We start from the raw sequence: 81329 nt of genomic DNA on the forward strand, positions 1-81329 counted from the left end.
ATACAACAGAAAGCCCGCATTTAATGCGGGCTTTTTGCCGTCCGGGATTTGGCTTTTCCTTTCGTGCATCCCCTCTCGTCGAACTCCACCTGTGCACTACGACCTCGCAGGGTGTCGTAGCGGTAGCTCGTGGCTGAATTTCGAATACTGATCCTGTCTGGCTTGCCGAGGGCGCTTTCGACGTCTTGCTGGCTCATGCCGGCGATCACTCGCTGATTGATGATCGCCTCCCGGCGCTCCCTGGCATTGATCAGGTTTCCACACTTGTCCTGCGCCTGACCGACCACGGTCGGCTCTCTGCTTGGAATTTTCATACCTGATGTTTCGCGGGGCTCGGCTGGCGGCATAAGCGCCATCGTGCTGCCAGGTGTAAAGGCACGGGCGTCCTGAAGTGAAACATTCTCTCCCGCGGCACAACCCAGTGTGGTGAAGGTAATGCGCCCATTGGCAGCCTCACAGCGCTGAACGGTGGTGGCGACCGCCAAGGGCAGGGGGCTGAGCAGGGTGAAAACCAAAAAGAATTGAGCAACTGATGGCATCAGGCGTCCTCCGTGACGTTCCTTTTCAAGGGTAGCGGCTACAATTTTCGAAGGGGTGTGTGTTTTCTTTTCGGAATACGTCGTCGCATTTTCATGGATCAGGCCGATGCTCAGGTTTGTTGTGCAAGCGCTTGTTTCAGCCGAGATTTTTTAACGTTTAAAACCGTCAGGCGGTGTATCATTGCGCCCGTCAGCCCCGCCGGGGCTTGTGGAATACCTCCATGGACTTACCCAGTAGTTACTCAGTACCCCGTTTCACCAATCATGAATTGACTGATTGATCCTTCCGGCGTGCCCCGCTGCTGGGAGTGGAGTTCGCCTATGTCCGAAGTTGAAGTAAAGAAAACGCAGGAAAGCTTGCAGGATCGCCTGGCTCAGGTGGTTGAGTTGCTGCAGCGCCAGCGAGTTGTAGAAGACCTGACTCACCGCCAGGAAGGCCCGCATCATGACCGGGTCGAGAACCTGGTCCACCGGCAGAACCTCGTCGAGTTGCAACGCAAGCTCGATGACCTGCACTCCGCCGACGTCGCCTACATCCTTGAAGCCTTGCCGCTGGACGACCGTCTGACGCTCTGGCAACTGGTCAAGGCCGATCGCGACGGCGACATCCTTCTTGAAGTATCCGATTCGGTCCGTGAATCACTGATCGCCGACATGGACGATCACGAGCTCCTGGCAGCCGCCAAGGACATGGATGCCGACGAACTCGCTGACCTGGCCTCCGAGCTGCCGCGAGACGTCGTCCATGAGCTCATGGAGACCCTCGACCAGCAACAACGCGAGCGCGTGCGTTCGGCTTTGTCCTATGACGAGGAGCAGGTCGGTGCATTGATGGACTTCGAGATGGTGACCATCCGCGAGGATGTCAGCCTTGAAGTGGTCTTGCGTTATCTGCGCCGTCTCAAGGAGTTGCCGGGCCACACCGACAAACTGTTCGTGGTCGATTACGACGGCGTGCTCAAGGGCGTGTTGCCGATCAAGCGTTTGCTGGTCAACGATCCGGACAAACAGGTTTCTGAGGTGATGGCCAGCGATCCGGTGAGTTTCCACCCGGACGAAGACGCCTACGATGCCGCCCAGGCATTCGAGCGTTATGACTTGATCTCCGCACCCGTGGTCGACAAGAACGGCAAGCTGATCGGCCGTCTGACCATCGATGAAATGGTCGACCTGATCCGTGAAGAGAGCGAAAGCGAAGTTCTCAACATGGCGGGTCTGCGTGAAGAAGAAGACATTTTTGCATCGGTCTGGAAATCCCTGCGTAACCGTTGGGCCTGGCTGGCGATCAACCTGATTACCGCGTTCGTGGCTTCTCGGGTCATCGGTTTGTTTGAGGGTTCGATCGAGAAGCTCGTGGCGCTTGCGGCGTTGATGCCGATCGTGGCGGGGATCGGTGGTAACTCGGGTAACCAGACCATCACCATGATTGTTCGGGCCATGGCGCTGGACCAGGTGAGCACCGGCAATACCTCGCGCCTGATGCGCAAGGAACTGGCGGTAGCGCTGATCAACGGCGTGATCTGGGGCGGGGTGATCGGTGTGGTTGCCTACCTGCTCTATGGCAGTTGGTCTTTGGGCGTGGTGATGACCGCCGCGATGACGCTTAACTTGCTACTGGCGGCGTTGATGGGGGTTTTGATCCCGATGACCCTGGCGAAGATGGGGCGCGACCCGGCGATGGGGGCCAGCGTGATGATCACGGCCATGACCGACAGCGGCGGCTTCTTCATCTTCCTGGGGCTGGCGACAATCTTCCTGCTCTGAAGCCTTGTTCATCGAAAACCCGTCTTTGGCGGGTTTTTTTGTGCCCGGATTTCAGGCAAAAAAAAGCCAGCGATCAGGCTGGCTTGGGCTTACTGGCAGAATCAGGAAGCGTCGGCGGTCATTTCAGCGTCATGGGCGATCAGCGAAACAAGGGCGTTCTGCTGTCGATGGGAGAGCTGGCGGAAGCGCTGCAGCAACTCCCGTTCGTGCAAGGAAAGCTCCGGGCTGTCCAGGCGCATGCTCAACTCTTCTCCCAGTGCGCCTTCCTGAATAAGACTCTGCTCAAGGCGCGCAATGATTTCGGAGTTCATGCTGCGATGATGATTGCGAGCCACCTCGGCAATGCGTTCACGCATTCCGTCTGGCAGACGTACGACGAACTTGTCAGCCGTACGGCTGGAATAAATTGCCTGTTTCAATGGGCGCATATATTTAACCGGTTAGTTCAGGGGAGCGGTTTTCGGGATTGGCCGCAGGATGTCTGGTAGGACAAGCGCTCTGACCAAATGTTCAACCTGAATTGATAGAGGCGCGCATCATGCCTCAAAGCAGCCAGATCCTTGGCGCCAATTATGTGACAAATATTGAACCGAATAAAGGCGTTCTGCCAGCACCAATTATCAGAAACGCGGACTGGTTTGAAAAGTTCGACCAGGCCGCATCGCTTATCGCTTTCTCCACCCGACGAAAGGTTGCCGGCGGGCAGGAAAAAGTGAACTCGGACCCTGTTCCTTGTCTTTTATAGGATAGTGGCAAATTGCCGATTTACTAGGGGAAGTCGTATAGGGGGAGTGAATTCAAGATGGGTGGCAGGCCCTTGCAGCGGGTCTGCCATGTCAGAATCAACGCAGTACCGGATCGAACTTGATCTTGCGCCCGGCGATCAATGCGAGCACGAACAGCGTGCTGAATACGCCACAGGCGATCAGGGGGAGAGTGACGACCATGTCCTGGGTCAATGACAGATGGAAAATGCCGCTCAACAAGGCGAGGGTGAAGAAACTCGCGGCTGATCTGGACATGCTGTGCTCCTGGTAAAGGTCATTCAAAATACCAAACGTTCGGCAGACGGAGCCGGCATCAGGATGTTTTCCTGGTCGATCTCCTGACTGACAAGGCTGTGCCGGTCGCTCGTCACTGCCAGCTGCGGTGCCTTCTGCAACTGAAGGTAATGCGGCATACGTTGGGCAACCTGCGTAGCGCTGCTCTGGGGAACAAAATGAACGCCTGCTAAAACCACCAGTGCGATTGCAGACAAGAGTGAAAGGGCGCTCTTCATGGGGCGTACCTCGGTTGTTCTGTGAGAACAGCAGAAGCAGCTCGCATGCCAGAGTCTATCGACAATTAAATTCTTTAAAAACAATGAATTAAGTTATTTTTGGTAAAGCGCCATATTGCATTTTGCAATGATGGCTTTTTGCAGTGATGCAATTTGCATGGTAAACAAGTCCGCGCCCGGCCGAGGCGTCTGCCTACACTTAAAAAGCCTACGGACGACATGACAAAAGCCAGCCCGGCCGTTAACATGCACGCCGTCCATCGCACCGCGTATCGTCGCGGTCAACCTGTGTCTCAGTAGCTCAATTGGATAGAGCATCCCCCTCCTAAGGGGAAGGTTGGCAGTTCGAACCTGCCCTGGGACACCATATTTTTCAGCTCCCCCCGCCTGTTTCAACGCTTCCTTTTCACGACTTGTAGATAAAGTTCTGCAAGTTCAGGCGCCTTGGATTTATCGAAGCCTTCAACTCTGCCTTCGCGCCTTTCCGTCTCCTCTCCCACGTAGTCTGAATCTCCCATCCCGTCTGGGAGTGCGCGGGGGAGTAGGTACAGGTTGGTGCGGCAGGATTTACCGGAAACGACATCAGTATTGCGAGAGCCCTGTCCCTGGCCACCGAAAAGGACGGCGAAACGGTGACGGCCTAACCCTTAAAAAAGTGGGGGGAGGCCGTCTTGCATCGACTTGAAATTCAATCCAGTTCTACCCAGGCGGACTCGGTTGGTGCTTCGTTGGTGAGCCCGTGTTTGAGCGCATACATCAACAAGTCGATGCGGTTGATGAGATCTAGCTTTTGATAGATGTTGCTGAGGTGGTTGTGCACGGTGTGCTCGCTGATCCCCAGGCGCCCGGCGATGCTCACATATTTGGCGGACGGTTCGCCCACGATGGCGCGAATCAGTTCTCTCTCGCGCAGCGTCAACCGCGCCTGTTTCGCCCGCTCCAGATTGCATTTCATGGGTGTATGTCTGGACGCGGCATAGCCGGAAAGGCCGCCAGCCCAGGCTCTATCCATTGCGATGTCGCTATGGTGGACCTTGAGGATGGCCTGGATGATCGATTCCGTCGGGTCTTCCGCCAGCACGATGCCGCGAGCGCCAGCCTCTATCGCCTGGGCAGCGGGGACGACTTCGTACAGGCCCTTGAGCAGCAGCACTTTCATTTCGGCGCTACGGGTGAGTCCCGCGACGACATCCAGAGGGTTCAGCGCATCCGGAAAGAAACTGAAAAAAATGACATCGGGCCGCAGCTGATCGGCAAGATCCAGCGCCTGGGTATAGGTGGTGGCCTGTCCTGTCACTTCCATGCAGGGCATTCTGGCATTGATCAAGTCGTGAAGGCCCTTGAGTACGAGGGGGCGACAATCGATCAACATCACGCCAATTGGCTCTTTTTGGTCAGTCATGATCTTCCTGACCTCCTTGAAAAACCAATGATGGCCTCCACCCGCTGGCCTTCCCGGGTCAGCAACTTGCTCACCGGGGCGCAGCGATTGAAGGATGGATTCGAACGCCGGGAGGCCGTGATGATGCCCGCCCAGGCATTGGCAACCAGCGACCCGGGGGCCATTTCCATCAACAGCACTGGCACGTGGGGCGAACTTTTCCAGAAGGCAGGCAAAGCCCGGGAGAGAAGTTCAATACAAATAATTATCAGTGGTTTACGCATGATGATGTGCTCCCTCCCGCCTCTCAACTGATTCTAGGTCAGCCCGGAGCGCTGCCAACCTGTCCATCCGTCAGTCCTCGATACAAGCCCGGTGCGCACAGGCCTGAGCGATGTACTCAAGGAAGGGAGTAAGCCTCGAAAATCAAGGTATTAGGCTCGCCATGGGTGGCCAATTGCCAAGGTCTGATCCTGATTGCCTTCGTCAATTAATCGACGAGTGGTGTTCACTTAGGAGTGCTAATGTCAGCTTAGTCAATTTATCGGCGATGCCTGCTGGTCAGCCACCGGCATTTGCGGGTGTTCATGTATCGCTGGTGTTCATGTATCAGCACTTTTTTGTGCGCGAGGTCTCGTTTTCAGTAAGGCCTACACCTATTCAGAACGGGCGTTGGGGGAAGGTTCTCAAGGGAATGCCATGGCTGGCCGATAACACGGGCAGTCAGGGACTTGTTCGTCTCTTCCGGTCGACATGGGGCGCACTCTCTATGAGAAGGTGTTTGATGGCCTAGTGCTACCAGTTATCATCAGCGCGCCAAAACAGGGGCTGCGAAGCTGAGTCCGTCCGTGTATTTGCCTTTGGGTTCTTCTTCTTAAATTGCCTGGAAATCTTCGATGCTGTCGTATCACCAAAAGCGTTTTCTGATCGTCGATGATTTCTCGGACTTCCGCAGTTCGGTCAGGTCGATGTTGCGCGAACTGGGCGTCAAGGAAGTGGACACTGCCGATACCGGTGAGCAGGCGCTGAAAATGTGCTCGCAGAAGGCCTACGACTTCATCCTGCAGGACTTTCACCTGGGTGACGGCAAGAAGAACGGCCAGCAGGTGCTCGAAGACCTGATGGAAGAAAAGCTGATCAGCCATGAGGCGGTATTCGTCATGGTCACCGCCGAAACCAGCCAGGCCATGGTGCTCAGTGCATTGGAGCATGAGCCCGATGCCTACCTGACCAAGCCGTTCAATCGTTCCAGCCTGGCCCAGCGCCTGGAGCGCCTGGAGCAGCGCAAGACTCTGCTCAAGCCGATCCTGCAGGCCCTCGACCGGGGCAAGCCGATGGAGGTGCTCAACGCCTGTATCGCCCTGTGCAAACAAGATATTCGTTACTCGCCGTTGTGCCTGCGCTATCGCGCCGATGCCCTGCGCGATCTGAATCAGAACGAAGCGCTGGAGCGCCTCTATGACGGCATCATCGCCGACCGCCCGTTGCCATGGGCGTTTGCCGGGTTGGGCAAGTTGCTGTTCAAGCGCGGTCAGGTCGGGCAGGCCAAGGGCATTTATGAGAGAGCCCTGAAAGTCTTCCCGATGATGCCGTCGCTGTATGACGGCATGGCGGATGTATTGGTCGCCGAAGGGGACACTAAGGGGGCGCAGCGCGTCCTGGAAGAGGCGATTCGCCTGTCGCCGCTGGCGGTGCGTCGCCAGGCGTTGCTCGGTAAGCTGGCGATGACCAACGAGGACTTCGACACGGCGGCCAAGGCCTATCGCCAGGCCGTGAGCCAGGGCGCCCAGTCGCGGTTCAAGGATGCCGAGAGCAACCTCGGCCTGGCCCATGCATTGATCAGCAAGGGCAGCGAACGGGGCCTGGACACGCGGACCCGTCTGGAAATCAACACCACATTGAGTGCCGTGGCCAAGGAAAACCCTTCCGATCCGGGCCTGCAAATCCGCGCGCGCCTGATGAAGGCCACCAGCCTGTTGCTCAACGACGCCGAGACGGCCGACAAGCTTACCGAGCAAGCCTTGCTGCGTCTGGACGGCATGGAGCAATTCATGAGCGCCGAAGCGGCGTTGCTGGTGGCCAAGCAACTGAAACTGCTCGGGCAGACAGAGGCCGGTACCGCGATGCTGAAAAACTGCGTGGAAATCTACGGCGACGATCCGGTGGTCATGAAGGACATCGCCAAGCAGACCGACGACCCGAGCATCCTCAATTCCGGCAACGCCGCCGCGGAACTCAACCGTCAGGGCGTGCGCGTGTACAAGACCGGCAACCTGGTGGAGGCCCGGCAGGTATTTCGCAGGGCCCTGGCGATGCAACCGAAGAACATCAGTATCGCCCTGAACATGGCGCAGTCGTTGTTGCATGGCACCGATACCAGCGTTCCCTCGGCAGAGCTGGAGGAGTGCCAGGTTTGCCTGAAATTGGTCGGCCTGATGCCCGACACCGACGCGCGTTATCCGCGTTACCAGAAGCTGAAAAGCAAGGCGTTTGGCCAATGAACGACAACGAACCGGCACTGGATTTCTCCACGGTGATCGCCTCGACCGTGCACGACATGAAGAACTCGCTGGCCATGCTGATGCAGGCCCACAGCCAGTGGCTGGGGCGATTGCCGGAGTCGGCGCGGCAGGCGCCGGAGCAGGGTGTGATCGACTTCGAATTCGCCCACCTCAACGGCATGCTCGTGCAGTTGCTGGGGCTGTACAAGCTCGGCGTCAATCAGATGCCGCTGCAACCGGCCTACCATGAACTGGACGATTTCATCGAAGCGCAACTGGCTTGTCATCAGGAGGTGTTCGCCAGCCGCGGGATCATCGCCACCTATGAAGTGGACCCGCTGAGCCCGCTGGGTTTCTTCGACCGTGAGTTGATCGCGTCGGTATTGGCCAACTGCATCAACAACGCCATTCGCTTTGCACGGCATGCCGTTTTGATCAGCGTCAGCGACGAAGCCGGACAACTGGTGTTGACCATCAATGACGATGGCGAGGGGTATCCGGCGCAGATGATCGAACGTCAGGTCGATTACGTGCAGGGTATCAATCAAAGCACCGGTAGCACCGGGCTGGGCCTGTACTTTGCCGGGCGAATTGCCGCGCTGCATCAGCGCAACGGCGTGGGTGGACGTACCGAAATCAGCAATGGCGGGCCGTTGGGCGGTGGGGTGTTCCACCTTTACCTGCCCTGACAGACAGCATTTTTTTCGACGCTGCTTGAAATTCCGAACACGTGGAGCCTATTTTGTACGGTCGCCGTTCGCGGCCCGCACAATAACAAGGATAGCGTCATGACGACCGTTGGCCTGAGTTCACTCGCGCAGCGATTGACGGGCATTGATCAAGTTGAATGTGTCACGCCGGATTTGAATGGCGTACCACGGGGCAAAGTGATGACCTCCGAGGGGTTTCTCGACGGTCGACGTTTGCAGATGGCGCGGGGCGTGCTGCTGCAATGCATCATGGGCGGATATCCGCCGGCACGGTTTTACGGCAGCGATGATGGCGACCTGGCGCTGATCCCGGACCCTGCACAAATCCACCGCTTGCCCTGGAGCCATCCACCGCGGGCCTTGGCCATTTGCGATGCGGATGAACTGGGCACCACCACCAGCTCCAACCTGTCGACCCGTGGTCAGCTCAAGGCGGTGATTGCCCGTTACGCGGCCCGCGGCCTGGCGCCTGTGGTGGCGACCGAGCTCGAGTTTTTTGTCTTCGCACCCAACACCGATCCGACCCTGGCTTTTCAACCGCCACTGGGGCTGGACGGTCGCCGCGAAGATGGTCAGTCGGCGTTCAGCGTCAGTTCCAACAACGGCTTGCGGCCGTTCTTCAATGAAGTCTACGAGTGCATGGCTGCGTTGGGGTTGCCTCGCGATACCTTCATGCACGAAATGGGTGTCAGCCAGTTCGAGATCAATCTGCTGCACGGTGATCCGCTGTTGCTGGCCGATCAGACATTCCTGTTCAAGCACCTGCTCAAGGAAGTGTCCCTCAAGCACGGCCTGAGCGTGGTGTGCATGGCCAAGCCGTTGGCGCATACGCCGGGCAGTTCGATGCATATCCATCAGAGCGTGGTCGAGATCGATTCCGGGCGTAACGTGTTCAGCGACGAGGCGGGGCAGGAGACGGCCACCTTCCGCCACTTCATTGCCGGTCAGCAAACGTGCATGGCCGATTTCACTGCGTTGTTTGCGCCGAACGTGAACTCCTATCAGCGCTTGTGCCACCCTTACGCCTCACCGAATAATGCCTGTTGGTCCTACGACAACCGGGCGGCCGGCCTGCGCATTCCGGCCAGTTTGCCGGTGGCCCGTCGGGTCGAGAACCGCTTGCCGGGGGCCGATGCCAACCCGTATCTGGCGATTGCCGCAAGCCTGGCGGCGGGGTTGCATGGCATCGAGAAGACATTGGAGCCGAGCGCGCCGATCCAGGGTGAGTTCGAGGTGCCGGACAATCTTTCGTTGCCGTGTACCTTGCATGCGGCACTCGAGCGTCTGAAACGTAGCCAGTTGGCCAAGGAACTGTTCGGCGCGGAATTCATCGAAGGCTACATCGCTTCGAAGACCCTGGAACTGACCAGTTTCCATGATGAAATTACTCCCTGGGAAAGGCGTGTTTTAGCAGCCCAGGCCTGACGTTCCGTCGACATCCGGCTATCGTTTAGCGATAGCCGATTCTCACTGCAAGGAGCCGCTCGGAACGCCGATGCGCCAAATCTGGAAATCCTTTCGAGCATTGTATTTCGCCTCGCTGATGATGTTGATCGGCTCGGGTCTGTTGAGTACTTACCTGGCGTTGCGCCTGGCTGCCGACCATGTCGACAGTCTGTGGGTCGGTGCGCTGATGGCTGCCAACTATTTCGGCCTGGTGCTGGGGGGCAAGATCGGTCACCGGTTGATTGCCCGGGTCGGGCATATCCGGGCCTATTCGGCCTGTGCCGGGATCGTTGGCGCGGCGGTGCTCGGCCATGGCCTGGTGGACTGGTTGCCGGCCTGGCTGTTTTTGCGGGTGATCGTCGGCCTCGGCATGATGTGCCAGTACATGGTGATCGAGAGCTGGCTCAATGAACAGGCCGATGCCAATCAGCGTGGCATGGTCTTCAGCGGCTACATGATCGCTTCGTACCTGGGGTTGGTGCTGGGGCAGTTGATTCTGGTCATGCACCCAGGGCTGGGGCTTGAATTGCTGATGTTGGTCGCCCTGTGCTTCGCGCTATGCCTGGTACCCGTGGCCCTGACCCGGCGCATTCACCCGGCACCCTTGCACCCGGCACCGATGGAGCCACGGTTCTTTATCAAGCGCGTGCCGCAGTCACTGAGCACGGTGCTCGGAGCGGGCCTGATCGTCGGTTCGTTCTACGGTCTGGCGCCGCTGTATGCCTCGCAGCAAGGGTTGTCCACCGAGCAGGTCGGTCTGTTCATGGGTAGCTGCATTTTTGCCGGGCTGCTGGTGCAGTGGCCGTTGGGCTGGTTGTCCGACCGCTACGATCGCGCCGTGCTGATCCGCAGTTTCGCGTTCAGCCTGGCACTGGCTGCACTGCCGCTGGCGATCATGCCGCAGGTGCCGCTGGAGGTATTGTTCATCGCCGGGTTCCTCTGTTCGCTGGTGCAGTTCTGCCTGTATCCGTTGGCGGTGGCGTTCTCCAATGACCACGTCGAAGGTGATCGCCGGGTGTCCCTGACGGCGATGTTGCTGGTTACCTATGGCGTGGGTGCGAGTATCGGGCCACTGGTGGCAGGTGTGCTGATGAAACTGTTCGGCAGCCAGATGCTCTATGCGTTCTTCAGTTTCTTTGCGTTGGTGCTGGTATGGCGGATTCGCCCGAAAGCAGTGACCAACCTGCATCAGGTCGACGACGCACCGCTGCATCACGTGGCCATGCCGGACAATATGACGAGTTCGCCACTGGTGGCCTGCCTCGACCCGCGTGTTGACGAGCAAGTGGTGCAGGATCAGATGCACAGTCCGGTGAGTACCGGGCCAGAGCCTGAATCAGAACCTGTCACCGAAACTGAAACCGATCAGCCGCCGCAAGACCCTGATACAGGGCGGGACCCTAACTTCAGCGAGGCCAGGCCTTAAAACCGGGGCACAAAAAAACGGGCAGTCACCGCAAGGGACTGCCCGTTTTTTGTTGATGCGCTATCAGATGTCGTCTTTGTCGAAGCGACGCGCTTCGCGTTGCAACTGGTAGACGAAGCGTTCGACCTGACGTTGCACCAGCCCGCTCATGTTGTGGAAGCGAACGCCGGCGAAGGTGGTGGAAATCCTTTCTTCGAAGTGCAGATAACGCAACTCGACCGGTGCGGTCATCTTGCCGAAGGGCAGGTCGGCGTTGAAACGGTCGTAAACCTGACCCAGTTGCAGGCTGCCGGTGATGTCGCCGTCGAAGCGCAGTTTGCACCCGGTGGCGGAAATATCCAGCAGCTTGCCGCTGATGGGCGCCTTGAGTTTTTCGCCGTCGAGGTTGACGTTGACCAATTGTGCCAGCTTCAACGCGGCGCGGAAGGCATTGCGGCGCTGGTGGTACACCACTTCATCGGGCAGTGGGCCGCGATAGCAGCGGCTGCCACCGGATTCGTCGATGTTCAACTGGCCGTTGCTTTCCCAGGCAATGCGTACGCCTTCGTGGAAGCCTTCGACCCTGAACGACTCGCCCGCCAGCAGGTAGCGCTCGCCGTCACGGGGAATCATTTCGTCCAGGGCAATCATGTTGCTGTCACGGTCCAGGTCCACCAGGTAGCTCTGGAAGCGCTGGCTGCGCTCGTGGAACGTGATGATCAGCGGGTCATGGCTTTCGAGCAACTGGCGCAGGTTGCTGGAGATTTCCAAGGGCGTGGAGAGCACCTTGGGTGGCTGCGGAGCATCATCCACGGATAAGGCATTGGACACGTTTAATCAATCTCCAGACAAAATTTGACTACGACTGGCTATCAGTTTGCCAGTATGTTGCGCGTCTTGATAGAGCGGGGGCATTGACCGGCTCATGCCTGACTGAGCGGGCGCGGCTTGGCAAGCTTGGAGAATGTTCCGCTGGCATCGTAAAGCGCCGGGGTTTCACCGCCGTTGAGGATTTTCAGCTGGGTGGCTGTAGCGGCCTGTTGAGTGAGGATCGACTGGCCGTTGTTGGCGTTGATGGCCTGGCACTGGGCCAGGAGATCGGTCAGCACGTCACTTTGCGCCAGCAACTGCTCGCCAATGCTCGACTGGCTGGCCAATTGCTCCAGACCGCCACGGTTGGTCGGCAGGTTGAGATTGGCAAGGATTTCACTGCGCTTGCGGCCATGCTGTTCGAGCAAAACGACCAATGCCTGTTTCTGCGCCAGGATGTTCTCGAGCAATGGCATGTCGCGGCCATGCAATGCGAGGGATTCGGTCTGCAGTAACTCCAGCAGGTGTTGCGCTGGGGCAAAGTCGTCGGTGATCAGTTGCAGTAAATGAGTGTCGTGCATGGCTGGCCTTGGGTTTTAAGCGTCCAAAAGCCTGGCGCCGGCGGTGGCCTAGCGCTGGGCTTCGAAGTTGAGCAGTTTGCTGGCTACACGGTTGCTGTCGACTTTATAGCTGCCATCGGCAATCGCTGCTTTCAATTCGGCCACGCGGGCTTTGTCGACGGCAGGCTGATCGCGCAGCTGTTCAGTGACCTTCTGCAACTGTTGAGCCTCATCGCTGAGATGTACCGATTCCCCGCTTTTGACGGTACCGGCCTGTTCGGCCGCGGACTCCAGCGGCGCGGATTTGCCGGCCTCGGCACTTTCCTTGCTGGCGCTGGTACGTGTACTGCCCGTCAGGGACGAGGAGCTGTTCAAACGGCTGAAATCGATGACCATGATAAAAAACCTCTGGGAATTTGGACGCTTGCCATGGTTTCGGCCATTCCCTGGAAAACTTTAGGCTCATTTATCAATGAACCTTGCGCGCGTCAGCGCATGCCCTGCATGGAGCACAGTCTAGGGAACAGCCGCGGCAAGCGCCACATTCTGATGAACAGAGCGAATTACATGGACACTTCCACCTGCCCCGGCGCCATGACCTGCGCCTTGATGACTCGTTGGGAATTGAGGTTTTTCACCCGGATCTGCTCGCTCAGGCTGCCGTTTGACAGGGCTTCGCCCGGCATGCGCACGCTGAGGGTACCGCTGCGGGCGGTTATCACCACCTGATCACCCTTGCGGATGACTTCGGCCTGTTCGATATGCACCAGGGTAATCACCTGGTCGGCGACCATTGGTCGGGTCAGTCGCTGCCCGATCGCCTGATCGAGGGCGGTCAGGTAGCCCTGGCTGATGAGGCTGATATCGCGCTCGCGCAGGACCACATCCCCAGGCTCGACAATGGCGGCACGGCGCAGTGGCCGGGCGCTGGTCACGACATCGCGAAACAGGCGGACTTGAGCGGGTACGAACACCGTCCAGGGGGAAGCGCCCTCGCAGCGAACCTTGACCGTAACCCGTCCCAGCGGCTTGGGACTCTCGAGTGTTGCTGTCAATTCCCTGTCGCACATGGGCATGTGCATGCGCGGATCGAGCTGGTTGACCTGGATCTCGTAGCGACCCTCCGTTTGACTGGTCGCCAGATAGTCTTCTACGGTGAATTCAAGAAAGCCCTGAGTGACGCCGATAAGCATGTCAGGCAAGGTAACCGCGTCAGCAAGGGCAGGGCTGCCAGCGTTGAACAGGCAAACAGCCGCCAGCACGCCGAGCAATTTGCGGTACGGTGTGGTCAGGCGTCGAAAAAATGTCGGTTTTGTGTTCATAACGATTAAAAAAGCAAGCGCCGTGCCGTTTAGTGATGAAGGCGCGTCGCAACAACACTTGGCGTTGGCGTAGGAGTCTGGCATGGCTGGTGTAATGGATTCGGTAAACCAGCGCACGCAACTGGTGGGGCAGAATCGCCTTGAGTTGTTGTTGTTCCGTCTCGACGGCCAGCAACTGTACGGGATCAACGTGTTCAAGGTTCGGGAGGTGCTGCAATGCCCCAAACTGACGCTGATGCCCAAATCCAGTCCTGTCGTGTGCGGTGTGGCGAACATCCGGGGGGCGACCATTCCGATCCTTGATCTGGCGATGGCGACTGGTTCCGGCGCGTTGAAAGACAAGAACAGCCCCTTCGTGATCATCACGGAGTACAACACCAAGACCCAGGGTTTCCTGGTCCGCTCGGTGGAACGCATCGTCAACATGAACTGGGAGGAGATCCATCCGCCGCCCAAGGGCACCGGGCGCGATCACTACCTGACGGCGGTGACGCGGGTCGACAATCAGTTGGTCGAAATCATCGACGTCGAGAAGGTGCTGGCGGAAGTGGCGCCGACGCCGGAAGCGATTTCCGTGGGTGTGGTGGATGTCGAAACCCAGCACAAGGCGCTTTCGTTGCGCGTGCTGACGGTCGACGACTCGTCGGTGGCGCGCAAGCAGGTCACGCGCTGCCTGCAAACGGTCGGCGTGGAAGTGGTGGCGTTGAACGACGGTCGGCAAGCGCTGGACTACCTGCGCAAACTGGTCGACGAGGGCAAGAAGCCGGAAGAAGAGTTCCTGATGATGATCTCCGACATCGAGATGCCGGAGATGGACGGGTACACCCTGACGGCGGAAATCCGCAACGACCCGCGCATGCAAAAGCTTCATATCATCCTGCATACTTCGTTGTCGGGGGTATTCAATCAGGCGATGGTCAAGAAGGTCGGTGCCGATGACTTCCTGGCCAAGTTCCGTCCTGATGACCTGGCATCCCGGGTAGTCGACCGGATCAAAGCAGCAGATATCAGCTAGGGGTTCGCACCCCTGGCAGTCAACACGATTTAAGAGGCGGCATCATTGTCTACGGGTAATTTGGATTTCGAACAGTTCCGGGTATTTCTGGAAAAAGCCTGTGGCATTTTGCTCGGTGAAAACAAGCAGTACCTGGTCTCCAGCCGTCTCAACAAACTGATGGAACAGCAAGGCATCAAGTCTTTGGGGGAACTGGTTCAGCGCATGCAGACCCAGCCGCGCAGCGGTTTGCGCGAGCAGGTGGTGGATGCCATGACCACTAACGAAACCCTGTGGTTTCGTGACACCTACCCGTTTGAAGTCTTGAAGAACAAGGTACTGCCCGAAGCGATCAAGGCCAGTCCCGGTCAGCGCCTGCGCATCTGGTCGGCAGCATGCTCGTCGGGCCAGGAACCGTATTCGCTGTCGATGTCCATCGACGAGTTCGAGCGGGTCAACATGGGCCAGTTGAGGATGGGTGTACAGATTGTTGCCACCGACCTGTCCGGTACCATGCTGAACAACTGCAAGACCGGCGAGTACGACAGTCTGGCCATCGGCCGCGGCTTGTCGCCTGAGCGCCTGCAGCGTTATTTCGACCCGAAAGGGCCGGGGCGCTGGGCGATCAAGGCGCCGATCAAGAGCCGGGTGGAATTCCGTTCCTTCAACCTGCTGGACAGCTACGCGAGCCTCGGCAAGTTCGACATCGTGTTTTGCCGCAATGTGTTGATCTACTTCTCCGCCGAGGTGAAGAAGGACATCCTGCTGCGCATCCACAGCACATTGAAGCCAGGCGGTTACCTGTTTCTCGGTGCTTCCGAAGCGTTGAACGGTTTGCCGGATCATTACCAGATGGTCCAGTGCAGCCCGGGGATCATTTACCAGGCGAAGTGAATTTGCCGGCGTCATCGAAAACGGGAGTCCTTATAGGCTCCCGTTTTTTGTGTGCTGATTTCTTGCAAACGCTGCTGGCCCCTGTGGGAGCGAGCTTGCTCGCGATAGCGTCCTGACAGTCGAGTTCAACTTTCCCTGACACACCGCAATCGCGAGCAAGCTCGCTCCCACAGGGGCGGCGGTGTTCTGAAAAGGGTGAGGAGGCGGCAGAAAAGCGGCATCCGGCGGAAAACCGTTGCCGCTTTTCTGTCATTGCCGTGTCGCCATGGCCTGCAAGGCCCCGGTTTCCGGGGTTTTCTGAATTGGCATGGGGCTTGCTAAGTTGATTCTACGAAAAATCAGGTCACCCGAAGGTTTCCCGACATGAGCATCAGCTTCGATAAAGCGCTCGGTATCCACGAACAAGCCCTGGGCTTCCGAGCCCAGCGTGCCGAAGTCCTGGCCAACAACATCGCCAACGCCGATACCCCGAACTACAAGGCTCGGGACCTGGACTTCTCGAAAGTGCTCGCCGAGCAGAACGAGAAAACCAAAAGCGGCACTTTTGCCTTGAACATGACCAACAGCCGTCATATCGAGGCTGAAGGCCTGGGCAATGGCGACGAGTCGTTGCTGTATCGCACGCCGATGCAACCGTCGATTGACCAGAACACCGTGGACGCCCAGCTGGAGCAGTCGAACTACGCGGAAAACGCGATCGGCTTCCAGGCCAGCTTCACCCTGCTCAACAGCAAATTCAAAGGGCTGGTATCAGCCCTGCGCGGAGAGTAAGCCATGTCTCTATCCAGTGTTTTCAACATTGCCGGTAGCGGCATGAGTGCGCAGACCACGCGTTTGAACACCGTCGCTTCGAACATCGCCAACGCCGAAACGGTCTCGTCGAGCATCGACCAGACCTACCGTGCGCGTCACCCGGTATTCGCCACCATGTTCCAGGGCGGGCAGAGCGGCGGCAGCGATTCGCTGTTCCAGAGCCAGGACGCCGCCGGTCAGGGTGTTCAGGTGCTGGGTGTGGTCGAAGACCAGAGCAATCTTGACGCGCGCTACGAGCCGAACCATCCGGCGGCCGATGCCAAGGGTTACGTCTACTACCCGAACGTCAATGTGGTGGAGGAAATGGCCGACATGATTTCCGCAAGCCGTTCGTTCCAGACCAACGCCGAAATGATGAACACCGCCAAAACCATGATGCAGAAGGTCCTGACCCTCGGTCAGTGATAAGGGGCGACTCAGATGAGTGTTAGCGATTCCACCAGTGGTTTGAGCCTCAACGATATCCTGGCCAACTCCTCGATCAAGACCAGCACCACGACTGACGGCCTCGCGTCGGCAACCGGCAGCGCCACGGGCAACAAGGCCCTGGGCAAGGATGCATTCCTGAAATTGCTGGTTACTCAGTTGAAAAACCAGAACCCGCTGGAACCCCAGGACAACGGCGAATTCGTGGCCCAGCTGGCGCAATTCAGCAGCCTGGAAGGCATCACCACGCTCAACGATACGGTGACCGGCCTGGCCAGCAACTACAACTCGTCCCAGGCCTTGCAGGCGTCGTCGCTGGTGGGGCGTTCGGTCATCGCTCCAGGCGACAAGGCCGTGGTCGATACCACCAAGAGCCTCAGCGGCACGGTGGTCGTTCCGTCTTCGGTGGCGTCTGCCACCCTGAAGATCACCGACGCAGCCGGCAAGACAGTGCGCACCATCGACCTCGGTTCACAGAAGGCCGGCAACGCCAGCTTCATCTGGGACGGCAAGAACGATGCGGGTGAGACCGTACCTGCAGGCACCTATACCTTCGGCGCCACGACCACGATCGATGGTCAGTCCGTTGCGTTGATCACCAACCTGCCCGCGACCGTCAACAGCGTGACCATCAGCCAGACCGGCGGTGAGTTGATGCTCAATCTGGCCGGGCTGGGCAGCGTTGCTCTGTCCAAAGTACAAACCATTGGTATGTAGAGCCGACTAACACGGCATAAAGGAGTGGATGATGTCTTTTAATATCGGCCTTAGCGGTCTCTATGCAGCCAACAAACAACTGGACGTGACCGGCAACAACATCGCCAACGTCGCGACCACCGGTTTCAAATCGTCCCGTGCAGAATTCGAAGACGTGTACTCGGCGACCCGCCTGGGTACCGGCAGCAAGACCGTCGGCAACGGTGTGCGCCTGGCCAACGTTTCCCAGCAGTTCGGCCAGGGTGACGTGAGCAACACCGGCAACGTGCTCGATATGGGTATCCAGGGCAACGGTTTCTTTGTCCTGAGCAACAACGGCTCGCTGACCTATACCCGTGCCGGTACGTTCAAGACCGACAAGGAAGGCTACGTCACCAACAGCGACGGTACTGCCCGCCTGCAAGGTTACGGTGTGGACTCCAACGGCAAGATCGTCAATGGCGTGCTGACGGACCTGCGGATTGACACGTCCAACCTGGCACCGAAGTCCACCAGCACCGTGTCGTCGACGATCAACCTGAACTCGACGTCGGCAGTGATCGACCAGACGGTTGCGGCGAACAAGTTCAACCCGTCCAAGACCGAGACTTTTACCAAGTCGTTCAGTACCCCGATCTACGATACGCAGGGTAACCAGCACACCATGGATCAATACATGGTCAAGACTGGAGCGAACACGTGGGACACCTACACACTGATCGATGGCCGCAATCCGGATGGCAGTGATCCTACTGTTACCGCGCCGGTTGCTTCGACCATGTCGTTCGATTCCACCGGCAAACTGACTTCGGTCAGCACGCCAGTGACGCCACCAACCACGCCACCGACTTCGGTGATCAGCAGTGACCTGAAAATCACCAACTGGACCCCGGGCAGTGTCACCAATGGCGTCTGGACAGCCAACGGTGCCGCAGCCGATCCAGCAGGGTTGACCATCGCCATGGCCAACACTACCCAGTTCAATGCCGACACCGCGCGTTCGATTCCGGCGCAGAACGGTTACGCCACCGGCCAGATCACCAACCTGACCATCGATGGCAGCGGTGTGCTGCTGGCCAACTTCAGCAACAACCAGACCAAGCCGATCGGTCAGATTTCCCTGGCCAGCTTCACCAACGAGCAAGGCCTGCAGCCGGTAGGCGGCACCAGCTGGAAAGAAACCTACGCGTCGGGTATCCCGGGCTACGATGCGCCGGAGACCGGCACCCTGGGTTCGATCGTTTCCAACTCCCTGGAAGAGTCCAACGTCAATCTGACCAACGAACTGGTCGACCTGATCAAGGCGCAGAGCAACTACCAGGCGAACGCCAAGACCATTTCCACCCAGAGCACCATCATGCAGACCATCATTCAGATGACTTGATGCTGGTTGGCTGAACATGCTGCACAAGGAGCCCTTCGCAAGAAGGGCTTTTTTGTGCTCGCCGAAAGCCTGTAGGAACAGGCAAAAGAAAACCCCCGACCCGCCAGAGGCTGATCGGGGGTTTCGAGCAAGCACCTTTGGGTGCTTGCTGGCTCAGCTTATTGGCAAGCTTCGCAATCCGGCTCGTCGATGGCGCAAGCCTTTGGCACTGGAGCGGGACCTGCAGGCGCCGCCAGGACCGAGTCGTCACCGTGGTTGCCGCCGCTGGAAACCGCGTTCAGCTTGCCGGTGTTGATGGTCGACTTCTCGGTGCTGGTCGCAGCCAGGGCACGGAGGTAGTAAGTGGTTTTCAGGCCACGGTACCAGGCCATGCGGTAGGTCACGTCCAGTTTCTTGCCCGAAGCGCCAGCGATGTACAGGTTCAGCGACTGAGCCTGGTCGATCCACTTCTGACGACGGCTGGCGGCGTCAACGATCCACTTGGTGTCCACTTCGAAGGCAGTCGCGTAGAGCTCTTTGAGTTCTTGCGGGATGCGCTCGATCTGCTGCACCGAACCGTCGTAGTACTTCAGGTCGTTGATCATGACCGAGTCCCACAGACCGCGAGCCTTCAGGTCGCGAACCAGGTACGGGTTGATCACGGTGAATTCGCCCGACAGGTTCGATTTCACATACAGGTTCTGGTAGGTCGGCTCGATCGACTGCGATACGCCAGTAATGTTGGCGATGGTTGCGGTCGGTGCGATGGCCATGATGTTGGAGTTACGGATACCTTTCTGCACACGGGCGCGAACCGGTGCCCAGTCCAGGGATTCCTTCAGGTCGACATCGATGTACTTCTGGCCACGGGCTTCGATCAGGATTTGTTGCGAATCCAGCGGCAGGATGCCTTTGGACCACAGCGAACCCTGGAAGGTCTCGTAGGCGCCACGCTCATCAGCCAGGTCGCAGGAAGCCTGGATCGCGTAGTAGCTGACCGCTTCCATCGACTTGTCGGCGAACTCGACGGCAGCGTCGGAACCGTAAGGGATGTGCTGCAGGTACAGCGCATCCTGGAAGCCCATGATGCCCAGGCCGACCGGACGGTGCTTGAAGTTGGAGTTCTTCGCTTGCGGCACCGAGTAGTAGTTGATGTCGATAACGTTATCGAGCATGCGCACGGCAGTGTTCACGGTGCGTTCCAGCTTGGCGGTGTCCAGCTTGCCGTCGACGATGTGGTTCGGCAGGTTGATCGAGCCCAGGTTGCAAACGGCGATCTCGTCCTTGTTGGTGTTCAAGGTGATCTCGGTGCACAGGTTCGAGCTGTGGACCACGCCCACGTGCTGCTGCGGGCTGCGCAGGTTGCACGGGTCCTTGAAGGTCAGCCATGGGTGGCCGGTTTCGAACAGCATGGACAGCATCTTGCGCCACAGGTCTTTGGCCTGGATGGTCTTGAACAGCTTGACCTTGCCTGGGTACTCGGTCAGGGCTTCGTAGTACTCGTAACGCTCTTCGAAGGCCTTGCCGGTCAGGTCGTGCAGATCCGGCACTTCGGATGGCGAGAACAGGGTCCACTTGCCATCATCGAAGACACGCTTCATGAACAGGTCAGGGATCCAGTTGGCGGTGTTCATGTCGTGGGTACGACGACGATCATCACCGGTGTTCTTGCGCAGTTCGATGAACTCTTCGATGTCCATGTGCCAGGTTTCCAGGTAGGCACAGACAGCGCCTTTGCGCTTGCCACCCTGGTTAACGGCGACGGCGGTGTCGTTCACTACTTTGAGGAACGGTACAACGCCCTGGGACTTGCCGTTGGTGCCCTTGATGTACGAACCCAGTGCACGGACTGGCGTCCAGTCGTTGCCCAGGCCGCCGGCGAATTTGGACAGCATGGCGTTGTCGTGGATCGCGTGGTAGATGCCCGACAGGTCATCCGGCACGGTGGTCAGGTAGCAGCTCGACAGCTGTGGACGCAGGGTGCCGGCGTTGAACAGGGTCGGGGTCGACGACATGTAGTCGAAGGACGACAACAGGTTGTAGAACTCGATGGCACGGGCTTCGCGGTCTTTCTCTTCGATCGCCAGGCCCATGGCCACGCGCATGAAGAACACCTGCGGCAGTTCGAAACGGATACCGTCCTTGTGGATGAAGTAACGGTCGTACAGGGTTTGCAGGCCCAGGTAGGTGAACTGCTGGTCGCGCTCGTGGTTGATCGCCTTGCCGAGTTTTTCCAGGTCGAAATTGGCCAGCTCAGGGTTCAGCAGCTCGTATTCGATACCTTTGGCGATGTAGGCCGGCAGCGCCTTGGCGTACAGGTCGACCATCTCGTGGTGAGTGGCGCTCTCGGCTACACCGAGGAAGCCCAGGCCTTCGGCACGCAGGGTGTCCATCAGCAGGCGCGCGGTCACGAACGAGTAGTTCGGCTCGCGTTCAACCAGGGTGCGGGCAGTCATTACCAGGGCGGTGTTGACGTCGGTCAGGGCCACGCCGTCGTACAGGTTCTTCAGGGTTTCGCGCTGGATCAGGTCGCCGTCGACTTCTTCCAGGCCTTCGCACGCTTCGGTGACGATGGTGTTCAGGCGACCCATGTCCAGTGGCGCCAGGCTGCCGTCGGCGCGGGTGATGCGGATCGACGGGTGAGCGTTGACCGCTTCCTCGGCCGGGGCGTGGGCAGCGCGTTCTTTCGAACGACCGTCACGGTAAATTACGTAGTCGCGGGCGACTTTCTGCTCGCCGGCACGCATCAGGGCCAGTTCGACCTGGTCCTGGATTTCTTCGATGTGGATGGTGCCGCCCGATGGCATGCGACGCTTGAAGGTCGCGGTGACCTGTTCGGTCAGGCGGGCAACGGTATCGTGGATTCGCGACGAGGCAGCGGCGGTGCCGCCTTCAACTGCGAGAAACGCTTTGGTGATGGCGACGGTGATTTTGTCATCGGTGTAGGGAACGACAGTGCCGTTACGCTTGATCACACGCAGTTGGCCTGGCGCGGTGGCGGACAGATCCGAATTCGAATCAGCGGCCTGCGGCAAGGTGCCCTGCGGGTTCTCGCGAGTTGTGTCGGTTTGCATGGGGGGGTGTCTCCACATTCTCTATGTTTGTTTGGGCACCATCACGGTGCCCACCGTTCCGTCCTGAAGCACTACAACCGGCGAGCGCCGGGCATAACAACTTCGGGACAGTAGGAAGGGGGCTATAGGGCGCCGCTTCCATGCCGAAGTCTTTGGTCTCACGCCTTGGGCCTGAGACCGGAGTCCTTTGAGGGTGACAGTTGGGACTGCAACACCCGTACCGTTTTGACCACTCGGGGCCGAAATACAGTAGCCATCCGCACGCGCGGTTTGGTCTTTCAAAAATACGTATGGTTCAACCGGACAGAGGCAATAAAAGCGCTTGAAATTGGTGTCTGGTTTGTGTTTGGTTTTTCGCGCAAAACCCTACATCTAGGGGTTTTTTAGCGCCGGGGTACAAGATAATGCGTTTTGGGGGGCGATTGCAACGTACTGCCTGTGGATAAACCTGTGCGTAAATTGTGTGTGAAAGAGGTAACCGGCGTGTAGGCCGCGACGCTGCTGGACCGGACCTTTTTTCAGCGATTTTCAACCATCGAAAACGCTCGGGCGGATTTTTAAGGGCGCGAACCCTATCACAAAAAACCCTGTTGTCCGAACGCATTTACCCGCTTGTGTTCTCGACGGGCGGCGTTTATACAATCGGCCCAGTGTGTATACATATTTATCCCCCCGAATCATTACAAAAAGAGGGGCGGATCCTTCCTTATTAGTGTTTTTGGCAAGCAGAGGTCACCCGTGGAGCAAGAAGCCTGGCAGGTATTGATTGTGGAGGACGACCAGCGACTGGCCGAACTGACCCGCGATTACCTGGAAGCCAATGGCCTGCGTGTATCGATCGAAGGCAATGGTGCGCTCGCTGCGAATCGTATTATCAAGGAACAACCGGACCTGGTGATCCTCGACCTGATGCTCCCCGGTGAAGATGGCCTGAGCATTTGCCGCAAGGTCCGCGCCCGATATGACGGCCCGATCCTGATGCTCACTGCCCGCACCGATGACACTGACCAGATTCTCGGCCTGGACCTGGGGGCTGACGACTACGTCTGCAAACCGGTACGCCCGCGTCTGCTGCTGGCGCGCATCCAGGCGCTGCTGCGCCGTAGCGAAACGCCCGAAGTCGCCCCGGAAAAACAGCGGCGTCTACAGTTCGGCCCGCTGATCGTCGATAACGCCTTGCGCGAAGCCTGGCTGCAGGGCAACGGCATCGAGCTGACCAGCGCCGAATTCGACCTGCTCTGGCTACTGGTGGCCAATGCCGGGCGTATCCTCTCCCGGGAAGAGATCTTCACCGCGCTGCGGGGCATTGGCTATGACGGTCAGGACCGCTCCATCGATGTGCGCATCTCGCGCATCCGCCCGAAGATCGGCGATGACCCGGAGCATCCACGGCTGATCAAGACCGTGCGCAGCAAAGGCTATCTGTTCGTTCCCGAGGCTTGCGTAGATCCGTCCCTGTGAACTCGATCTTCCTGCGTATCTATGGCGGCATGTGCGCCGCGCTGATTCTGGTGGCGGTGCTCGGTGTGCTGGCGTTGCACCTGCTAAATGAGGTGCGCAGCGAGCAATACCGCGAGCGCCTGGCCCACGGCACGTTCTCGCTGATGGCCGACAACCTGCAACCGATGAACCAGACCGAACGACATCGGGCCTTGTTGGTGTGGGAGCGGCTGCTGGGGATTCCACTGGCGCTGAAAACTTTTGCCGAGACCGATCTCGACCTGACCCAGCGCACCCGTGTGTTGCGCGGTCAGGCACTGGTGGAACAGACCGGGCCGCACGCAGCGAAGGTCTACAAGCTGGTCAGCGACAAGGAACAGTTGATGCTCACCGGGGAAGTGCAGCAGATCAGCGAGCAACTGGCTCGGGCGACCATCTACCTGTTGACCGATGAACTGGTGCGCACCCCGGTCGCAGACCAACCCTTGCGCCTGGCGCAATTGAAGGAAAGCAAGGGCTTCGGCTTCGATCTGCGCCTGGTCACGGTTGACGAGGCGGACATGGATGAAGACCAGAGCCGTCGGGTATCCGAGGGCGATACGGTGATGGCGCTGGGCAAGGGGGGGGATTCGATCCGGGTATTTGCCGGCATGGTGGGCACACCGTGGGTCCTGGAAATCGGTCCTTTGTATCAGATGAATCCTTATCCGCCGGAGTGGTTGGTGTTGATCGCCGCGCTGGGCCTGACGCTGATCGGTTTGATCGTCTATCTGTTGGTGCGTCAGCTGGAGCGACGCTTGCGTGGCCTGGAAGCCGCCGCCACGCGCATTGCCAAAGGCAGCCTGGAAACCCGCGTGCCGGCGCGCGGCGCGGACTCGGTGGGACGGCTGGCCTCGGCGTTCAACGGCATGGCCGAACACTTGCAGCAGTTGCTGGCGATCCAGCGCGAACTGGTGCGTGCGGTGTCCCACGAATTGCGCACGCCGGTGGCACGCCTGCGCTTTGGCCTGGAGATGATCGGCTCGGCCACCACACCGCAAGCCCTGGAAAAATACTGCCAGGGCATGGACCACGACATCGAGGACCTCGACCGGCTGGTGGACGAGATGCTGACTTACGCGCGGTTGGAGCAGGGCTCGCCGGCACTGAACTTTCAGCGGATCGATCTGGATGCCTTGGTCGATCAGGTGATCGAAGAGCTGGCGCCGTTGCGCGCCGACGTCACGGTGCAACGGGGCTTGTGTCTATCGGCTGCCGATAACGACGACGCCTGGGTCGAGGCTGAACCGCGCTATCTGCATCGGGCGATCCAGAACCTGGTGACTAATGCCATGCGCCACGCGCAATCACGGGTAACCATCAGCTATCAAGTGGGGCAGCAGCGATGCCGAGTGGATATCGAGGATGACGGGCCGGGTGTGCCGGAGTCGGCGTGGGAGAAGATCTTTACGCCGTTCCTGCGTCTCGACGACAGCCGTACCCGCGCGTCTGGAGGCCATGGGTTAGGCCTGTCCATTGTGCGGCGCATCATCCATTGGCATGGCGGGCGCGCGTTGATCGGCAAGAGCAAGAGCCTGGGCGGGGCGTGCTTCAGTCTGAGCTGGCCGCGCAATCAGGAGAAGCGTTGAGCCTTGTGTTGTCTGTTGCGGCCCCATCGCGAACAAGCTCGCTCCCACACTGGATCCCCTATGGGAGCGAGCTTGCTCGCGATGGCGGCCTGACAGGCACCAAATACTTCAGGCCTTGATGCTGACCAGACTCAGCAACTGCCCGTCCTTGACCCCGAACTGCGCATCCAGCTCGGTGCCATTGCGCCATTCGCTGGACAGATCAGTGAGCAGTCGCAACCGCACCTCACCCGACTCACGCCACTCCAGCACTTCGGCGTGTTCGAAATAAAAGCGTTGCTGAACGATCGGATAGAGCGCCTTGAACAGGCTTTCCTTGACCGAGAACGTCAGGGTGACCAGCAACGCCCGTTGATCGTGATCACCGGCCGCCATGCGCTGTAGCTCCGGCGGATTGAGGATTTCCCCGGCCAGGCGTTCGGCCCGTTCGGCATTGAGCAGGTTTTCCAGGTCCATGCCCAGGCCGCGCCAATGGCTTTTGTTCGCCACGATCGCTGCGGCCCGGCCAGTGCTGTGGGTGATCGAACCAGTGATATGAGCAGGCCAGACCGGTGCCCGGTCTTCACCGATGGCCGGAATGAAACTCAAGCCTTCCAGTCGCTGCAACGCGGCCCGGGCACACACTCGCCCGGCGAGAAATTCCGCCTGCCGTTTGGCCACCGAGCGCTGGATGCTCGCCGGCGCTTCGACAGCGCTGCGCTGGAAGTCATCGCTGTCCAGTCGGGCGCTATCGAAATGAGTACTCAGCAGGACCGTATCGGGCAGCGCAAACGGCAGCGGCCAATGGTCATCGAGGGGCGTGCAGCAGACGGGCAGGGCGGGGGTTGAGTTCATATCTGGCATTTTGCCGGGTTGGCTTGAGGCTGGGTAGTGCAAAGCCTCTGACGTGTTGGTAGTCGGTGCCGGCCTTGTCCATTACATGGTCGGATCTGCTGCTGAAACATGTCGAAATATTCGGGGCGGGTCGGTTCAGCCCAGGTTCAGGGTGCGTTCAGGGGGAGTTCAGGGCGCGGTGCGTAACCTTGCCTCGTACCCAAAAAACAATCGGCACATGAGGAAACTCCCCAATGACTGGATTCAAAAAACTGCTTCTGGCATTCACGGTTCTGAGCGCAAGCACCGCAGCTTTCGCGTCCGACGACAACTTCGCCAGCCTTACTCTTGGACAGACCAGCGACAAGGTTAAAAAATCCCACGCCCTGAACGACAACCTCAATCACCCGAACGCCGATGGCGTAATCGGCAAGGACACCACCTGGGGTGTTCGTCTGGGCCAGCAAAACACCAAGGGCCGCTACTACGCCACTTACGACAATGTGTCGGGCTCGCACAACGGCATTAAACTGCGTCAGGAAAATCTCCTGGGCAGCTACGATCTGTTCTACCCGGTGGGCGCTAGCACCAGGCTGTTCGGTGGCGCCACGGCCGGCCTGACCAAAATGACTCAGGAGTCGCCAGGCTTCAGCCGCGACAGTGATATCGGCTACGCCATCGGTGGCCAGGTGGGTGTGCTGCAACAGGTTTCGCAAAACACCTCGGTTGAACTGGGTTACCGTTACCTGCGCAGCAACGCCAGCACCGAGATGAGTGAGCGCGGCGGCAGCAAGCAGGGTTCGCTGGACCTGACCAGCAGCGCCCAGACTTACCTGTCCGCCAACTACGCTTTCTGACAAGCGTTTCGTGAACGGCCTGCGCCGGATCAGCCCGAGTGACTGATCCGGCGTTGCCATGTTAGCTCTTGAGGTGCGACGTTGCGCCTATGGAGATGTTGATTTGCCCGGGAGAGCAATATGAAATTGCTGGTCGTCGAAGATGAAGCGCTGCTGCGTCATCACCTGCAAACCCGCCTGACGGAGAGCGGCCACGTGGTCGAGTCCGTGGCCAACGCCGAGGAGGCGCTGTACCAGACAGCCCAGTTCAACTTTGACCTGGCGGTGATCGACCTCGGTCTGCCGGGCATTAGCGGGCTCGACCTGATCCGGCAGTTGCGCTCAAGTGGCAAAACCTTCCCGATCCTGATCCTCACCGCGCGCGGTAACTGGCAGGACAAGGTCGAAGGCCTGGCCGCCGGCGCCGATGATTATCTGGTCAAGCCGTTTCAGTTCGAAGAACTGGAGGCCCGCCTGAATGCCTTGCTGCGACGCTCCAGCGGTTTCACCCAGTCGACCATCGTCGCTGGCCCGTTACTGCTGGATCTGAACCGCAAGCAGGCGTCCCTCGACGATCAGCCGTTGGCACTGACTGCGTATGAGTACCGCATTCTCGAATACCTGATGCGTCACCATCAGCAAGTGGTGCCCAAGGATCGCTTGATGGAACAGCTCTACCCGGATGACGACGAGCGTGATCCGAATGTGATCGAGGTGCTGGTCGGCCGTCTGCGCCGCAAACTGGAGGGGCCGGGCGGGTTCAAACCGATCGACACCGTGCGCGGCCTGGGCTACCTGTTCAACGAGCGTTGCACTTGATCCGTTCGCTGCGCATACGCTTGATGCTCGCCGCCACGCTGTTGGCGGTGTTGTTCATGCTGGCGTTGCTGCCTGCGATGCAGGGTGCCTTCAGCTTGGCGCTGCAGGACTCCATCGAGCAGCGTCTGGCATCCGACGTGACCACGCTGATCTCGGCTGCCCGGGTGGAGAACAACAGCCTGCAGATGCCAGCGCAATTGCCCGACGAGCGCTTCAACCTCACCGACAGCCGATTGCTCGGCTATATCTATGACCGTGAAGGGCAACTGGTCTGGCGTTCGAAGGCGACCCAGGAAGAACGCATCAACTACAAACCGCGCTACGACGGACGTGGCAGCGAGTTTGCGCGGATCCGCGAAGCCAATGGCCAGGAGTTCTTCGTCTACGACGTCGAGGTCAAGTTGCTCGGCGGCAAAAGTGCAGCCTTCAGCATCGTGGCGTTGCAGCCGGTTCGCGAGTACGAACTGACCCTCGAAGGCCTGCGGGAAAATCTCTATCTGGGTTTTGGCGCGGCACTGCTGGTGCTGCTGGCGTTGCTGTGGATCGGCCTGACCTGGGGCTTGCAGGCATTGCGGCGCTTGAGCCAGGAACTGGACCAGATCGAAGGTGGCACCCGCGAAAGCCTCAGTGAGGAACATCCCCGGGAGTTGCTGCGCCTGACCGGTTCCCTCAACCGTTTGCTGCATAGTGAGCGTGAGCAGCGCAGTCGCTATCGTGATTCCCTCGACGACCTGGCTCATAGCCTGAAAACGCCCTTGGCGGTGCTGCAAGGCGTCAGTGAAGACATGGCCCAGCGTCCCGAGGATCGCGATCAGGCCTGGGTGCTGCAAACCCAGATCGAACGCATGAGCCAGCAGATCAGCTACCAGTTGCAGCGCGCCAGCCTGCGCAAAAGCGGCCTGGTACGTCATCAGGTGCATTTGCGGCCGGTACTGAAAAGCTTGTGTGACACGCTGGACAAGGTTTATCGCGACAAGCGCGTGCACGTCGCGTTCGATTTGCCCGACCCATGTTACGTACCGATCGAGCAGGGTGCCCTGCTGGAAATGATGGGCAATCTGCTGGAAAACGCCTATCGCCTGTGCCTGGGCGAAATACGCATCAGTGTGCGTGAAACCCTCAGCGGCACGCAGTTGTGTGTCGAGGACGACGGCCCTGGCGTACCACAGGATCAGCGCGCACGGATTCTCGAGCGCGGAGAACGCCTGGACCGCCAGCACCCGGGGCAGGGTATCGGCCTGGCGGTGGTCAAGGACATCATCGAGAGCTACCACGCCCAGCTGACCCTGGGGGATTCACCGATGGGCGGAGCGGCGTTCCGGATTTATTTTCCGGCGGTGTGAACGGGTATTGGATAGCAGTCTTTTCGGGCTACAGGCATCAAGCGTTAAACGACCGGCAACAATGTTTTGTTGGCGTTCAGCCGTTTGGTGGCAAGTAATAAGCCTCGCCTTATTGACGACATGCACACGCAGAGTCTGTGTTGCTTGCATGAGTGGATAGGGGCTGAAGCGTTACAAGCCACCAAAGGAGATAAGGATGGAAAGGAAGAAAGTTTGGCTGACGTTTGACGACGGTCCTCGGCAAGCCCAGACCGAAACCGTGCTGGAAACACTGGAGCTGTTTGATATCAAGGCAACGTTTTTTATTGTTGGCAATCTGGTTGCCAGGCATGGCGAGCGTATCAAGCGCATCCTGGGCGAAGGGCACCGGATCGGCAATCACACTTACGATCATCTAAGACTGGTCGGCCAGGACAAAGACACCATCATCGATCAAGTCAAAATGACGGAGCAGGCGCTGACTCCCTACCAGCAGCCGGACCTGATCATGAGGCCGCCTTATGGCGCTCACGACGCGATGGTCGATCGCACTGTCGCCGAGTTGGGGTACCGGCAGGTTCTCTGGAACGTGGATACCCTGGACTGGAGCAGCAACTACCAACCGGGGGGCTGGGTATCCCATGGTGTTGAGCAAGTAAGGAAAAGAAAGAATTCCATTGTGCTGATGCATGACATACATGCGACCACGGCCAATAATCTTGGCCGGTTCATCGGACAAGTAAACCTGCTGGGCGATGTGGACTTCGAGTCACCGGCCACACTGGCGATTGCGCCGGTCAGTCAGTTGAATATGTATGTGGTGGTAAGGGGCGATACATTGTCCACAATTGCCAGAGAGTTTTATGGCGATGCTGTCAAATACCTACTGATCTTTAATGCGAACAGGTCGGTGCTGGATCATCCAGACAAAATTTACCCTGGCCTGTCACTGATCATCCCGCCTCCAGGGTAAGCGTTCGCCAAATCTGGACGGGGTGTAACGCGGGTGCTGAAAATTCAGTTCTCCTGCGCCCGATAAGCCCCCGGCGTCAGCCCCGTCCATTTCTTGAACGCCCGGTGAAACGCCGACGGCTCGGAAAACCCCAACTGCTCGGCGATCTGTTGCAACGACAGGTCGGCGCGGCTCAGGTGATAAATCGCGATGTCCCGGCGCAACTGGTCCTTCAATTCCTGAAAGCTGGAACCCTCTTCCCGCAAATGCCGGCGCAAGGTCTGCGGGCTGATGTGCAGGTGGGCGGCCACGGCTTCCAGGTCGGGCCAGTGTGAACTGTCGCGACTGAGCAAGCGCCGCAGGCGGCTGCTCAAGCTGTCGCCATCGTCCGGGCGCGAGAGCAGGTCGGCGGGGGAGCGTTCGAGGAAATGCTTGAGGGTGCGTTCATCCTGCAACAACGGCATGGCCAGGTAGCGGCTGTGAAACAACAGGCTGCTCTGGGGCCTGGAAAACTCAAGCGGACAGGAAAACAGCAGGTCGTACTCGGCGCCGTGTTCCGGCCGGGGGTAGCTGAACGTGGCCTGTTCCAGGCGAATGCGCTGGCCGATCAGCCAGCTGCCGAAACGGTGCCAGATCACCAGCAGGCTTTCACTGAGGAAATGATCCGGGTCCCAGAGCTGTGAGTCGTCCAGGCTCAGGCGCACCCATTCATCTTCGCGGCTCAGGGTCAAACGGGGCGCCCCGGGGAACAGGCTGTAAAACAACAAGCCGCGATGGAGTGCCTTATCCAGGCTGCGGCAGTGAATCACGGCATGGCACATCATTGCGAAGCTGCCCGGCCTGCTTGGGGCTTGCCCGAACCCGAGGTACTCGTCGTCCAGTGCCAGCCATAACGCCTGGATCAGTTGGGTGAATTGCTCCGGAGCGATGCGTGCCCGGGGTTCGTCCAGCAACTCGGGGCTGATTCCCAGTTGCTGTAGCAAGCCCGAATAGTCGTAGCCGTGCCGACGCGCACCACACAGGGCGGCGCGGGCGAAGTGACTGGCGATGGTACGTTCGCGCATGGCAGCAGATCTGACCGTTGATCGACGGATGTTAGCTGCGCGCCGCGGGCGTGAACAGGGCGGATATCCGCCAAATTGCAGGACGACTTTCAGTGCAGGGGCGGAAATCCGCCACATGCTTGTAGCCGTTCGGTGACAGGGAATTCGCTGCAACCCCAGATATAAAAAGGCTTGCAGGGGGTTTTACGGAAGGTGGCACGGGCCTTGCGATACAACGAGCAGATGCCTGCCGTTGCGCAGCTCGAAAAAACAAATCCCTCCAGTGCAGGAGGGTTCGCAATCGCGGTGTTGCGGGCAACAGCTGGATGTTGTCACCGGGCACCTTTGAGGAACTTTGCAATGACGACTCGTCAGCCACTGTATAAATCCCTGTACTTCCAGGTGATCGTTGCCATCGCTATCGGCATTTTGCTCGGTCACTTCTACCCGCAGACCGGTGTAGCCCTCAAACCGCTGGGTGACGGGTTCATCAAACTGATCAAAATGGTCATCGCGCCGATCATCTTCTGTACCGTCGTCAGTGGTATCGCCGGCATGCAGAACATGAAATCGGTCGGCAAGACCGGCGGCTATGCGCTGCTGTACTTCGAAATCGTGTCCACCCTTGCCTTGCTGATCGGCCTGGTCGTGGTCAACGTCGTGCAACCGGGTGTCGGCATGCACATCGACGTATCGACCCTGGATACCAGCAAAATCGCTGGCTTCATCTCGGCTGGTAAAGACCAAAGCATCATTGCCTTTGTCCTCAACGTGATCCCGAACACCATCGTCGGCGCGTTCGCCAACGGCGACATCCTGCAAGTGCTGATGTTCTCGGTGATCTTCGGTTTCGCCCTGCATCGCCTGGGTGCCTACGGCAAGCCGGTGCTGGACTTCATCGATCGCTTTGCTCACGTGATGTTCAACATCATCAACATGATCATGAAGCTCGCTCCAGTCGGTGCGTTCGGTGCGATGGCGTTCACCATCGGTGCCTACGGCGTCGGTTCGCTGGTGCAACTGGGCCAGTTGATGATCTGCTTCTACATCACCTGCATCCTGTTCGTGCTCCTGGTACTGGGTGCCATCTGCCGCGCGCACGGTTTCAGCGTCATCAAATTGATTCGCTACATCCGTGAAGAACTGCTGATCGTGCTGGGCACTTCCTCTTCGGAATCCGCTCTGCCACGCATGCTGATCAAATTGGAACGCCTGGGTGCACAGAAATCCGTTGTGGGTCTGGTGATCCCGACTGGTTACTCGTTCAACCTCGACGGTACGTCGATCTACCTGACCATGGCCGCTGTGTTCATCGCTCAGGCGACTGACACCCCAATGGACCTCACTGCCCAGATCACCTTGCTGCTGGTGCTGCTGTTGTCCTCCAAGGGCGCCGCCGGTGTGACCGGTAGTGGCTTCATCGTGTTGGCTGCCACCCTGTCCGCCGTGGGCCACCTGCCGGTTGCCGGCTTGGCGCTGATCCTCGGTATCGACCGCTTCATGTCCGAAGCCCGTGCCCTGACCAACCTGGTGGGTAACGCTGTTGCGACCCTGGTCGTGGCCAAGTGGGTGAAAGAGCTGGACGAAGACACGCTGCAAGTCGAACTGGCTTCCGGCGGTCGCGGTATCTCCGACGAGCGTGAAGTAGACGACCTGGGCGTGGCCGAAGGCCCAGCCCCGGCCAGCGTCAAGTAAACGCTCAACAGAAACTCGGCCTGCAATGAAAAACCCGCTTCGGCGGGTTTTTCATGCCTGCGATTTGAGCGCAACGGTCACCGCCAGTGACGCATCAGGTGATTGCTGCGATGTTCTCGGCTGCCTAGGCTTGGAGGATCGCACTGGAGAACACTTATGCTCGGTCCACTGGCATCACTCAAGGTTCTGGATTTCTCGACACTGCTACCGGGGCCGTTCGCCTCGTTGCTGCTGGCGGACATGGGCGCCGAAGTGCTGCGCATCGAATCGCCGACCCGCATGGATTTGCTGCGGGTGTTGCCGCCCCACGATCAAGGTGTGTCAGCCAGTCATGCCTATCTCAATCGCAACAAGCGCAGCCTGGCCCTGGATCTCAAGCAGCCTGAGGCGCTGGAGGTGATCAGGTCGTTGCTGCAGGACTACGACATTGTGCTCGAGCAGTTCCGTCCGGGTGTCATGGAGCGTCTGGGCCTGGGTTACGAAGCCCTGAAGGCGATCAATCCGAGACTGATTTATGTGTCGATCACCGGCTATGGCCAGACGGGCCCCTACAAGGACCGCGCCGGTCATGACATCAACTACCTGGCCCTGTCCGGGCTGGCGAGTTACACCGGCCGTGCCGACACTGGGCCGTTGCCGTTGGGCATGCAGGTGGCGGATGTCGCCGGTGGTTCGCTGCACGGGGTGATTGGCTTGCTGGCGGCAGTCATCGCCCGACAGCAAACCGGGCAGGGCCAGCACCTGGATGTCAGCATGACCGACTGCGCGTTCAGCCTGAATGCGATGGCCGGTGCCGGGTATCTGGCCTGCGGCGTCGAGCCGGGACCGGAAAACCAGGTGCTCAATGGCGGCAGTTTCTACGATTACTACCGCTCCCGGGATGGGCGCTGGCTGTCGGTGGGCAGCCTGGAGCCGGTCTTCATGAAACAGTTGTGCACGGCATTGGGTCTGGAGGAATTGGCCGGCCTCGGCCTGTCACCGCAACCGGCGCATCAGAAACAGCTTAAAGACGCGCTGAAGCTCGAATTCGAAAAGCATGACTTTGCCGAGTTGCGCGCGCTGTTCGCAGAGCTGGATGCGTGTGTCGAGCCAGTGCTGAGCCTGGGAGAAGCGCTCGGTCATCCGCAGTTGCAGGCGCGGGAGTTGGTGGCCGACGTACCTCGTGGCGATGGCTCGACCCAGGCGCAGATGGCTTGTCCGCTGAAGTTTTCGCAAGGTTTGCCGGAGCCCCGGCATATTGGCGCGGCGCTGGGGCAGCATACGGATCAGGTGTTGGGAGAGTTGGGGTTCAGTGCTGAGCGGATCGAGCAGTTGCGGCGGGCCAAGGCGATTCTTTAGTGCCTGTCAGGCCGCCATCGCGAGCAAGCTCGCTCCCACACTGGGTTTGTGTCACGCCACAGATTCTCTGTAGGAGCGAGCTTGCTCGCGATGGCGGCAGCACAAACACCGAAAATCCAACTACTCGACCCGCATCTCGCCACTGAACACCAACGTATTGCGGCACCGCCGACACAAATACCGCCGTCCCTGCCGAACCAGGCTGTGGCGCTGTGCCGAAAACGGGAAGTCGCTGTCGACGCACGGGCACTTGTAGATGTAGCGGGTCACGCTGCGGCGTTTGACGTCATAGGTGTGGCAGCGGTTGGGCGGCAGTTCGTACACGCCGCGCATGATCAGTTGCCACTCTTCACCATGGGGCTGGATGCGGTCGCCGAACAGTTGGTGGGCGATCAGGTGCGCGACTTCATGGGCCACGGTCTGCTTGAGGAAATCTTCGGTGTTTTCCCGGTACAGCTGCGGGTTGAAGCGCAGCAGGTTCTCGTGCAAATGCGCGACACCGGCTTTTTGCCCGCGCAGCTTGAGGCTCACCACGGGGCGCTTGAAAGGTCGTTTGAAAAAGGATTCGGCTAGTTGGAAACAGTCTTCGACGCGGGTATTGAGTTGCTCGGGCATGCTTGATGGATCTCCAGAGCGGTCGAGTATGCCGCAACCTTCGGACCTTGCGAATCACCAGGTTGCCGAATGGTCGTGTGCGTTCTCGTTGCTGAAGAATGAAAAGACCGCCTTGCGGCGGCCTTTGTCGGCAGTTCTGATTTTCAGTGATGAGCGGCTAACTGGTGTAGACCGGGCCCACGCCGAGTCCCCAGACAATTACTGTGAACGCCATGATGGCGACCAGCACCACCAGGCCTACGGCGAGCACCGAACTTGAAAACAGGAAGCCCTCGTCAGATGGAATGTTCATGAATGTCGGCAAGCCCACATACAGCAAGTACACCGTGTAGCAGATCGCTGCGGTACCGACGATCATCCCCAGCCACAGGTGTGGGTACAAGGCGGCGAGACCGCCGATGAACAGCGGTGTAGCGGTGTAGGTGGCAAACGCAATGCAACGGGCCAGGCTTGGGTTGGCGTCATAGGTGCGGGCCATCCAGTGGATGAAGGCGCCCATTACGGCCACACCACCGAGCATCGCCAGGTACGACATGACCGTCATCCATATTGCGCTTTCTACGGTCAGCATTACGGGAGGTCGATTGCCGATGACCCAGCCGACCTGTGTGGTGCCAATAAAGGCAGACACGGCGGGGATCGCCGCCAGGATCAGCGTATGGGTCAGGTACATGTGGCTGATGCTTTCCTCCTGGTCGCCACGGATTTCTTTCCATTCTTGGTCAGGGTGGGTGAAGAGCCCCACTACGTGATGGATCATGCCAGTCACTCCTCTTGTTTTTACCGTCGCCCCCCAGTGGAGCGCCTACGGGCCAATACGGCCAAGCAAGTCATAGGTCTGAATTTGTATGTGACCTTATGTCGCAGTATAGGGAGGAGTTTCCTCAGAGGGAGTAAGGGCTTTAGAGCAAATCGCGCTGTAAACGCAGTTGTTAATCGCCGCAGGGTCTGTGGCGAACAGCCCTTTTGGCGAGGCACTTCGCCCCTGAGGCGTTTTTGCGTAAAATGCCGGCCTTTCGTCACACCTCACGGATTTCGCGTCATGGGCACTCTCACGGTCAACCAGAACAAACTGCAAAAGCGCCTTCGCCGACTGGCCGGTGAGGCAGTTGCCGATTTCAACATGATTGAAGACGGCGACAAGGTCATGGTCTGCCTGTCCGGTGGCAAGGACAGCTACACCATGCTCGATGTGCTGATGCACTTGCAGAAGGTCGCGCCGATCAAGTTCGAGATCGTGGCCGTGAACATGGACCAGAAGCAGCCGGGTTTCCCGGAGCACGTGCTGCCGGCCTACCTCAAGGAACTGGGGATCGAGTACCACATCGTCGAGAAAGACACTTACTCGGTGGTCAAGGAGCTGATCCCGGAAGGCAAGACCACCTGCTCGTTGTGCTCGCGCCTGCGTCGCGGAACGCTCTACACCTTCGCCGATGAAATCGGCGCGACCAAGATGGCCCTCGGTCACCATCGCGACGACATCGTCGAAACGTTCTTCCTGAACATGTTCTTCAACGGTTCGCTCAAGGCCATGCCACCAAAACTGCGCGCCGACGATGGTCGTAATGTGGTGATCCGCCCGCTGGCCTACTGCAACGAAAAAGACATCCAGGCCTACTCGGACTTCAAGCAATTCCCGATCATTCCGTGCAACCTCTGCGGTTCCCAGGAGAACCTGCAGCGTCAGGTGGTCAAGGAAATGCTGCAGGACTGGGAACGCAAGACCCCGGGCCGTACCGAGAGCATTTTCCGTAGCCTGCAGAACGTGATCCCGTCCCAACTGGCGGATCGCAACCTGTTCGACTTCACCAGCCTCAAGATCGACGAAAGCGCCGCATCGCGCTTCGTCAACGTGGTCAACCTCTGACCAAACTGTGGGAGCGGGCTTGCTCGCGAAAGCGGTGTGTCTTCAGCATTGATGTTGGCTGACACTACGTCTTCGCGAGCAAGCCCGCTCCCACAGGTTTTTCGTTTACCTCAGGAGAGGGCATGCGCGACTACAAGTGGCTGAATGAGTACTGCTTGAACCGCTTCGGTTCGGCAGCTGAACTGGAAGCCCATCTGCCCGTTCCCAAGACTCCCGCGCAACTGCGCAAGATCAGCGACGATCGCTACCTCTCGATGATGGCGCTACGGGTGTTCCGCGCCGGGCTCAAGCACAGCCTGGTGGATGCCAAGTGGCCGGCCTTCGAAGAAGTGTTCTTCAGGTTCGACCCGGAAAAAGTCGTGCTGATGAGCGCCGAGCACCTTGAGCGCCTGATGCAGGACACGCGGATCATCCGTCACCTGGGCAAGCTCAAGAGCGTGCCGCGCAATGCGCAGTTCATACTGGACGTGGCCCATGAAAAGGGCAGCTTCGGCGCGCTCATCGCCGACTGGCCGGTGACCGATATCGTCGGGCTCTGGACCTTCCTGAAAAAACGTGGACATCAGTTGGGCGGGCTGTCAGCCCCGCGCTTCTTGCGGATGATCGGCAAGGACACCTTTGTACCGAGCTATGACGTGGTGGCGGCGCTGAATGCGCAGGACATCATCGACAAGGTGCCGAGCAGTCTGCGCGACCTGGCGTTGGTGCAGGACGTGTTCAATCAGTGGCATGAGGAAAGCGGCGGGCGCCCGATGAGCCAGATTTCGATGATGCTGGCTTACACAGTCAATCATTGAGACCGAGTCGCCCCAATCGCGGGCAAGCCCGCTCCCACATTGGATCTGTGTCGTTCACAAAATCCCCTGTGGGAGCGAGCCTGCTCGCGATAGCTGTGGGTCAGGCGACGGAGGGTTCGCCCTCGCCAGCCAACTTGCGATTCAACTGATACCGCCAGCGCACATACAACAGCGCCGAGCAAAACACCGCCAGACTCGCGCCCATCTCCAGCAAGCCGAAGACTTGCCGGTTCGGGTCATAGGCAGCCAATGCGCCTTTGATGAAGTACAGGTTCACCACAAAGCACATCCACGAATGCCCGCGAGGGCTGCCGACGATCATCCCCGGAGCCAGAATCAGCAGTGGCACCAGTTCGATCAACAGGATCACCCAGGGGCGTGCCCCATGCAGATCGGCAATCGCCAGGTAGTAAACACACAGCAGTCCCACCAGACCGAAAAAGCACAGCAGGCTGATGGCGCGCATCGCCTTGACGCGTGGTTCGAGCCATTCGAGGGCGGGCAGGATCTTCGGCTTCTTGGCCAACTCAGCTCTCCAGTTTCTGTGCGGTCTTGGCCAGGCGCAGACCCAGCGCGCGGCACAACGCCACTTCATGGGCATCCAGACCGCTTTTGCCGTCGGCGCCGGCGTGGTGGCTGGCGCCGTATGGCGTACCGCCGCCCTGGGTTTCCAGCAGTGCCGACTCGCTGTAGGGCAGGCCGGTGATCAGCATGCCGTGGTGCAACAACGGCAGCATCATCGACAGCAGCGTGGTCTCCTGGCCGCCGTGCAGGCTCGCGGTGGAGGTGAACACACCCGCCGGTTTTCCCACCAGGGCGCCGGTCAGCCACAGGTTGCTGGTGCCGTCGAGGAAATACTTCAGTGGTGCCGCCATGTTGCCGAAGCGGGTCGGACTGCCGAGCGCCAGGCCGGCACAGTTCTTCAGGTCGTCGAGGCTGGCATACAGCGCGCCTTCGTCGGGAATCTCCGGCGAAACGGCTTCGCACTCGCTGGAAATCGCCGGCACCGTGCGCAGGCGGGCCTCAAGCCCGGCCTGTTCGACACCACGTGCGATCTGCCGGGCCATTTCGTTGGTCGAGCCGCTGCGGCTGTAGTACAGAACCAGAATGTACGGTGCACTCATGGCAACAGTTCCAGGATCTGCTCCGGTGGGCGGCCGATAATGGCCTTGTTGCCGACTTCGAGAATCGGTCGCTCCATCAGTTTCGGGTGGGCGGCGATGGCGGCAATCAATTGCGCTTCGCTCAGGCTGCTGTCGGCCAGGTCAAGGGTCTTGTACTCGTCCTCGCCGGTGCGCAGCAATTGCCGGGCGCTGATCCCGAGTTTGCCCAGCAGGCTCTGGATCTGCGCGGCGTCCAGTGGGGTTTCCAGGTAGCGGACCACGATCGGGGTCAGGCCACGGGCTTCAAGCAGTTCGAGCGCACCGCGGGATTTCGAGCAGCGCGGATTGTGATAAAGCGTCAGATCGGTCATGAGCGGGTCGCATCTTGCGTAAGGTGGCGGCTATTCTAACTGTGCAGCGCGCAATCCAGAACCGTAAGAGGCGATGGGTCGCAGGTGCATTCAATTTTTGACAAGGAACACGACATGACAAGGCGACTGGCAGCAGCATTGGCGATCATCGGAGCGTTGATGCTGGGGGGCTGCGGTAATGACTATGGCATCGACCAGGACGGCCACAAGATCGCCGCCGACCGACTGGACGGCAAATGGCTGGTCCTCAACTACTGGGCAGAATGGTGCGGGCCTTGCCGTACCGAGATACCGGAGTTGAATGCCTTGGCTGAGCAGCTCAAGGACAAGAAAATCGGTGTGTTCGGGGTCAACTTCGACAATGTCCAGGGGCAAGAACTGAAGGACGCGAGCGAGAAACTTGGGATCAGGTTCACCGTGCTGGCCCAGGACCCTTCCGAACTGTTCGAGCTGCCGCGCAGCGAAGCATTGCCGGTGACCTACATCGTCGATAACAAGGGCAAGGTGCGTGAGCAGTTGATGGGTGAACAGACGGCGGCGGGGGTGATGGCGAAGCTTGAGGCGTTGCAGGCGAAGAATTGATCAGATGATCGTTTTCATTGTGGTCAGGGGCTTTTTGTGGCGAGGGGGCTTGCCCCCGTTCGGCTGCGCAGCAGTCGCAAAGCCGATATACACGGTTAACCTGATCAAACGCGGTTATTGGATTTAGGGCTGCTTCGCAGCCCAACGGGGGCAAGCCCCCTCCCCACTGGTTTCAGCGTGCTGAAAGGGCGATCAACCCTCCTCGAGCCACCAACGTAACGGCTTGCCTTCGGCTGGCCAGAAGCGTATCTGCTCGATCGGGGAGACGTCCCAACGCTGGACGTTTTCCAGGGCCTGAAGGAAGCGTTTTTCCTGTTCCATCAGTGCCGGCGCGCACAATTTGCGGGTGCTGCCGATTTTGCCGAAGGTCAGTTTGTCGCCATCGAGGGTGTACGGCGCGAACCAGTGGTTGCAGCCGCCATTGCCGTAGGCCCGGCCATCTTCGTCGAGGGTGACGGTCAGGTGGCTGTAGTCCATCAACGGCCGCTCGCCGATCCACTCCAGAATGTAGCTGCGGTTCTGTTGCAGTTGCACCGGCTCGGCGGCGCAGCCCAGCAGGCCGGCACCGACCATGGCGGTCAGAGCGAGGCCTTTCATCACGCAGGCTCCTGGCATTTCGGGCACAGGTGTTTCTCGCCAACGCTGGTCCAGCCCAACTCGGCAATCCGCGCGGTGGCGGCAGGCTTTTCGGCCTTGTTGCCCAGCTTGGCATCGACGGCAAACTCGAAGCTCAGCTCTTTGGCACAGCTGTCACAGTTCACTTGCCAGGTGTGGATGGCCAGTTCGCCGAACACCGGGCCACTGGCTACCGCGACCCATTGGCCGGGCGGGTTGATCAGGTGGCGAACCGTTTCGACGGTCAGGCGCATGGACAAGTCCTTGGCACCCTTGAGGGTCACAACCAGCACGTCATTGTTGCGAATCGAACCACCGTTGCCGGTGACTTGATAGCGCCCCGGCACCAGGGCGCGGCATTCAGTGAGGGTGTGTTGCGGGTTCATCAGGCTGTAGCGGAAATCGTGTTCGACCATGGGTCCTCCAAATATGCGCGATATGCTAGCACGGGCTTGTACGCCGCATCGCGCAGGTAGATGACCTTCGATCCGTTTCAGTCTCCCGTCACCAGGTTTTCCGGGGTGCCCGCCGTCCAGGCTGCAATGTTGTGTAATGTGGTGGCGGCAATCGCGTCCAGTGCTTCGCGGGTCAGGAACGCCTGGTGCGCGGTGACGATCACGTTAGGAAAGGTCAGCAGCCTGGCCAGCACATCGTCTTGCAACGGCAGGTCGGAGCGGTCCTCGAAGAACAACTGCGCTTCCTCCTCATACACATCCAGCCCCAGGTAACCCAGGCGACCGTCTTTCAGGGCATCGATCAGTGCCGGGGTGTCCACCAGACCGCCACGCCCGGTATTGATCAACATCGCGCCCGGTTGCATGTGCGCCAGGGACTCGCGGTTGATCAAGTACTTGCTCTGCTCGTTGAGCGGGCAGTGCAGGCTGATGATCTGCGATTCGGCCAGCAATTGCGGCAGGCTCAGGTAGCGAGCGCCGAGGGCTTCGACCTGCGGGTTGGGGTAGGGGTCATAGGCCAGCAACCGGCAGCCAAATCCGCTCATGATTTTGGCGAAGGTGGCACCAATCTGACCGGTGCCGACCACGCCGACGGTCTTGCCCACCAGATCGAAACCGGTCAGCCCCTGCAGTCTGAAATCCCCTTCGCGAGTGCGGTTGTAGGCGCGGGGCAAGCGGCGGTTGAGTGCGAGGATCAGCGCTACTGCATGTTCGGCAACGGCGTGGGGCGAATAGGCCGGGACACGCACGATGGCCAGTCCCAGGCGTTTTGCTGTCGGCAAGTCGACATGGTTGTAACCGGCCGAGCGCAGGGCGATCAGGCGTGTGCCTCCAGCGGCCAGGCGCTCGAGTACCGCAGCGCCAAGGTCATCATTGATGAACGCGCAGACCGCTTCATACCCTTGGGCGAGCGCTACCGTGTCGAGGCTCAGGCGCGCAGTCTGAAATTGCAGCTCGATGCCGGCCGGTTGCCCGGCCGCGAGAAAGCTGTCGCGGTCGTAGTTCTGGCTGCTGAAAAGAATCGTACGCATGCGGTGCTCCTTGAAGGTGGCCTGCGCCGTTGAGCAAGCCGGCATTCGACAGTCCCCAGGTTAACTCGCCAACAGCCCTTCGCGATTGCGCTGCATCAAGCATTCATGCGCGCCTGGGCTGCCAGGCGATTGATTGCCCGGTCGAGCTCATCCAGTGCCAGGCTGGCTTTCGGGTCCTGTTGCTTGAGCAGGGTTTCGCTGCGTTGGCAGGCCGCACGCAATTGCGGTACGCCGCAGTAACGCGTCGCGCCATGCAGGCGATGGACCCGTTCGACCAGGGCGTTGTGTTCATTGCTTTGCCGAGCCAGTCGGATGGCTTCGCGGTCAGCCTCCAGTGACGCCAGCAGCATCGCCAGCATGTCCGCGGCCAGATCGGCCTTGCCGGCAGCCAGGCGCAATCCTTCCTCGTGGTCGAGCACCAACAGGTCATGGGTGCCAGCATGCCCATCGCCGGAGCGCTCCGGACTGTGATTGCGCAGCGCCAGGCCGCTCCACTTCAGCACCACTTGCGCCAATTGCCGTTCACTGATCGGTTTGGTCAGGTAGTCGTCCATGCCGCTTTGCAGCAGCGCGCGTTTTTCGTTGGCCATGGCGTGGGCAGTGAGGGCCACGATCGGCAGCGGCGTGCAATGGCGTTCGCTTTCCCACTGGCGGATCGCCTCGGTGCTCTGGCGACCGTCCATGCCGGGCATCTGCACGTCCATCAACACCAGATCGAATGTCTCGTTCTGCACCGCCTTGACGGCGGCATAACCGCTTTCCACCGCGAGTACCTTGGCGCCCATGTCTTCGAGCAGGGTTTGCACCAGCATCAGGTTGGCCGGATTGTCGTCGACGCAAAGCACCTTCGGGGCACGGCTGGATACCGGTTCGCCCGGCTCGCTGCGCATAGACCGCGGGTTGACCAGGTCAGACAGGGAGCGTCGCAGCTTGCGGGTGCAGGCCGGTTTAGCCTGGAGCTGGCTGTGGGGGTTGGGCACGGAAAGATGGAACAGCGTCTGTTCCGTGGTCGGGCACAGCACCAGCACTTTGCAGCCAAGATGCTCGAGGTCCCAGATGTGCTGGTTGAGGCGTTCCGGCGGCATGTCGTTACTGGTGATGCCGAGCACGGCGAGGTCGATCGCCTGGTCGGTCTGGTGGGCGGCGGTGACGCCATTGGTCAGGCTTTCCAGGGTATTGAACGGTGTGGTGCTGAGGCCGCAGTCTTCCAGTTGATGCTGCAACGCCTGCCGTGCCAGCTCGTGGTTTTCCAGTACCGCCACCCGTCGCCCGAGCAAGGGTGCCGAGGGCAGGTCTTCGGCATCGTCGCGGGTTTTTGGCAGGCTCAGGCTGATCCAGAATTCCGACCCTTCCCCCGGCGTGCTGTCGACGCCTATCTCACCGCCCATCTGTTCGATCAGGCGCTTGGAAATCACCAGGCCCAGGCCAGTACCGCCGGGTTGCCGCGACAGCGAGTTGTCGGCCTGGCTGAAGGCCTGGAACAGGGCGCGTACGTCCTGGTTCGAAAGACCGATGCCTGTGTCTTGAATGCTGATGCGCAACTGCACGGTGTCTTCGTGTTCTTCTTCGAGCATGGCGCGGGCGACGATGGTGCCTTCGCGGGTGAACTTGATCGCGTTGCTCACCAGGTTCGTCAGGATCTGCTTGAGCCGCAGTGGGTCGCCCACCAGCGACAGCGGCGTGTCCCGGTACACCAAGCTCACCAGTTCCAGCTGCTTGGCGTGGGCAGCCGGGGCGAGGATGGTCAGGGTGTCCTGTAGCAGGTCGCGCAGGTTGAACGGAATATGGTCGAGCACCAGCTTGCCGGCCTCGATTTTCGAAAAGTCGAGAATCTCGTTGATGATGCCCAGCAGGCTGTCGGCGGATTTTTCGATGGTGTCCAGGTAGTCGAGCTGGCGCGGGGTGAGCTCGCTTTTTTGCAGCAGGTGGGTGAAACCGAGAATGCCGTTGAGCGGCGTGCGGATTTCATGGCTCATGTTGGCCAGGAATTCGGACTTGATCCGGCTCGCTTCCAGGGCTTCCTTGCGCGCCAGGTCCAGTTCGATGTTCTGGATCTCGATGGTTTCCAGATTCTGGCGCACGTCTTCGGTGGCCTGGTCGATGCTGTGCTGCAATTCTTCCTGCGCATTTTGCAGGGTGCCGGCCATGCGGTTGATGCCGGAGGCCAACTCGTCCAGTTCCTGACTGCCGAGTGGCGGCAGGCGGGTTTCCAGATGACCGTCCTTGAGTTGAGCCACGGCTTGCTTGATCTGGCTCAATGGCCGATTGATCGTGCGACCCATGCGCAAGGCCAGCAGTGCCGCACCTATCAGCCCCGCCACGATTAACATCAGGCTGGCGAACAGGCTGCGGTAACCGCGCAACAGCATGCTGTTATGGGACAGTTCAAGCTCGACCCAGCCCAGCAGGCGGTCGGCTTCTTCGGGAATCACGTCCCCGGCCAGGTTGCGGTGTTTGCCGAATACCGGCAGCAGATAGCGGGTCGCATCGTTGCCACTGCGGCGCAGCATCTGCGTGCCACTGCCGGAGGGTGTCTGGTTGAGCATGGTCGGGCCGGCGTGGGCCAGCAGCGTGCGGTCAGGAGCCAGGAAGGTCACGGCCCGCACGTCGGTTTGTTCCAGGGCCTGGGTGGCGATGCGTTCGAGCAGTTCGTTGTCCTGATGGCCCATGGCTGGCGCCGTCAGTGGAGCCAACTGCTCGGCGATCATTTCGCCGCGCTGCATGAGTTGGGTTTGCAGGTCAGCCTGTTGCATCCAGGTAAAATATCCCCCCAGCACCAACGCCATCAGGCTGGTTGGCAACAGGGTCAGCAACAGCACGCGGCCTTTGATTCCCAGTTTCTTGAGCACGCATCTCTCCTGCATCCCGCTATTTATAGGCCTGCACATGCATCCGCCATGCACCACTTGCGCAGTGTAGCGATTTGCTCGCGGGCAATCTTCGTAAAAATGGTGCCGTCATTCGTCGGTCCGGACGACTCATTGGCAATACGGACAAACGGTGGGTTGCCCCTGGCGAGGCAATCTTGAATAATCGCTCAACTGAGAATTATTTGCAGATAGTCATGACTCCCATCACTGCCGGCCTTCCCCGAATCCTGTCCATCGAAGACGACCTTGTGCTCGGAGCCTACGTTCATGAGCATCTGGACCGCAGCGGCTTCCAGGTGACCTGGTGCCAGAACGGTCAGGAAGGCCTGGACATTGCCCGCCGGCAACCATTCGACGTGGTGTTGATGGATATCCTGCTGCCGGGCATGGACGGCCTGGCGGTACTGACCCAATTGCGCCAGAGCCATTCCACCCCGGTGTTGCTGATGTCGGCCCTCGGTGCCGAGGCCGATCGCATCAGCGGCTTTCGCCTGGGGGCTGATGATTACCTGCCAAAGCCCTTCAGCATGGTGGAGTTGCGGGTGCGCATCGAAGCCATTCTGCGGCGGGTGGCACTCGACCGCCGACCCGCGCCCGCCGTGCCGGCGCCGTCGATGGACAGCCTGCGTTTCGACGATGAAAGCTTCGAGGTCTTTTATGGCGAACAGGCCGGTGGCCTGACCCGCAGCGAGTATCGGTTGCTGGAGACGCTGCACCGCAGCGCCGACGAAGTACTGAGCAAAGCCTTTCTTTATCAACAGGTGCTGCAGCGCGGTTACGCGGCCCATGACCGCAGCCTGGACATGCACATCAGCCAGATCCGCCGCAAGCTCAAGGCCATTGGCTACACCGAGCGCGAAGTGCGTACGGTTTGGGGCAAGGGCTACATCCTGAGCGCCGCCGATGAAATGTAACTTGCCGGGCAGGCATTCGCTGTTCTGGAAACTGGCCTGTCTATTGGTCGCTTTCTGTCTGCTGATGATCTGGCTGAGTTGGTCCTGGGGCCGTTACATGGAGCAGCGTAACCAGTTCCTCTCCGATGAGGCCCGCGGCACCCTGTCCGGTTATGCCGCCGAAGCCGAGCAGGTATGGCAGCAGCGTCAGAGCGCCGGTATCGATGACTGGCTGCAAGGCATGCATCAGCGGGAAAAAGGCTGGGTCGGTGTCATCGGCGGTGATTTGCAGTCCTTGAGCAACCAATCGCTGACGGACAAGGAAGTCGAACGCCTGACTTTTTTGCGCGGCCTCGATTGGCCCATCCACAAGAAAGGCCGGCCGTGGATGCGCATACCCTTTCCCGGTGACCCCTCCGTCGGCAGCCTGGTGATCGAGTTGCCCAAACGCTTCGTACCCGGGCGTTACCGGGTGTTCTGGCGGGTGATCACCAACGGCGTGATTCCGGGATTGTTCACCTTGCTGTTGTGCGTCGGGCTGTATCGTTTGTTGGTGGTGCCGCTCAACAGTCTGCGTGAACAGGCCAATGCCTGGCGTGCCGACCAACTGAATGTGCGCCTGTCGAGCCGCACTACCAATCGTTCCGATGAATTGGGCGAGTTGGGCAGGGCGTTCGATCACATGTCCGAGCGCCTGCAAAGCACTGTGGCCTTGCAGCAGCAACTGCTGCGCGACTTGTCCCACGAATTGCGCACGCCCTTGAGCCGCCTGCGGGTGGCCAGTGAAAGCGAGCAGGGGCTGGAGCCATTGCGCGAACGCATCGGCCGTGAAGTCGATGGCATGCAGCGCCTGGTGGAAGACACGCTGCAACTGGCGTGGCTCGATACCGAGCGCACCCGTTTGCCTGACGAAGCGATCCAGATCCAGGCCCTGTGGGAAATGCTCACGGAGAACGCCTGCTATGAAAGTGGTTGGCCCGATACGCAGTTGCAATGCACCGTAGATTCATCCTGTTGGGTTCGCGGTCATCTCAACACCCTGGCCCAGGCATTGGAAAACATTCTGCGCAATGCGATACGGCATTCACCTGATGGTGGGGTTGTCCTGCTCGGCGGCCAGCGTGATGGAGATTTCTGGCATCTATGGCTGGAGGATCAGGGCGGCGGCGTGGCGGAAGCTGATCTGGAGCGGATCTTCCTGCCGTTCACCCGACTCGACGGTTCGCGGCCGGGGGATGGTGGATTTGGGTTGGGCTTGAGCATCGCCCGAAACGCGGTGCAGCGTCAGGGCGGACAGTTGTGGGCACAGAACACCGGAACCGGGTTGCGCCTGAACATGCGGTTGTTGGCGGATGTTGATAGCGCCAGTGCCGACGCCATCGCGGGCAAGCCCGCTCCCACACTGACCGTGCTTGAACCGCGAAACCTGTGAGCACCCCGGCACCCTGTGGGAGCGAGCTTGCTCGCGATGAGGCCCTCATGTTCACCGCAAAATATCTGCTTATTCCCATAAGCCATAAGCACCACACTTTGCGTGATATGGCCTGGGAACGTTTGCCGGTATGATAGTCGCCCCCGCAGTCTGGATTGCGAATACGCCATGACCTTGCAGTACCCAACCATCGCCGATTGCGTCGGCAACACTCCGCTGGTCCGTTTGCAGCGCCTGCCCGGCGCCACCAGCAATACCCTTTTGCTCAAGCTCGAAGGGAACAACCCGGCGGGTTCGGTCAAGGACCGTCCGGCGCTGTCGATGATCACCCGCGCCGAGTTGCGCGGGCAGATCCACGCCGGCGATACGCTGATCGAGGCGACCTCGGGCAACACCGGGATCGCCCTGGCCATGGCCGCTGCGATCAAGGGTTACAAGATGATCCTGATCATGCCCGACAACTCCAGCGCCGAGCGCAAGGCAGCCATGACGGCCTATGGCGCCGAGCTGATTCTGGTCAGCCAGGAGCAGGGTATGGAAGGCGCCCGTGACCTCGCGCAGAAGATGGAAGCCGAAGGCCAGGGCAAGGTACTGGATCAGTTCGCCAACGGTGACAACCCCGAGGCGCACTACACCACCACCGGCCCGGAAATCTGGCGCCAGACCCAGGGCACCATCACCCATTTCGTCAGCTCCATGGGCACCACCGGTACCATTATGGGTGTGTCGCGCTACTTGAAAGAGCAGAACGACAACGTGCAAATCATCGGTCTGCAACCGATGGAAGGCTCGGCGATCCCGGGGATCCGCCGCTGGCCTCAGGAATACCTGCCGAAGATCTACCAGGCTGACCGCGTGGACCGGATCGTCGACATGGCGCAAAGCGAAGCCGAAGACGTGACCCGTCGTCTGGCCCGCGAAGAAGGCATTTTCTGTGGCGTGTCCTCGGGCGGTGCCGTGGCGGCAATGTTGCGCCTGTCCAAAGAAGTTGAAAACGCGGTGATCGTCGCGATCATCTGCGACCGTGGCGACCGTTACTTGTCGACCGGCATTTTCGACGCGCCCAACTGATGGCCAAACATGAAAGAGGCCTGCGCTTCCAGCCCACCGGCGGCAGCAAGGCCCCGCAAGTCCCGACCGGCAAAAAGCAGCGCCTGACCATCGAGCGCCTGGCCAATGACGGTCGCGGTATCGCGTTTTTCGAAGGTCGCACCTGGTTCGTCATCGGCGCATTGGCCGGTGAAGAGATCGAGGCACGCGTCCTCGGTGCCCACGGCAAAGTGGTCGAGGCGCGCACCGAACGGGTGTTCAAGGCCAGCGAACTACGCCGCCCTGCACCGTGCGCCCATGCCGGCCGCTGTGGCGGTTGCAGCGTGCAGCATCTGCCCCACAACGAACAGCTTGCCCTGAAACAGCGCATGCTCGCCGAGCAGTTGTCGAGAGTCGCGGGCGTCGAACCCGATGAGTGGGCAGCGCCATTGAGCGGTGCGGAGTTCGCTTACCGCCGTCGCGCCCGCGTCGCGGTGCGCTGGGACATGAAGGCAAAAAAACTCGAAGTCGGTTTCCGTGCCGCTGGCAGCCAGGACATCGTGGGCATCGATGACTGCCCGGTGCTGGTACAGCCCTTGCAACCGATCATGGCCCGCTTGCCGGAGATGCTGCGACGCTTGAGCAAACCCCAGGCACTCGGGCATGTGGAGTTGTTCAGCGGCTCGACGCTGGCGGTGTTGCTGCGGCACATGGCGCCGTTGTCCGATGCCGACCTGACGATCCTCAAGGAATTCTGCGCGTTCCATGAAGCCCAGTTGTGGCTGCACGGCGATGGCGAACCGCAACCGGTCGAGGCCGATCAGTCGTTGGGCTATCGTCTTGAACAGTGGGACCTGGAGCTGGCGTATCGTCCCGGGGATTTCATTCAGGTCAACGCCGCCGTCAACGAAGCGATGGTCGCCCAGGCGCTGGACTGGCTGAAGCCGACAGCGGATGAGCGCGTACTCGACCTGTTCTGTGGCCTGGGCAATTTTGCCTTGCCGCTGGCCAAGGCTGCTCGTGAAGTGGTGGCGGTCGAAGGCGTGCAGGTGATGGTCGATCGGGCCGCGGCGAATGCGGCCAGCAATAATCTGCATAACGCGAAGTTTTTTCAGGCCGATTTATCCCAGCCTTTGACGGACGCCGAATGGGCCGCCGAAGGCTTTTGTGCGGTACTCTTGGACCCACCGCGTGACGGTGCTTTCGAGGTTGTGCGCAAGCTCAGGAGCCTGGGCGCCGAACGTTTGGTGTATGTGTCGTGCAACCCTGCAACTCTGGCGCGCGACACGGTCGAATTGATCAAGCAGGGCTACCGGTTAAAACGTGCCGGGATTCTCGATATGTTTCCTCAAACGGCACATGTCGAGGCCATGGCGTTATTTGAAGCGAGCTAGGATGCTCGTCTGGTCCGACTGGCCCGCCCGTGCAGCCGCGCACCCAGCCCGACGTGGGCGCACCGGCAACGAAGGTCAGCGATTTGACGCATTGAATCTGCGTCGTAGGGAAGGTAAGCAAGATGGTACAGGTGAGAGCACACCAGCCGATCAATACCGACGGCAGTATCAATCTCGAGGCTTGGCTCGATCATGCGGTCAGTGTCGATCTGGCACTGGATCGCGAAGCCTTGAAAGAAGCCTGCGAGTACGCTCGCGAGGCCGAACAACAAGCCAATGCGGCACAGAATCTGTGGTCGGAAGGTAACTCGACTTTCCGTACAGGGCTTGAGATCGCCGAGATCCTCGCCGATCTCAAACTCGACCAGGACTCTTTGGTCGCCGCGATCTTGTATCGAGGCGTGCGCGAAGGCCAGATCAAGTTGCCGGCCGTCAGCCAGCGCTTCGGTCCGGTGGTGTCCAAGCTCATCGACGGCGTGCAGCGCATGGCCGCGATCAGCGACAGCCTGAGTCCGCGAAAATCCCTGGTGCTGGGCACCCAGGGCCAGGTGGAAAACCTGCGCAAGATGCTGGTGGCCATGGTTGACGACGTTCGCGTCGCCCTGATCAAACTGGCCGAACGCACGTGCGCGATCCGTGCGGTGAAAACCGCCGACGACGAAAAGCGCAACCGTGTGGCCCGTGAAGTCTTCGACATCTACGCGCCATTGGCCCATCGCCTGGGTATCGGTCATATCAAGTGGGAACTGGAAGACTTGTCCTTCCGTTACCTGGAACCGGACCAGTACAAGCAGATCGCCAAGCTGCTCCATGAGCGGCGACTGGATCGCGAGCGCTTCATCAGCGACGTGATGAGCCAGCTGAAAAACGAACTGCAGGCCACCGGCGTCGATGCCGACATCAGCGGCCGGGCCAAACACATCTATTCGATCTGGCGCAAAATGCAGCGCAAGGGTCTGGAGTTCAGCCAGATCTATGACGTGCGCGCCGTTCGCGTGCTGGTGCCGGAAATGCGCGACTGCTACACCGCGCTCGGCATCGTCCACACCTTGTGGCGGCACATCCCGAAAGAGTTCGACGACTACATCGCCAACCCGAAAGAAAACGGCTACCGCTCGCTGCACACGGCGGTGATCGGTCCGGAAGGCAAGGTACTGGAAGTGCAGATCCGCACCCACGCCATGCACGAAGAGGCTGAGCTGGGGGTATGCGCCCACTGGAAGTACAAAGGCACCGACGTCAAATCCGGTTCCAATCACTACGAAGAGAAAATTTCCTGGCTACGCCAGGTGCTCGAATGGCACGAAGAACTGGGCGACATCGGTGGCCTGGCGGAGCAACTGCGGGTCGACATCGAGCCGGACCGGGTCTACATCTTCACCCCGGACGGTCACGCAATCGACTTGCCGAAGGGCGCGACCCCGCTGGACTTCGCCTACCGCGTACACACCGAGATCGGTCACAACTGCCGTGGCGCCAAGATCAACGGGCGCATCGTACCGCTCAACTACAGCCTGCAAACCGGTGAACAGGTCGAGATCATCACCAGCAAGCACGGCACCCCGAGCCGTGACTGGCTGAACCCGAACCTGGGTTATGTCACTACGTCGCGGGCACGGGCGAAGATCGTTCACTGGTTCAAGTTGCAGGCTCGCGACCAGAACGTCGCGGCCGGTAAAACCTTGCTCGAGCGCGAACTCAATCGCCTCGGCCTGCCAGCGGTGGATTTCGACAAGCTGGCCGACAAGGCCAACATGAAGACCGCCGAAGACCTGTTCGCCGCCCTCGGCGCCGGGGACTTGCGCCTGGCGCAACTGGTAAACCTCGCGCAGCAACTGGTCGAGCCGGAGCGTGGCAACGAACAGCTTGAACTCATACCACGCAAGGCCACCGGCTACAAACCGGGCAAGCGCGGCGACATCCAGATCCAGGGCGTCGGCAACCTGATGACCCAGATGGCCGGCTGCTGCCAGCCATTGCCGGGTGATGCCATCGTCGGTTACATCACCCAGGGCCGCGGCGTGAGCATTCACCGCCAGGACTGCGCCTCGGTGCTGCAACTGAGTGGGCGGGAGCCGGAGCGGATCATCCAGGTCAGCTGGGGCCCGGTACCGGTGCTCACCTATCCGGTGGACATCATCATCCGCGCCTACGACCGTTCCGGGTTGCTGCGTGACGTCTCGCAGGTTTTGCTCAATGAGCGGATCAACGTGCTGGCGGTCAACACCCGCTCGAACAAGGAGGACAACACCGCGCTGATGTCCCTGACCATCGAGATTCCGGGGCTGGATGCATTGGGGCGGTTGCTGGGGCGGATTTCCCAGTTGCCGAACATCATCGAAACCCGGCGTAACCGGACACCTTGATGCATGTTCAGCGCCGATCCACTGTGGGAGCGAGCTTGCTCGCGATGACGGTTCAACATTCAACACAGGTGTTGTCTGACTGTCCGCTATCGCGAGCAAGCTCGCTCCCACAAGGGACTTTGCAGTGAGAGAGATTGATGTATTCACTTGAAGACCTGCTGCACCTCATGAACCGCCTGCGCGACCCGCAGTACGGTTGCCCGTGGGACATCAAGCAAACTTACGCCACCATCGTCCCCCACACTCTGGAAGAAGCCTACGAAGTCGCCGACGCCATTGAGCGCGGTGACTTCGATCACTTGCAGGGGGAGCTCGGCGACTTGTTGTTCCAGGTGGTGTATTACAGCCAGTTGGCCCGGGAAGAAGGGCGCTTCGAGTTTGAAGGTGTGGTCGACAGCATCACCCGCAAGCTGATCCGTCGTCACCCCCATGTGTTCCCTACGGGCGACCTCTATGCACCGCTGGATGTCCCGCGCCTCAGCGAAGAGCAGGTCAAGCAGCGCTGGGAAGAGATCAAGGCCGAGGAGCGCGCAGAGAAGTCCTGCGCGCCCGAACAGCTGTCATTGCTCGATGACGTCCCCGCTGCATTGCCGGCGTTGTCACGTTCGGCGAAATTGCAAAAGCGCGCGGGGCAGGTCGGGTTCGACTGGCCGGACGCCTTGCCGGTGCTCGACAAAGTGCGTGAAGAGCTCGATGAAGTCCTCGAAGCCATGTCGGAAAATGATCCCGAGGCCGTGGCCGAAGAGATCGGTGACCTGCTGTTCTCCGTGGTGAATCTGGCGCGGCACCTCAAGGTTGATCCGGAAACCGCACTGCGGGGTGCCAACGGCAAGTTTGAAAGACGCTTTCGTTTTATCGAACAGGCATTGCGCGACACCCGCCGTCCCATGGAAGATTGCACCCTCGAAGAGTTGGACGCCTTGTGGGGCGAAGCCAAACGTCAGGAAAAGAATTTGCCCAGCTGCGGTTGAGCAGTGGCCTAAGTGAGTAATAAGCACCATGAGCATTTCCCTTCGCGACCAGTTGCTCAAAGCAGGGCTGGTCAACCAGAAGCAGGCCAAGCAGGTCAGCAAAGACAAGCAGAAACAGCAACGCCTGGCCCACAAAGGCCAGATCGAGCTGGATGACTCCCAGCAGCGCGCGGCACAGGAAGCCATGGCCGAGAAGGTCAAGCGCGACCAGGAGCTCAACCGCCAGCAGCAGGAAAAGGCTGAGGCCAAGGCCCGTGCCGCGCAGGTCAAGCAATTGATCGAAGTTTCGCGCCTGCCGAAATTGACGACCGAGGATTACTACAACTTCGTCGACGACAAAAAGGTCAAGCGCATCTGCGTCAACACCCTGATGCGCAACAAGCTCAGCAGCGGTTCGCTGGCCATCGTGCATCACGCTGGCGGCTACGAAGTGATTCCGCGCGAGGCGGCATTGAAGATTCAGGAGCGCGACCCGCAACGCATCGTGCAGATGAATGTGCAGACCGAAGAAGTCAGCGTCGAGGACGATCCGTATGCGGCCTACAAGATCCCTGATGATCTGATGTGGTAATCGCTCCTCTTCCATTACATGTTTGTTAGTACATTGCTGGATTAATGAATTGAACCCGAAAGATCGCGTCGATACGATCTCTCGGGTTTTCTTTTGCCCGAAATATTCTCAGGGGAGAGAACTAATGGAATGAAATTAAATGAATAAGGATATTGTCAATGCTGGTAAGTATCGCCTCGTTACGCCAACCCACTTTTAAATCGCAGCTTTCACAGCCGCGACAACCCGATCAATCCATTCACGATTATCTGGACGACGAGCTTGTCGCACGAGCGGAGCTTGTGCGCCGAAAGATCAAGATCGCTGCGAAAGCTGCTCGCGACGATCACGGCAGGCCCGCGTGCGTTTTCGTAACCCTGCCCGAGTTTTTCTGGAACATTCCCTGGCACGAAGTCCGTAATGAACAGGAGCTTCACGAACTGAACTCTGCTTATCTGACGAAGGTGACCGAGTGTGTGACGCTGTTGATAAGTGATCTGCCAGTGCAGCACTACGGCAAGATCGTTTTATTGGCAGGAAGTTGTGCGACGCTGATCAAGGTGGGAGAGGGGGAGTCGAGCTATTACGATGTCATTAATTATGTGCTCACAATTTCCAATAAGGAATACGAGGTCGACATGCCGCTGATGTCGATGTGGCCGAAGCGTTATGTGTCAGGAATCGATTTTGGAAGACATGTAGGGTCGGAAGACGGGTACTGGTTTTTCAAGTTGTTCGATGAGGTTGTGGTACGGGTAAAGAAGGTCAGTAGTGTGCAGGCCGAGCACAGTTACTTTGGTGGCTACGAAGGAATATTTATTAATAGTCTTGTAGTGGGTTGCCCATTCGGTATCAACTTGTGCCTCGATTATGCGGCGTTGAAAGACGGTGAACGGGACAAGGAGGTTGAACTGGCGGGGGCCAAAATCGATTTCCTGATCGCCTGTGGCATGGACTTCGATGACGGCAAGCGTCATCTATCTTCGCTTCAGTTTGCCGTCCGCAATGACGGCATGGGCGATGGTGAGTGCGAGGTGGTGAAACTTGAGGCGGGCTGGATCGTCGGTGTTGTTCCTTCGGTGGTGATCGACGACTCCCTTCATTTAGCGGCCATTCAGATTGCCTGAGCCGCGTGCTCCGGTTGCAGCCTGCCCGTGCGGGAAGGGGCAGGCTGCATGGTGGTGGAGTCTGCCTTCAACCGGTTGCGAGCTCGCGGTTGCGCTCGAGCATTTCCAGTTCGGCCCTGTAGTTTTGCGCGTCGATCTCGGAGTGGAACATCCCGACCAGCAGGTCTTGTTGATGCACGTCCCAGATCCGGATACCGGCGGCTACACCCTCGTGGGATTTATGTGAATCGTCGCGTTCAGTTACTTTTACAGTCATCTGCTAGCTCCAATCTCTGTTATCTGCAGCAAGGCGTGTGCAGGTCTCTGTTATAGAGTTTGGTAGCTTGCTAAGTAAATAACTGAGTTTGGTAACGGTTTTTTGCAAAAACGGAAACAGTCCTGCAGCCCGCGAAATCCGCGACATTCAGTCGCAGGGCGTTAAGTTTCATGACAAACGTTTCATGTTGAAGGCACCACAAATCCAGTGTCGAGCACTGAAACTGTGGGAGCGAGCTTGCTCGCGATGGCGGTGGGTCAGACAGCAATGATGTCGATTGACACTCCCTCATCGCGAGCAAGCTCGCTCCCACAATGGTTGTGGTGTCGAATTCTTTGAGGCCAAAAAAAAACGCCCCGAACCAGTCGGGGCGTTTTCATGTGCGACTCAGCAGAGGGAAATTACTTACCTTCCCAGCGCTTCAGTACCAAAGTGGCGTTGGTGCCACCGAAACCGAAGCTGTTGCTCATCACGGTGTTGATGGTGGCGTTTTCGCGGGTCTTGGTCAGCACCGGCAGGTCGGCCACTTCAGGGTCCAGCTCGTCGATGTTGGCGGAGCCGGCAATGAAGTTGCCTTCCATCATCAGCATGCAGTAGATCGCTTCGTGAACGCCGGCAGCGCCCAGGGAGTGACCCGACAGGCTCTTGGTGGAGCTGATGGCCGGAGCCTTGTCGCCGAACACTTCACGCACGCCTTTCATTTCCGCGACGTCGCCGACCGGGGTCGAAGTGCCGTGGGTGTTCAGGTAGTCGATCGGGGTGTCGACGGTGGACAGCGCCTGCTGCATGCAGCGGATCGCGCCTTCGCCGCTCGGGGCAACCATGTCGTAGCCGTCGGAGGTCGCGCCGTAGCCAACGATTTCCGCGTAGATCTTCGCGCCGCGGGCCAGAGCGTGTTCCAGCTCTTCAACCACGACCATGCCGCCACCGCCGGCGATGACGAAACCGTCACGGTCTGCGTCGTAGGCACGGGAAGCTTTTTCCGGGGTGTCGTTGCGCTTGCTGGACAGGGCACCCATGGCGTCGAACAGGAACGACTGGCTCCAGTGCTCTTCTTCACCGCCGCCGGCGAAGACGATGTCCTGCTTGCCCATCTGGATCTGTTCCATGGCGGTACCGATGCAGTGAGCACTGGTGGCGCAGGCAGAAGCGATGGAGTAGTTCAGGCCCTTGATCTTGAACGGAGTGGCCAGGCAAGCGGAAACGGTGCTGCTCATGGTCCGCGTTACGCGGTATGGGCCGACGCGCTTGACGCCTTTCTCGCGCAGGATGTCCAGCGCTTCCATCTGGTTCAAGGTCGATGCACCACCGGAACCGGCGATCAGGCCGGTACGCGGGTTGGAAACCTGCTCTTCGGTCAGGCCGGAGTCAGTGATGGCGTCTTTCATGGCCAGGTAGGCATAAGCTGCCGCGTGGCCGACGAAGCGATAGATCTTGCGATCGATCAGTTCTTCAAGGTTGAGGTCAATGGAGCCGGAAACCTGGCTACGCAGACCCATTTCGGCATATTCCGGGTTGAACCGGATGCCAGGGCGGCTTGCACGCAGGTTAGCGGAGACGGTCTCTTTGTCATTGCCCAGGCAAGAAACGATGCCCAGACCAGTGATAACGACGCGGCGCATGCGGATAACCCTTAGAAGTTGTCAGTGGAGGTGAACACGCCGACCCGGAGGCCTTCGGCGGTGTAGATTTCGCGACCGTCGACAGTGACCGAACCGTCGGCGATGGCCAGGTTCAGCTTGCCCTTGAGGACGCGCTTGATATGAATGTTATAGGTGACTTTCTTGGCGGTCGGCAGGACCTGGCCGAAGAATTTCACTTCGCCCGAACCCAGCGCACGGCCACGGCCCGGCAGGCCTTGCCAGCCCAGGAAGAAGCCGACCAGTTGCCACATGGCGTCGAGGCCCAGGCAGCCCGGCATCACCGGATCGCCTTCGAAGTGGCAGGCGAAGAACCACAGGTCCGGATTGATATCCAGCTCGGCGACCAATTCACCTTTGCCGTACTTGCCACCTTCTTCGCTGATCAGGGTGATGCGATCAACCATCAGCATGTTCGGGGCGGGCAGTTGCGCGTTACCAGGGCCGAACAGCTCACCGCGACTGCAGCGCAGCAGATCTTCCCGGGTAAAGGCGTTTTGTTTGGTCATGCGAGCTCCTCAATAGTCCCATGCGGCAGGTGGGGCAAATCTTCCCGGCCGATCGAAGCGTTCATGCCTCGAACCGGCAGCCTACTCATAGACTATTGCGTTGTGGTGAAAGTCACAGCACCAAGGACATGAATGTACACTTGTGCACTGAAATTATTATTCAAGCCCCTTTTCGGGCCTGTTCGGGTGACTAAGACTGCCGCACTTTCGCCTTTCACGCCAGTCGCAGATGGTCGAAAGGCCTGTACTACTGCACCCAACGCTGAAGAATTTGCTGCAGATCAGTCCGTTTGAACGGCTTGGCCAGGTAATCGTTCATCCCCGCTGACAGACAGGCTTCGCGGTCACCCTGCAAGGCATTGGCGGTCAGGGCGATGATCGGCAGGTCGGTGCAACCGGGTAGATTGCGTATTTGTCGGGTGGCTTCATAGCCATCGATGATCGGCAAGCGGCAATCCATCAGGATCGCTTCGAAGATCAGGCTCTCGGCGCTGCGTACCGCCTGCGCGCCGTCGGCAGCGACACTGACCTTGAAGCCCAGGCTGCGCAACATGGCTTCGATGACGGTCTGGTTGACCGGGTTGTCTTCGACCAACAACACATTGCGTCCTTCGCCGTTGCTGTTGCGCGATTGCGCGCGAGGGGGTAGCAGCGGTTGTGTCTGCTGGTGCAATGCCAGGGGAATTTCCAGGGTGAACACCGAACCGCGGCCTTCCTCACTCTGCGCGCGCAAGGTGCCGCCCATGCGTTCGGCCAGGGTACGGGCAATCGGCAGGCCCAGCCCCGTACCGCCGTAGCGTCTTGAAATAGAACTGTCGGCCTGCTGGAAAGCGCTGAACATCAATTCCAGGCTTTGCGCCGGGATGCCGATCCCGCTGTCGCGCACGGTGCAGGTGAACCACAGCAACTCGTGGTCCAGCGACTGCCACTGCGCCTCGATCGTGACGCGGCCCTGCTCGGTGAACTTCAGCGCATTGCCGACCAGGTTGACCAGTATCTGACGGATACGCGTCGGGTCGCCCTTGACCTGCAAACCGCGCATGTCGTCGGGGATCATCAGTTGCAGGTCCAGACCGCGTTGCGCGGCGCTGTGCTGGAACGACTGGGCGCAACTGCCGATCAGGTCGGTGAGGTTGAATGCAATGTGCTCCAGTTCCAGCTCTGAACGTTCGATCCGCGAGAAATCCAGGATGTCGTTGATGACCTTGAGCAAGTGCTCGGTGGATTCGGAGGCCAGCGCCGCATACTCCACCTGCTCCTCGGTCATGTCGGTGGTTTCCAGTAACTGCAGCATGCCCAGTACGCCATTCATCGGCGTGCGCAGTTCATGGCTCATCATGGCGAGGAAATCGGATTTTGCGTTGTTGGCCTTTTCCGCTTCTTCGCGGGTCTGGATCAACTGCGCCATGGCCTGATGCTGTTCGCGGCTGGCCTGCTCGAGACCGCTGGCGAGGTTGTTGATGTGTTGCGACAGCGCCCCCAGCTCGGTGTCGTCGACAATGGGCAGCGGTGTGTTGTAATCGCCGTCCTGGATCGCCTTGACCGCATTGCCGATATCACGGATCGGTTTCGACAGGCTGCCCGCCAGGCGGCGGGCCACGATGAAGGTAAACAGCAGGGCAAACAGCGCCAGGATGGCGGCCTTGAGCACGATTTCCTGTTGGCGCCGGCTGAAGGCATCGTTGGACAGCCCGACGATCACCCGACCGAGGTAGTCCTCGGTGGGGGCGGCAGTGGCGGTTTTGCTGCTCTGGAAAAAATCATTGTGCAACGCGATACGCTGGAGCCGTATCGGTGCCTGGAACACTTCGAGCTGTTGCGCGCGATTGTGGTGTTCGCTCGGTTGTTCGACGTACACCAGAACCCGGTTTGCACTGTCCTGGATTTCCAGAAAACTCACGTTGGGCGTGGCCAGCGTTGCCTTGAGCAAGGTTTCGAGCACTTCGATGTTGCCCGAAATCACGCCGTACTCGGTGGCCGGGGCCAGTTGATTGGCGATCAACTGGCCAGTGTGGGAGATTTCCTGACGCAGATCCTGGATGCGCACGAACGTGAAGAAACTGATCAGCAACAAGGTCAGCAGCAGTGCAGGGCCGAGGCTGATCAGTTGGGTGCGAGTGTTGATGTCCCAGCGACGGCGCAAGCTCATGGACGGCGTTCTCCTTCAGCCAGCAGTGTGGCGACAGACGCTTCGTTTATCTGTTCGATACCCAATGAACGTGCGACTTGCGGGTTGCTCGCGACCTTGAATCGATGGGGATAGTGCGTGCGCGGCCAGGTGGCTGGTGGCCGGTCGAGCAATTCGTCGAGGACCGCCAGCCAGTCGCTCTGATCGCTATAGGTGCTGGCCAGGCTTCCGGCCTTGACGAATCCGGCGTTGGGTCCGATCAGGGCCACTTGCCGCGAATAGCTGCTCAGCAGCAGGTTCTTTGCGGTTTGCGGGTTGTACAGGTCGGCATCGTCCAGTCCCAGCAACACGTCGCTGTTATTTAGCAGTGCCTGTAATGGACGACTGTCGTGAATGTTGTCCCAGCGCTGGGTGACCATCTCAAGACCCAGGGGGAGGGCGGCCTGACGCAGCTCATTCAACAGAAATTCACTGTGGGTGTCGTAGAGCACGCCGATGCGTCTGGCTTGTGGCAACAGGGTGCGGGTCAAGCGCAACTGGCGATCCAGTGGTGGATCGCTCCATAGCAGGCACAGGCGCGCAGGCAACGTATTGTTCAAGCGTTGCCGGGCTTGCAGGCGGCTGATGCGCAATACGAGAGTCGCCGGGCCCTGGGCGTTTTGCAGGCGCCAGTCGAGGCTGGGCAGGTCGAGCAGTATCAAGCGGATGTTTTCCGGCAGCTTGTCCGGTATCGGCATTTTGGCCAGCGTCTGGAAGCGTACGTTATCGCGTGGTCGCAACTCGCTCAGGGCCTGGGTAAACGCCCGCACACCGGGGCTGTCTTCGGCCCCCGTGAGCAAAATGTCGGCCGCGTTACTCGCCAGGCTGCCCAGCAGGCCGCTTGTCAGCAGGCAAAGTATGGCCAGCAGCCGACCCAGAGGCGGCATTCTGCAGGCCGGGCGATTCGGCATCTTAAAGCTCCAGCTCGGCGCTGAAATACATCACCTGGCGCTGGTCATAATTATTGTCGATGAAGGTGGTCGGTTGATTGTCCAGCCGTTGCTGGAGCACCCCGGCCAGTTCCAGGCTGGCCTTGCCCAAGGCGATGCGTTTGGCGATGCGCGCATCGACCCGTTCGAAGCGGTAGCCGTTAAGGGCGTCATCGCCATAATAGAAAAGCGCACTGTTCCAGCCTTGGCCCCAATCGCGCAGCCATCCGGCCGAACCACTGTTACTTGCAGTCTGCCTGGCATCCAGCGGATTGCTGGCATCGGTATCGACGTAGGCATAAGTCAGTCGCAGGCGATCGAGGCTGCCGACACGCCAGTCGAGCTGGGTTTCGACCCCCGAAAAGCGCGCCTTGTTGGCATTGCTGGCAATGTACTGATTGTTGCGCAGCGGCTCACTGATCATGCCGGTGATTTCGTCGTGGAACAGCTTCACGTCGAGCGCCAGCCCCGGTTCGGGAAAGTAGCCGTTGTAGCCCAGTTCCCGGGAGCGCATGTGCTCTTGATCAAGGTCGCCGGGGCCGCGGGTCTTGACGAAATAACGGGCGCTGGACTGGCCAAACGCACCGGGCTTGAGGTTGGTGACCTGATAACTCCAGTTGACGTTGTTCTCGAACATGTCCGGTGAGCGGATGGCCTCGGAGTACACCGCACGCAAGCCGTGGCGCGGGTTGATCAGGTAGTTGACCGCCATGCGGGGTGTCAGCGAGCTGCCGGTCAACCGGGTGTCCTCGAACATGGCGCCGCCTTGCAGCAGCCAGTGTTCGGTGGCATGCCACTCGAACTGGCCGAACGCTCGCCAGATCCTGTCATCGAGAGTGCCATTGAAGTAGGTCTCGGAATCCGCCCGGTCGTAACGATAGTTCATCCCGCTGACCAGTCGCAGGTTATCGGCAAGGCTCAGGGTGTCCTGCAGTTCGAGGTCGTAGCGCGATTCCCGGGTGCTCTGGTCGATGTCGCCGCAAACGGTCTGGCTCGCGCCGTTGCGCCATTGATCGAGTACCTGGTTGGCCAGCGCCTGCTCGGCGGGCGTGCCGGCCGGCGCACCAGAGCCGATGAAACGCGTGATATTGCGGGCCAGGCGCTCGGTGTAGTTCGGGTTCAACTGCCAGAGTTCGGTCAGCTGCGGGCTGAACGAAACTTCTGCATCGCAGGCGCGCCAGGTTTGCTGGCGATCCCAGTGTTGGGCCGAACCCTGGATGTAAAGGCTGTGGTCGGGATTGACGTCCAGATTCCAGCGCAATGACCCGGCGTAGTCCTTGGCGGTGACGTCGGAGTCGTCGCCGGCGCGGGTAATTCCCGGGAACACCGGCCGGTAGGTATAGGGCCGCTGGTTGGTGCCGTCCTTGGCATTCAATTGCCAATCGAGGCTTTGCCGTTCGTCGAGGCTCTGGCTGACGGTGAGGTTGAAGCGCTCGAGGCGACGACTGTCATGGTAGTCAGCGCCGGTTCTGTCGGTGTCGAAGCCGTCGTCTTGCTGGCCGGACAGGGACAGGCGCATGTCTCCATCCTCCCAGCCCAGGCCCTGGCTGGCGTAAAAGTCGTTGATGCCGCGCTGGCCCCGGGTGACCTTCATGCGCGTGCCGTGACTGTCGGCCGGGCGCCGGGTAATGATGTTGACCACCGCCATCAGGGCGTTGGCGCCGTAGCTGACGGTATTCGGTCCGCGAAAGACTTCGATGTGCTCGATGTCTTCCATGGCCACCGGAATGTCACTCCAGTCCACGGTGGCCAGGCCGGCGCGATACACCGAGCGCCCGTCGATCAGCACTTGCATGCGCCGCGCTTCATTCGCATTGGTGCCGTGGTAGTTCACCGTCGCCTGATTACCGCTGATGTTGCCGACCATCATCCCCGGCACCAGGCGCAGCAGTTCGCTGATGTCACGGGCACCGCTGGCGTGGATCAAGGCACTGTCGATCACCGTCATGCTTCCCGGCACGGCCGCCGGCGACTGCTTCAGGCGCGTGGCGGTGAGTACTTGCGGCAGCGGTTCGTTGTCCAGGAACAAGTCGTCGGCCAGCGCCGGCGAGCTGAAAATCAGCGCCAGTACCAGAGGTGAATGCGGTGAAGGAGAGCCCGGAGACACAACACATCCCTGTCAGTGATTGTTGGCGCGCATGTTAACCGAGCCGAATGACTTTTCCATTCACGATGTCTGCATTTTCCTCGGTTTTATTGGTCTTCTTCCTACGGGTGCAGGTATTTGATGTCGGGGCTGGCCGTCGATGGACTGCCCCGTATAATGCCGACATCGCCACTGGTATGGATTAACGGATTGCATATGACTGAACAGCGCCCGATTGCGGTCCTGGGAGGCGGAAGTTTTGGAACCGCCGTGGCTAATCTGCTGGCCGAGAACGGGCATCAGGTCCTTCAGTGGATGCGTGACCCCGAACAGGCCGAGGCCATTCGGGTCAATCGCGAGAACCCGCGTTACCTCAAAGGCATCAAGATTCTGCCCGGCGTCACGCCGGTCACCGACCTGCAAGCCACCCTGGACGCCTGCGACCTGTGTTTCGTCGCATTGCCCTCCAGTGCGCTGCGCTCGGTGTTGGTACCGCACGCCGAACGTTTGAGCGGCAAAATGCTCGTGAGCCTGACCAAAGGCATCGAAGCCCACACGTTCAAGTTGATGAGCGAGATCCTCGAAGAGATCGCCCCGCAGGCGCGCATCGGCGTCCTGTCCGGACCCAACCTGGCCCGTGAAATCGCCGAGCACGCGCTGACCGCCACGGTGGTCGCCAGTGAAGACGAAGAACTCTGCCAGCAGGTTCAGGCCGCGCTGCACGGACGCACCTTTCGTGTGTACGCCAGCGCCGATCGTTTCGGCGTGGAGCTGGGCGGGGCGCTGAAAAATGTCTACGCGATCATCGCCGGCATGGCGGTGGCGCTGGGCATGGGAGAAAATACCAAGAGCATGCTGATTACCCGGGCATTGGCGGAAATGACCCGCTTCGCGGTGAACCAGGGTGCCAACCCGATGACCTTCCTGGGGCTGGCCGGCGTGGGCGATCTGATCGTGACCTGTTCGTCGCCCAAGAGCCGCAACTATCAGGTCGGCTTCGCCCTCGGCCAGGGCCTGAGCCTGGACGAGGCGGTCACGCGCCTGGGCGAAGTCGCCGAAGGGGTCAATACCCTTAAAGTGCTCAAGGCCAAGGCGCAGGAGGTTGGCGTGTACATGCCGCTGGTCGCCGGGCTGCACGCGATCCTGTTCGAGGGGCGCACGCTGGAGCAGGTCATCGGTCTGTTAATGCGTGGCGAGCCGAAAACCGACGTCGACTTTATTTCCACCAGTGGTTTCAACTAATCACGCTTGCCAGAAAAGCAGGGAGTTGCGCATGAACGATCCAAAAATAGAAGCCAAGTACGAGTCCATCCTGCTGCGGGTGCTGTGGATGATCCTCTTCGTGCTGGTGTGGCAAGTGGCGCAGTTCATCCTCGGCGCCGTCGTGCTGGTGCAGTTGATCTATCGTTTGTTCTATGGCGCCCCAAGCGCCAGCTTGATGAATTTCGGCGACAGCCTGAGCCAGTTTCTGGCGCAGATCGGTCGTTTCGGCAGCTTTCACAGCGACCAGAAGCCCTGGCCGTTCGCCGACTGGCCGACGCCGCGTACACCGGAAGGTGAGGCGCCGCATGTCGTGGCACCGGCACCGCATCCGGCCCGAGATGAGGAACCCAAGCTATGAAACTCTGGGTATTGCGTCATGGTGAAGCTGTACCACACGGCTCCCGCCCCCACGATTCGGAGCGGGAATTGACGGATAACGGTCGTAAGGAAGTATTGAAAATCGCCGCAGAGCTGATGGGTCAGCCACTGACCGGCATTTACGCCAGCCCGTACCTGCGAGCGCAGCAAACAGCGCATCTGGTGCGAGATGCATTGGGTTTCGAACCGGAAATCCGCACCGTCGAGTGGCTGACACCGGACACGGAGCCGGACAAGGTGGCCGAACAGATGGTCGCGGTAAGCAACGTTTTGCTGGTCAGTCACAACCCGCTGGTGGGGAATCTGCTGAGCTACCTGCAGCATGGTGCCGGACATCCGCCGGAAAGGGTCAGCACTGCCGGTCTGGCGGAGCTCAAGGGTGAAGAGCTGCTGGTCGGGTCAATGAAACTCGACAGCATCAAGCATCCGTAACACCGCTTTTCTGTGGGTGCGTGGCTTGCCCGCGAAGGCATCGACTCGGTCATGCCTGATAAACCGCGGAGCCTGCATCGCGGGCAAGCCACGCTCCCACAGGTACGTCATAACCCGAAAAGTTTTGTATGAAATAGTCAACCAAGCACTTGCTTGGTTGACTACGCTTGCTCCAGACCAAAATCACAGGAGCGAGTCGCATGTCTGCTGCTTTTCGTTTGCCGCTGGACGTTTTCTACGAGCGTGAGGCCCGTCATCCCCGCCAGCGCTTTCTGGTCCAGCCTGTCGGGGGCGGCCAGGTCGAGACCTTGACCTGGGCGGACGTCGGTCATCAAGCACGCTGCGCCGCCCACTGGCTGAGAGCGCGGGAACTGCCGCAGGGCAGCCATATCGCCCTGATCTCGAAAAACTGTGCGCACTGGATCGTTGCCGATCTCGCGATCTGGATGGCCGGGCATGTGTCGGTGCCGTTGTACCCAAACCTGACCGCCGAGACCGTTGCCCAGGTACTCGAACATTCGCAAGCAGCGCTGGCATTCATCGGCAAGCTCGACGACTGGCCAGGTATGTCCCGTGGTGTCAGCCCCGACCTGCCGACCATCAGCCTGCCCCTGCATCCTCCCGGCGACTTTGATTTCAGTTGGGACGACCTGCAACGCAGTTCGCCCATCCAGGACAATCCCAAGCCCGACGCCGACCAACTGGCGACCATCATTTACACGTCCGGCACCACGGGCATGCCCAAGGGTGTGATGCACAGCTTCGGCACTCTGGGGTTTGCCACCACCCGCGGCACTGCGTTGTTCGGTCTCAACGAGTCGGACCGGCTGCTGTCCTACCTGCCGCTGTGCCACGTTGCCGAGCGCATGTTCGTCGAGCTGGCATCGATCTATACCGGCCAAACGGTGTTTTTCGCCGAGAGCCTCGATACCTTCCTCACCGACCTGCGCCGTGCGCGCCCGACCGCACTGTTTGGCGTGCCGCGCATCTGGACCAAATTCCAGATGGGCGTGTACAGCAAGATCCCGGCAAAACGTCTCGACTTCCTGCTCGGCCTGCCGATAATCGGCAAACGGCTCGGGCATAAAGTCCTCGCCGGGTTGGGGCTGGATGCGCTGCGCATCGCGTTGTCCGGCGCGGCTCCGGTACCGCAGACCTTGTTGCAGTGGTACCGCAAACTGGGGTTGGACGTGCTGGAGGTCTACGGCATGACCGAGAGTTGCGGCTACTCCCACATCGGCCTGCCGGGCCAGAACAAACCGGGCTGGATCGGCAAGCCGTGTCCGGAAGTCGAAGTGCGGATCGCCGAGACGGGGGAGGTCATGGTGCGCAGTGGTGCGACCATGCTCGGGTATTACAAGGAACCGGAAAAAACCGCCGACACCATTACCGAGGACGGCTTCCTGCGTACCGGCGACAAGGGCGAGGAGGACGCCGAAGGCAATCTGCGCCTGACCGGGCGCCTGAAGGAAATCTTCAAGACCAGCAAAGGCAAGTACGTGGCCCCGGCACCGATTGAAAATCGCCTGGCCGTGCATTCGCGCATCGAACAGGTCTGCGTGGTGGGCGATGGCTTGAGTGCGCCGCTGGGTTTGTGCGTGTTGTCGGCGGTCGGCCAGCAGGATGCCGGCGGGGCCGCGCGCGCCGGTTTGCATTCGAGCCTGGAAAAACTGCTGGAGGAGGTCAATGGTGCCCTCGACAAGCATGAACAACTTCGGCGCCTGGTGGTGGTCAAGGACAGTTGGGCCGTGGAAAACGGCTTTCTTACCCCGACCCTGAAGATCAAGCGCAACGTGATCGAAGCGGCTTACGGTGAACGCTTTGAGGAATGGAGCGAGCGCAGCGAAGCGGTGCTGTGGCAGGATTGATCCACGAACAAAACCAACGAGGAAACTCTGCGATGAGCCTGTGGCGCACCACCCCGAACATCGAGCAGTTGAACGCAATCCAGAAAAACACCATCGGCGAAGTGCTGGACATCCGTTTCGAAGCTTTTGACGATGAGTCCCTGACCGCCAGCATGGTCGTCGATCACCGCACCCATCAGCCTTACGGCTTGCTGCATGGCGGTGCCTCGGTGGTGCTGGCCGAATCGGTCGGCTCGATGGCCAGCTACCTGTGCATCGATGCCAGCAAATTCTATTGCGTGGGCCTGGAAATCAACGCCAACCATTTGCGCGGCCTGCGCAGCGGACGGGTGACGGCGGTGGCCAAGCCGATCCACATCGGCCGCACGACCCATGTCTGGGATATTCGGTTGACCAGCGATGAGGGCAAGGCCAGTTGTGTGTCGCGACTGACCATGGCAGTGGTGCCCTTGGGGGAGAATCCGCCGACGCGTTGAACCAAAACCATAGCTTTGACCGGACTGTCATCATTCCTGTCAGTTACGGTCATTGCTGTAGGACGCGGTCTTGCGGACAATCTACGCCTGTTCTCGCTCATGGATTTGCAGGTATGTCGCAACAGATCTTTTTCGCCCACGCCAATGGATTTCCTTCGGGGACCTACGGCAAGTTGTTTGCGGCGCTGGCACCCGAGTTTCAGGTGACGCATCTGGAGCAGCACGCCCACGACCCGCGTTTCCCGGCGGACGACAATTGGTACAACCTGGTGGATGAGCTGATCCATCACCTGCAACAACAGGCCGAACCCGTGTGGGGCGTCGGTCACTCCTTCGGTGGCGTGTTGCACCTGCATGCGGCCTTGCGTTGCCCCGAGTTGTATCGCGGCGTGGTGATGCTCGACTCGCCAGTGCTGACCCGGACCGATCAATGGGTCATACGGGCGGCCAAACGCTTTGGTTTCATCGACCGCTTGACCCCGGCCGGGCGTACCCTGGGCCGCCGTGAAGAATTCGCCGACCTGGAAAGCGCCCGGAAGTATTTCGCCGGAAAAACCCTGTTTCGTGGCTTCGACCCGGAATGTTTCGATGCCTACCTGCAACACGGCTTGCATCAGGTCGGCGACAAGTTGCGCCTGCGGTTCGACCCGGCCACGGAAATCAGCATCTATCGCGGTGTGCCGCACACCAGCCCGGGCAGCACCCGGCAGTTGCAAGTGCCGCTGGCGGTAGTACGCGGGCACAACAGCCGCGTGGTGATGCGCCATCACGCCAGTTCGGTCGACCGCCTGCCGTTGGGCGAGTCGTTGACCATGCCTGGTGGCCACATGTTTCCGCTCGAACGTCCCCTTGATACCGCTGACATGCTCAAAGGCCTGTTCTACCGTTGGGGCGGCCGTCGACAACAGGATTGCGCATGAACCACGTCGTCGAAGAGGTCCGCCTGAGCCTGCCGCACATCGAACTGGCGGCGCACCTGTTCGGTCCTGAAGACGGATTGCCGGTCATTGCCCTGCATGGCTGGCTGGACAACGCCAACAGTTTTGCCCGTCTGGCGCCGAAGCTTAAAGGCCTGCGCATCATCGCCCTGGACATGGCCGGTCACGGTCATTCCGGGCATCGCCCGCCGGGAGCCGGTTACGCCATGTGGGACTATGCCCACGATGTGCTGCAAGTGGCCGACCAGCTTGGACTGCGCAGGTTTGCGCTGATGGGGCATTCGATGGGCGCCATTGCTTCGTTGATCATCGCCGGGTCGATGCCCGAGCGGATTACCCACCTGGCGTTGATCGACGGCATCATTCCTCCTACAGACAAAGGTGAAAACGCTGCCGAGCGCATGGGCATGGCCCTGCAGGCGCAACTGGATCTGCGGGAAAAGCGCAAACCGGTCTACGACACCCTCGACCGAGCCGTCGAAGCGCGCATGAAAGGCCTGGTGGCGGTCAGCCGCGAGGCCGCAGAACTGCTGGCGCAGCGTGGCCTGATGCCGGTGCCGGGCGGTTACACCTGGCGCACCGACAATCGCCTCACACTGCCATCGCCGTTGCGCCTTACCACCGAGCAGGCCATGGCCTTCGTCCAGCGGGTCAAGTGTCCTGCAACACTGGTGGTTGCCGCCGACGGCATGCTCGCCAAACACCCAGAGTTGCTGGAGCGTCTACCCTTTAGCCGGGAACAGCTGCCAGGCGGCCACCATTTGCACCTCAATGATGAGTCTGGTGCCGATCTTGTCGCAGACTGTTTCAATCGGTTTTTCACCATTCCTTGACTTGCGCCGGGCAACTGTCGAGGCTTGGCGGGTTGAAAAGGGAGACAACCATGATAGATCTCTACACCGCTGCGACCCCGAATGGCCACAAGGTCTCTATCGTGCTCGAGGAACTCGGCCTGCCCTACACGGTGCATGCCTTGAGTTTCGACAAAAAGGAGCAGAAGTCCGCGGACTTCCTCAAGATCAACCCCAATGGCCGGATTCCGGCGATTGTCGACCGCGCCAATGGCGATTTCGCCGTGTTCGAGTCAGGCGCCATCCTGATTTACCTCGCTGAACAGACCGGCAAACTGATGCCATCGGACCCGAAGGGGCGTTCGCTGGTATTGCAGTGGCTGATGTTCCAGATGGGGGGCATCGGCCCGATGCAGGGCCAGGCCAACGTGTTCTTCCGCTACTTTCCGGAAAAACTCCAGGGCGCCATCGACCGGTATCAGCATGAAACCCGTCGCCTCTACGAAGTGCTCGACACGCGGTTGCAAGGCGTGGAGTTCCTCGCCGATCAGTACAGCATTGCCGACATTGCCACCTTTCCCTGGGTGCGCGGCTACGAGTGGTCGGGCGTCTCGGTGGAAGGCTTGACGGCGTTGCAACGCTGGATGGCAACCATGGAGGACCGGCCGGCGGTGCAGCGTGGCCTGCAAGTACCGAAACGCGCCGATGAAGCCAGTATTATCAAGGGCGCCCAGGCCATGCTGATCCGATGAGTCTATCCATGCGTTCATTCAGTTTGCTGGTGCTGTGCAGTTTCAGTCCCTTGTTATTCGCCGCCGATATTCCGGGCAGTCAGGACCTGCCGATAGTGCCGCGCATGGTCGACGCCCAGATTGTCGACTATCGCCCCGCCGCCGAACTGGAGCGGATCTACCCGTTGGGCTCGATCCGTAAAATCAGTGGCCAGTTACGATTCGACGGCCAGGTCAGTGCCCGCGGCAACGTCACTTCGGTGACCTACGAATTACCCTCGGAGCATTCATCCATCGAGGCGTTCACCGCTGCCCGCGAGGCTTTGCAACAGCAGGACGCCGGGTTGCTCTTCTGGTGCCAGGCGCGCGATTGCGGTGAAAGCAGCCTCTGGGCCAACCAGGTCTTTGGCAACGCGAAGCTGTACGGCGCCGACGATCAGCAAGCCTATTTGTTGCTGCGACTTGCCGCTCCAAGGGACAACACGCTCGTTGCGCTGTACAGCATCACCCGCGGTAATCGCAAAGCCTACCTGCATGTCGAACAGTTCGAGGCTTCGACACCGCTGGGCGAGTTGTTACCGACCTCCGCGACTTTGCTGCGTGAACTCAAGAGCACCGGCGAACTCGATTTTGCCACGCTGAACAGCGCACCTGACGAGACCTGGCTCCGCTTGATTTCTCGCGGACTGAATCTGGACACCACCTTGCGGGTCAGCATTTCCGGAGCGAACGCCGAAGCCTGGCGTCAGGCACTGATCGCCCAGGGCGTGCGTACCGCGCGGATGGAAGTCGGCAGTGCCGAAGGCTCTGGCCTGCACATCGAGCTATTGCGCTAGGCTGTACCGGGCGAGCGCGTACGTCGCGTTCGCCTACTCTTTTGCTGACTGACTTTTTCGAGACTTTTGATGATCAATAACGATCGCCTGTTGGTGCAGATCCTGCTCGTGGCGTTGTTCGGCGCGAGCTTCTGGGTGATGGCGCCGTTCTGGTCGGCGATGTTCTGGGGCGCGGTCCTGGCGTTTGCCAGTTGGCCGCTGATGCGCTTGCTGACCCGTTGGCTCAATGGCCGCGAGTCGCTGGCGGCGGCATTGCTGACGCTGGGCTGGATGGTGTTGGTAGCGGCACCCTTGGTGTGGCTGGGTTTCAACCTTGCCGATCATGTGCGCGATGCCACGGCATTCATCAAGGATGCACAGGTTGAGGGGCTTCCCGAAGCGCCGCTGTGGCTGGGTTCGATTCCCCTGGTGGGCGGGCGGCTGGTAGGGATCTGGAACAGCATCGACGAGCAGGGCGCGGCGATGATGGTGTCGCTCAAGCCTTATCTGGGGCAGGTGGGTAACTGGTTGCTGGCGCGCAGCGCGCAGATCGGCGGCGGTATTCTCGAACTGACCCTGAGCGTCGTCTTCGTGTTCTTTTTCTATCGTGACGGGCCGCGCCTGGCGGCATTTGTACACACACTGCTGGAGCGGCTGATCGGTCAACGGGCCGGCTACTACATTGAGCTGGTGGCGGGCACAGTACAGCGGGTGGTGAACGGTGTGATCGGCACTGCGGCGGCCCAGGCGATCCTGGCGCTGATCGGGTTCCTGATTGCCGGCGTACCGGGTGCGCTGGTGCTTGGCATCGTGACGTTCATGCTCAGCCTGATCCCGATGGGCCCGCCGCTGGTGTGGATTCCGGCGACCGCGTGGCTGGTCTGGAAAGGCGAGTACGGGATGGCCATATTCCTCGGGATCTGGGGCACATTCATCATCAGCGGTGTCGACAACGTGCTCAAACCGTACCTGATCAGCCGTGGCGGCAACCTGCCGCTGGTCATTGTGCTGCTTGGGGTGTTTGGCGGGTTGATTGCCTTTGGCTTTATCGGCCTGTTCATCGGCCCGACATTGCTGGCGGTGGCCTACAGCCTGTTGATCGACTGGAGCACGACCCAGGCACGGGGTGAAGATCGCCGGCCCTGAGATTTGTTTTCAACTCCGGGCGGCGATCCGACGAAGCTTCTGACTCAGGTTGCCACGTTCAGGTGCTTGCCCACGCTTGCCACGTTATCGAGCGAATACTGCTTGCTCAGGTTGGCGATCATTTTTTGCAGCGCTTCATTTACGCTCGATTGATCGGAAGAGCTGTTGGTGTTCTGCTCGCGACCGGCCTGCAGGGCTGCCTTGAGTTCATCGCTGCTGACGCCACCGCTGCTGTCGCTGTCCAGCGCCTTGAGCAGCGCTGCACTGGTGTCGGTGCTGGTCGACGAGTTGCTGTTGCTGGCCTGTAACGCGCTGCTCAGTTCATCGCTGCTGATGTTGCCATCGCCGTCGGCGTCCAGCACGTTGATCAATGCATCAGCGAGGTCGGTGTTGGGGGCTTCATCGCCTGGCGGAGGCGGCGGGGGAGCCATCGCGGCCATTTCTTCGCCGCTCAGGCTGCCACTGCCATCACTGTCGAGGTCGGTGAAATTCTTGCTCAGGTTGACCAGTAAACCGTCGTCGGTTTGCTGCGACAAAACACTCTTGAGTTCATTTTGATCGACCGTGCCATCGCTATTGCTGTCGAGTTTGGCCAACAGGTCTTTCTGCAATTGCTGGTTGCGGGCGCTATTGGATGTGGTGCTGCTGGTGTAATTCGAGTAATTGCTGCTGATGCTGCCGATCATCGGGCTCACTCCTTGGAAAGATAAACCGGTGGTGTACCGGCTTATGCAGACTCAAGGGGCGAGTTGTCGCGGATATGTGGAGTTTGTACCGAGTGGTACACATGGCTGTCAGCCTCGCCAATACCCCTGTGGGAGCGGGCTTGCTCGCGAAGAGGGAGTGTCAGTCGACGAAAATGTTGTCTGGCACACCGCATTCGTCGGAACGCCGCTCGGAGCAAGCCCGCTCCCACAATGGACCGGTGTGGCTTTCAGGTCCGGGGCAGGCGAATCACCGCCGTCAGGCCGCCGCCCGGAGTTTCTTCCAGTGTCAGCTGCCCGCCCATCCGTTGCGCGGCCTCCCGGGCAATGGTCATGCCCAGGCCAACGCCGCCGGAATTGCGATTGCGCGAGCCTTCAAGGCGAAAGAAGGGTTCGAACACTGCTTCACGTTGTTCCGGGGCGATGCCCGGGCCATGGTCGATGACCCGAATCTCCAGCTGTTCACGATGGTCTTGCAGGGTAATCAACGCCTGTCCGGCATAGCGCAGGGCATTGTCCATCAGGTTGTTGATGCAGGAGCGCAAGGCCATCGGCTGAACTTGCAGGGGGGCGCAGTGGCCGCTGGCCTGGACGTTCGCGCCCTGGTCCTGGGCATTTTCGCTCAGGGATTCCACCAGCGCTTGTACGTCCATCCACTGCGGAGCTTCGCTGGTGCGTTGTTCATGCAGATAGGTGAGGGTGGCGTCGAGCATGCTGATCATGTCGTCGAGGTCTTGGCGCATCTGACCTTGCAGCTTGTCGTCGTCGATTTTCTCCAGCCGCAGCTTGAGCCGCGACAGCGGTGTGCGCAAGTCGTGGGACACGGCGCCAAGCATGCGCGAGCGCTGCTTGACCTGTTCCAGGATGCGGCGCTGCATTTTGTTGAACGTGTGCGCTGCTTGCCGTGCTTCCCGTGGTCCCGACTCTTCCAGTGGCGGGCTGTCGAGGTCTTCGCTCAAACGCTCGGCCGCGTCGCTCAGGCGCTGGATCGGCCGGCTCAGCAGTTTGGCGCCGTACCAGGCGGCAATGATCAGTGAGACCAGTTGAAACGTCAGGGGTACCAGGGGGCCGCCGAACCACGGCCGTGGTGGCCGTTTTTCGAGGTTTGGGTCCAGTGGTGGGCGTGGCCCGTCCAGGCCCTCGGAAAACTCCGGTGGAGGCGGCGGTGGCGGCGGGCCGTAATGATGAAACCAGGCAAAGGCCAGCAGGTGCGCGAGGATAATCGCCAGCAACAGCACGCCAAACAGGCGGCCGAACAGCGTATCGAAGCGCCCGCGCATCAGCCGATGTCTCGGGCATCGAACAGGTAACCCTCGCCGCGAACGGTCTTGATCAACTGCGGAGCCTTGGGGTCGTCGCCGAGTTTCTGGCGCAGGCGCGACACCAGCAGGTCGATGCTGCGATCAAAGGCTTCGATCGAACGACCGCGAGCGGCGTCAAGCAGTTGTTCCCGGCTGAGCACGCGGCGCGGACGTTCGATAAACACCCAGAGCAGGCGGAATTCGGCGTTGGACAGCGGCACCACCAGGCCATCGTCGGCAATCAGTTGCCGCAGCACACTGTTCAGGCGCCAATTGTCGAAACGAATGTTCGCCCGCTGTTCGCTGCGGTCATCGCGCACCCTGCGCAGGATAGTCTGGATCCGCGCCACCAGTTCGCGAGGCTCGAACGGCTTGGCCATGTAGTCGTCGGCGCCCAGTTCGAGGCCGATGATCCGGTCGGTGGGTTCGCAGCGGGCCGTGAGCATCAGGATCGGGATGGCCGACTCGGCGCGCAGCCAGCGGCACAGCGACAGGCCGTCTTCACCGGGCAGCATCAGGTCGAGCACCACCACGTCGAAATGCTCCGCCTGCAACGCCAGGCGCATCGCGGCACCATCGGTGACGCCGCTGGCGTGAATGTTGAACCGGGCCAGGTAGTCGATCATCAATTCGCGGATCGGGACGTCATCGTCGACGATCAGGGCACGAATGCTCCAGCGTTTGTCGTCACCGGGCGTTTTTTGGTCGTCGTTCACGGGTGCTGGGGTGTTGTGCATGCGTGCGTTCATCTGCCAGGTAGGCTGCCAACCACAAAGATAGGCTGCGAGGTTGTGGTTCCAGCATAGGCGTCCGGCCCTGAGGCGGGAAGCGCTGTTGTAGGGACCCGTTGCGGTTGCCGAGGGTAGCGGGTCAGGGTGTTGCGGGCGTGTCGTGTGTGTATCGAACTCGACACAATGGCCTCAAGGGCTAGTCTTGCCTGAGCCGTCGCGACGATTTACCGATCATCGGGTCCCGCAGCGGCGCTGGTTCCGCTACAATGCGCGCCGATTTCGACTTGCCTGAGAGCCCACTCATGTCCGCCTGCCAGACTCCCATCATCGTCGCCCTGGATTTCCCTACCCGTGACGCCGCACTGAAGCTGGCCGATCAGTTGGACCCGAAGCTGTGCCGGGTCAAAGTCGGCAAGGAACTGTTCACCAGCTGCGCCTCGGAAATCGTCGGCACCCTGCGCGACAAGGGTTTCGAAGTGTTCCTGGACCTCAAGTTCCACGACATCCCGAACACCACCGCGATGGCCGTCAAGGCGGCTGCTGAAATGGGCGTGTGGATGGTTAACGTGCATTGCTCCGGCGGCCTGCGCATGATGGCTGCGTGCCGTGAAGTGCTGGATCAGCGCACCGGTCCTAAACCATTGCTGATCGGCGTGACCGTGTTGACCAGCATGGAGCGTGAAGACCTGGCGGGCATCGGCCTGGACATCGAGCCCCAGGAGCAGGTGCTGCGCCTGGCCGCCCTGGCGGAAAAAGCCGGGATGGACGGCCTGGTGTGCTCGGCCCTCGAAGCCCAGGCACTGAAAACGGCGCACCCGTCGCTGCAACTGGTGACTCCGGGGATTCGTCCGGCGGGCAGCGCCCAGGACGATCAGCGCCGCATTCTGACGCCACGTCAGGCGCTGGATGCCGGTTCCGACTATCTGGTGATCGGCCGTCCGATCAGCCAGGCGGCGGATCCAGCGAAGGCACTGGCTTCGGTTGTGGCTGAACTGGCCTAAACACCGCTAAACCTGTGGGAGCGAGCTTGCTCGCGATGGGGGAGGGTCAGTGACGTCAATGTCGCCTGACACTCCGCTATCGCGAGCAAGCTCGCTCCCACAGTGGTTTTTGGGTGAGTTCAAATATCGGGTTAGACCTTCAACACCAACTTCCCGAAGTTCTCGCCGCTGAACAATTTCATCAGCGTCTCCGGGAAAGTCTCCAGTCCTTCGACAATATCTTCCTTGCTCTTGAGCTGCCCCTTGGCCATCCAGCCGGCCATTTCCTGGGCGGCGCTGGCGTATTGGGCGGCGTAGTCCATCACCACAAAACCTTCCATGCGCGCGCGGTTGACCAGCAGTGACAGGTAATTGGCCGGTCCTTTGACCGCTTCCTTGTTGTTGTACTGGCTGATGGCACCGCAAATCACCACCCGCGCCTTCATGTTCAGGCGGCTCAACACCGCGTCGAGAATGTCGCCACCCACGTTATCGAAATACACGTCGACACCCTTCGGGCACTCGCGCTTGAGGCCGGCGAGGACGTCTTCGCTCTTGTAGTCGATAGCGCCATCGAAACCCAGTTCATCGATCAGGAACTTGCACTTGTCGGCGCCACCGGCGATGCCAACCACCCGGCACCCTTTGATCTTGGCGATCTGCCCGGCAATGCTGCCCACGGCGCCCGCCGCGCCCGACAGCACCACGGTGTCACCGGCCTTCGGAGCGCCGACGTCGAGCAGGGCGAAGTACGCCGTCATCCCGGTCATGCCCAGCGCGGACAGGTAACGTGGCAGCGGTGCCAGTTTCGGATCGACCTTGTAGAAGCCTCGGGGTTCGCCGAGGAAGAAATCCTGCACACCCAGGGCGCCGTTGACGTAATCCCCGACCGCGAACCCCGGGTTGTTCGACGCAATGACTTTGCCCACACCCAAGGCGCGCATGACTTCGCCGAGCCCGACCGGCGGGATGTAGGACTTGCCCTCGTTCATCCATCCACGCATGGCCGGATCCAGGGACAGGTATTGGTTTTCGACCAGTATCTGACCCGCCGCCGGCTCGCCGACCGGTACTTCCTGGTAGGTGAATGTCTCGCGGGTCGCCGCGCCAACCGGACGTTTGGCGAGCAGGAATTGGCGATTGGTCTGGGAGGTCATGGCAGGCACTCAAGTTGAATGAAGCTTTGTTGATAGCCGGTCAGCGACGATGCTGCAAGTTCGGCTGATGCGGCGAATGCAGGTTGATCCAGTGCAGTGATAGTTGGTACGACAGTTCCATCACTGCAACTCATGGGCGCCCAACCGGAGCCTTGATAGTGCTGCCGTGTTCAAGACCTCCATGGCTAGACTGGTCCTACGTGATTCCCCGCATTCTTCTTTTTGAGGGCATAACAAAATGAGCATGACGTTTTCTGGCCAGGTGGTCGTGGTGACAGGCGGGGCGGCCGGTATTGGCCGCGCGACCGCCCAGGCATTTGCCGCCGAGGGCCTGAAGGTAGTAGTGGCCGATATGGACGTGGCAGGCGGCGAGGGCACGGTGGCGCTGATTCGTACTGCCGGTGGCGAAGCGACCTTCGTGCGCTGCAACGTTACCTTGGAAAACGATGTAAAAAATCTGATGGGGGAGGTGATCAATACTTACGGTCGCCTCGACTATGCCTTCAACAATGCCGGCATCGAAATCGAGAAGGGCAAGTTGGCCGAAGGTACGCTCGACGAGTTCGACGCGATCATGGGCGTCAACGTCAAAGGTGTCTGGCTGTGCATGAAATACCAGTTGCCGTTGCTGCTGGCGCAAGGGGGCGGTGCGATCGTCAATACGGCATCGGTGGCCGGCCTTGGGGCGGCGCCGAAAATGAGCATCTACGCAGCCTCTAAACATGCGGTGATCGGCCTGACCAAGTCGGCGGCCGTCGAATATGCCAAGAAGAAAATCCGAGTCAACGCCGTGTGTCCGGCGGTGATCGACACGGATATGTTCCGCCGCGCTTATGAAGCCGACCCGAAAAAAGGCGAGTTCGCCAACGCCATGCATCCGGTCGGTCGCATCGGCAAGGTCGAAGAGATCGCCAGCGCGGTGCTGTACCTGTGCAGCGATGGCGCGGCATTCACCACGGGGCACTCATTGGCCGTGGACGGTGGCGTTACCGCGTTTTAACTCGACATACCAATACCAGACACACTGCGAACCTGTGGGAGCAAGCAAGCTCGCTCCCACAGGTTTTTTGGTTCCGCTGAAGGGCCAGGCAATGTGTATCAAATGATTAGATCGAATGGTTTTGGCGGCGTTGTCGCACAAGTCTTCGAGCACGCCTGTGATTAACTGCTAATCGCAAAATCAACAGGGGTTTGCTTGCTCATGGAATTGAGAATCGACCGACAGGCGCTGGTGCCCGTCGTACAGCAAATTGTTGACGCGCTGACCTGCTGGCTTCATTCCAGCGGGGTATCGCCCGGTACGCGCCTGCCTTCGGTGCGACAGATCGCGCGGATCAATTTGCTCAGTCAGTTAAGCGTCGCTCAGGCTTGTGAACGCCTGGTGACACAGGGAATGCTGGTGTCAGGTCATGGAGCCGGCTATGCGGTTGCCGATCCGGCATTGGCCACAGGTACAAAGCACGAGCCGGTGTGGTTCGAGGGGGCGGAGCCCGATCACGGGACTTTTTCGAGTGAGTTGAGGCTTGGCTGTGGCGGGCTGCCTGAAAGCTGGCGCGAGACAGACGATCTGACTTACGCGATTCGGCAAGTCAGTCGTACCGACACGGCCAGCCTGTTCAACTACAGCACGCCGCTGGGTTTGCCAGCCTTGCGACAACAGATCCTCAAGCACCTCAGGCAGCTGGATATCCGGGCAAAGGACAACCGGATCATGACCACGGCGGGTGCCAGTCAGGGGCTCGACCTGATTGTGCGGACGCTGTTCAGGGCCGGTGACTGTGTGATCGTGGAGAGTCCCGGTTATCCGGTGCTGTTCGATCTGCTCAGGCTGCACGGTATCCACATGGTCGAGATACCGCGAACACCGCGCGGGCCGGACGTGGAGGTGCTCGAGTCGGTGCTGGTCAAACACCGGCCCCAAGGGCTGTTCATCAATAGCTTCTATCACAACCCGACCGGCAGCAGCCTTGCACCGGTGGTGGCGCGCCGCGTGCTGCAACTGGCCAGGACCTTCGGCGTGCAGGTGATCGAAGACGACGTTTATGCGGATTTGCACAGCGGTTCCGGTATGCGACTGGCTGCGCTGGACGACGATGTGATCTACGTGGGCAGCTTTTCCAAGACCCTCAGCAGTTCCTTGCGGGTCGGTTTCGTGGTGGCCGATGCCGAAGTCATTACACGTCTGGCCGAGGTCAAGATGATCAGCGGCATGGGCGCCTCGCGATTTTGCGAATCGGTTCTGGCGTGCCTGTTGGCTAACGGTGCCTACCGCAAACTGGTACAGCGTCAGCGCCAACGCTTGAGCAGCGACCGGCTGGTGGTGCTGCAATTGCTCGAAGATGCCGAGTGGGAAGTTTTCGGCAAGCCGGCGGGAGGCCTGTTCATCTGGGCGCGATCACGAATGTCCGACTACGATCAGCTGCGAACCCAGGCACGGCGCCTGGGTGTACTGCTGTCATCGAAGACCGCCTTCAACCCCTCGGGTGAGGCCAGTGACTGGCAGCGTATCAACGTGACATATGCCTGCGATCCGCGTGCCCGGGCGTTCTTTCAGGCCACTGCCCGGGATCGACCTCAAGCGTTCTGAAAACGACGTTGGCGTAGCTTTTTGCCATTATTCCGGAGCCAGAGCCTTGTGTTGCCACTGGCCCGTTGCGAATCTGCGTCTACAGACTTTGGCAGGGGACTAAGTGCAATGAAATCGGCCGTGCAAGGACGTTTTGCCAACCTCGGTATGGCGAAAAAACTGGGTGTCGGGTTTGTCCTGGTGCTGTTGTTGACTGCGCTGGTGGCGGGCATTGGCGTTTGGTCCCTGCAAACCATCAGCCAGCGCTTCGATGGGCTCAAGCAAATGTCATCGCTCAACAGCGGTTTGCTCAAGGTGCGGCTACTGGAGCAGGAGTACGCCTTGCACGGCAATCCGAAAACCGTCGATGCCCTGCACGAGGGCGTCGATGGCTTGATCGCCCTGGCCGGCCAGCTCAAGGCCGCGTCTGCGGCCAACGTGCCGGTGATGAATGATGTCGAACAGTCCCTGGGAGCCTATCGCAAGGCCTTCGACGAGTTTGTCTCGCTCAGCCAGGCCAAGGACCTGGCGCTGGAAATGGCCAGTTGGTCGGTGTCCAGCGTGGCCAATAACCTTGATGTATTGCAATCCGGGCTCGCCGATGACGGCACCTATACGCTGAAAGATTCCGAAGGCAAGGACGGTGCGCAATTCATCGAGCAGGCCAGTCAGGTCAGCCAGGTTTCACGCTTGATGCTGCAAGCCATGAATGAAGCGCGCGTGCGTCTGGATCAAAGCCGCAAAGGCGACGACAGCGCCGGGCAGGGCAAGATCGAACAGGCCAGCCAGGCATTGACCCAGGCCGAGCAGCTCAAGACTACGGTCAAGGACGAGGGTTACCAGACCGTTCTCAATGAGGTGATGGGTCATATCGTCAGTTTCAGTGACAAGCTCGCCGAGTACACCGGCCTGCTGGAACAGGAAAAAACCGTCTATCAACAATTGCACCAGCGCGCAGCCCAAGTGGTCGAGCGGGTGGATCAGGCTTATGTCGCGCAAGACCTGGCGATGCAGGCTGAACTGAAAAAGAACTCGCTGCTGATCATTGGCTCTTCCGCCCTGGCCTTGCTGGTTGGGCTGGTTGCCGCGTGGATCATCACCCGGTTGATCGTGGCACCGCTGCGCCGTGTGATTCAGGTGGCGCAGCAGATTGCCTCAGGGGATTTGAGTGCGACCATTGACGTGACCCGCCGTGACGAAATCGGCCAGTTGATGCAGGCAATGCAACAAATGGGCGCGGGGCTCAGCCATATAGTCAGCGGCTTGCAATCGGGTATCGAGCAGTTGGCGACTTCCGCCCAGTCGTTGTCGGCGGTGACTGAACAGACCAATCTCGAAGTCAGCACGCAGAAGGAGGAAACCGAACAGGTCGCCACCGCAATGAATCAGATGACGGCCACGGTGCATGACGTCGCGCGTAATGCAGAGGAAGCTGCGCTGGCCGCGCAAACCGCTGACGGCAAGGTTGAAAGTGGTCAGCAGGTGGTGCGCCAGAGCATGGCGCGGATCGAGCAGTTGGCGGACTCGGCCACCTCGGCCAGTTCGAGCATCGAAAGCCTGAGTGCGGAAATCCAGAACATCGGCACGGTTTTGAGTGTGATCAAAAGCGTGGCGGAGCAAACCAATCTGCTGGCGTTGAACGCGGCGATCGAGGCGGCCCGGGCCGGTGAGCAGGGCAGGGGCTTTGCAGTGGTGGCCGATGAAGTGCGTGCGCTGGCCAAGCGAACCCAGCAATCGACCGAGGAAATCGAACGCCTGGTCAGCGCCTTGCGCTCGGCGGCGCAGTCGTCGGTGCAGCAGATCCAGAGCAGTGGCGAGTTGGTGAAGCTGGCGGTCAGCGATGCCTTGCAGACCGAGAGTGCGCTGGGAAGCATTGCGGCGGCGGTATCGTTGATCCAGCAGATGAACCAGCAGATCGCCGCGGCAGCCGAGGAACAGAGCTCGGTGGCCGAGGAGATCAACCGCAGTGTCACCAGTATTCGCGCCAGTGCCGATCAGTCATCGCTGGCGATGCAGGGCAATGCAGCGTCGAGTATTCAGCTGGCGCAACTGGGGGTTGAACTGAAGGGGATGGTGGGGCATTTCAGGCTTTGAAATGATCATCGGCCAGGCTAAAAAAACCACCTCTCGGTTAATGCTCATCAGTTAACACACTAAACCTGTGGGAGCGAGCTTGCTCGCGATGGCGGACTGTCAGGCACCCCTTGTGTGACTGTCCAACCGTCATCGCGAGCAAGCTCGCTCCCACAGGGTGGCGGTGTTCAAACCGTTGACTGATCGGCATTAACCTCTAGGTGGCTTTTCCATTTTCGCTGATCAGTCGTAGATCGCTTTCTTCTTCCAGTCTGCGTCAACCTCGACGTCCTTGAGGCCTTCGGTCAACTGGTTGACCTCGCCTTCGACCGGAGCGATGCGATCCATGACCTGGTCGTTGGCCCTGGCCAGGAGTTTTTCCAGGTATTCCAGTTGCTCGGCATAGACCTGTGGTTCCTGCTGTTTGCGCAGGTATTGCACGCCACGCTCGAATGCCAGGCGGGCCTGCCCGGGCTGGTTCTGTTGCAGGGAGTGCTGGCCGAGGTTGTTGAAGAACTCGATGTGCAGCAGCACCAGGATGTGGCGCACTTCACGAATCCAGCGCTTGGCTTCGTTGGGGGGCAGGAAGCCGTCCTGTGCCGCGCGGGTAACCTGGCCGTGCAGGGCTTCGAGCAGGAAGCGTACATCCTTGGCCTTGGCTTCAGTCTGGATCGGTGCCGGCGGATTGTTGACCGGGATGGATTCACCCTGGCCGACAAGGGCCTCCAGTTCGGCGATCCGTGCCTTGAGGTTGGCGCTGGATTTTTCCAGGTTAAGCAGGCGCTGGCAGACGTTCAGTTCCAGGCGGGCCAACAGCAGCTTGAGGGCCGGGGTCATCAGCTGGCCGGGGAACGTCTCGGTGATTTCGCCGCAGCGTCGCAGGCGATCGTTGAGCTCAATCTTGGTACGGGCCTTTTCCAGCTTGTTGTTTTCCACCACATGGTTCATGTAGCCAATGGCGATCAACAGCGCGATCCCGGCTACGACTAGCAGGGTGATCATGAGTGGCGTCACCGGTAAGACCTCTTTATAGGTTACGCATGCGGGTTGAGTGGCTTGGCATTTGAGCCCCCAGGCCTGCACGACGGGTTGGATCGGACATGCTTGTTCTTATATCGGCCGGAGCCCCGCTTCTATGAATGATGGCACTCGATACTCAGATTGCCATCATCGGGTGGACTATAACGTCTTGGCGGGTGCCAGAATATAGGCGTCAAACGCCGGGCAGCGGAAAAACCGCAATGGCTCCCAAAAGCAGGGCGAAGTCATTGATTTAAATAAATTTATATCAGGGGGTTGACGACCTCTCAATCCATCCATAGAATGCGCGCCACTTGCAGCGTAAAGCACACAGCGAAACGAAGCAGGGAGTGAATGTTGTACGTGTGTCCCCTTCGTCTAGTGGCCTAGGACACCGCCCTTTCACGGCGGTAACAGGGGTTCGAGTCCCCTAGGGGACGC

The 81329-nt window shown here is 59.8% G+C and carries 78 protein-coding genes and 2 tRNA genes; 47 read left to right on the forward strand and 33 right to left on the reverse strand.

Annotated elements, in window-relative coordinates; translation table 11 throughout:
- Window positions 1-20 precede the first annotated feature (20 nt).
- Window positions 21-539, reverse strand: a complete 519-nt coding sequence (locus tag AC1RS8_RS14735; RefSeq protein WP_090457327.1) for a cell envelope protein SmpA — start codon at window positions 537-539, stop codon at window positions 21-23.
- A gap of 321 nt (window positions 540-860) precedes the next feature.
- On the opposite strand from AC1RS8_RS14735, the gene mgtE reads away from it, so the two are divergent.
- Window positions 861-2303, forward strand: coding sequence for a magnesium transporter (gene mgtE / locus AC1RS8_RS14740; RefSeq protein WP_007971042.1), 1443 nt, complete (start codon window positions 861-863; stop codon window positions 2301-2303).
- A 101-nt stretch (window positions 2304-2404) separates the two neighbouring features.
- Here mgtE and AC1RS8_RS14745 read toward each other — a convergent pair whose 3' ends face one another.
- The gene (locus tag AC1RS8_RS14745; RefSeq protein WP_008066583.1) at window positions 2405-2731 is read right to left on the reverse strand and encodes an Arc family DNA-binding protein; all 327 of its coding nucleotides are present in this window, start codon (window positions 2729-2731) and stop codon (window positions 2405-2407) included.
- Window positions 2732-2841: 110 nt separating this feature from the next.
- Between AC1RS8_RS14745 and AC1RS8_RS14750 the strand changes: the two genes are divergently transcribed.
- Window positions 2842-3048, forward strand: coding sequence for a hypothetical protein (locus AC1RS8_RS14750; RefSeq protein WP_079246716.1), 207 nt, complete (start codon window positions 2842-2844; stop codon window positions 3046-3048).
- 97 nt (window positions 3049-3145) lie between these two features.
- Here the strand turns inward: AC1RS8_RS14750 and AC1RS8_RS14755 are convergent, their stop codons facing one another.
- Both AC1RS8_RS14755 and AC1RS8_RS14760 read right to left on the reverse strand, forming a co-directional pair.
- Complete coding sequence (locus AC1RS8_RS14755; protein WP_057713619.1) at window positions 3146-3325, reverse strand: PA3371 family protein; 180 nt, start codon at window positions 3323-3325, stop codon at window positions 3146-3148.
- Between the two features lie 23 nt (window positions 3326-3348).
- The gene (locus AC1RS8_RS14760) at window positions 3349-3582 is read right to left on the reverse strand and encodes a hypothetical protein (protein WP_057713620.1); all 234 of its coding nucleotides are present in this window, start codon (window positions 3580-3582) and stop codon (window positions 3349-3351) included.
- A 290-nt stretch (window positions 3583-3872) separates the two neighbouring features.
- Here AC1RS8_RS14760 and AC1RS8_RS14765 point away from each other — a divergent pair.
- Window positions 3873-3949 (forward strand) — tRNA-Arg (locus AC1RS8_RS14765).
- Window positions 3950-4270: 321 nt separating this feature from the next.
- Here AC1RS8_RS14765 and AC1RS8_RS14770 read toward each other — a convergent pair.
- Complete coding sequence (locus tag AC1RS8_RS14770) at window positions 4271-4984, reverse strand: response regulator transcription factor (protein WP_057713621.1); 714 nt, start codon at window positions 4982-4984, stop codon at window positions 4271-4273.
- On the reverse strand, window positions 4981-5247 hold the full coding sequence (locus AC1RS8_RS14775; RefSeq protein WP_489339093.1) for a hypothetical protein: 267 nt from the start codon (window positions 5245-5247) through the stop codon (window positions 4981-4983). Before AC1RS8_RS14775 ends, AC1RS8_RS14770 begins: the two co-directional genes overlap by 4 nt.
- Window positions 5248-5859: 612 nt before the next feature.
- Between AC1RS8_RS14775 and AC1RS8_RS14780 the strand changes: the two genes are divergently transcribed.
- From AC1RS8_RS14780 to AC1RS8_RS14795, 4 genes are all read left to right on the forward strand, one after another.
- Window positions 5860-7464, forward strand: coding sequence for a response regulator (locus tag AC1RS8_RS14780; RefSeq protein WP_489339092.1), 1605 nt, complete (start codon window positions 5860-5862; stop codon window positions 7462-7464).
- Window positions 7461-8153: a sensor histidine kinase gene (locus tag AC1RS8_RS14785; protein ID WP_489339091.1), complete on the forward strand. Its 693-nt coding sequence runs from the start codon at window positions 7461-7463 to the stop codon at window positions 8151-8153. Before AC1RS8_RS14780 ends, AC1RS8_RS14785 begins: the two co-directional genes overlap by 4 nt.
- Window positions 8154-8354: 201 nt before the next feature.
- Window positions 8355-9599, forward strand: coding sequence for a glutamine synthetase family protein (locus AC1RS8_RS14790; protein WP_489340641.1), 1245 nt, complete (start codon window positions 8355-8357; stop codon window positions 9597-9599).
- Window positions 9600-9669: 70 nt separating this feature from the next.
- The gene (locus tag AC1RS8_RS14795) at window positions 9670-11046 is read left to right on the forward strand and encodes an MFS transporter (RefSeq protein ID WP_102669972.1); all 1377 of its coding nucleotides are present in this window, start codon (window positions 9670-9672) and stop codon (window positions 11044-11046) included.
- A gap of 63 nt (window positions 11047-11109) precedes the next feature.
- Here AC1RS8_RS14795 and AC1RS8_RS14800 read toward each other — a convergent pair whose 3' ends face one another.
- The 4 genes from AC1RS8_RS14800 to flgA form a co-directional block, all read right to left on the reverse strand.
- Window positions 11110-11856: a flagellar brake protein gene (locus AC1RS8_RS14800; protein WP_057713627.1), complete on the reverse strand. Its 747-nt coding sequence runs from the start codon at window positions 11854-11856 to the stop codon at window positions 11110-11112.
- Window positions 11857-11948: 92 nt separating this feature from the next.
- Window positions 11949-12416 (reverse strand): flagella synthesis protein FlgN, encoded by a 468-nt coding sequence (locus AC1RS8_RS14805; protein WP_057713628.1) that lies wholly within the window; start codon window positions 12414-12416, stop codon window positions 11949-11951.
- A 48-nt stretch (window positions 12417-12464) separates the two neighbouring features.
- Entirely contained in the window at window positions 12465-12791 is a 327-nt protein-coding gene (gene flgM, locus AC1RS8_RS14810) for a flagellar biosynthesis anti-sigma factor FlgM (protein ID WP_057713629.1), read from the reverse strand.
- A gap of 167 nt (window positions 12792-12958) precedes the next feature.
- Entirely contained in the window at window positions 12959-13717 is a 759-nt protein-coding gene (flgA, locus tag AC1RS8_RS14815) for a flagellar basal body P-ring formation chaperone FlgA (RefSeq protein ID WP_057713630.1), read from the reverse strand.
- Between the two features lie 82 nt (window positions 13718-13799).
- On the opposite strand from flgA, the gene AC1RS8_RS14820 reads away from it, so the two are divergent.
- From AC1RS8_RS14820 to flgE, 6 genes are all read left to right on the forward strand, one after another.
- Entirely contained in the window at window positions 13800-14732 is a 933-nt protein-coding gene (locus AC1RS8_RS14820; RefSeq protein WP_090457304.1) for a chemotaxis protein CheV, read from the forward strand.
- A 45-nt stretch (window positions 14733-14777) separates the two neighbouring features.
- Complete coding sequence (cheR, locus tag AC1RS8_RS14825; protein ID WP_007980127.1) at window positions 14778-15605, forward strand: protein-glutamate O-methyltransferase CheR; 828 nt, start codon at window positions 14778-14780, stop codon at window positions 15603-15605.
- A gap of 363 nt (window positions 15606-15968) precedes the next feature.
- The gene (flgB, locus tag AC1RS8_RS14830; protein WP_008051530.1) at window positions 15969-16376 is read left to right on the forward strand and encodes a flagellar basal body rod protein FlgB; all 408 of its coding nucleotides are present in this window, start codon (window positions 15969-15971) and stop codon (window positions 16374-16376) included.
- 3 nt (window positions 16377-16379) lie between these two features.
- Window positions 16380-16823 (forward strand): flagellar basal body rod protein FlgC, encoded by a 444-nt coding sequence (gene flgC, locus AC1RS8_RS14835; RefSeq protein ID WP_057713632.1) that lies wholly within the window; start codon window positions 16380-16382, stop codon window positions 16821-16823.
- 15 nt (window positions 16824-16838) lie between these two features.
- Entirely contained in the window at window positions 16839-17561 is a 723-nt protein-coding gene (flgD, locus tag AC1RS8_RS14840; protein ID WP_489339089.1) for a flagellar hook assembly protein FlgD, read from the forward strand.
- 31 nt (window positions 17562-17592) lie between these two features.
- Window positions 17593-18924 (forward strand): flagellar hook protein FlgE, encoded by a 1332-nt coding sequence (gene flgE, locus AC1RS8_RS14845; RefSeq protein WP_057713634.1) that lies wholly within the window; start codon window positions 17593-17595, stop codon window positions 18922-18924.
- Between the two features lie 158 nt (window positions 18925-19082).
- On the opposite strand, the gene AC1RS8_RS14850 is transcribed toward flgE, so the two are convergent.
- Window positions 19083-21977, reverse strand: a complete 2895-nt coding sequence (locus AC1RS8_RS14850) for a ribonucleoside-diphosphate reductase subunit alpha (protein ID WP_057713635.1) — start codon at window positions 21975-21977, stop codon at window positions 19083-19085.
- A gap of 738 nt (window positions 21978-22715) precedes the next feature.
- Here AC1RS8_RS14850 and AC1RS8_RS14855 point away from each other — a divergent pair.
- Window positions 22716-23438: a response regulator gene (locus tag AC1RS8_RS14855; RefSeq protein WP_008051517.1), complete on the forward strand. Its 723-nt coding sequence runs from the start codon at window positions 22716-22718 to the stop codon at window positions 23436-23438.
- A complete protein-coding gene (locus tag AC1RS8_RS14860; protein WP_057713636.1) occupies window positions 23435-25045 on the forward strand; it encodes an ATP-binding protein in 1611 nt (536 codons plus the stop codon). Before AC1RS8_RS14855 ends, AC1RS8_RS14860 begins: the two co-directional genes overlap by 4 nt.
- A gap of 108 nt (window positions 25046-25153) precedes the next feature.
- On the opposite strand, the gene AC1RS8_RS14865 is transcribed toward AC1RS8_RS14860, so the two are convergent.
- On the reverse strand, window positions 25154-25879 hold the full coding sequence (locus tag AC1RS8_RS14865; protein ID WP_198530231.1) for a 4'-phosphopantetheinyl transferase family protein: 726 nt from the start codon (window positions 25877-25879) through the stop codon (window positions 25154-25156).
- A gap of 233 nt (window positions 25880-26112) precedes the next feature.
- Between AC1RS8_RS14865 and AC1RS8_RS14870 the strand changes: the two genes are divergently transcribed.
- The 4 genes from AC1RS8_RS14870 (at window position 26113) to AC1RS8_RS14885 (ending at window position 29808) form a co-directional block, all read left to right on the forward strand.
- Window positions 26113-26715 (forward strand): hypothetical protein, encoded by a 603-nt coding sequence (locus AC1RS8_RS14870; protein ID WP_057713637.1) that lies wholly within the window; start codon window positions 26113-26115, stop codon window positions 26713-26715.
- Between the two features lie 120 nt (window positions 26716-26835).
- Window positions 26836-27513 carry a response regulator transcription factor gene (locus tag AC1RS8_RS14875; protein WP_057713638.1) on the forward strand — a complete coding sequence of 226 codons (678 nt, stop codon included), beginning with the start codon at window positions 26836-26838 and terminating at the stop codon, window positions 27511-27513.
- Complete coding sequence (locus AC1RS8_RS14880) at window positions 27510-28856, forward strand: ATP-binding protein (RefSeq protein WP_090457300.1); 1347 nt, start codon at window positions 27510-27512, stop codon at window positions 28854-28856. The genes AC1RS8_RS14875 and AC1RS8_RS14880 overlap by 4 nt, the downstream gene beginning before the upstream one ends.
- A 196-nt stretch (window positions 28857-29052) precedes the next feature.
- Window positions 29053-29808 carry a polysaccharide deacetylase family protein gene (locus AC1RS8_RS14885; RefSeq protein ID WP_489339087.1) on the forward strand — a complete coding sequence of 252 codons (756 nt, stop codon included), beginning with the start codon at window positions 29053-29055 and terminating at the stop codon, window positions 29806-29808.
- A gap of 44 nt (window positions 29809-29852) precedes the next feature.
- On the opposite strand, the gene AC1RS8_RS14890 is transcribed toward AC1RS8_RS14885, so the two are convergent.
- Window positions 29853-30851, reverse strand: a complete 999-nt coding sequence (locus tag AC1RS8_RS14890; RefSeq protein ID WP_218494352.1) for an AraC family transcriptional regulator — start codon at window positions 30849-30851, stop codon at window positions 29853-29855.
- 339 nt (window positions 30852-31190) lie between these two features.
- Here AC1RS8_RS14890 and AC1RS8_RS14895 point away from each other — a divergent pair, with 339 nt between their 5' ends.
- On the forward strand, window positions 31191-32525 hold the full coding sequence (locus AC1RS8_RS14895) for a dicarboxylate/amino acid:cation symporter (protein WP_349735107.1): 1335 nt from the start codon (window positions 31191-31193) through the stop codon (window positions 32523-32525).
- A 156-nt stretch (window positions 32526-32681) separates the two neighbouring features.
- On the forward strand, window positions 32682-33863 hold the full coding sequence (locus AC1RS8_RS14900) for a CaiB/BaiF CoA transferase family protein (RefSeq protein WP_407514757.1): 1182 nt from the start codon (window positions 32682-32684) through the stop codon (window positions 33861-33863).
- Window positions 33864-33983: 120 nt separating this feature from the next.
- Here AC1RS8_RS14900 and AC1RS8_RS14905 read toward each other — a convergent pair whose 3' ends face one another.
- Window positions 33984-34478, reverse strand: coding sequence for a SprT family zinc-dependent metalloprotease (locus AC1RS8_RS14905; protein WP_057713644.1), 495 nt, complete (start codon window positions 34476-34478; stop codon window positions 33984-33986).
- Between the two features lie 157 nt (window positions 34479-34635).
- On the reverse strand, window positions 34636-35238 hold the full coding sequence (locus tag AC1RS8_RS14910) for a Yip1 family protein (RefSeq protein WP_007988750.1): 603 nt from the start codon (window positions 35236-35238) through the stop codon (window positions 34636-34638).
- Between the two features lie 282 nt (window positions 35239-35520).
- Between AC1RS8_RS14910 and ttcA the strand changes: the two genes are divergently transcribed.
- Both ttcA and AC1RS8_RS14920 read left to right on the forward strand, forming a co-directional pair.
- On the forward strand, window positions 35521-36345 hold the full coding sequence (ttcA, locus tag AC1RS8_RS14915; RefSeq protein WP_008016509.1) for a tRNA 2-thiocytidine(32) synthetase TtcA: 825 nt from the start codon (window positions 35521-35523) through the stop codon (window positions 36343-36345).
- Between the two features lie 122 nt (window positions 36346-36467).
- Window positions 36468-37142: a DNA-3-methyladenine glycosylase I gene (locus AC1RS8_RS14920; protein WP_057713645.1), complete on the forward strand. Its 675-nt coding sequence runs from the start codon at window positions 36468-36470 to the stop codon at window positions 37140-37142.
- Window positions 37143-37242: 100 nt separating this feature from the next.
- On the opposite strand, the gene AC1RS8_RS14925 is transcribed toward AC1RS8_RS14920, so the two are convergent.
- The 3 genes from AC1RS8_RS14925 to arsC are packed head-to-tail and all read right to left on the reverse strand — an operon-like array spanning window position 37243 to window position 38616.
- Window positions 37243-37668, reverse strand: coding sequence for a DUF2069 domain-containing protein (locus tag AC1RS8_RS14925; protein WP_090457293.1), 426 nt, complete (start codon window positions 37666-37668; stop codon window positions 37243-37245).
- A gap of 1 nt (window position 37669) precedes the next feature.
- Complete coding sequence (wrbA, locus tag AC1RS8_RS14930; RefSeq protein WP_057713647.1) at window positions 37670-38266, reverse strand: NAD(P)H:quinone oxidoreductase; 597 nt, start codon at window positions 38264-38266, stop codon at window positions 37670-37672.
- A complete protein-coding gene (arsC, locus tag AC1RS8_RS14935) occupies window positions 38263-38616 on the reverse strand; it encodes an arsenate reductase (glutaredoxin) (RefSeq protein WP_489339086.1) in 354 nt (117 codons plus the stop codon). The genes wrbA and arsC overlap by 4 nt, the downstream gene beginning before the upstream one ends.
- A 114-nt stretch (window positions 38617-38730) precedes the next feature.
- Between arsC and AC1RS8_RS14940 the strand changes: the two genes are divergently transcribed.
- Window positions 38731-39198, forward strand: coding sequence for a TlpA disulfide reductase family protein (locus AC1RS8_RS14940; RefSeq protein WP_154860364.1), 468 nt, complete (start codon window positions 38731-38733; stop codon window positions 39196-39198).
- A gap of 192 nt (window positions 39199-39390) precedes the next feature.
- On the opposite strand, the gene AC1RS8_RS14945 is transcribed toward AC1RS8_RS14940, so the two are convergent.
- From AC1RS8_RS14945 to AC1RS8_RS14960, 4 genes are all read right to left on the reverse strand, one after another.
- Window positions 39391-39795 carry an META domain-containing protein gene (locus AC1RS8_RS14945; RefSeq protein WP_057713650.1) on the reverse strand — a complete coding sequence of 135 codons (405 nt, stop codon included), beginning with the start codon at window positions 39793-39795 and terminating at the stop codon, window positions 39391-39393.
- Complete coding sequence (locus AC1RS8_RS14950; RefSeq protein ID WP_056728017.1) at window positions 39795-40229, reverse strand: hypothetical protein; 435 nt, start codon at window positions 40227-40229, stop codon at window positions 39795-39797. The genes AC1RS8_RS14945 and AC1RS8_RS14950 overlap by 1 nt, the downstream gene beginning before the upstream one ends.
- 77 nt (window positions 40230-40306) lie before the next feature.
- The gene (locus tag AC1RS8_RS14955; protein ID WP_489339085.1) at window positions 40307-41299 is read right to left on the reverse strand and encodes a 2-hydroxyacid dehydrogenase; all 993 of its coding nucleotides are present in this window, start codon (window positions 41297-41299) and stop codon (window positions 40307-40309) included.
- 95 nt (window positions 41300-41394) lie between these two features.
- Window positions 41395-44148 carry a response regulator gene (locus tag AC1RS8_RS14960; RefSeq protein WP_218494357.1) on the reverse strand — a complete coding sequence of 918 codons (2754 nt, stop codon included), beginning with the start codon at window positions 44146-44148 and terminating at the stop codon, window positions 41395-41397.
- Window positions 44149-44363: 215 nt separating this feature from the next.
- Between AC1RS8_RS14960 and AC1RS8_RS14965 the strand changes: the two genes are divergently transcribed.
- The 8 genes from AC1RS8_RS14965 to AC1RS8_RS15000 all read left to right on the forward strand — a co-directional run bounded on the left by AC1RS8_RS14965 (window position 44364) and on the right by AC1RS8_RS15000 (window position 53931).
- Complete coding sequence (locus tag AC1RS8_RS14965) at window positions 44364-45083, forward strand: response regulator transcription factor (protein ID WP_218494358.1); 720 nt, start codon at window positions 44364-44366, stop codon at window positions 45081-45083.
- Window positions 45073-46494 (forward strand): histidine kinase sensor domain-containing protein, encoded by a 1422-nt coding sequence (locus AC1RS8_RS14970; protein WP_489339084.1) that lies wholly within the window; start codon window positions 45073-45075, stop codon window positions 46492-46494. The genes AC1RS8_RS14965 and AC1RS8_RS14970 overlap by 11 nt, the downstream gene beginning before the upstream one ends.
- 168 nt (window positions 46495-46662) lie before the next feature.
- On the forward strand, window positions 46663-47565 hold the full coding sequence (gene cysM, locus AC1RS8_RS14975; RefSeq protein ID WP_057713655.1) for a cysteine synthase CysM: 903 nt from the start codon (window positions 46663-46665) through the stop codon (window positions 47563-47565).
- Complete coding sequence (gene rlmD / locus AC1RS8_RS14980) at window positions 47565-48917, forward strand: 23S rRNA (uracil(1939)-C(5))-methyltransferase RlmD (protein WP_057713656.1); 1353 nt, start codon at window positions 47565-47567, stop codon at window positions 48915-48917. The genes cysM and rlmD overlap by 1 nt, the downstream gene beginning before the upstream one ends.
- A gap of 122 nt (window positions 48918-49039) precedes the next feature.
- Complete coding sequence (gene relA / locus AC1RS8_RS14985; protein ID WP_090457279.1) at window positions 49040-51283, forward strand: GTP diphosphokinase; 2244 nt, start codon at window positions 49040-49042, stop codon at window positions 51281-51283.
- Between the two features lie 137 nt (window positions 51284-51420).
- The gene (gene mazG, locus AC1RS8_RS14990; RefSeq protein WP_102669940.1) at window positions 51421-52254 is read left to right on the forward strand and encodes a nucleoside triphosphate pyrophosphohydrolase; all 834 of its coding nucleotides are present in this window, start codon (window positions 51421-51423) and stop codon (window positions 52252-52254) included.
- A 28-nt stretch (window positions 52255-52282) separates the two neighbouring features.
- Window positions 52283-52825, forward strand: a complete 543-nt coding sequence (locus tag AC1RS8_RS14995; protein ID WP_057713659.1) for a DUF2058 domain-containing protein — start codon at window positions 52283-52285, stop codon at window positions 52823-52825.
- 158 nt (window positions 52826-52983) lie between these two features.
- Window positions 52984-53931 (forward strand): hypothetical protein, encoded by a 948-nt coding sequence (locus AC1RS8_RS15000; protein ID WP_489339083.1) that lies wholly within the window; start codon window positions 52984-52986, stop codon window positions 53929-53931.
- 67 nt (window positions 53932-53998) lie between these two features.
- Here AC1RS8_RS15000 and AC1RS8_RS15005 read toward each other — a convergent pair whose 3' ends face one another.
- From AC1RS8_RS15005 to AC1RS8_RS15030, 6 genes are all read right to left on the reverse strand, one after another.
- On the reverse strand, window positions 53999-54187 hold the full coding sequence (locus tag AC1RS8_RS15005) for a hypothetical protein (protein WP_057713661.1): 189 nt from the start codon (window positions 54185-54187) through the stop codon (window positions 53999-54001).
- 401 nt (window positions 54188-54588) lie between these two features.
- A complete protein-coding gene (fabB, locus tag AC1RS8_RS15010) occupies window positions 54589-55809 on the reverse strand; it encodes a beta-ketoacyl-ACP synthase I (RefSeq protein WP_007974551.1) in 1221 nt (406 codons plus the stop codon).
- 11 nt (window positions 55810-55820) lie between these two features.
- On the reverse strand, window positions 55821-56336 hold the full coding sequence (gene fabA, locus AC1RS8_RS15015; protein WP_003227150.1) for a 3-hydroxyacyl-[acyl-carrier-protein] dehydratase FabA: 516 nt from the start codon (window positions 56334-56336) through the stop codon (window positions 55821-55823).
- A 247-nt stretch (window positions 56337-56583) separates the two neighbouring features.
- Window positions 56584-58485 (reverse strand): ATP-binding protein, encoded by a 1902-nt coding sequence (locus tag AC1RS8_RS15020; protein ID WP_489339082.1) that lies wholly within the window; start codon window positions 58483-58485, stop codon window positions 56584-56586.
- Window positions 58482-59414 (reverse strand): ABC transporter substrate-binding protein, encoded by a 933-nt coding sequence (locus AC1RS8_RS15025; RefSeq protein WP_489339081.1) that lies wholly within the window; start codon window positions 59412-59414, stop codon window positions 58482-58484. Before AC1RS8_RS15025 ends, AC1RS8_RS15020 begins: the two co-directional genes overlap by 4 nt.
- Window position 59415: 1 nt before the next feature.
- Window positions 59416-61539 (reverse strand): TonB-dependent receptor plug domain-containing protein, encoded by a 2124-nt coding sequence (locus AC1RS8_RS15030; RefSeq protein WP_489339080.1) that lies wholly within the window; start codon window positions 61537-61539, stop codon window positions 59416-59418.
- 195 nt (window positions 61540-61734) lie between these two features.
- On the opposite strand from AC1RS8_RS15030, the gene AC1RS8_RS15035 reads away from it, so the two are divergent.
- From AC1RS8_RS15035 to AC1RS8_RS15080, 10 genes are all read left to right on the forward strand, one after another.
- Window positions 61735-62760, forward strand: coding sequence for an NAD(P)H-dependent glycerol-3-phosphate dehydrogenase (locus AC1RS8_RS15035; RefSeq protein WP_057713665.1), 1026 nt, complete (start codon window positions 61735-61737; stop codon window positions 62758-62760).
- A gap of 31 nt (window positions 62761-62791) precedes the next feature.
- A complete protein-coding gene (locus tag AC1RS8_RS15040) occupies window positions 62792-63139 on the forward strand; it encodes a DUF4389 domain-containing protein (protein WP_057713666.1) in 348 nt (115 codons plus the stop codon).
- Window positions 63136-63591, forward strand: a complete 456-nt coding sequence (gene sixA, locus AC1RS8_RS15045; RefSeq protein WP_057713667.1) for a phosphohistidine phosphatase SixA — start codon at window positions 63136-63138, stop codon at window positions 63589-63591. The genes AC1RS8_RS15040 and sixA overlap by 4 nt, the downstream gene beginning before the upstream one ends.
- A 200-nt stretch (window positions 63592-63791) precedes the next feature.
- Window positions 63792-65459 carry an AMP-binding protein gene (locus tag AC1RS8_RS15050; RefSeq protein WP_090457269.1) on the forward strand — a complete coding sequence of 556 codons (1668 nt, stop codon included), beginning with the start codon at window positions 63792-63794 and terminating at the stop codon, window positions 65457-65459.
- 32 nt (window positions 65460-65491) lie between these two features.
- Entirely contained in the window at window positions 65492-65935 is a 444-nt protein-coding gene (locus AC1RS8_RS15055) for a hotdog fold thioesterase (RefSeq protein ID WP_090457267.1), read from the forward strand.
- A gap of 113 nt (window positions 65936-66048) precedes the next feature.
- Window positions 66049-66855 (forward strand): alpha/beta fold hydrolase, encoded by an 807-nt coding sequence (locus AC1RS8_RS15060; RefSeq protein ID WP_046042984.1) that lies wholly within the window; start codon window positions 66049-66051, stop codon window positions 66853-66855.
- Complete coding sequence (locus tag AC1RS8_RS15065; RefSeq protein WP_489339079.1) at window positions 66852-67706, forward strand: alpha/beta hydrolase; 855 nt, start codon at window positions 66852-66854, stop codon at window positions 67704-67706. The genes AC1RS8_RS15060 and AC1RS8_RS15065 overlap by 4 nt, the downstream gene beginning before the upstream one ends.
- Before the next feature lie 50 nt (window positions 67707-67756).
- A complete protein-coding gene (locus AC1RS8_RS15070) occupies window positions 67757-68416 on the forward strand; it encodes a glutathione S-transferase family protein (RefSeq protein ID WP_489339078.1) in 660 nt (219 codons plus the stop codon).
- 8 nt (window positions 68417-68424) lie between these two features.
- On the forward strand, window positions 68425-69231 hold the full coding sequence (locus AC1RS8_RS15075) for a DUF4892 domain-containing protein (RefSeq protein ID WP_489339077.1): 807 nt from the start codon (window positions 68425-68427) through the stop codon (window positions 69229-69231).
- A gap of 69 nt (window positions 69232-69300) precedes the next feature.
- Window positions 69301-70356, forward strand: coding sequence for an AI-2E family transporter (locus tag AC1RS8_RS15080; protein ID WP_090457260.1), 1056 nt, complete (start codon window positions 69301-69303; stop codon window positions 70354-70356).
- A gap of 44 nt (window positions 70357-70400) precedes the next feature.
- Here AC1RS8_RS15080 and xopAW read toward each other — a convergent pair whose 3' ends face one another.
- From xopAW to AC1RS8_RS15095, 3 genes are all read right to left on the reverse strand, one after another.
- Window positions 70401-71042: a XopAW family type III secretion system calcium-binding effector gene (xopAW, locus tag AC1RS8_RS15085; protein ID WP_489339076.1), complete on the reverse strand. Its 642-nt coding sequence runs from the start codon at window positions 71040-71042 to the stop codon at window positions 70401-70403.
- Window positions 71043-71290: 248 nt separating this feature from the next.
- Complete coding sequence (locus AC1RS8_RS15090) at window positions 71291-72340, reverse strand: sensor histidine kinase (protein WP_218494373.1); 1050 nt, start codon at window positions 72338-72340, stop codon at window positions 71291-71293.
- On the reverse strand, window positions 72340-73098 hold the full coding sequence (locus tag AC1RS8_RS15095; protein ID WP_340317611.1) for a response regulator: 759 nt from the start codon (window positions 73096-73098) through the stop codon (window positions 72340-72342). The genes AC1RS8_RS15090 and AC1RS8_RS15095 overlap by 1 nt, the downstream gene beginning before the upstream one ends.
- A gap of 296 nt (window positions 73099-73394) precedes the next feature.
- Here AC1RS8_RS15095 and pyrF point away from each other — a divergent pair, with 296 nt between their 5' ends.
- Window positions 73395-74093 (forward strand): orotidine-5'-phosphate decarboxylase, encoded by a 699-nt coding sequence (gene pyrF, locus AC1RS8_RS15100; RefSeq protein ID WP_173677935.1) that lies wholly within the window; start codon window positions 73395-73397, stop codon window positions 74091-74093.
- A gap of 131 nt (window positions 74094-74224) precedes the next feature.
- On the opposite strand, the gene AC1RS8_RS15105 is transcribed toward pyrF, so the two are convergent.
- Window positions 74225-75229: an NADP-dependent oxidoreductase gene (locus AC1RS8_RS15105; protein WP_090457259.1), complete on the reverse strand. Its 1005-nt coding sequence runs from the start codon at window positions 75227-75229 to the stop codon at window positions 74225-74227.
- A gap of 238 nt (window positions 75230-75467) precedes the next feature.
- On the opposite strand from AC1RS8_RS15105, the gene AC1RS8_RS15110 reads away from it, so the two are divergent.
- From AC1RS8_RS15110 to AC1RS8_RS15120, 3 genes are all read left to right on the forward strand, one after another.
- On the forward strand, window positions 75468-76229 hold the full coding sequence (locus AC1RS8_RS15110) for an SDR family oxidoreductase (protein ID WP_489339074.1): 762 nt from the start codon (window positions 75468-75470) through the stop codon (window positions 76227-76229).
- A gap of 201 nt (window positions 76230-76430) precedes the next feature.
- Window positions 76431-77816, forward strand: coding sequence for an aminotransferase-like domain-containing protein (locus tag AC1RS8_RS15115; protein WP_489339073.1), 1386 nt, complete (start codon window positions 76431-76433; stop codon window positions 77814-77816).
- 108 nt (window positions 77817-77924) lie between these two features.
- On the forward strand, window positions 77925-79889 hold the full coding sequence (locus tag AC1RS8_RS15120; protein WP_493162969.1) for a methyl-accepting chemotaxis protein: 1965 nt from the start codon (window positions 77925-77927) through the stop codon (window positions 79887-79889).
- A 222-nt stretch (window positions 79890-80111) separates the two neighbouring features.
- Here AC1RS8_RS15120 and AC1RS8_RS15125 read toward each other — a convergent pair whose 3' ends face one another.
- The gene (locus AC1RS8_RS15125; RefSeq protein ID WP_102669921.1) at window positions 80112-80870 is read right to left on the reverse strand and encodes a hypothetical protein; all 759 of its coding nucleotides are present in this window, start codon (window positions 80868-80870) and stop codon (window positions 80112-80114) included.
- 385 nt (window positions 80871-81255) lie between these two features.
- On the opposite strand from AC1RS8_RS15125, the gene AC1RS8_RS15130 reads away from it, so the two are divergent.
- Window positions 81256-81328 (forward strand) — tRNA-Glu (locus AC1RS8_RS15130).
- The last annotated feature ends 1 nt before the right edge of the window (window position 81329 follow it).

The sequence above is a fragment of the Pseudomonas sp. GW821-FHT12A04 genome (assembly GCF_058807755.1).

Excerpts from the sequence above, each read along its gene's own strand:
- AC1RS8_RS14735 (WP_090457327.1), bottom strand. The coding sequence starts at position 539 with ATGCCATCAGTTGCTCAATTCTTTTTGGTTTTCACCCTGCTCAGCCCC.
- mgtE (WP_007971042.1), top strand. The coding sequence starts at position 861 with ATGTCCGAAGTTGAAGTAAAGAAAACGCAGGAAAGCTTGCAGGATCGC.
- AC1RS8_RS14745 (WP_008066583.1), bottom strand. The coding sequence starts at position 2,731 with ATGCGCCCATTGAAACAGGCAATTTATTCCAGCCGTACGGCTGACAAG.
- AC1RS8_RS14750 (WP_079246716.1), top strand. The coding sequence starts at position 2,842 with ATGCCTCAAAGCAGCCAGATCCTTGGCGCCAATTATGTGACAAATATT.
- AC1RS8_RS14755 (WP_057713619.1), bottom strand. The coding sequence starts at position 3,325 with ATGTCCAGATCAGCCGCGAGTTTCTTCACCCTCGCCTTGTTGAGCGGC.
- AC1RS8_RS14760 (WP_057713620.1), bottom strand. The coding sequence starts at position 3,582 with ATGAAGAGCGCCCTTTCACTCTTGTCTGCAATCGCACTGGTGGTTTTA.
- AC1RS8_RS14770 (WP_057713621.1), bottom strand. The coding sequence starts at position 4,984 with ATGACTGACCAAAAAGAGCCAATTGGCGTGATGTTGATCGATTGTCGC.
- AC1RS8_RS14775 (WP_489339093.1), bottom strand. The coding sequence starts at position 5,247 with ATGCGTAAACCACTGATAATTATTTGTATTGAACTTCTCTCCCGGGCT.
- AC1RS8_RS14780 (WP_489339092.1), top strand. The coding sequence starts at position 5,860 with ATGCTGTCGTATCACCAAAAGCGTTTTCTGATCGTCGATGATTTCTCG.
- AC1RS8_RS14785 (WP_489339091.1), top strand. The coding sequence starts at position 7,461 with ATGAACGACAACGAACCGGCACTGGATTTCTCCACGGTGATCGCCTCG.
- AC1RS8_RS14790 (WP_489340641.1), top strand. The coding sequence starts at position 8,355 with ATGACCTCCGAGGGGTTTCTCGACGGTCGACGTTTGCAGATGGCGCGG.
- AC1RS8_RS14795 (WP_102669972.1), top strand. The coding sequence starts at position 9,670 with ATGCGCCAAATCTGGAAATCCTTTCGAGCATTGTATTTCGCCTCGCTG.
- AC1RS8_RS14805 (WP_057713628.1), bottom strand. The coding sequence starts at position 12,416 with ATGCACGACACTCATTTACTGCAACTGATCACCGACGACTTTGCCCCA.
- flgM (WP_057713629.1), bottom strand. The coding sequence starts at position 12,791 with ATGGTCATCGATTTCAGCCGTTTGAACAGCTCCTCGTCCCTGACGGGC.
- flgA (WP_057713630.1), bottom strand. The coding sequence starts at position 13,717 with ATGAACACAAAACCGACATTTTTTCGACGCCTGACCACACCGTACCGC.
- AC1RS8_RS14820 (WP_090457304.1), top strand. The coding sequence starts at position 13,800 with ATGGCTGGTGTAATGGATTCGGTAAACCAGCGCACGCAACTGGTGGGG.
- flgB (WP_008051530.1), top strand. The coding sequence starts at position 15,969 with ATGAGCATCAGCTTCGATAAAGCGCTCGGTATCCACGAACAAGCCCTG.
- flgC (WP_057713632.1), top strand. The coding sequence starts at position 16,380 with ATGTCTCTATCCAGTGTTTTCAACATTGCCGGTAGCGGCATGAGTGCG.
- flgD (WP_489339089.1), top strand. The coding sequence starts at position 16,839 with ATGAGTGTTAGCGATTCCACCAGTGGTTTGAGCCTCAACGATATCCTG.
- flgE (WP_057713634.1), top strand. The coding sequence starts at position 17,593 with ATGTCTTTTAATATCGGCCTTAGCGGTCTCTATGCAGCCAACAAACAA.
- AC1RS8_RS14850 (WP_057713635.1), bottom strand. The coding sequence starts at position 21,977 with ATGCAAACCGACACAACTCGCGAGAACCCGCAGGGCACCTTGCCGCAG.
- AC1RS8_RS14865 (WP_198530231.1), bottom strand. The coding sequence starts at position 25,879 with ATGAACTCAACCCCCGCCCTGCCCGTCTGCTGCACGCCCCTCGATGAC.
- AC1RS8_RS14870 (WP_057713637.1), top strand. The coding sequence starts at position 26,113 with ATGACTGGATTCAAAAAACTGCTTCTGGCATTCACGGTTCTGAGCGCA.
- AC1RS8_RS14875 (WP_057713638.1), top strand. The coding sequence starts at position 26,836 with ATGAAATTGCTGGTCGTCGAAGATGAAGCGCTGCTGCGTCATCACCTG.
- AC1RS8_RS14885 (WP_489339087.1), top strand. The coding sequence starts at position 29,053 with ATGGAAAGGAAGAAAGTTTGGCTGACGTTTGACGACGGTCCTCGGCAA.
- AC1RS8_RS14890 (WP_218494352.1), bottom strand. The coding sequence starts at position 30,851 with ATGCGCGAACGTACCATCGCCAGTCACTTCGCCCGCGCCGCCCTGTGT.
- AC1RS8_RS14895 (WP_349735107.1), top strand. The coding sequence starts at position 31,191 with ATGACGACTCGTCAGCCACTGTATAAATCCCTGTACTTCCAGGTGATC.
- AC1RS8_RS14900 (WP_407514757.1), top strand. The coding sequence starts at position 32,682 with ATGCTCGGTCCACTGGCATCACTCAAGGTTCTGGATTTCTCGACACTG.
- AC1RS8_RS14905 (WP_057713644.1), bottom strand. The coding sequence starts at position 34,478 with ATGCCCGAGCAACTCAATACCCGCGTCGAAGACTGTTTCCAACTAGCC.
- AC1RS8_RS14910 (WP_007988750.1), bottom strand. The coding sequence starts at position 35,238 with ATGATCCATCACGTAGTGGGGCTCTTCACCCACCCTGACCAAGAATGG.
- ttcA (WP_008016509.1), top strand. The coding sequence starts at position 35,521 with ATGGGCACTCTCACGGTCAACCAGAACAAACTGCAAAAGCGCCTTCGC.
- AC1RS8_RS14920 (WP_057713645.1), top strand. The coding sequence starts at position 36,468 with ATGCGCGACTACAAGTGGCTGAATGAGTACTGCTTGAACCGCTTCGGT.
- wrbA (WP_057713647.1), bottom strand. The coding sequence starts at position 38,266 with ATGAGTGCACCGTACATTCTGGTTCTGTACTACAGCCGCAGCGGCTCG.
- arsC (WP_489339086.1), bottom strand. The coding sequence starts at position 38,616 with ATGACCGATCTGACGCTTTATCACAATCCGCGCTGCTCGAAATCCCGC.
- AC1RS8_RS14940 (WP_154860364.1), top strand. The coding sequence starts at position 38,731 with ATGACAAGGCGACTGGCAGCAGCATTGGCGATCATCGGAGCGTTGATG.
- AC1RS8_RS14945 (WP_057713650.1), bottom strand. The coding sequence starts at position 39,795 with ATGAAAGGCCTCGCTCTGACCGCCATGGTCGGTGCCGGCCTGCTGGGC.
- AC1RS8_RS14950 (WP_056728017.1), bottom strand. The coding sequence starts at position 40,229 with ATGGTCGAACACGATTTCCGCTACAGCCTGATGAACCCGCAACACACC.
- AC1RS8_RS14955 (WP_489339085.1), bottom strand. The coding sequence starts at position 41,299 with ATGCGTACGATTCTTTTCAGCAGCCAGAACTACGACCGCGACAGCTTT.
- AC1RS8_RS14965 (WP_218494358.1), top strand. The coding sequence starts at position 44,364 with ATGACTCCCATCACTGCCGGCCTTCCCCGAATCCTGTCCATCGAAGAC.
- AC1RS8_RS14970 (WP_489339084.1), top strand. The coding sequence starts at position 45,073 with ATGAAATGTAACTTGCCGGGCAGGCATTCGCTGTTCTGGAAACTGGCC.
- cysM (WP_057713655.1), top strand. The coding sequence starts at position 46,663 with ATGACCTTGCAGTACCCAACCATCGCCGATTGCGTCGGCAACACTCCG.
- rlmD (WP_057713656.1), top strand. The coding sequence starts at position 47,565 with ATGGCCAAACATGAAAGAGGCCTGCGCTTCCAGCCCACCGGCGGCAGC.
- relA (WP_090457279.1), top strand. The coding sequence starts at position 49,040 with ATGGTACAGGTGAGAGCACACCAGCCGATCAATACCGACGGCAGTATC.
- mazG (WP_102669940.1), top strand. The coding sequence starts at position 51,421 with ATGTATTCACTTGAAGACCTGCTGCACCTCATGAACCGCCTGCGCGAC.
- AC1RS8_RS14995 (WP_057713659.1), top strand. The coding sequence starts at position 52,283 with ATGAGCATTTCCCTTCGCGACCAGTTGCTCAAAGCAGGGCTGGTCAAC.
- AC1RS8_RS15000 (WP_489339083.1), top strand. The coding sequence starts at position 52,984 with ATGCTGGTAAGTATCGCCTCGTTACGCCAACCCACTTTTAAATCGCAG.
- AC1RS8_RS15005 (WP_057713661.1), bottom strand. The coding sequence starts at position 54,187 with ATGACTGTAAAAGTAACTGAACGCGACGATTCACATAAATCCCACGAG.
- fabB (WP_007974551.1), bottom strand. The coding sequence starts at position 55,809 with ATGCGCCGCGTCGTTATCACTGGTCTGGGCATCGTTTCTTGCCTGGGC.
- fabA (WP_003227150.1), bottom strand. The coding sequence starts at position 56,336 with ATGACCAAACAAAACGCCTTTACCCGGGAAGATCTGCTGCGCTGCAGT.
- AC1RS8_RS15020 (WP_489339082.1), bottom strand. The coding sequence starts at position 58,485 with ATGAGCTTGCGCCGTCGCTGGGACATCAACACTCGCACCCAACTGATC.
- AC1RS8_RS15025 (WP_489339081.1), bottom strand. The coding sequence starts at position 59,414 with ATGCCGAATCGCCCGGCCTGCAGAATGCCGCCTCTGGGTCGGCTGCTG.
- AC1RS8_RS15035 (WP_057713665.1), top strand. The coding sequence starts at position 61,735 with ATGACTGAACAGCGCCCGATTGCGGTCCTGGGAGGCGGAAGTTTTGGA.
- AC1RS8_RS15040 (WP_057713666.1), top strand. The coding sequence starts at position 62,792 with ATGAACGATCCAAAAATAGAAGCCAAGTACGAGTCCATCCTGCTGCGG.
- sixA (WP_057713667.1), top strand. The coding sequence starts at position 63,136 with ATGAAACTCTGGGTATTGCGTCATGGTGAAGCTGTACCACACGGCTCC.
- AC1RS8_RS15050 (WP_090457269.1), top strand. The coding sequence starts at position 63,792 with ATGTCTGCTGCTTTTCGTTTGCCGCTGGACGTTTTCTACGAGCGTGAG.
- AC1RS8_RS15055 (WP_090457267.1), top strand. The coding sequence starts at position 65,492 with ATGAGCCTGTGGCGCACCACCCCGAACATCGAGCAGTTGAACGCAATC.
- AC1RS8_RS15060 (WP_046042984.1), top strand. The coding sequence starts at position 66,049 with ATGTCGCAACAGATCTTTTTCGCCCACGCCAATGGATTTCCTTCGGGG.
- AC1RS8_RS15065 (WP_489339079.1), top strand. The coding sequence starts at position 66,852 with ATGAACCACGTCGTCGAAGAGGTCCGCCTGAGCCTGCCGCACATCGAA.
- AC1RS8_RS15070 (WP_489339078.1), top strand. The coding sequence starts at position 67,757 with ATGATAGATCTCTACACCGCTGCGACCCCGAATGGCCACAAGGTCTCT.
- AC1RS8_RS15075 (WP_489339077.1), top strand. The coding sequence starts at position 68,425 with ATGCGTTCATTCAGTTTGCTGGTGCTGTGCAGTTTCAGTCCCTTGTTA.
- AC1RS8_RS15080 (WP_090457260.1), top strand. The coding sequence starts at position 69,301 with ATGATCAATAACGATCGCCTGTTGGTGCAGATCCTGCTCGTGGCGTTG.
- xopAW (WP_489339076.1), bottom strand. The coding sequence starts at position 71,042 with ATGATCGGCAGCATCAGCAGCAATTACTCGAATTACACCAGCAGCACC.
- AC1RS8_RS15090 (WP_218494373.1), bottom strand. The coding sequence starts at position 72,340 with ATGCGCGGGCGCTTCGATACGCTGTTCGGCCGCCTGTTTGGCGTGCTG.
- AC1RS8_RS15095 (WP_340317611.1), bottom strand. The coding sequence starts at position 73,098 with ATGCACAACACCCCAGCACCCGTGAACGACGACCAAAAAACGCCCGGT.
- pyrF (WP_173677935.1), top strand. The coding sequence starts at position 73,395 with ATGTCCGCCTGCCAGACTCCCATCATCGTCGCCCTGGATTTCCCTACC.
- AC1RS8_RS15105 (WP_090457259.1), bottom strand. The coding sequence starts at position 75,229 with ATGACCTCCCAGACCAATCGCCAATTCCTGCTCGCCAAACGTCCGGTT.
- AC1RS8_RS15110 (WP_489339074.1), top strand. The coding sequence starts at position 75,468 with ATGAGCATGACGTTTTCTGGCCAGGTGGTCGTGGTGACAGGCGGGGCG.
- AC1RS8_RS15115 (WP_489339073.1), top strand. The coding sequence starts at position 76,431 with ATGGAATTGAGAATCGACCGACAGGCGCTGGTGCCCGTCGTACAGCAA.
- AC1RS8_RS15120 (WP_493162969.1), top strand. The coding sequence starts at position 77,925 with ATGAAATCGGCCGTGCAAGGACGTTTTGCCAACCTCGGTATGGCGAAA.
- AC1RS8_RS15125 (WP_102669921.1), bottom strand. The coding sequence starts at position 80,870 with ATGATCACCCTGCTAGTCGTAGCCGGGATCGCGCTGTTGATCGCCATT.